This window comes from Spirochaetota bacterium (genome assembly GCA_034190085.1).
Taxonomy (GTDB): Bacteria; Spirochaetota; UBA4802; order UBA4802; family JAFGDQ01; genus JAXHTS01.
The window spans coordinates 57,672-148,563 of the sequence record JAXHTS010000030.1; the positions used below are offsets into that span (position 1 = coordinate 57,672).

General features: G+C 36.8%; 67 protein-coding genes and 3 tRNA genes (1 of these 70 running past the window's edge). 30 read left to right on the plus strand and 40 right to left on the minus strand.

Going from position 1 to position 90,892, the window contains the following annotated elements; all coding sequences use genetic code 11:
- The 7 genes from SVZ03_05670 to SVZ03_05700 all read right to left on the minus strand — a co-directional run.
- A protein-coding gene (locus tag SVZ03_05670) for an FAD-dependent oxidoreductase (GenBank protein MDY6933699.1) crosses the window boundary here: on the minus strand, positions 1-3,129 show its 5' portion. It extends 1,362 nt beyond the left edge of the window; the window shows 3,129 of its 4,491 coding nt (coding positions 1-3,129); its start codon is at positions 3,127-3,129; its stop codon lies off the left edge, out of view.
- A gap of 96 nt (positions 3,130-3,225) precedes the next feature.
- Positions 3,226-4,092: a CoB--CoM heterodisulfide reductase iron-sulfur subunit B family protein gene (locus SVZ03_05675; GenBank protein ID MDY6933700.1), complete on the minus strand. Its 867-nt coding sequence runs from the start codon at positions 4,090-4,092 to the stop codon at positions 3,226-3,228.
- Between the two features lie 27 nt (positions 4,093-4,119).
- On the minus strand, positions 4,120-5,901 hold the full coding sequence (locus tag SVZ03_05680; GenBank protein ID MDY6933701.1) for a 4Fe-4S dicluster domain-containing protein: 1,782 nt from the start codon (positions 5,899-5,901) through the stop codon (positions 4,120-4,122).
- 232 nt (positions 5,902-6,133) lie between these two features.
- Complete coding sequence (locus SVZ03_05685) at positions 6,134-6,997, minus strand: methylenetetrahydrofolate reductase (GenBank protein MDY6933702.1); 864 nt, start codon at positions 6,995-6,997, stop codon at positions 6,134-6,136.
- A gap of 24 nt (positions 6,998-7,021) precedes the next feature.
- Complete coding sequence (locus SVZ03_05690) at positions 7,022-8,920, minus strand: PAS domain S-box protein (GenBank protein ID MDY6933703.1); 1,899 nt, start codon at positions 8,918-8,920, stop codon at positions 7,022-7,024.
- Positions 8,921-9,394: 474 nt separating this feature from the next.
- Positions 9,395-9,973, minus strand: a complete 579-nt coding sequence (locus SVZ03_05695; GenBank protein MDY6933704.1) for a molybdenum cofactor guanylyltransferase — start codon at positions 9,971-9,973, stop codon at positions 9,395-9,397.
- Between the two features lie 233 nt (positions 9,974-10,206).
- Complete coding sequence (locus tag SVZ03_05700; GenBank protein MDY6933705.1) at positions 10,207-10,569, minus strand: NifB/NifX family molybdenum-iron cluster-binding protein; 363 nt, start codon at positions 10,567-10,569, stop codon at positions 10,207-10,209.
- A 722-nt stretch (positions 10,570-11,291) separates the two neighbouring features.
- On the opposite strand from SVZ03_05700, the gene SVZ03_05705 reads away from it, so the two are divergent.
- Complete coding sequence (locus SVZ03_05705; protein MDY6933706.1) at positions 11,292-12,299, plus strand: radical SAM protein; 1,008 nt, start codon at positions 11,292-11,294, stop codon at positions 12,297-12,299.
- 1 nt (position 12,300) lies between these two features.
- On the opposite strand, the gene fsa is transcribed toward SVZ03_05705, so the two are convergent.
- The 5 genes from fsa to SVZ03_05730 all read right to left on the minus strand — a co-directional run bounded on the left by fsa (position 12,301) and on the right by SVZ03_05730 (position 16,335).
- Positions 12,301-12,963, minus strand: coding sequence for a fructose-6-phosphate aldolase (gene fsa, locus SVZ03_05710; protein MDY6933707.1), 663 nt, complete (start codon positions 12,961-12,963; stop codon positions 12,301-12,303).
- Between the two features lie 8 nt (positions 12,964-12,971).
- A complete protein-coding gene (rpiB, locus tag SVZ03_05715; GenBank protein ID MDY6933708.1) occupies positions 12,972-13,421 on the minus strand; it encodes a ribose 5-phosphate isomerase B in 450 nt (149 codons plus the stop codon).
- Positions 13,422-13,423: 2 nt separating this feature from the next.
- The gene (gene mtnA, locus SVZ03_05720) at positions 13,424-14,497 is read right to left on the minus strand and encodes an S-methyl-5-thioribose-1-phosphate isomerase (GenBank protein ID MDY6933709.1); all 1,074 of its coding nucleotides are present in this window, start codon (positions 14,495-14,497) and stop codon (positions 13,424-13,426) included.
- A 22-nt stretch (positions 14,498-14,519) separates the two neighbouring features.
- Positions 14,520-15,461, minus strand: coding sequence for a ribose-phosphate pyrophosphokinase (locus tag SVZ03_05725; protein MDY6933710.1), 942 nt, complete (start codon positions 15,459-15,461; stop codon positions 14,520-14,522).
- Between the two features lie 97 nt (positions 15,462-15,558).
- Complete coding sequence (locus SVZ03_05730) at positions 15,559-16,335, minus strand: SAM-dependent chlorinase/fluorinase (protein ID MDY6933711.1); 777 nt, start codon at positions 16,333-16,335, stop codon at positions 15,559-15,561.
- 292 nt (positions 16,336-16,627) lie between these two features.
- Between SVZ03_05730 and SVZ03_05735 the strand changes: the two genes are divergently transcribed.
- Positions 16,628-17,659, plus strand: a complete 1,032-nt coding sequence (locus SVZ03_05735) for an alcohol dehydrogenase catalytic domain-containing protein (protein ID MDY6933712.1) — start codon at positions 16,628-16,630, stop codon at positions 17,657-17,659.
- Positions 17,660-17,713: 54 nt separating this feature from the next.
- On the opposite strand, the gene SVZ03_05740 is transcribed toward SVZ03_05735, so the two are convergent.
- Positions 17,714-18,172 carry a MaoC family dehydratase gene (locus SVZ03_05740; GenBank protein MDY6933713.1) on the minus strand — a complete coding sequence of 153 codons (459 nt, stop codon included), beginning with the start codon at positions 18,170-18,172 and terminating at the stop codon, positions 17,714-17,716.
- 531 nt (positions 18,173-18,703) lie between these two features.
- Here SVZ03_05740 and SVZ03_05745 point away from each other — a divergent pair.
- From SVZ03_05745 to SVZ03_05755, 3 genes are all read left to right on the plus strand, one after another.
- Positions 18,704-19,063 (plus strand): hypothetical protein, encoded by a 360-nt coding sequence (locus tag SVZ03_05745; protein ID MDY6933714.1) that lies wholly within the window; start codon positions 18,704-18,706, stop codon positions 19,061-19,063.
- A 66-nt stretch (positions 19,064-19,129) separates the two neighbouring features.
- Positions 19,130-19,432 (plus strand): DUF6166 domain-containing protein, encoded by a 303-nt coding sequence (locus tag SVZ03_05750; protein MDY6933715.1) that lies wholly within the window; start codon positions 19,130-19,132, stop codon positions 19,430-19,432.
- A gap of 64 nt (positions 19,433-19,496) precedes the next feature.
- Positions 19,497-20,972, plus strand: a complete 1,476-nt coding sequence (locus SVZ03_05755) for an acetyl-CoA hydrolase/transferase C-terminal domain-containing protein (GenBank protein MDY6933716.1) — start codon at positions 19,497-19,499, stop codon at positions 20,970-20,972.
- A 194-nt stretch (positions 20,973-21,166) separates the two neighbouring features.
- Here the strand turns inward: SVZ03_05755 and SVZ03_05760 are convergent, their stop codons facing one another.
- From SVZ03_05760 to SVZ03_05790, 7 genes are all read right to left on the minus strand, one after another.
- Complete coding sequence (locus tag SVZ03_05760) at positions 21,167-22,015, minus strand: MoxR family ATPase (GenBank protein ID MDY6933717.1); 849 nt, start codon at positions 22,013-22,015, stop codon at positions 21,167-21,169.
- Positions 22,016-22,089: 74 nt separating this feature from the next.
- A complete protein-coding gene (locus SVZ03_05765; GenBank protein ID MDY6933718.1) occupies positions 22,090-22,260 on the minus strand; it encodes a hypothetical protein in 171 nt (56 codons plus the stop codon).
- A 447-nt stretch (positions 22,261-22,707) separates the two neighbouring features.
- Positions 22,708-22,878, minus strand: a complete 171-nt coding sequence (locus SVZ03_05770) for a hypothetical protein (GenBank protein MDY6933719.1) — start codon at positions 22,876-22,878, stop codon at positions 22,708-22,710.
- A 634-nt stretch (positions 22,879-23,512) separates the two neighbouring features.
- Complete coding sequence (locus tag SVZ03_05775) at positions 23,513-24,754, minus strand: aldo/keto reductase (GenBank protein ID MDY6933720.1); 1,242 nt, start codon at positions 24,752-24,754, stop codon at positions 23,513-23,515.
- Positions 24,723-26,510: a 4Fe-4S binding protein gene (locus SVZ03_05780; protein ID MDY6933721.1), complete on the minus strand. Its 1,788-nt coding sequence runs from the start codon at positions 26,508-26,510 to the stop codon at positions 24,723-24,725. The genes SVZ03_05775 and SVZ03_05780 overlap by 32 nt, the downstream gene beginning before the upstream one ends.
- A 7-nt stretch (positions 26,511-26,517) precedes the next feature.
- Complete coding sequence (locus tag SVZ03_05785) at positions 26,518-27,513, minus strand: DUF362 domain-containing protein (protein ID MDY6933722.1); 996 nt, start codon at positions 27,511-27,513, stop codon at positions 26,518-26,520.
- The gene (locus SVZ03_05790) at positions 27,491-28,519 is read right to left on the minus strand and encodes a DUF6599 family protein (GenBank protein MDY6933723.1); all 1,029 of its coding nucleotides are present in this window, start codon (positions 28,517-28,519) and stop codon (positions 27,491-27,493) included. The genes SVZ03_05785 and SVZ03_05790 overlap by 23 nt, the downstream gene beginning before the upstream one ends.
- Positions 28,520-28,713: 194 nt before the next feature.
- Here SVZ03_05790 and SVZ03_05795 point away from each other — a divergent pair, with 194 nt between their 5' ends.
- A complete protein-coding gene (locus SVZ03_05795) occupies positions 28,714-29,178 on the plus strand; it encodes a hypothetical protein (GenBank protein ID MDY6933724.1) in 465 nt (154 codons plus the stop codon).
- A gap of 440 nt (positions 29,179-29,618) precedes the next feature.
- Entirely contained in the window at positions 29,619-30,704 is a 1,086-nt protein-coding gene (carA, locus tag SVZ03_05800; GenBank protein ID MDY6933725.1) for a glutamine-hydrolyzing carbamoyl-phosphate synthase small subunit, read from the plus strand.
- An 84-nt stretch (positions 30,705-30,788) separates the two neighbouring features.
- Here carA and SVZ03_05805 read toward each other — a convergent pair whose 3' ends face one another.
- Entirely contained in the window at positions 30,789-31,115 is a 327-nt protein-coding gene (locus tag SVZ03_05805) for a hypothetical protein (GenBank protein MDY6933726.1), read from the minus strand.
- 486 nt (positions 31,116-31,601) lie between these two features.
- Between SVZ03_05805 and SVZ03_05810 the strand changes: the two genes are divergently transcribed.
- Both SVZ03_05810 and SVZ03_05815 read left to right on the plus strand, forming a co-directional pair.
- Positions 31,602-32,195 carry a Maf family protein gene (locus SVZ03_05810; GenBank protein ID MDY6933727.1) on the plus strand — a complete coding sequence of 198 codons (594 nt, stop codon included), beginning with the start codon at positions 31,602-31,604 and terminating at the stop codon, positions 32,193-32,195.
- A gap of 177 nt (positions 32,196-32,372) precedes the next feature.
- On the plus strand, positions 32,373-34,592 hold the full coding sequence (locus tag SVZ03_05815) for a hypothetical protein (protein MDY6933728.1): 2,220 nt from the start codon (positions 32,373-32,375) through the stop codon (positions 34,590-34,592).
- A 28-nt stretch (positions 34,593-34,620) separates the two neighbouring features.
- Here SVZ03_05815 and SVZ03_05820 read toward each other — a convergent pair whose 3' ends face one another.
- Both SVZ03_05820 and SVZ03_05825 read right to left on the minus strand, forming a co-directional pair.
- Entirely contained in the window at positions 34,621-35,832 is a 1,212-nt protein-coding gene (locus SVZ03_05820; protein ID MDY6933729.1) for a CoA transferase, read from the minus strand.
- A 16-nt stretch (positions 35,833-35,848) separates the two neighbouring features.
- The gene (locus SVZ03_05825; GenBank protein ID MDY6933730.1) at positions 35,849-37,054 is read right to left on the minus strand and encodes a CoA transferase; all 1,206 of its coding nucleotides are present in this window, start codon (positions 37,052-37,054) and stop codon (positions 35,849-35,851) included.
- A 458-nt stretch (positions 37,055-37,512) separates the two neighbouring features.
- Here SVZ03_05825 and SVZ03_05830 point away from each other — a divergent pair.
- The 4 genes from SVZ03_05830 to SVZ03_05845 all read left to right on the plus strand — a co-directional run bounded on the left by SVZ03_05830 (position 37,513) and on the right by SVZ03_05845 (position 39,643).
- Positions 37,513-37,585: transfer RNA gene (locus SVZ03_05830), tRNA-Thr, on the plus strand.
- 4 nt (positions 37,586-37,589) lie between these two features.
- Positions 37,590-37,671: transfer RNA gene (locus SVZ03_05835), tRNA-Tyr, on the plus strand.
- 168 nt (positions 37,672-37,839) lie between these two features.
- The gene (locus SVZ03_05840; protein MDY6933731.1) at positions 37,840-38,568 is read left to right on the plus strand and encodes a HesA/MoeB/ThiF family protein; all 729 of its coding nucleotides are present in this window, start codon (positions 37,840-37,842) and stop codon (positions 38,566-38,568) included.
- A 34-nt stretch (positions 38,569-38,602) separates the two neighbouring features.
- Positions 38,603-39,643: an adenosine kinase gene (locus tag SVZ03_05845; protein MDY6933732.1), complete on the plus strand. Its 1,041-nt coding sequence runs from the start codon at positions 38,603-38,605 to the stop codon at positions 39,641-39,643.
- A gap of 92 nt (positions 39,644-39,735) precedes the next feature.
- Here SVZ03_05845 and SVZ03_05850 read toward each other — a convergent pair whose 3' ends face one another.
- The 6 genes from SVZ03_05850 to SVZ03_05875 form a co-directional block, all read right to left on the minus strand.
- Positions 39,736-40,881, minus strand: coding sequence for a transglycosylase SLT domain-containing protein (locus tag SVZ03_05850; protein ID MDY6933733.1), 1,146 nt, complete (start codon positions 40,879-40,881; stop codon positions 39,736-39,738).
- Positions 40,882-40,988: 107 nt separating this feature from the next.
- Complete coding sequence (locus tag SVZ03_05855; protein MDY6933734.1) at positions 40,989-41,711, minus strand: hypothetical protein; 723 nt, start codon at positions 41,709-41,711, stop codon at positions 40,989-40,991.
- Between the two features lie 105 nt (positions 41,712-41,816).
- Positions 41,817-44,159 carry a hypothetical protein gene (locus tag SVZ03_05860; protein MDY6933735.1) on the minus strand — a complete coding sequence of 781 codons (2,343 nt, stop codon included), beginning with the start codon at positions 44,157-44,159 and terminating at the stop codon, positions 41,817-41,819.
- Positions 44,156-45,226: a metallophosphoesterase gene (locus SVZ03_05865; GenBank protein ID MDY6933736.1), complete on the minus strand. Its 1,071-nt coding sequence runs from the start codon at positions 45,224-45,226 to the stop codon at positions 44,156-44,158. The genes SVZ03_05860 and SVZ03_05865 overlap by 4 nt, the downstream gene beginning before the upstream one ends.
- A 382-nt stretch (positions 45,227-45,608) precedes the next feature.
- Positions 45,609-46,865, minus strand: coding sequence for a tetratricopeptide repeat protein (locus SVZ03_05870; protein MDY6933737.1), 1,257 nt, complete (start codon positions 46,863-46,865; stop codon positions 45,609-45,611).
- A gap of 30 nt (positions 46,866-46,895) precedes the next feature.
- The gene (locus SVZ03_05875; protein MDY6933738.1) at positions 46,896-48,743 is read right to left on the minus strand and encodes a hypothetical protein; all 1,848 of its coding nucleotides are present in this window, start codon (positions 48,741-48,743) and stop codon (positions 46,896-46,898) included.
- A 411-nt stretch (positions 48,744-49,154) separates the two neighbouring features.
- Here SVZ03_05875 and SVZ03_05880 point away from each other — a divergent pair, with 411 nt between their 5' ends.
- The 9 genes from SVZ03_05880 (at position 49,155) to mnmH (ending at position 64,541) form a co-directional block, all read left to right on the plus strand.
- Positions 49,155-50,387 (plus strand): VWA domain-containing protein, encoded by a 1,233-nt coding sequence (locus tag SVZ03_05880; GenBank protein ID MDY6933739.1) that lies wholly within the window; start codon positions 49,155-49,157, stop codon positions 50,385-50,387.
- 239 nt (positions 50,388-50,626) lie between these two features.
- Positions 50,627-52,582, plus strand: a complete 1,956-nt coding sequence (cfpA, locus tag SVZ03_05885; GenBank protein MDY6933740.1) for a cytoplasmic filament protein CfpA — start codon at positions 50,627-50,629, stop codon at positions 52,580-52,582.
- A 217-nt stretch (positions 52,583-52,799) separates the two neighbouring features.
- On the plus strand, positions 52,800-53,699 hold the full coding sequence (locus tag SVZ03_05890; protein MDY6933741.1) for a hypothetical protein: 900 nt from the start codon (positions 52,800-52,802) through the stop codon (positions 53,697-53,699).
- Positions 53,700-53,729: 30 nt separating this feature from the next.
- A complete protein-coding gene (locus SVZ03_05895; protein MDY6933742.1) occupies positions 53,730-56,339 on the plus strand; it encodes a putative PEP-binding protein in 2,610 nt (869 codons plus the stop codon).
- Positions 56,340-56,642: 303 nt separating this feature from the next.
- A complete protein-coding gene (locus SVZ03_05900) occupies positions 56,643-57,896 on the plus strand; it encodes an MFS transporter (protein ID MDY6933743.1) in 1,254 nt (417 codons plus the stop codon).
- Between the two features lie 30 nt (positions 57,897-57,926).
- Positions 57,927-58,610, plus strand: coding sequence for an NUDIX domain-containing protein (locus tag SVZ03_05905; protein MDY6933744.1), 684 nt, complete (start codon positions 57,927-57,929; stop codon positions 58,608-58,610).
- Positions 58,611-58,769: 159 nt separating this feature from the next.
- Positions 58,770-60,938 (plus strand): sulfatase-like hydrolase/transferase, encoded by a 2,169-nt coding sequence (locus tag SVZ03_05910; GenBank protein ID MDY6933745.1) that lies wholly within the window; start codon positions 58,770-58,772, stop codon positions 60,936-60,938.
- A gap of 89 nt (positions 60,939-61,027) precedes the next feature.
- Positions 61,028-63,517: a sulfatase-like hydrolase/transferase gene (locus SVZ03_05915; protein MDY6933746.1), complete on the plus strand. Its 2,490-nt coding sequence runs from the start codon at positions 61,028-61,030 to the stop codon at positions 63,515-63,517.
- A 4-nt stretch (positions 63,518-63,521) separates the two neighbouring features.
- Entirely contained in the window at positions 63,522-64,541 is a 1,020-nt protein-coding gene (mnmH, locus tag SVZ03_05920) for a tRNA 2-selenouridine(34) synthase MnmH (GenBank protein MDY6933747.1), read from the plus strand.
- Between the two features lie 65 nt (positions 64,542-64,606).
- Here mnmH and SVZ03_05925 read toward each other — a convergent pair whose 3' ends face one another.
- Entirely contained in the window at positions 64,607-65,335 is a 729-nt protein-coding gene (locus SVZ03_05925; GenBank protein MDY6933748.1) for a pentapeptide repeat-containing protein, read from the minus strand.
- 192 nt (positions 65,336-65,527) lie between these two features.
- Here SVZ03_05925 and SVZ03_05930 point away from each other — a divergent pair, with 192 nt between their 5' ends.
- A complete protein-coding gene (locus tag SVZ03_05930; protein MDY6933749.1) occupies positions 65,528-66,805 on the plus strand; it encodes an ADP-ribosylglycohydrolase family protein in 1,278 nt (425 codons plus the stop codon).
- A gap of 377 nt (positions 66,806-67,182) precedes the next feature.
- A complete protein-coding gene (locus SVZ03_05935; protein MDY6933750.1) occupies positions 67,183-67,386 on the plus strand; it encodes a DUF1573 domain-containing protein in 204 nt (67 codons plus the stop codon).
- A 459-nt stretch (positions 67,387-67,845) separates the two neighbouring features.
- On the opposite strand, the gene SVZ03_05940 is transcribed toward SVZ03_05935, so the two are convergent.
- Complete coding sequence (locus tag SVZ03_05940) at positions 67,846-68,505, minus strand: hypothetical protein (protein MDY6933751.1); 660 nt, start codon at positions 68,503-68,505, stop codon at positions 67,846-67,848.
- Between the two features lie 272 nt (positions 68,506-68,777).
- Complete coding sequence (locus SVZ03_05945) at positions 68,778-70,085, minus strand: hypothetical protein (GenBank protein MDY6933752.1); 1,308 nt, start codon at positions 70,083-70,085, stop codon at positions 68,778-68,780.
- Between the two features lie 492 nt (positions 70,086-70,577).
- Between SVZ03_05945 and SVZ03_05950 the strand changes: the two genes are divergently transcribed.
- On the plus strand, positions 70,578-70,913 hold the full coding sequence (locus SVZ03_05950) for a PilZ domain-containing protein (protein ID MDY6933753.1): 336 nt from the start codon (positions 70,578-70,580) through the stop codon (positions 70,911-70,913).
- A 76-nt stretch (positions 70,914-70,989) separates the two neighbouring features.
- Here SVZ03_05950 and recD read toward each other — a convergent pair whose 3' ends face one another.
- The 5 genes from recD to SVZ03_05975 form a co-directional block, all read right to left on the minus strand.
- Positions 70,990-72,840 carry an exodeoxyribonuclease V subunit alpha gene (gene recD / locus SVZ03_05955; protein MDY6933754.1) on the minus strand — a complete coding sequence of 617 codons (1,851 nt, stop codon included), beginning with the start codon at positions 72,838-72,840 and terminating at the stop codon, positions 70,990-70,992.
- A gap of 17 nt (positions 72,841-72,857) precedes the next feature.
- Positions 72,858-76,463, minus strand: a complete 3,606-nt coding sequence (gene recB / locus SVZ03_05960; protein ID MDY6933755.1) for an exodeoxyribonuclease V subunit beta — start codon at positions 76,461-76,463, stop codon at positions 72,858-72,860.
- A complete protein-coding gene (recC, locus tag SVZ03_05965) occupies positions 76,460-79,723 on the minus strand; it encodes an exodeoxyribonuclease V subunit gamma (protein ID MDY6933756.1) in 3,264 nt (1,087 codons plus the stop codon). Before recC ends, recB begins: the two co-directional genes overlap by 4 nt.
- A 71-nt stretch (positions 79,724-79,794) precedes the next feature.
- Positions 79,795-80,856: a peptidylprolyl isomerase gene (locus SVZ03_05970; protein MDY6933757.1), complete on the minus strand. Its 1,062-nt coding sequence runs from the start codon at positions 80,854-80,856 to the stop codon at positions 79,795-79,797.
- A gap of 232 nt (positions 80,857-81,088) precedes the next feature.
- Positions 81,089-81,460, minus strand: a complete 372-nt coding sequence (locus tag SVZ03_05975) for a GIY-YIG nuclease family protein (protein MDY6933758.1) — start codon at positions 81,458-81,460, stop codon at positions 81,089-81,091.
- Positions 81,461-81,898: 438 nt separating this feature from the next.
- Here SVZ03_05975 and nifJ point away from each other — a divergent pair, with 438 nt between their 5' ends.
- On the plus strand, positions 81,899-85,411 hold the full coding sequence (gene nifJ, locus SVZ03_05980; GenBank protein ID MDY6933759.1) for a pyruvate:ferredoxin (flavodoxin) oxidoreductase: 3,513 nt from the start codon (positions 81,899-81,901) through the stop codon (positions 85,409-85,411).
- A gap of 111 nt (positions 85,412-85,522) precedes the next feature.
- Here the strand turns inward: nifJ and SVZ03_05985 are convergent.
- Together SVZ03_05985 and SVZ03_05990 are read right to left on the minus strand one after the other, a co-directional pair.
- Positions 85,523-85,595, minus strand: a tRNA-Val gene (locus tag SVZ03_05985).
- 165 nt (positions 85,596-85,760) lie between these two features.
- The gene (locus tag SVZ03_05990; protein ID MDY6933760.1) at positions 85,761-86,462 is read right to left on the minus strand and encodes a hypothetical protein; all 702 of its coding nucleotides are present in this window, start codon (positions 86,460-86,462) and stop codon (positions 85,761-85,763) included.
- 553 nt (positions 86,463-87,015) lie between these two features.
- Between SVZ03_05990 and SVZ03_05995 the strand changes: the two genes are divergently transcribed.
- Entirely contained in the window at positions 87,016-87,618 is a 603-nt protein-coding gene (locus tag SVZ03_05995) for a DUF6657 family protein (protein MDY6933761.1), read from the plus strand.
- Positions 87,619-87,690: 72 nt separating this feature from the next.
- Here SVZ03_05995 and SVZ03_06000 read toward each other — a convergent pair whose 3' ends face one another.
- The gene (locus SVZ03_06000) at positions 87,691-89,265 is read right to left on the minus strand and encodes an acyl-CoA carboxylase subunit beta (protein ID MDY6933762.1); all 1,575 of its coding nucleotides are present in this window, start codon (positions 89,263-89,265) and stop codon (positions 87,691-87,693) included.
- 336 nt (positions 89,266-89,601) lie between these two features.
- Between SVZ03_06000 and SVZ03_06005 the strand changes: the two genes are divergently transcribed.
- From SVZ03_06005 to SVZ03_06015, 3 genes are all read left to right on the plus strand, one after another.
- A complete protein-coding gene (locus tag SVZ03_06005) occupies positions 89,602-89,901 on the plus strand; it encodes a hypothetical protein (GenBank protein MDY6933763.1) in 300 nt (99 codons plus the stop codon).
- A gap of 294 nt (positions 89,902-90,195) precedes the next feature.
- Positions 90,196-90,498, plus strand: a complete 303-nt coding sequence (locus tag SVZ03_06010) for a transposase (protein ID MDY6933764.1) — start codon at positions 90,196-90,198, stop codon at positions 90,496-90,498.
- Positions 90,495-90,892, plus strand: a 398-nt coding sequence (locus tag SVZ03_06015) for an IS3 family transposase (protein MDY6933765.1), incomplete at its 3' end; no start/stop codon positions are given. The genes SVZ03_06010 and SVZ03_06015, both read left to right, overlap by 4 nt.

Genomic DNA, 90,892 nt, shown 5'->3' on the forward strand with positions numbered 1-90,892 from the left:
TGCCTTCTCAGTCGCCCTTTCCTTCTCTTGCTGATGAACCCAAGAACACTGATCCCTGATATTGGCCATCTCAAAGAGATATCTATTCAGTCCAGCCTCCCTTATGGTGGACTGAAAGAGGGGCTCGTGTGTTCTAGGGGAGCAGGAGGCCACAATAACCCTGTTTAAATTATTATCGATTATTGCATCCCTTATCTTCTGCTGAGTATCCTGTGAGCATGTGTATAAATTTTCATCCGCAAAGACCACATCTGGTAGCGTTAGGGCGTATTCTTTTATTGATGGTACGTTTACAACACCACCGATATTTATCCCGCAATGGCATACAAACACGCCAATCCGCGGATCTTCGCCAGTTATATCTCGTTCAGGGGGATATTCCACCTCCTCAATCATCTCTCCCCTTGCAGAGAAGAGAAGAGACTCTGCATAGGCCGCAGCGCCGCTGGATTGAGCCACGGTCTCAGGAATATCCTTTGGCGACTGGAAAACACCTGAGACATAGATCCCATCCCTTGATGTGTTCAATGGTTCAAAGGTTGATGTTTCACAAAATCCATACCTATCAATATCAATTTCAAGCTTTTTACTCAGGTTGATAGCGCCCTGTGATGGCACCATCCCGATAGATAAAACAACGAGATCAAACTCCTCCCTTATGCTGCTGCCGGTTTCATTGATGTATTTGATAATAATATTATCATTATCAGGATCCTCCTCCAGATCAGACACCATGCTTCTGATAAACCTAACACCATGTTCATCCCTTGCCCTCTCATAGTAGGAGTCAAATTCCTTGCCAAAGGCTCGTATATCCATATAGAATATTGTTGGTTCAATTCTATTATCATGCTCCCTGGCTATGATGGCCTCCTTGGTGGCATACATACAGCAGACAGAGGAGCAATAATCATTATCGCATGTCGTGTCACGCGATCCGACACATTGAATCCAAGCGACCTTTCGTGGATGACTATTGTCAGATGGACGCATCACCTCGCCCTCAAATGGACCGGATGCTGATAATATCCTTTCAAATTGCAGGCTGGTCACAACATTCTCAAATCGTCCATATCCATACCTCCCTTTAATGCTAGCATCAAAGGGATCAAATCCGGGAATCAATATTATTGAACCTACGTCGATATTCCGTATCCGAGGAATATCATCGTGCTTAATGGCATCAGCTTGGCATGCGGCTAAACATTGCAGACATTCACAACAAATGCCACAGTCCAGACAACGCTTAGCCTCTGCTACTGCCATCTCCTGTGTGAATGTATATTCAATCTCATTATAATTTCCGGATCGGTTATTTATATCAGCCTTTTGAGCATAATGACGAGGAATGACTAAGTATGGTCTCTCATCAGGCAATTCAGCAGGTTTTTTCTCAACTATCTCACGTCCTTGGGCAATATCTTCTCCTTGAATATAACGCTTTATACTCTCTGCTGCCCTATGTCCATGATCAATAGCCTCAACAACCGATTTTGGTCCATATACAACATCGCCCCCAGCAAATACACCCTCTATATTCGTAGCAAGTGTAAGAGCATCTGCTTTAATACCCCCGCCCTGTCTCTCAATAGGTGAGTTATCGCCTATCCAATCAAGATCAGCTGCCTGACCTATTGCTATGATTATGGTATCAGTTTCGATTTCTGATTTTCGATTATAGTCAAATTCGGGATTGAATTTGCCATCATTATCAAATACCCTTGTACAGGCATTAAGACGAATTCCTGTAACATTGCCATCCTCACCGAGTATTTCATCAGGCCCCCAAGAGGGATTCAACTCAATTCCTTCCTCAACAGCATCCAGTATCTCCCATTCATGAGCCGGCATCTCTTCTCTGCTCTCAAGGGAGACCACAGCGACCCTCTCTCCTCCCTGTCGCTTTGCTGTCATTGCAACGTCAATAGCCACATTCCCCCCACCAATAACCACTACATCCTTCCCAATCCTCGGATTCTTGCCAAGGTTTACCTCTTTTAGAAAATCGATCCCCCAGATAACGCCATTCTGATCAGATCCCTTAAAAGGAATCCTTCTAGCACAGGGCAATCCTACACCAATATATACTGCCTTATAACCCTTATCCTTTAATGACTCTATTGTAAAATCCTTCCCCAGTCTTTCACCTGTTTTAACATCAATTCCAAGATCGATTATATTCTGTATATCCCAATCAAGGTATTCCTTAGGCAGTCTGTAATCAGGAATCCCATAGCGCATTGCGCCTCCCAGTTTATCCTCAGCTTCAAAGATTGTCACAGGATATCCATCCTGTATCAAATCACGGGCGCATGTTAGACCGGAAGGGCCTCCGCCAATAACAGCAGTTTTAGACCTATTCAAATCAATTTCAGCCCTTTCAACCTTTATATCCGATGCCTTGCGGTCCTCGCGAACCCTATTAGCGACAAAACGTTTAATATTATTGATAGCAACCGGTTCGTCTATCTGACCACGATTACACTCACCCTCACATGGATGATGGCAGACCCTTCCACAAATTGAGGGAAGCGGATTGCGATCAATAATGACATTATAGGCCTCCTCAAATTTTTCTTTTGCGACCAAAGCGATATAACCCTGAACATTTGTATTTGCTGGACAGGTCATAACACAAGGCGCTCTATCATTCTTATTGATAGCAAATGCATTGGGAATAGCCTGTGGATACCTCTTGTACACTGCATTCCTATAATCTAAAAAGACATTAAACTCATTAGGCATCTCAACAGGGCAGTTTTTAGCGCACTCTCCGCAGCCTGTGCACTTCTCCAGGTCAATATATCTTGGTCTTTCGAGTATTTTAACCCTAAAATTACCGGCTTCCCCCTCAACCTCCTCTACACTCGAATATGTTATAACTTCAATATTTCTATCTTTGCCTACCTCCACGAGCTTGGGCGATATTATGCACATTGAGCAGTCATTAGTAGGAAAAGTTTTGTCGAGTTGAGACATCCTACCACCGATAGAGGTTGTTTCCTCAACCAGATAAACCTTAAAACCTGAGTTTGAAAGGTCTAGCGATGCCTGTATCCCTCCAATACCCCCTCCAACAACCATGACAGCGCCAACACAGCCATTTGTTTTGTCTATTGTTTCATTCATGATTGTTCTCCAATATAGTTATGTATATAAACTGCTTATCTAAAAGTAACTATAAACCTTAAAAACAAGTAATCACTTTCTTGTAAATATTACAGGTTATAAATAATTCCTAATACCGCTAATATCAAATTCGTTGGATTCAATTTGTAATGAATCAGATTCTATTCCCATAGAGAGACCGAGAAGTTGTGTATATAGCAGAGATGAAAGACTTTCGGATAAATCTCTATCTGAGATCATCATCCTTTGACCATGATCAAATTGGAGATGACAGTAAGGACAGGCTACACATAGATAATCAGCGCCGCTATCCTTTCCGTTCCTCAACTTCTCCTCCATAATATCCATTGATAGCTCATCATTTACACCTAGAAGAGGAGCGCCGCAGCAATCTAATCTCTTGGACCAATTGATGCTATTTGCTCCGGTTATTTCAACAAGTTGGTCAAAGAGTGATGGATTAACAGGATCATCAAAATTAACTATATCACTGGGTCTCAGGGCATGACAGCCATAATGAGTGGCTATGTTAATATTCTTATAAGGTTTTATTATCTTCTCCCTTAGAGATTCAATCCCAACATCATGGTACAGAACAGAAAGCATATGTCTAATCTCAATACCGTCCTTGAATTCAAACCCTTCAGATTTTAAATAGACATTGATCTTTTCTCGTTTATCTGGATCCTCTTTCATTGTATGCTCTGCATTCTTGAGGCTTCCGTAACAGCATTTGCATAGAGTTAGAAGGTCCAAATCCTGTGATTGAGCAATAGCAATATTTCTGGCTGAAGATAGAAGATATGAATCATTATCGAAATTTCTTATCGGATAACCACAGCAGTTAAAATCAGGGATATCTATAAGCTCAATATTTAGATTTTCTAAGACAGCCCTGGCTGAGGTCTCATATTGTTTTAACCTTGCTGGTATCGTGCATCCGAGAAATAGCGCATATTTCATAATATTATCCTCATTTATATTGTAATCCTAAGCTAATTTCGCTTTATCTACACCTACATTAGGGCTATTGGCGCCCCTTTTCGACATATTTTTTAGTTTATAAAACACCTCTGTAACGCGGACTCCTTGTGGACAGTTCTCTTGACACTTATAACAGGTAAGGCAATCCCACAGCATCTTTGATCCCATTGCAATCTCTTTGAGACCCAGGGCGGCAGAATGAATAATTTGATGAGGCAGTAAACCCAAAACATCTGATGGTTCTTCATAATTACTGACTACTGGGCATGAGGAAGTGCATGTACTACAGCTAAAGCATTTTGTGTATGTGCCCGCAACGATTGATAGATCAAGCTCTGTTAGAAAGTCTCTGTCCAGCTTGGAAAGGGAGATGACCGGTTTTTCATTTTTAATCTCTTCAAGTTTTGTTGTTAGATCTGCTTTTGAAGCAACTATTGGCTTTGAATAATACTCTAAATCTATTCTATCTCTCATTAGTCCTCTACTGAATGAAAAGGGGGAGAGAACGAGCGATGTGGGATGTCCATTATGTATTAGTTGTTCCTTTACTTGAAACCAGAGATTTTTGAGATCAATCCCTGAAGGACAAACAACAGTGCATCGATCACAATTAGTACATATGTAAACACCCTCTTGAAGGCTCACCATCTCATCCTCTGTCATTTTTCTACCATTTATTAACGCCTTGATATGGGTTATTTTCTCTGATGGTAGTATATTTGAATTACCCGTCATTAGATATGCGGCTAATGCTGAACAACGAAGGCTGCATGTGCTGCAATGAGTACATGCATCTAGTTCCATGACCTGCTTTGTTGCAATGTTGGCAGGATTGCTTTCTCCATCCTCTTTAATTACAGAATTCACTAACAAGCTGATTGGAGTTGTGATAATATGAAACATCTTGCTAAATGGAAGATATGCAAGAGCCATAAAGACGGCAATAAAGTGGATATATAGTAAAAAGGTTCTAATATTGGACTTATCCAGTTCATGAGCAACGGGTTTAATAATACCAGCCGTTATGTAGCCAGTAAAGGCCCATTTGGGATTTGAGTGACATTCAGAACAATTCTCGTCATGCATTTTTTGACCAAAACGGAGAGTAGCTTCATCAAATTCCTTGGGTTCTATAGGTGGCACAATTAAAAATTCTCTTATCCAGTACAACTCCAGGCTTTGCAAATCATCTTTAGCGTCTGTTGAACTGTATTCCTCAACCATCTCCTGGTATCTGGAGTATGATGTTATCTTTACTCCTTCGAGAAGAACGCCTGACAATATGATAATAATTATTATTATGATAGCGTACACATCCATCCCGTTTGTCGAAAGGCGGGGCACTTTGAGAATAAACCTCCGATAGACTGCGATCAAAATCCCCAAAATCACCAAAAGACCAAAGAGATCTCTTAAAAACATAAACGGGTTGAGGGTTGAATAGTAGTCATCAAAGAGATTTGAGGTTATTATTTTTTCCATGGCATGCATAAACAGGAGAAGCAGGAAACCAAAATAAATAAATATATGCATTAACCATTTCAGGAAGTCTTGTTTTAGGAGTTTTCTCTGCAGTATTACGTCAAGCAAAAATACCTTTAGGAGTGTGAAGAATTTACTGCTAAAAAGAGTAGTGAAAATGCCTGCAAAGGCAGTGGCAATTCTTTTAGAAGCAGTAATATCCTCGGCATCTTTGCCTATTTTTCGAGTGAACCATATTGATAATTTATAGAGCAAGCCAAGCCCAAAAATTACCAATGATACATACAAACTGATTGTATAAAACATAAGCGGATCTCCTATATAATATGCAATTCGATTGCTGTCCAAATTTTTATAGAAAGGTCGCTTACACTATAAGTTAATACAATTCGATCGGTTCTTGTGTAGGCCACTATTCTTTGTCAATCAATCATCTACCCTGAAAGTCAGAAAAGTATATGAAACATTAAGCATTGGCAAAGCTTTGTGGGTTAATATATGTTTGATATCCTCCTTAAATATAAATATGAAATATTATCTATACCTTCGCAGCATCCAGAAAGTAAGGGATCTTAGCCTCCCAACCCATGGCCATAATATTTACCCCATTACAAAGACTCTTAAGACCATTTATAAGCTCTGCTGTTATGGCCATACTCTCCTTTTGTTTATCTCCAGCAGAGGTCAGCCTTTCAATTATGCTGTCTGGAACATCCACACCATTCACATGCTTGTTAAGAAATCTTGCAGTCGCGGCAGATTTCAATAATATCATGTTAGCAATAATGGGAATATTGAGATGCTTCACTTTATTGCTAAAATCTCCAAATGCCTCAAGATCAAAAACAGCATCAGTGATAAAAAATGTAACATCCTGTTTACGCAGATGCTCAATTTTATCGATTAGAATTTTTTCTGAGGTATTAAAGTTTAAATATGCTCCAGTATTTAATTTGGGCGTTCCATCAAGAGTATTATCATTATGATCTACACCATTTTTCATCCCTGCTACAATAGAAATCAATTCAACAGCGGTAACCTCGTTAACTGCTTTCGCATGTGGATGATCACCAAATGTTATATCATCCCCATCTGTAATATATATATTTTCAATTCCTATAAAGGATGCGCTGAGTATATCTGATTGTAGTGCAATTACATTTTTGTCTCTACATGTAATATTTGCAATAATATCAAAACCCTGATTTTTCAAAAAAGAGCCGGTGGCAATAGAACCCATCTTCATTACTGCACTCGGCATATCAGTTACAAGAAGGGCATCAACTCTCCCTTTTAGGTGATTGACTGTTTCAAGAAGCGATGACGTATCCGTGCCCTTTGGCGGATCAATCTCTGCAATGATCACAAAATTACCGCTTTGAAGGCTATCGATAAGACCCATTTTGTCCCCCCTAACTAAAATTGATTATTCATTTATAGGCAGTTTAATTGTAAATGTAGTCCCCATGCCAACCCTGCTGCGAATTTCTATTATTCCTCCATGGTCTTTGATTATCCCATATGATACACTGAGACCTAAACCCGTTCCTTCACCAACCTCCTTTGTTGTGAAAAATGGGTCGAAAATTTTTGGTATTATTTCTTCCGGTATTCCATGACCAGTATCAGTAAACTCTATATCAACCCTCCCCCTCTCCTTCTGGTATTTTGTTCTCAGAGTAAATGTTCCCTTTTTACCCATAGCATCTACAGCATTCAGTATAATATTGATAAAAACCTGATTTATCCTTGCGCTATCACATCTCACAGGAGGCAGGTTCATGTCATAATCCTTAACCACCTTAATATTATGAAAAATAACCTGATTTTCCAAAAGGGACATGCCTTGCTGAAGTAACCGATTGATGTCGACCAAGGTCATTTTATAATCAGTCTGTCTTGAAAATTCCAATAATCCCTTTACAATATTCTTACATCTTGCAGCTTCAGATACGATTCGCTTAATATCCTCCTTCCTATCATCAACATCATCCGATTCCTCGAGCATCATGTTAGCAAACATCATTATCCCGCCTAAGGGATTATTGATTTCATGAGCAATACCCGCGGCAAGTTTACCTAGAGCTGACATCTTTTCTGATTGCACCAATTTTAGATGAGTCTCCTCTAATTCTTTCTGCATCCGTTTACTCTCCCTCAAATCAGAGAAGATACCAACACTGGCCACCTCATTAGCGTCCTTGTCATATATTAGTGCAGCTGATAAATTGCATGGAATTTCTTCTCCATCTTTGCTGACTGCCTTCCACTCGATTGTCTCCATCTTGCCAACCCCGCCATATTCCTCGCTTCTAAGCATCTTCATAACCTCTTTTGCAACACCGGGACGATATATCTTTGTAATATGGACGCTATTTATTGCCTCTTCCTTTTTATAACCAAGAAGTTTTTCAGCGCTATCATTAAATATAATAATATTCCCCTTCATATTTGCAGCGATAATGCCATCAACAGAGCTTTCAATTAGATTCCAAAGGAACTCATTCGTCTGCTTGAGGTCATTTTGCAGCTTTTTTTCCTCAGTTATGTTACGAAGGTACACATACATCGTTTTATGATCTTCAGCCTCTTCTGTTTTCGTTACACACATCTCAACAAGATGCAGATTTTTCTTGCCGAAAAGTACGCTTTTTTCGGAATAATAACAGAGGCTATCGCTTCTACCATCGCCATTATAAACCTTATAAAGAAAATTAATTACATCCTCATGATGGAAAAATTCCCTGAAATCTACACCTATTATCTCTGCATACAATTCGTCAATCATTGTAACAGCAGCAGAATTGGCAAACTCGATAATAAAATCTTGATTAATTACAAGAATTGCATCAGCCGCTAATTCTACTGTATTCCTAAAACGCGATTCTAATTTTATGGCTTGTGAGTTAGCGGTTGCTATTTTAGAAAAATCCTCAACCACAATTGATAGGATATTCCCCTCACCATCCGTTAATGGAAAGGCATGAATATGACAATTCACTATTCCAAGATGATTTGATACCTTCATGTCAATGGGATTTGCCTTTAGTAACACCTCAGATATGGGGCATTCACCAGCAACTCCAGTGGATTTACACTCTAATTGATAACACGTTTTACCAATATATTCATTTCGGTCTAGGGAATAAAAATTTTCTGCGGATTTGTTGATATACTCAATGCGGTAATCTGTAGAAAACACCACAATTGGGGCTGACATATATTCATAGTAATCGTGATATACTATATTTTTATTTGAATATTCAAATTTTATTGTATTATTTGGAGATATTTTGATTCTTTTATTTCTTATTGGTGTTCCCAAATATTCCTCCATCAACCCATATTCGTCAATCTAATGACTTTTATTTATATAATATGATAACCCAGTCATGGATTATTATGTTGATTAGATTCCTCTTTTAACCTTTGATATTCAGTTGACGGAGATATATCAATACAAATAATAATCCCTAAATGAGTATCTCTCATTTAGCTGAGATAGAATTTTGGCGCAATTTTTAGTAAATTTCAATAAGTAAACCCTTCCATGGGTCTTCTAGCAGCTTAGTTCGGATAATTTCTAAAAAAAACTTCCTTGTATTTTTTTAGAAATTCTATGGCTGTAAATTACATTTTTGTAATCTATTGAAATTCTGATGCGCTTAAATAATTTACATTAACCACATGGTGTTAAATGTTTAAGGATTAATGAATTCTGTGAAAAAAACCTTGGATATATTTTGTTTACTTTTCTAATATTAACACCTATATGTCAATTATTTTTTAATCATCCTTCCTATACCTTTTTCAGGGAGCCAAATTTTCTAAGATCAGTAGGCCTATTGATATTCATGGATTCATTCCAATTATCCGGATATGAGAGGGCGAGGCAATCTACATAGTTGAAAATCCGCCATAGGGCATATTTCCCCTTGGAGATAACATCATTAACCGCATTGAAGACTGATATATGGTATAGAGTAAAGAGGGTCTCCCAAAATTCCCCACGGAAGGCGACTATTTGATACTCACCCCTAGGCGCAGATATAAGCATATTCAGCCATTCATCTCTAATACCGAGAAGATCGCATGATGTTAGAAAGAGCCATCCCTCTTCTTCCATATCTGAGATAGCTCTGTGCAATCCGCTTATCGGGCCTAAATCCTTTATCTCATCTTCGATTGTCCTTAATCCAAGATAATCGTATTTGTCAGCCTTATCTGCCACAACTGTTATTTTTTTTGCAATAGTTTCAACTGAATGTGCGATATGTACTATCAATGGATTATTATTATATATGACTTTTGCTTTATCTTCTCCAAAACGGGAACTTTTGCCCCCAGAAAGGATGTAAACCGGTACTTTTTCTAGCATACTTCCACGCGGATTTGATATATTATATAATTTGACATATCTAATATAATCGTAATATGTTGAATTCTATAATATTGACACTGATTTTAGTCGATTACAAGCGATTATTGCAAAACAATAAGGATAAAATCGAAATAAACCCAATAATTTTACCTGTGTATTATGAGGGTCTTGTTTACTCCCATCTGCATTTTTTTCACCTTTTTCTTATGTATAATGTTTTCTTATGAAAACTACCAACCACCATCTACAAGATCAGAACTTGCTTTTTCTAATTGTCCATTTAGATAGCTTTCAACTGCCTTTTCCACAGTACCCTTTGCTCCAATATAAACTTCTATACCAGCAGAATTCAGCGTTCTATATGCCTTTGGGCCAATGTTTCCTGTTATAAGGACGCTTGCATTATTATTAGCAATTGTCTGTGCTGCCTGAATACCGGCACCCTCCTTAGCATTGAGATTCTGCGTATTATCAATATTTCTGATTTCACGGTTTTCAATATCAATAATTGCAAAACACTTTGCCCTCCCGAATCTTTGGTCAACATATGCATTAAAACCATTGTCCTGTGCTGTTACTGCTATCCTCATCATTTACCTCCTTTGTTACTTTAGACATTAAATATATACTTGTTATTGAATAATAACATCTTAAGCATAAATAATTCGACCTTTCTACTTGCATAGCATAATGTTTTTCTTTTAGCCTATTGCTCTTAGTTGACAAATCCTAACATTAATTTGATTCTCATTAACTCTATCACTAAGGCAAAATGCTGTCATTATTCGCATAGATTGAAAATTTTTCAATACTCAGACTTATTAATCGGCAAAAAACATGCCAAAATGGAATAATGATTACAAAATATGAGATTACATGAAAGAATACTGATTATTTTTAATAATACAAGCATAATCAAGGGGGAAAAAAATTTGGATAGCATTGAGTAATTTCATATCATAATAGATCAAAAGATTTTAATAGAGAATTGACCTGAAATAATAAATCATGTTGCATTTTGCAATAATATTTATTGAAATTCAAAAACGAACAGGAGGTATCCTAATAGTATGCTATATATTTCAGTAATCCATAAATTCGTTATAATTCTTGACATTTGATTATTATGGTCTATTAAATCTACCTAAGATAAGGTCTTTCCTAAATCTGTTTCATAGAATCCTGCTTTTCAGTAATGGCTCCTATCGTTAGTTGTTGTCTGATTAGTATCGATACCTGAGGAAAGGTTTTAGATATAGTTCAATGATTATAAGACATATATATAGAGAGAAGAATATTCAAAAGTGAATGAAACATGATCAACTATGAGATTCCTCCCTTTAGACCTCCTAGTGAATGCAACAGTCTCCTTCTAAGGGCAACACGGAACTGCCCTTGGAGAAGATGTGAATTCTGCAATATGTACATGGGTACTAAGTTGGAGATTAGAACAGTTGAGGAGATAAAAAAGGATATAGAATCAGCAAAATTATTAACCGATGAGATCATTGATTTCGCAAGAAAGAGTGGACGAGATGATCATATTAGATACATAGCCAGGTATAATGGTATTTCATGGCTTGATGAGGGGGTTGTAAAGAATATCTTTATTGGCGATTCGGACAGCCTAATAATGAAAACAAAGGATCTTGCAGAAGTCACATCATTCCTTTATGAGATCTATCCCTATTTGGAAAGAGTAACCATTTATGCCAGGGCAAAGACTCTATTCAAAAAACATTTAGAAGAGCTTAAAATTCTTAGAAGGGCAGGTTTAACACGCCTTCATGTTGGACTTGAGACCGGAGATGATGAACTGCTCAGATATATAAACAAGGGAGCAACATCTGAAGAGATGATCATTGCCGGCAAGAAGGCCTTGAAGGCTGGATTTGAGCTTTCAGAGTATGTGATGATTGGACTGGGAGGATCAGAAAGATGGGAACAGCATGTTCTTGGAAGCGCAAGGGTATTAAATGAGATAAATCCCCATTTTATTCGGCTAAGAACCCTTAACCTAATGATGGCTCAAAACTCACCACTCTATAAAAAAAGCCAAGATGGCGAGTTTACAGTTCAGTCAATAGTCTCCCTTATCAAGGAGGTGCAAGAACTCATAGAGAGACTCGACGTAACTTCGCAACTCATTGGGAATGATTTTGCAATGAATTATTATATGGGAGACATTGATGGAATTCTTCCAAATGATAAGTCAAAGATGATGCAGTCGCTCGATACTGCTATGAAGTGGTTTTTATCCAAGGAAAAGAAAAGCTCAATGTTGAAATCATTAAATACTTCAAATCCATCAACGTGGGAATAAATCATACTACTTGTGTGAACTCTTTCGGAATCCCTTCCCAATCCCTTAGGAATCGTTCAATGCCAATATCAGTGAGATTATGCTTAAACATAGCTATGATAACCTTGTATGGTATTGTTGCTATGTGAGCGCCCATTAACGCTGCTAATTTTACATGATGAGGATTCCTGACACTGGCGACTATTAGTTCAGTTTGAAAGGAATAGTTATTATATATGTCAACTATCTCTTCAACAATGCCCATCCCATATTCTCCAATGTCATCAAGCCGACCAACGAATGGGCTAACGAAGCTTGCCCCTGCCTTAGCTGCGAGAATAGCCTGACAAGGTGTAAAGATGAGCGTAACATTTGTCCTAATACCTTCATTGGACAATGCATTTACAGCTTTAAGCCCTTCCTGTGTCATGGGGATCTTTATTACAACATTCTTATGGATTTTGGAAAGCTCTCGCGCCTCATTTATCATGCCATCACTTTCCAGGCTGACGGCTTCAGCACTTATAGGGCCATCAACTATTTCACTTATCTCTCGAATATTATCTTTAAAATCTCTCCCCTCTTTGGCTACTAGAGTAGGATTAGTGGTAACTCCATCTAATATTCCTAATTTATTTACTTCTCGTATCTCTTTCACATTTGCAGTATCAATAAAGAACTTCATCTTGCCCCCTAGTATTTGTTATTCTTTTCAATCATATCCAATCTCCTCTGATGACGACCACCCTCAAACTCCGTGTTGATCCATGTGTCTACAATATTAATGGCAACACTTTCACCCGTAACCCTCCCTCCAAGTACTAGGATATTAGAATCATTATGTCTTCTGGACATCTCAGCAGTGTATGCATCATGACAAAGAGCCGCCCGAATCCCAGGTATCCTGTTTGCTACAATGCTCATACCCAAACCAGTTCCACATATTAGAATTCCCCTTATATTTTCCTCACCCACCCTCCTCGCAACCTCACTCCCAATTTTAGGATAATCACAGGATTCAGAGGAATAACAACCCAAATCATCAACGCTGCATCCTATTCCCTTAAGATGTTCGATAATAACCTCTTTAAGTTTAAATCCACCATGATCACTACCAATAATTATTCTATCTCTTTTGCTCATCATTAGTCGATTTCCTTTAATATCTTTGCTAATCCCCTCTCACTTGCTGGGAATATGCCCCGTTCAGTGATTATACCTGAAATATACTCAGCAGGAGTTATATCAAATGCAATATTGAGAGCGCTGCACCCATCAGGTGATATTTTTATCCTGGAAATATTCCCTCCCTCGTCATTCCCAAACATATACAAAGTCTCACTCTCATCCCTCTCTTCAATTGGGATAGATTTCCCGGAAGGACAATTTGGATCTATTGTTGATACTGGGGCTGCGACATAAAAGGGGATGCCATTCTCCTTCGCAACCACAGCGGAAGAATATGTGCCAATCTTATTGGCAATATCTCCATTTTTAGCTATCCTATCTGCCCCTACAATAACTATATCGATTTCCCCTTGCCACATCAAGGCGCCTGCAACATTATCAACGATAATAGTATGTGGGATATCCTCATGTTTAAGTTCCCATGCGGTTAACCTCGATCCCTGGCACCTTGGTCTGGTCTCATCCACATATACGAAAACCCTTTTTCCCTCTTCCTTTGCTGCATAATATATTGGAGATAGAGCAGTCCCCCAGTCAACAAAGGCAAGCCATCCGGCATTGCAATGAGTGGATATTCTTACGCCGTCCTTTAATAGGGTTGCTCCATATTCCCCTATTCTTTTGCAAGCCAAAGCATCCATTTCAGCATACCTCTTTGCCGCCTCAACGGATTTCATTCGCGCCTTCCGGGGATACTCTTCCCCTCTCACCTCATCTAACATCATATCTATAGCTGTAAAAAGGTTTTGAGCAGTAGGTCTAGTATTTCTTAACTCATTAGCAGCCATCTCAATGCATTCAAATAGATCCTCATCGCTTGACTTAAGCGCACTCTGAGCTATACCATAAGCGCCTGCAGCGCCAATTGCGCCCGCGCCGCGGATTGTCATGTTGTTTATAGCGTCTTTTAAAGCCTCCAGGTTATTTACCTCAATAATCTCAAATCGGTGCGGTAGGAGCGGTTGATTTATCATATGGATGGTTGAATCCTCCATCCATATGGTTCTATAATGAACACCATTTACTCTCATTGCTCTTTCCGATGACAAGAAATTATTGAACAAATAGAGAACTCACTGATTCTCCATTGTGAATTCTACGTATTGCCTCCCCAAATAACTTGGAAACTGAAAGTATATGCATATTGGATAATTGTTTTATTTTATCAACTGGTATTGTATCTGTTAGAACAATCTCCTCAAAGGGGGCTTCCCTTAGTTTTTCATATGCTTTTCCAGAGAGGATGCCATGTGTTGCGTAGCAGTAGACTCGATTTGCACCATTATCCTTTAAAGCCCGTGCTGCACCAGATATGGATCCGCCTGTATCAATCATGTCGTCAACCAGTATACAACTCTTTCCATCAACATCACCTATTACATGCATAACTTCAGAGACATTTGCCTGTTCCCTCCGCTTATCAATAATCGCTAAACCAGCCTTCAAACGCTTTGCAAAAAAGCGAGCCCTGTCAACACCACCAGCATCGGGAGATACTACCACCTTTTCATCATCATTCATTTCTTTAAAATAATCAATGGCAATCGCTGAACCAAAAAGGTTGTCAACAGGGATATCAAAAAAACCCTGAATCTGATCAGCATGCAAATCCATAGTGAGCACCCGGTTAGCTCCGGTTGTTTGTATTATGTTCGATATAACCTTAGAAGAGATTGGAACCCTGGGTTCAACTTTTCTATCCTGACGAGCGTAAGCAAAGTATGGTATTACTGCAGTAATACGTCGAGCAGAAGCCCTATAAGCAGCATCAATCATAAGAAGTAGTTCAATTATATGATCATTGCCAGGATAACATGTTGATTGAATAATAAAAACATCCACTTCACGAACATTTTCCATTATTTTTACAGATATCTCACCATCGCTAAATCGTCTCAATTCAATATTCGATAGTTTTATTCCAAGATATTCAGCAATCCTTTGCGAAAGTTCTTGGTTCGAGCTACCAGAGAAGATTTTCATCCTATCTGTCATTATTACTGCTCCTATTAAAATTACTTTATATAAATATCGTAATTAAAAATCAATTTCAAATACGGAAAGAATTTAATCATAGAAGTGACTTGATCGTTTACTTTAAATCAAAGTATATTCTATCACCACTCTTAACCTTCATTTTTTTTGCTGTATTATCCTGATTCATTGATATCTCAACAAAATTCAAACTTCCTGGAATAGTTAATAATTCACCAGGGGATCCGTCTTCATAAGCAATGCTTACTCTATTAATAATCCCTTTATTAACATAAATGGCTTTAATATTGTCCAATAAATCATTTTTTATATTTGTTATTAGATTTCCAAATTTATCAATATAAATTACAGTTGCTATCCCTCTCTTTTTGTCGATCTCAACCCTTGGCATGCTGATGGTATTAAATTTATCTGTTTTTTCCCCTATACTCTCTGGCTTGATGCCTTTTGATAAAAATGCTCCCACTGGTGCGAATATATCCCTTCCATGAAAGGTATTGCTAACTTCAGGCAAAAAATATTTTCTATTATAAATTTCAAAGATTTCCACATCCTCCTTGTCAATTATAAAGGAAGCAATTCCATTATCTGGCACAACAAATGTATAATTATTGGTTTTAATTATCAGTTTATTTCTATTCCCACCAACACCCGGGTCTACTACAGCAATATGAATTGTGCCTGAAGGGAAGAATTTATATGATTGAAATAATACAAAAGCCCCTTCAAATATTTGATGAGACTCTATCTCATGTGTTATGTCAATGATATTAACGGATGGATTTATATTAGCAATAACACCCTTCATCATTCCTACAAAGGGATCACTTAATCCAAAATCCGTTGTCAATGTCACAATTCTACTCTTTTTCACACCCCTGTATTCACCCCTATATCTGGAATTATATAATATCAACTAAAATTCAATATATTTTTATCATTAATTTAAAATATATTAATAATATCTTAATAAAATTAATAGCAATCCTTCACATCCTGAATGCTATAGCGATTTACAGCCATGAGAATGCAAATGTCAATAAAATTGAGTGAAAATTTGGTTGACTTTCAGTTTTGCTTTTTCAAGTATATTAATCATTATATAGTGATGTATAATTATATTATGCTTTAGTAAGTAACATTACAAATGTAGGTAAAAGATATTCATGCAAGTAGCGATGTACTATAGCAACATAGATGTGCGCTTGGAAGAGATGCCAATTCCTCAAATAAGGGATGATGAGTTATTAATTCAGGTGGTAGCTAGCGGCATTTGTGGCAGCGATGTTATGGAGTGGTACCGTCGTGACAAGGTTCCTCTAGTCCTTGGACATGAGGTAGCTGGCGAAGTGATCTCTATTGGCAATGGCGTTGAAAAATTTAAAATAGGAGATCGGGTAGCCTCCACCCATCATGTACCCTGTAACACATGTCATTATTGTCTTAATGATCACCATACAGCATGTATGACGTTACAAAAGGGAACTCACTTCGATCCGGGCGGTTTCGCAGAATATGTAAGAGTCCCTGCTATGAATGTTGATAGAGGAACATTCCATATCCCTGAAAATGTATCCTATGAGGATGCCTCTTTTATGGAACCTCTAGCATGTGTAATAAGGGGGCAAAGGAATGCTAGGTTTAAACCAGGCCTGAGCGTATTGATTATTGGAAGCGGTATCTCAGGATTGCTGCACATCAGCTTAGCACGGGCAATGGGTGCTGGATTAGTTATAGCTGCTGATACAATCCCACAACGCCTGGAAAAGGCAAAGGAGATGGGAGCTGATCTTGTTTTATATGCAGATGAAAATATGATTGAATCGCTTCGCAAAACCAATTCTGGACGCCTGGCTGATATTGTGATTATCTGTCATGGTGAATTTATACCCTATGCTACCAAAGCCGTTGAAAAGGGTGGCACAATACTCTTCTTTGCGTCAGCTCCTGAAGGTGCTACAATACCAAATACGGTAAATGAATTATTCTGGAGAACTGAGGTAACCCTAACCAGTAGCTATGCAGGGAGTCCAGCTGACTGCAGTCTTGCCCTAGCATTAATAAAATCTGGAAACATTTCAGTTGGCAAACTCATTACCCATCGAATCAGACTTGCTGATACCTGTAAAGGATTTCAGGCCGTAGCTGATCCTATTAAGCATAAATCAATTAAGGTTATCGTTGAACCTCAAGCTTAACTTTAGGATTTGATTAACATACTGACATGCTTGATAGATGATCCTGTATAGCATCTAGGTAATGAGAAGAGAAAGGGTTTCTGCTATTAATGCCGGTTTCTCAATTCCTTCTATTTCCATAGTATTTTCAATAGTCATGAGAAATCTGCCATCTCCCTTGTCCGTCACATCCTTGAGTACCCTCTTATTGCGAATTTTTGAACCAACCTTTACCGGCTCTAAAAACCTCACCCTATTAAGCCCATAATTGATTCCCATCTTTATGCCTTCAGGAACTATCATTATAGCGCCGCTTAAACCGGATATCAATGAAAGGGTAAGATAACCATGGGCAATAGTAGCTCCAAATGGACCATCTTTGGCCTTTTGCTCATCAACATGAATCCACTGATGATCATTAGAACAATTAGCAAAGGAGTTGATACGATCTTGATCGATTTCAAACCAATCGGAAATACCTAACTCTGTACCGATATAATTACTTAACTCATCAGGTTTTACAACTTTAGGCATGTTAGGCATAGTTACCTCCTGATAAATATAATCATCATCACTTCAAAAGATTAAAAATTCAAAGACTAAAATGCCTAGGGTAATTATCCTGTCAAAAAACGGATATCTCAACACTTACAATGAGTGTTTATATATACTTTTTATGATCATGAGGGACAGATCTGTCAAGTATGCTTTAAAATTTTTCATTATAAATATAGACCTTTGAATTCTCAATATGCTGATTAAATTTAATAATCAGATTCCTAATGATATTGTTGGTAATATAAGATTATGCAACATTTTTTTTGCATAATTCAGTTTAAAATTCTTGAAATTCTATTCAGGAATATAAAAAATTATTATTCTTTCTAATGAGAAATATACATATAGAAATTGTATTCTCAATCGATGATATTGGGGAGGGTTTTATTTCAATCATCGCTCTGAACAATTAGTGTAATTTACTAGAACAGAAAAGCATATATATCCTTGGTCTCACTAAAATAAATTAATCTGAATAAGCCATTATTATATGAAAATGGAGGATTTATGTCCAACACTAACGACAAGTCAAGACCAATGCCGGGTGATATTGTAAAGATTACTCATAGTAATGTTCCACTTGTCCCAACAGGGACTACTGGAATAATAGAGGGTATGGTGGATAAATATGAAGAAGAATATTTAATTGTCTTCAATTCAGAAGTGCCTTATATGGATGATAAATATGTTAAATGCACAGGCAAGCCTGCATATTTTATCAAATCATGCCGACTAGTATCAACAAGTCAGGTTGATAAGCAACTATTTTGGCGATGGGAAAATAAAATCACAAAATACGGCGAAACATTTTATAAAAAGGATGTTAATATATTTAACCTGGAAATGACAAATAGTGTAATACTATAATCTTACTATAACAAAAATAATTGAAACATTACAAACAGCCCATAGGCTATAAATAAGGGTGAGGATATGAAAATTCATCTTGAAAGTGATTATGTAACAAAAGAAATTAAATTGAATGGGAAAATATTAGATCCTAAAAAGAGCATGGATGTATGGAATTATTGCCCAACTGGATTTATGTGGGGGCATGGAGGATCAGGCTCTTCTCAATTAGCCCTTGCAATTTTACTTGAATTTTTACCTCAGAATGAGGCAGTTGATAGGCATGAGGATTTCAAATGGAAAGTGATTGCTCGCTTACCTCAAGCCAAATTCGATCTTGAGATAGATATTAGCAAGTGGTTGGCTAGTGAGAATTCAACAGGATAGGCTATAGTTCGTATATTTTTAAGGCTAAACAAGAATAAACAGATAGAAACACTGGAGGTAGAGAATGGATTGGAAAGAAGAGTACAGGAGCAAACTGATCTCAGCAGAAGAGGCAGCCAAGCTTATCAAATCTGGAGACAGGGTGATGGTTGCTGGTGGCTCCACAGATCAACCAAAAATTATGAAGGATGCCATATTTGCTCGCAGGGATGAGCTGATGGATGTATCGATTCTTCATTTTTGCCCAATAAAGGAGCCGCCCTGGCTTGAGCCTGGACATGAAGACCACTTTAGGGTCGAAATTACTGGATTCACCTCACCCATCGGTCGTCCTTCTGTTGCTGAAAAGCGAACCGGATTCATTCCCTTGGCATGGGATTGCACCTTAAAGGATTTTGAAAGGGCGAATGAGCATAAGATAATAGATTGGGATCTGGTCACACTCTCACCACCTAATAAACATGGTTTCTGTTCTCTTGGACCAAATCTATGGATAAAGAAGGATTATATCAGAAAGGCGAAGAGGGTAATTGCGGAGGTGGATAATAACATACAATGGTTTTATGGAGATACTACTATTCATATCTCTGAGATAGATTATTTTGTTGAGCATACCCCTGAGATTATCACTGATGAGGACTTAATCAATGCAATTGCAGATATTGAACCTGAGGAAAAGAGGAGAAAGATTGAAGAGTATGGTAAGCAGATATTGCCTCAGATGCGTCCTATGGTTTTAGAATTATTCAGCCTGTTTGATGTTGCCACAATAGATTCATTTGCCGATACAATAGGATTAGTTCCACCAAAGGAGGCGGAGGCGATTGCGGGCTATGTTAATACGCTAATCAATAGTGGCGATACCTTTCAGATAGGTCAGGGATCCCCAAGTGCATATATGCACCGCTTCGGGGCCTTTGATGGCAAGGAGGATCTGGGATATCATGGAGAGATGACTGCAAGAGGGATTGGAACAATGATCAAAGAAGGACAGATCACGGGAAAATATAAAAACTTTAACCAATATAAATCCATCTTCTCATCCCTAGATGGAATGAGTCCTGAAGAGTTGGAATATGCATCTGAAAATCCCTTGATTGAGATTTACGCTACCAATTGGGTTACATCAATCCCGATTGTTGCTGCCAATGACAATATGGTAGCCATTCAGAATGGCATCTCAGTTGATCTTACTGGACAGATCACTGCTGAAACCATTTTCGGTAGTGAACCACTCAATGGTCCTGGAGGGCAACCGCCCTCTCACATAGGCGCACTCTATTCTAAGGGTGGAAGGGGGATTACTGTTCTGCGATCTTCAGCAATTAATGGTACAGTATCCTGTATTGTCCCCCAATTCGATCCAGGAACTGTAGTAACCATAGCGAGATGCTATGCTGATTATATTGTGACAGAGAATGGTATAGCTCGGCTTATGGGGAAAACATTACGTGAAAGGGCTGAAGAGCTTATCTCAATAGCACATCCTGATTTCAGATCCGATTTAATGAAGGAGGCCAAAAGACTATTCTGGCCTTAGGTTGTAATAACTGATATGCTATGATTTTAGAAGTTTGATAGTATTTATGCTATTGGGAATTGGAATTGCTATCCCTTCCTCAACAAGAGGTTATTTCTGTAACCTCCTTGAATATTATCACATCCAGGATTAGTAATGCCTTCTCCTTATTCAACTAAACGATTTATGATTGAACAGTCTGTTCTTAGATGCAATCAATAGGATAAGTATGCCCCATTGCCCTCTTTCCCTTTGGCTTTCAATTCCAAATGCAAAGAAAGCAATATGGATTCCATCACATCCTTGTTTACCTGTAGGCTATCAATAAAAGCCTCTTGGACAGAAGCTCCTATTGCCACAAGCTCGGCAATCATGAGTGTATGTCGAATAGAAACAATGATTGGCTCCTGTGTATTCCCTCTCAATTGATTAGCAATGTTTACAATAGTAAGCGCCTCAGCTTCATCAACACCTGTTTTCAAACTTAATACCTTTAACTCAATATCTGATGGCAGATAATCCATATACATACTATAAAATCTATCCCTCAACGCGGCATCCAGCATCTCAGTGCCTACAAATTCATCTCCCTCATTGAGGGTTGCAAAAAATACCACCTCATCCGCAACCTTGATCAATCCTAATTCATCTATCCATACCTGTCTATCATCTGAAAGTATTGAAAATAACATATTCAATGCCTTTGGATGCTCAGGACGGTTAATCTCCTCAAGATGAATCACACAACCTGGAGTCTGAATTGCCTGAGGAAAGAGAAATTGCTGGTAATATGTCTCTCCATCCTTTAATCTATGGTCTCCAAATAATTGACCTGGCTCAGATAGAATACCAATTTGAAATGTAGCTAAACATCTATTATTTTTTGCTGCAAACTGTCTAACCATAGTAGATTTGCCACATCCCTGTCTTCCGGTGACTAAGACATTAACTGGATGTTTTTTGGAAAGCACATCAATTCGGTCCAATGACTTTATCTCTTTTTCATTCAAGAAAAAGTTTTCCTCTGACTTCGGAATACTTGCTGATAAGTCTAATCCTTGCATATTTATACTCCCCTAATTATTATAATTATCGAATGAATACTATGTGCTGATGTTCAATTTCGATATAACGATATTTAACTGTAAAATAACTCACGTTGACGTTCAGTCAAGAAATCCTCTAACTTAGGGTTATTATGTCTCATGTTTGCTCTTCTAAGTTCAGATATAATCTTCTTGGCTTCAGCTAGCGTATCACTGTCAGCCTCTTTTGTAATAGCTGATAGTTTACGTGAGAGTTCAATCATATCCTCTATTTCTTCTCCAATCGCTTCGGGTTTATTTAGTATATTCCTTGCACCACACTGGGGGCACTCGCGCAGTTCACTGGCGCATGTAGCAGGTCACCCGGCAGGAGCAATAAACTTGAATTCACTATAATCGGCCTCATGCTCACATTTATCACACCTCAATTTCATATTACACACCTCCCTCATTTTGAATAATATAAATAACAGGATGCTCCTTTGACTTTTTTTACATCACCTCATAGCAGCTATATCCTGTCAAATCAAAAACATTTATAACCTCAATACTCAATTTGATTGACTATTTTGAATAATCTCATGTCTGCAAAATAACCTAGATTATAAAATACTTATCACACCCTTGAAAAACAATAGGGGTTATTTCTTATCTATATATGTATTCTTACAAAATAATTAACATTAAACCCCTGATAAAAGATAAAATCCCTAACTGTAGAATAATTCACGTTGACGCTCTGTTAAGAATAGATCTAACCTCGGATTGTTATATCTCAGGTTTAATTCTCTCAGTTTAGAAATTATCCTCTTAGCCTCTGCCAGCATCTCACTATCATCAGATTTAGATATTGATGCTAATATCTGGGAGAGTTCTATCATCTCATTCTCTTCTTCTTCTAATCCATCAGCCTTTAGCAGAGTACATAGATTCCCGCATTTGGGACACTCTCGGGTTACACCCGATCCAGTAGATGGTCATCCTGCTGTACAAAAATATTTAAATTCACCAATATCACTCTCATAATCACAATTATCACATTTCATATTCATTTGATTAACCCTTTATTGATCAGTATGGGGAATTGAAGGCTCAATACTTACAATTCCTATAAATTATCAAATAATCCCAACATTATGAAAAACCATATAAATTTTTAGCAATATAGAAGAAAATTATATCGTATCAATTAAGAAAAGGTGTATTTTGTATTATAAAAAATGTAAATATTAAAAAATGTAAGTCAATTAAAAAAAGCATTAAACAACAAAATAATAGCTCGATTCCAAATATTTCTATAACTATCAATTACAGAATATATGTTTTCCATATAGAGAATACTCTAAGTATATCATTTTTCCTATTTCACCCTTGAATATCCAGCAAATCACATCCATTTTACCTTATTAAATGGTGTTTTCTATGATTAGTTATATGTGCAGTATATAATACTCCTTCTATATATTACCTGTGATGATACATGAATGTGACATTAAGGGCTGAGTTATTCTGATATTATGATGCCAGCTTTTCCACTGCTTCAGAAATCATCGACTTAATGGGAATCTTTTGTGGACATTTCGCTTCAGCTTCAGAATAATTGTTATTCATCAGTCCTCTTCGAATTTGAGCTGGAATTTTCGAAAAAAGGATTTTGGCCTTTTCCTGTTCATTATAGCTGTTATAATACATCAGATATCGCATTATATCGCTTATGTAAGGCGCAGCCTCAGACCAGTCGTCACTACAGATATCCGCACATCCAGCACAATAGTGATCGCAGGAAGATTTTGCATAATCCTTTAAAATGTCACGGTCTTTTCGACTAAGTCTCTTTTTATCAATAACCGCAGAGGCATTCGTGGTTATCATCGCAACGCTAGGCATAGTAACACAGGCTGAAGCAATACGACTATCATCCAGCACAACCTTTAACTTCGCCTGACCGTCAGTGTATCCCTTGACCCTGAATTTATTAATGAGCTTTCTATCATCATCAGAACTAATCTTTAGTCCCATAATCTTCATTGCAATAAGCCCAATATCAGCCTTGTGACATGCCTCTATGGCTTCCTGCATTTCAGGGTTTTGCATTAACCGAAAATTATAGCTTGTCATAACAGCATCGATCCAATCCAACTTTGCTACAGCCATTAGGCATTTCGCCATGTTCTTATGAGTGCTTATTCCGAAGTGTCTAATCAGCTTTCTATTCTTTGCGCTAATAACCCACTTCTTCAGATCATCAGTCAGGTCCGCCGGATCACTAAGAGCATGAATCCCATAATATAGATCGATATATTTTGTATTCATTCTTTTTAGAGACGTCTGGAGTCTGTTTTCAACTTCAGATATTGAACTTGCCCCTGAAGCCTTGCTAACTATAAAGATATCATCCCTCCTATCGGGATACTTAGTAAAAAATTTCCCCACCCCAAGCTCGCTGTTACCCCCGGCGTAACCATGGGCAGTATCAATAAAGTTGATCCCCCACTTAAGGGCATTATGAATTACTATCTGGTTCTCAATAAGGTTATACATTATGCCATGTGAAAGACAGGGAACCTTCACATCTGTTTTGCCCAATCTTCGCTTCGGCACCTGGGGGTAACTGCCTTTTGATTCATCTGGATATGCCTGTAGAACGATTTCAGGTTCCTTCTTGCATCCAGCAAGTGCAAAAGTAGAACCTAAACCAAAAGCTCCGATATTTATAATAAAATCCCTACGGTTTACGCCATTCCTTGGATTTTTCATTAGCATCTCCTTCATTTTTTTGTTTAAGCATTAATGACCTCTTTCTGCTTCTCGATTCACCAACACCTGAAACCCTTATTGCCCTCTTGCCGCTGACCGGGCATTCATGCTCGCAAATACCACATCCATTGCAATGTTGGATATCTATATAGGGCCTTTGAAGTCGAACCTGAATTTCAACAAAATTTACATTGACCAGATTGTGCTCTATGCTTTGAGATAAGACAATTCTATTTTTTGTTTTATCAATTATTTTTTTCCGTTTTGTCCCTCTTATTAAACAATAGTAATCCCCTGAAGCGATATTAGATGGTAAATTTGCATCATTTAATACCTCAATACTCCGATTCCCTATTTTTTCTGCAGTGATAACCCCTCCACGAATTGTTGCATATATCTCGTCAGTATATATTGCCTTTGGGCTTACAGGGCAGTTTTCCTGACATACAATACAGGGTATATCCATTGCCCATGGAAGACATCTTCCGCGGTCAATAAAGGCAGTACCTATTCTGATGAAACCTGTTTTTACAAATTTTCCCTTACCATGCTTTTCATCCAAAGTAATCGGTCTAATCGCAGAAGTGGGGCATACCTGTCCACATGAGACACAATTGTATTGGCATCCACTTGATCCAATACGATTATTAAGTACAGGAGTCCAGAGATTTTCGAATCCTCCTTCAATTCCACCGGGTTGAAGGACATTGGTTGGACATACACGTATACACTGACCGCATTTAATGCATCTCCTTACAAATTCTTGCTCCGATAGAGAACCTGGCGGACGAATAATCTTATGATGCCAGTTTTGCTCCAGGCTTCTGCTCAATCTTAAAGCAGGCATTACCAAAAGGCCGGTTCCAAGCGATAAAAGAAATCCCTTGCGTGAAATGCCAAAGGACGAGGTTTCTCCAGCGATTGAAGGCTTTATCTGATATTTGATTACGCCTTCTCCACAATCCTCACGACAATTAAGGCATAAAATACATTCAGTTGTTCTTATTCTACTGTCAGGATTACACCCTCCCTCACAGGAAAGTTCACACTGCTTGCAGTTAATGCAGTTTTTTGTACTCTGTCCAATCCTCCAGATGGAAAACCTGCTAAAGACTCCCAAAAGCGCGCCTAGAGGACATATAAATCTGCAATAAAAACGTGGAATTTTAAGATTCAGGAATAGGGCTGCTAGGAAAATTGAAAATATCATCCATATCTCTTCATAATATCTGCCTGCAATTGAGGTAATATTTATTCTGTTATCCAGAATCGGCAGCAAGACCAGATTGAACGAACGTGTTAAGAGCGGTATTGGATCGAGAAGCCCTGTATGCAAGGTTGAGGTGTGAATAGGGATCAGGGCTGTGATTATAAAGAGTAGAAGAATATAGTACTTAATATTTTGGGTTCTTCTATATCGATTCAGCGAAATCCTTTCTGAGGTAGGAGCATTTCTGTTGCACAGATATCCAATAGATTGATGTATAGAACCAAAGGGACATATCCATCCGCAGAAGAAGCGACCAAAAATAATTGTAAGCACAATAATCCCCAATGACCAGAGTAGAGGCCAGTATAATTTATGGGTTGAAAGAATTGTGCCCAGCGCGACCAGGGGATCTAATTGAAGGAGCCATTCTATAGGCCATCCGCGTATCTGCCAAAATTTCTCTCCCACTGTGCTGACGATACAGAACCAGAGAAAAAGCAGAAAAAAGAATGATTGACTTATCCTTCTTACTGTTATTAGTTTCATAGATGTTTTAGCTTGAATTAACGAATATTGGCTTCAGAGAATGATAATCGGATGTTCCGACTCCAGCCATTTCAGCCTTAATAATATGTGGCAATTCGACTTTACTTAAACCCAAAAGACCAGAGCCAAATGAATCTGCAGCTACCTGATCACAACTTACAATAAGGGTTTCCATTGATTTCAAATCCGAAATTGAACCACCCGTTGGACCGTTATTCATCATAACGTAGGTGCCATCCAACACGACCAAGGTTGGCCGCACTAGCTGTGACAGCTCCGAAATAATTGTGTGAATATCCTGATGAAAGATGTTGCGTCTTCCTCCCAAGAGACCATACCAATTTTTCATAATCATCGAAGCGCCGCTTCTGTGATGTGATTTTATTGGAGCAACACCAATCAGCTTATCGGCCTTGATTAATGGATCAAAAAACACAGGCCATTCGTGGATTAATCTGCCATTTTCAAGACTGGTGTATTTAAAGAAAGCCTCTTTAGGAAGGATGATTTGAGCGCCTGATTCTTGAGCGGCCTTCTCAATGCCACTAAGATAAAAGCAGCTTGCAGGGGCATTAATGGGATTGTCTAAAATGATGACCGCTCTTGCTCTGGCTTTAAAACATAGACGAACAAGCGCTGAGATTAGATGTGGGTGACTCGTTGCGCCCAGCTCAGGTGAGGATGCAAAGGCGACATTAGGTTTTATCGCTACGGTCTCACCCTGTTTCACAAAACGCTCAATACCCCCAAGGAGCTTAATCGCCCTTTCCAACCCATCTCCCCGATTAAAGCCCCTGACAACGCACATCGTCTTTCCACTAATAGGATTTACAGAAAAATTTGGGAGAGTGACAAGATCCTGGTATATTTCATCCCCACTCGGGCCATAGGGATCATATAAAAGGTAAGATGCTGCTCCAGCGAAAGCAATTGATACGCAGGCCTTTAGCGAGCGATTTATAAATTCCCTTCGCAGGATATTATCCCCTTCTCTTTTTACCATCTACCTGATCCGCATCCTTGATTTCTCCCAAAATAATCCTGAGCAATCTTTCAGCCAGCCTTTGGTTGTCTGCTCCATGTACACCAATCACAAAATTTCTATAGATACTAATAGTTTCAAATGATCCATATATATCAATTATTTTAGAACCTTTAATATCATTCGCCCTTAGAGGAACACCCCCGTTGTCAATTAGAAATTTGTAGTATCCATCCGCTAAATCAGCGGCCTCCTTATGGCTATCCCTAATACTGAAAAAAACCGTTGTTGTAGAGTCATCAAGCCTGTAACTTGCGGAAAAGACATTGGTAAATTTATTATAACCAAAGGCATCCTTCAGAAATAATCTCTCACTCCCTGGGATGAGATAATCCTTGTCAAACAGGGTTAGTTCATATATTTCTTCACTACCGGTAGATTTTAGCCTTGACCTAATATTTCTACCCGTTTCAATTATCCCCTGCTTAAGATGATTAGAAATTGATGCACCAATAATCTCAATATAATATCTTCCCTGAATAAAAAAAAGGGCGCTCGATGCCCAGTATGCTTTGCTAAAATTTGCAACCCTCTCTGTATCGATTCTTTTTTGGCGGCTATAGACCGAATATGCATTTTTAATTGTACCCATATCATAGATAAATGCCTCCATCCAAATGTCCTTGGAACTAGCATACATGAATCGTTGAGAGATCATTAGCCTGAATCCAGAGTCTAAATAGAGGGGAGCCTTGCCATTTATCTTCTCATGCAGTGTATTCTGATTATACGCTTCAGGTTCTAATAGAACCTTAAATCCCCTAGCTGTAAGGGTATCCATTTTTAGATTGCCCAGCGATATTAGTGATTCTTTATTATTATTTCCACCTGGTGATATCATGCCAAATTTACTAATATCATAACTGGATTGCCTTGCTATCACTACAACCGCTATAATACCTAAAATGGATAATAGAAAGAAGCTGATGATGGATTCTTGGTTTTGTTTAATATATTTTATCTGCATATTGATATATATATAAATATGAATTAAACACTCTATGTCAATAAAATTGTTTTTTAATTGATATTAATCAAATAATAATTATGCATAATCAAAATTACTAATCATTGTATATTTTTGACAAAAATTGATTTCTACTATAAAAAACAATAACCATATGGGTTTTGAGATAAGATTATATTAGGAGTAATGCTATTATGATAATTAAAATACTTATTCCACTTCTATCCTTTATCCTAGTCCTTTCAATCCATATAGTATTCTCCGTGTGGGATATATCCCAGACAATATTGGAAGTTGATCCATCAATAAGAATCGACTATTTTTCTATCTATGTTTCTACTGTGAGTCAATTTAATGGATTATCCTTAGCCCTTGTATCTGCATTTGCTGCATACTCAATGATTAAGTATATTGAGGCAAGAAAGAAGACCAGGATTAGAGCCATCATAATAGGTATTTCCATTGCTTTCACAATTTATATGACTCTAAGCTTCTTTTTCGGTGTTCTCGGTTCATTCTTTAAAGATATCTTTATTGATGAAATCGGATGGATTTATATACCTATTAAGGAAAGATTATCTTTGCTGATCACCATCATCTCAGTGTTAACTGGGTTCATTTATATTAATAGAAAGACGAGGAACAGTATTGATCCTTAATTCATCTTCCACCATGATATTCTTTTAATAATTTTTCTTCAAAGCTTGGTACTTTATTGCATCAGTTCAGGAAAAAAAGATAGGGAGCATTAGTCTGCGACATGAATTTCATAATTTGTCATTTTACAGTGACTATGATTTTGTCCATCCTGAATTAATTTATATGTTGCAATATAAACCTAATATTACTAAAAGTGACAAAGTGTTTTTTATATGAATTTTGCTATTTCTTGAATTACTTTTTTATATTATATTGATTTATCACTGATAGCAGTTTTACTTCAATCCCTATACAATTGAACAGACTTCTGTCTATAAATCATTAATTTTATAACGAAGAATTATAGTCAGATTATATATATTTGAATGTCAGTGATTGACTATTATACGACTCTTCTGTAATATAGACTCATGCAATTAGATCAGAGTGGATGTTAAATATGAGAAAAAAGGCTTATCTTGTTCTTGAAGATGGCGTTGAGTTTGAAGGCACCAGTTTTGGTTTTGAATCAGATAGTATAGGAGAGATCGTCTTCAATACCTCTATGAGCGGATATCAAGAGGTGCTTACAGATCCATCATATAATGGCCAGATCATCGCAATGACCTACCCAATGATAGGGAATTATGGAGTGAATGAAGAGGATGTGGAATCAGACAAAATTCAGGTGGCTGGTTTTGTTGTAAAGGAGTACAGTAAAAGCTATTCAAATTATAGGGCTACAATGTCTCTCGCTGATTATCTTCAGGAATCAGGGATATCAGCGATAGAGGGCGTTGATACACGAAAACTAACCCGTCATATAAGGGATAAGGGTGCACTTAGGGGGGGAATTTTTTTTGATAAATCCTCTGCAATTGACAGACTCCTTTCTCATCCAAAAATGGAGGGCCTTGACCTAGCCAGCGATGTCTCCTGTAAAGAGCCCTATCGATTTGGCAAAATGGATGAGACTAGACCCTTGATTGCTGTTTTTGATTTTGGAGTAAAGAGCAGTATTCTAAAATACCTATACGAATCAGGATTTTCGGTTATGGTATTTCCTGGCAATCATCCTTTAAGTGATGCCCTTAGGGAAAATGTAAAGGGGGTATTCCTATCCAATGGACCAGGGGATCCTGATGCTATTCCCTATGCCAAAAATCTTGTGCGTGATATCTTAAGAGAAGAGATCCCATGCTTTGGAATATGTCTTGGTCATCAGCTTCTATGCCTGGGCTTGAAGGGAAGGACATATAAACTGAAGTTTGGTCACAGGGGGGCAAATCAGCCAGTCAAGAATCTGTTAACTGGAAGGGTTGAAATTACTTCTCAGAATCATGGTTTTGCAGTGGATTATGAATCCTTAAAGAGGAATGGGGATGTTGAAATTACTCATTTAAATCTCAACGATAATACTGTAGAGGGCATTAGACATAAGAGATTAAAGCTCTTTTCGGTACAATATCACCCTGAAGCAAATCCCGGCCCGCATGATTCGATCTATCTCTTTAATCAATTTTACAGGATGATAATTGAAGGATAAACTGATTGTGACCATAGTTTAGAGAAAGGACATTTTTCTACCATTGCTAATGACATACACCCTTTAGTCAGAATCAGATGACTTTTAATACCTTTTCCTCTCCCTGTCATGAGTCAATCTATTCATTATGTATACTGCCAAATAGCCACCAATGAATCCGGCAATTACGTTAACACCGGTCTCATAGACCAGAAATTGCATTATCCTGATTGATACATCAAGCAACAACTTGTCTAGGATAAACCCCCCGATAAGGGCTCCAATTACACCAATAACCATCCCACCGATGTACCCCCCAAAGAGGTCTCTTCTCTTGGCATAATAGAATATCCAAGCTACGATTGCTCCTAATCCCAAATATATTGCTATAGAAAGAAGCTTCGTTATAAAGCCAGAAAATTCATCCGACATCTCAACCTCTAAAAACCAATTAAACCTATACTCTGCTTGATTGGCACATTGTAAAAAAGGCTTTTGCAGGAGTGCTGTCTGCAAAAGCCTTTAACCTGGTTAATTTAACATTGGGAGTGTAATTATCAATCAGTATAATAATCGGTTTTCTAAGGTGTAGCTTTAACATTTTTTTGTTATTTTATACATCTTAAAGCCTATTCGGCTGAGGACAAATCACAAGGGTATAGGATCGATTATGAATACAAGGGCTTGGTCATTGATAGTCTAATTAAAATATGAATAATGCTTTACAAATAATGTCAAACATACATATCTTCATGGAGAGTATTAAAATTTTTGCATTCAGCATTAAGTAGGATTAATTTCATCCTCATCCTCAATGAAAGCAAAAAGGCTTGAGCCAGATGCACTATTGGGATGTCTGAACAAAAAGCAGAAGATAATTATTTGAGATTGAAATGCATTTAAATATACAATGATATCATGGTAATAATATTAGGCTCCTCATCTCCTCGAAGAAAAAGTATTTTGCATACTATCATTGAAGACTTCGAGATTCGCATACCTCATGCATATGAAGAGATAAGGGAAGAATATGATCCAATCCAATACTCGAAAAGGATATCAAAAGAGAAGGCCGACTCAATCATACACACACTTCCGGATAAGGAAGATCACCTGTTAATCTGCTGTGACACTATTGTAACTGTAAACAATTTAATATTAGGCAAACCCACTGGGCTTACTGATGCAAAGGAAAAATTGCATATGCTAAAGGGGAAAACACACAAGGTGATAAGCAGCATTATCCTAATCCATAAACATAATGATATTATAGAGAATACCGATTTCGAAATTACTCATGTTACCTTTAAGAATCTAAACAATACTGAGATATTAAAATACCTGGATAGCATTAACTATATGGACAAGGCCGGTGGATATGCCATTCAGGATAATGGTGAAATGATTATTGATAGTATAGACGGTTCAATTTCAAATGTGATTGGACTCCCTCTAGGTCTATTTTTTCGGATGCTATCTGAGATGCATCTTACAGAGAAGATATTCCTATAACCAAAGAATGCTTTCAGAAAATACTAGTCTTATACGAAGCATTACTCACATCAGGGTTTCTGACTATTTATTGAACACCTAGAAGAACAGAATATAGTCTCTGAGATTTGAAAATCAATAGTATTAACACCCTATCAATGATCCACGGATGTGGGAATGAGGAAATAAAATACTATAATGTTAAATAAAGGATTATCCAGAATAGACCTATATGTTATTACCCTTTTTTTCGGTTTCTCATCTGCAATTGCACAAGTTTTACTTATCCGAGAACTCCTTACCATATTCAGAGGTAATGAGTTAATCATTGGAATAATATTTGCCGCATGGTTCATTGGAATATATTTAGGAGCTAGATTTAATCCAGAAGGTGAGAGGGTTACACTTGAGAGAAGGGTTGTTCTGTGTCTGATCCTATTTCCTATTCTGCTTCTTTTTTTTATATATCTTCCTCACTTCATCCCATTTGTTATTCCCAGAACTGTAGGCACATTCTACTCCATTACCACAGAATTAATATTATCCCTACTATTTACAATTCCCATAAGTTTTTTGATAGGTTTCTTCTTCCCTCCAGTTGTTTCATTAACATCAGCCGTTGATGGAAAGCTATCCGGTGGAAACATATACTATTTAGAGACCTTAGGAGCATTTGCTGGAGGGATACTCTTCACTGCTATTTTGATTGATTTCTTGAATCCTTTGGGAATAATCTCAATTATAATATCTATATCACATCTTATTTATTTAAAAAAATATAAAAATAGGTTAAACCTCTTTCTATTATTTATTCCCCTCATGCTCCTTCTTATGTCCGAGAGAATTGAAAACTGTATATTTGAATTTGTGTGGGAACGGACACATGAGGGCAACTTAATCCATCATAAAAGGACGAGGTATCAGATACTCTCTTTTGAATCCTATGAAGAAGAGATAAGAATATATGGGGATGGGATATATTATAATTACATACCTGACAGCTACGATGCAAGAGCCATATTTCATCTGATACAGAGCATCAGACATAAAAAAGATGAAAGGCTTCTTGCACTTGGGATTGGATTCGGTTCTCTTCTCAATAATCTTCTTAAGACAGATATTTCATACTTATACTATTTTGAAACAGACCCATGGCTTTGGAGAATCGGAAATCAATATAGACAAAAATACTATAATACAGAGGAGAATGCTAATAAACTTAGGGTGTATCTTCAAGATATCAGATATTTCCTCTCACATACTGATGAAAAATTTGATTTGATCATATGCCTTCCACCCCAGCCCGAGAATGCAATGCTGAACAGATTCTATACAAAGGAATTTTATTCGCTCTGTAATGATCATCTTAAACCAGATGGGATATTTCTAACCTCCATCCATGGATTCACAAACTATATGGGATCAGATCTTACTAGATATATTGCATCAATATATAAAGGCTTCAGGGAAGAATTTCCCTATCATCTTATTTCCTCTGGCGAAAGGATATATCTAATAGGCGCCACTGGAGAGGGGATCATTCCTAATCACTATGATGAGCTGATAACAAATTATAAGAAAAAAAGTTCATTGTATACAAACAATAAATTTGAAATTGAGGTTGTTGAGAATTTTGATCCTGAAGAGCTTAGGATGCTATTCGAAGAGAGTCAGATTGAATATTTTACAAAGCATATGATAGAGAATGTATCCGGGATAGATAAGAATCTCGATTTGAAACCTAAGGCATACTGGAACAAAACAGTATTATCTGCCTTCCAGGAGAAGTCCTTTATTTACAGCATATTGAAGAGACCGTATATTCCCCTATTATTATCAGTATTGCTTATTGCTATTGTTCTTCTAGATATACGAAAGAAGTATACGGGTCAACAGTTTATTAGCGGAATAACAATATTTACAACAGGATTTGTGAGCATCTCGACAATTATTCTTCTAATTATACTATATCAAAACATCTACGGTGTTGTGTATTATAGAATATCTCTAATTAATGCGCTATTCATGCTTGGGCTTACGCTTGGAAGCTACTATGCAAATAAAAAACAAATCAAATCTCTGAATAGAGTATTTATGTTCTTAATTATAACACTCCTTTTAATACTGCTTTATTTTCATACAAAGATTGAATCTATCTTTTGGATTATAATTATCAGCTTCGCTTTCTTCTGTGGCAACGTATTCCCAATGCTCTTTAAACAAATTGGATGCATCAATTATCACACCTCAGCCTCTATTCTCGATTCAATGGATCACTTTGGATCAATCATCGGGTCCCTACTAACCGCAGTTTTTCTCATCCCTATATTCGGAATATCTGGGACAGTCATCTTCAATATAGCGATGTTGTTGGTGATAATGGTACTTTCAAAGTATTGGATAAGTAATTCGACCTAATAAAGATCACTCAACATTCTGGCAAGGATTAACCTATTACTCCATCTTCCCTCAGTTTTAATATCTCATTTTCAGACATACCCAAAAGCTCGCCAAATATATAATTATTATGCTGCCCAAATAATGGGGCATGCTCAAACTTTACTGAAAGGGTTGAATATTTAAAGGGTGGAGCTAAGCAAATCATATCCCCAATTGCTGGATGTGTAACCTTCATGGCAAAATCACGCTCCTTGAGATGAGGATCGCTAAAGAGATCCTGACTATTATATTTTTGTACAGCTGCAACCCCAGCGCTTTGTAATCTCCTCATTGCCTCATAGGGATCATAGATCATTGTCCACTCACTAATGAGTTTATCCAATTCCTCTCGATTGACCAACCTACTCTTAACATCAGAGAATCTATCATCCCTAGTCCACTCCGGATTCCCAATGGCATTACAAAATGACAACCACTCATCCTCGGTTTCTATTGCAATACTGATCCACTTGTTTTCACCTTTGCAGGGATAACAATTATGAGGTGCCATGTGATCGTCCATATTACCCTGCCTGGTCTGCACATTCCCATTCATGAAGTAATCCATGAATAATTCGCCAATGAGCACGCTGCCTGCTTCTGATGAGGATTGATCGATATACTGACCCTCCCCTGTGCTCTTTCTATAATTGAGGGCAGCAAGAATGGCATATACTGATGTCAGACCGCTGAGCAGGTCTATTTCACCCCCAATTGTACTAGGGGGATCATTAGGATGACCCGTCACATTAGATAAGCCGCTCAGAGCGCCAAAGCTGGGTGCATAGCCTGTATAATTCCGCTCTGGCCCCTTTGCGCCACGTGATGAGGAAGCCAGATATATAATGCTTGGATTTAACTCACAAGCAACCTCATATCCAAGCCCAAGTCTATCCATAACCCCTGGGCGCATGTTCTCCATCACAACATCGCACTTCTCTATCAGTCTCTTCGCAATCTCAATTGCCTTTGTATTTTTAAGGTCTAAATTTATGCCTAACTTACTCAAGTTTATATCATTAAAGATTGGCGACATGTTGATGTCTTCCAACATCTGAAGATTTACTAGATCGAATATTCTGATAGTATCCAATCTCCTCTGACTCTCAACCTTGATTACCTCTGCTCCCATGAACCCTAAGAGCATGGTAGCATAGGGCCCTGCCCACATAAATGTAAAATCAAGTACCCTTATCCCATCCAATGGAAATTTATTCATAATAATTACCTCCCCTCTATATAACTCCGGCTTCAGCCATTTCTTTTATCCTGTTTTGTGAATAACCCAGACGTTTACAGAAAATCTCTTCATTGTACTCACCCAAAAGCGGAGCTGGCAGTCTCGCCTTCCATGGTGTCTTGGAAAATCTGCATGGTGATTGAGGATATTTGAACCTCCCAGTCTCTTTTCGATCTATATCTACAAAGAATTCCCTTGCCTTCATCTGCTCAGAATTTGCGACTTCATCTACTGCGCTAACCATGGCAACGGGACAACCATATGCCTGGCCTTGGTGATATATCTCCTCCTTATTGTGATTGAGCATCCACTCCTTAATATATGGCGCAATCTTTTCATAGTTCAGGGCTCGAGAGAACATATTATCCAGGTCCGGATCATTTGCCCACTCAGGATCGCCTAATAACTTGACAAATGAACTCCAATGGTGTTCTTCTGCGTTTGTAAATATCACATAACCATCCTTGCATTGATGCAGCCCGCCCATTCCACCTGAAATCGATGACATTGAAAATTCAGGTCTACCTACATTCGGATAAACGACTGATGTCACCCTTAACAATGCGAGGAGAGCCTCCTGTTTTGAGATATCAATATGCTGTCCCTCTCCTGTCCCTCCTAAGGCAAACTGCGCGCTTAGAGTGGCTGTAGCTGCGCTCAATCCGCATAAGTAGTCGCCAAAAAAACCTCCCCCCTTTGCCGGCTTATAATCGTCAGGCACATCGAGAGGTTTATATAGCAATCCACTTCCAAAGTACATGTTAAGGTCATGGGCTTTATAATCGCTATGTGGTCCATTCTGCCCGAAGGGTGTAATGGATGTCATAATCAAAGAAGGATTTATCTCTTTTAGATTATCATAATCTAATCCAAGTTCCTTCATCATCTTTGGAGGATTGTCCTCAATCAAGATGTCAGTCTCCTTCACCAGTTCCTTGAATACCCCTGCTCCCTCTTCTGTATTTATATTTAGCGTAATACCCAATTTATTGGTATTGAGATATAAGAACAATCCGCTCTTCTCTCTATGAGAGGTATTCTGTAAAAATGGCCCTCTCTTCCTAGCTTTATCCCCCATACCCGGCTCTTCAATCTTGATAACCTCTGCTCCCATATCTCCAAGCAATTTACTGCAATAGGGTCCAGAGATAAGACTACATAACTCAAGTACCTTTAAGCTCCCTAAAGCTTGTCCTGTCATAATATCCCCCCTTTATATTTTAATATCCTCCTAAGATCCTTGTTGTTAATTCAGCATTACAAATGTAAAATGCAATTAAGTTAATTCTGGCTATTTCATATTATAAATTCTGTTTAAAAAGATTATTTAAAAAAGGTTTAAGATAATTTCTTATAGCTCAGTAATAATATCAAGAATAAATTGAGGAATCGATTATATAATACAGTTATTAGGATTTGGATAATAATTTATAGTTAATATGTTTAATAAAATCGGTTTTTGAAAGTCTCGTAAGACTATCCCTTTTAAAATTGTTTGAAGTATTAGCTAATCTATGATATCACTATACTTACAATGTTTTTCATTGTTTATTGAAATAGAGAGTAGTAGATTTATGATTACTGGATAAAACCTAAAAAATTATGTAAAAGATATTGACAAATGAAGATGATATTTATTATCTGAATCCACGTCAAATTGCTGGCGTAGCTCAATCGGTAGAGCAGCTGATTTGTAATCAGCAGGTTGCGGGTTCGAGTCCCATCGCCAGCTAACAGGTGAGGTTCCCGAGCGGCCAAAGGGAGCAGACTGTAAATCTGCCGGCGAAGCCTTCGGAGGTTCGAATCCTCCCCTCACCACTAATAATAATTCTACAAAAGTTATCTATTCGGACCTTGGTTTAGCAATATAAATAAATCCCACCATTTTAGAATTGAATCAGGATTCCAATATCATAATGATTTTAGCTGTATCTTGCCAAAATTGGGATTGTACAGCCTAATTAAACAATATCAAATTATTTAAATATGTTAACTGAAGATGAATATAGGAGATACAAAAGACAATTAAATATATCGAATTGGGGTGAAGAAGCGCAAAACAGGCTGAAAGACTCAACTGTTTTAGTTGCTGGCGCCGGTGGGCTAGGCAGCCCCCTACTCTTCTATTTATCTGTTGCTGGAGTTGGAACCCTGAAGATTTGTGATTATGATAAGATTGAACCTTCAAATCTTAACAGGCAGATCCTCCACTCTGACAAAGATGTTGGGAAATATAAGGTGGACTCTGCTTATGAAACTCTTACAAATGCAAATCCCAATACTAAGGTAATCAAAATATATGATAAAATCTCAAAAGAAAATATCCATGAATTCATTGATAAGGTTGACCTCATTGTAGACTGTCTAGACAACTTTCAAACAAGATTCATCATTAACGAATTATCAGTAAAAAAAACTATACCCCTGATACATGCAGGGGTCTCAGGATTTGTAGGTCAGATCACATTTCTGCAACCTCCTGAAACACCATGCCTTGCATGTTTCTCACCACAGAATTATAAAAAAGAAGAAATCCCGGTCTTAGGAGCCACACCAGGTGTTATTGGTTCGCTTCAGGCGATCGAAGCAATAAAGTATTTGACAGGCATCGGCACTAACCTGAAGAATCGACTCCTATTCTGGGATGGGATAGACATGAGTTTCAGAATCATGAAACTAACAAAGAATAATAAATGCCTTGTATGTCAGCATTGAGTATACTTAATTTTTAGAAGAGAGGTTTATTTCCATGGAATCGATATCGGGAAACGATGCAAAGAATCATCCTAATGTACAAGAGTCAGAGTCTAACTCAGGAAAAGCAGACTATGATGTGGTTGGTATTGGCTCCCCTTTATTGGATTTTACGATTGAAGTGGATAAAGCTGTTTTGGATGAGATTGGCCTAAAGAGGGGACAGATGCATCTTGTTGATGAGAATAGAAGCATGCAGATTCTGCAAAGATTGAATGGTTATCCTATGAAAACAACTCCAGGTGGTAGTTCAGCTAATACCCTGGCGGGAATCGCTAATTTTGGGGGAAGGTGTATTCTATTCGGTAAGGTCGGGAATGATACCCATGGAGAGTTGTATATACGAGAGAATGAGAAGGCTGGTGTGCGCACAAGGCTGAACAAGCATGAAGCAATGACTGGACATGCAATCACATTGATAACCCCTGATTCTGAAAGAACCTTTGCAACACATTTAGGGGCAGCCATTCACTTTGTTAAAGAGGATGTCTTCGAAGATGACATAAAGGGAAGCAAGATATTGCATATAGAGGGGTACCTGTTGGAACTCCCTGAAGTGCGAGAGGCCGTCGTACATGCAATGAGGATTGCGAAAGAGAATAATGTTATAATTTCAATTGACCTTGGCGACGCTAGCCTCGTTGATAGGATTAAGGATGTCTTTAATAGTATAGTTGATGAATTTGCTGATATTGTTTTTGTTAATGAAGATGAAGCAAAGGCATTTACCGGGGTTGAGGAGAAGGAAGCTCTCGATATGATATATTCCATGTGTGATATTGCAGTTGTTAAGTTGGGAGCTGATGGAAGTATGATAAAGCGGGACAATAAAATCTACAATATCTCCGCGAATAGGGTTGGGGTAGTCAACACAAATGGGGCAGGGGATATGTATGCAGCTGGGATACTCTATGGTGTGGCAAATGATCTTCCAATAGATAGGGCGGGCAGGATAGCAAGTTATGCATCATCCCTGGTAGTTTCACAGGTTAGCGCAAGATTAAATAATAAAGTCAATATCGATCAGATAGAATAAAAGTCTGTTATTTAGGGTAAGTTCCTTTTCAATAGAAGGGGACTTCTATTTTCCTTAATAGCTGAACGCTCCCTTAAATTGAAATAATTTCGCTAGATTGGTATATAGAGTGTTAGGCCAGGTTGAATCAGGCGCGGACTCTTAATATCATTGAGGATAATGATCTTCTTTGTCTTAGCCCTGTAGCGTCTTGCAATACGACTGATGCATTCGCCTTTCCGAACTATGTGTTTCCTGATACCCTTGAACCTAACTTTATAAATATTATTCCCATCACTCTCGAGTTTATTCTTTGCGCCAACTGGTAATCTGAGTTCATATTTCCTATAATACGGGGGTGTATGATTCCTCTTTAACTCCGGGTTTAGCCTTCTTATTGTTTCACTAGGAACATTAGCGAGTTTGGATATATGATGGATGCTGACAGGAAAGTCAAGGACAATGGTTTCTGTTTTCATGGTAGGTTTTTTTTCATCACAGTTATCAATATTAAAAAGCCATTGATTTTCATATATGATAGTAATTGCTGTAAAACGCGGGATAAACTCTGCTGTTTCTCGATTCATTGCCCCATGCGCCTTCAATTCCCAGAAATCCTTTGCGCCGCTTCTTAACATAGCCTTTTTAATATAAGAAGCCCCACCATTGTATGCAGCCAGGCTCAGTTCCCATGAATGAAAAATTCTGTAAAGATTTCGAAGATGTCTGATTGCAGCAATTGTGGATTTTTCTATACTTCTCCTTTCATCAACCCACCTATCGGTACGTAAGCCAAGGGAATGCGAGGTTCCCCTGATAAATTGCCATAAGCCAACAGCTTGGCTTCTCGATACGGCATATGGATTAAATCCGCTCTCCAGAATCGGCAGCAATGCTAAATATTTTGGTATATCCTGATTTTTATCGAATATGCTCGTAATTATGCCAAGGTATTCCTTTGATCTCTCAAAGGACCTATCAATGTATCCCCTTTGTTCAGTTAAATATTGTAATAAGAACCTTCGAACTTCCCTTCTTCTGCAAATAGAGAGATCAGCAATAGCCTGAAAAAATGTTTTATTATGCAATGGGGGCAGGAGGATGATATCCCTTGTAGTATCCAAATGGAATGTCTTGCTTAAATTATTCTCTTTAAAATCTTCCGCTTTGAAGAGATCTATTAGGCTCCAGCATGAGACCTCTTTCACTATTCCAATTGTTATAATCGAAGTTATCACAAGTATCAAAATAATTTTCAATAAATTCTTCTTAATCCTTAACATCCTTGATATCTATCTTTTGATAGTATAGAGTAGAAGTGCATTTGTTTAATACCTGAGAAATCAATCATTTCATCAGTTATTGATCAATACTCTTCATATTTTTCGCTCTGTTTTACATAATCTCTTAAATCAAAATCCTCTCCTCTATCCACCTCAAGATATTCATTCATTAAAATAATATACCACATAAGGGTATCATCCTTTGTCTCCAGGGCTATGTAGCTTCTCTTCTCACGCCAATTTTTGATAATAATACCCTTATGAAGTATGGCAATTATATCGCATTCATATTCATGACCAATACCCTTGGACATATAATATTCTAAAATAGCATTTTTCAACTCAGGAAGGGTATAACTAGAATCATAGGCAAAGATAAATGCAGGGATCAAGGGCGATTCCTTCTCTCTGTCTATATATCGGCTCACCTTTTTAGTCTGGACTACCCTATCAAGTACCTCTGGTAAGCCCTTCTTATTGACATTTGGAGATACATGATAAGTGGCATAGGTCAGTTCCGCTGGAACGAAACCACCCATCATATTAACAATATCCCTGAAATATTCCTTATAAACAATAAAATCAACGCCCTTCGGTGAGTAACCGCTAGCATCGATTAGCCTATTTGTATCGATCTTAAGGTGGGAGGGTATCATTTTATTCAATCTTTCAATCAGGTCATTGAAACTGGTTGATTCTTGCTTTTTTGATTTTGTACCCTTGTCGCTTTGACCCTTGGTTGTTTTTCTAGATTTAGCCTTCTTTAATATTTCTTTTTCATGTTTAATGAAATATTCTGCGAACATATATCTCCTCCTTATATTGAAATTATATTTTCAAGCTGATAAAAGTAGTGGAAAACTTTTTCTGCTTCTTGTCAGCAATATCACTCATCATTTTAATTGTATAGACTAATTAAGCCAATTTATGTTAATGAGATTGATCCTTTTTTCGTTTATATCATCACCTAAAATTTCGATAATTTCATTCTTGGAACTGAAGTAGAGAATCTGCCACCCTTCACTTGATATCTTTTTTAGGGTCTCCATCTGTCTTAAAATTCTATCAAAGTCAGACTTTATAAATGGATCATCTAGAATAAATAGACCCTTTTCAGCTTTTAATATCTTTTCTCCCAGCGCCAGTCTTATCGATAAATAGAGTTGGTCATAAGCCCCACCTGAGAGCACATCAGCATTAATTAGTTCATTGGTACTATACCGTACCTTCACCCTTTCATCTTCCTTATCATAGATCACTTCATCGTACAGGCCATTAGTTATTGTTTCAAAGATATTTGACACGGATATGTAAGAATCCTTGGAAAAGAGTTCGAGAACCTTCTCCTTCTCATCCCTCTCTATTTCATCCAATATCTCAACTGCATTTATTATCGACCTTCTTCTCCTATCATTTAAGTTAATGAAATCCCGGAGTCGGTTCTCTATTCCATCAAGATCGCTGAGGGTTTTACAATAATATATCTCACCCCCTGCTACAAGCACATCATTCGCTGTCCTCTCTATCTCTAACATCAGATCTCCCAACCTATCAATCCTTTCTGTTAAACCACTTATCTCCTTCTCCACTCCTCTCAATTTATTCTTAAGCTTAGAATATTTATTTTCATCATATACCCTTCCCTGCCCTCTATCTCTGAATGTCTCCAACTCCTGAATCTTAGATCCCCAAAAACTGATGTTCTCTCTCAAATTTCTCCCCGCTTTACCCAGCAGGCTTTCAAGTTTGGAAAAGAGGTTCTCTTTATCCGATTCAGCAATTCTTTTTAGGGTTAATATTTTTCTATACTCATCAATCGTTCCAATCCGTATTTCTCTTTTGATTGTGTCCAACTTTTCAACTTCCACATCGATTATCCTTTTAAGCTCCTTTAATCTTTCATCCACTTCACTGATATGCCGCTTCTTTATCATTAGAAGGGTTTTGCATTCCTCAAACTCATACTTTTTATTATCTAACACTGCATTAAATCCCTGAATACCTGATATCATCTCTTCAATTGTTGAAGAATTGATGCCTAACTGTACTATATTTAATTTAACATCTTCAAAAGATCTCTTTATTCTCCTTCCCCTTATCTCAATAATCAATTCATATCCCAAAAGCGTAATCGTAATCAATAGAGCTATTATGCCAGGTATATAAAAATAGGCAGAGGGTTTAACAAATATGATGGCCAAGAATAGAATAAAGAATATGGATATGGATAGGATAAGGGTTCTTTTTAGATGAATTTGTAAAGATATATTCGAATGAATCTGCGTGAAGCCGTCTTTAATATCATTTATCCTTGGCTTCTCTTCATCAAGTAGGCTTTTCCTCTTTTCCATGGAAAGGAGTTCATTCGAAATTTCTCTTAGATTTATTTCATTAGTATCAATTTCATAATTTAAGGCATCCTTCTTATTATTGAGTTCAAGTATTTCCCTTTCGCTCCTCATTACCTCCTTTTCGCCATCCTGCCATCTCTGTGCTACATCTTCCTGATAGACATCCATGCCCTTCAGTTCACCTACCCTTTTCTCAAAATTTTTTAATAAATTGCTGCATATTTCGAATCTCTCCCTATTGCGCGCATTTTCATACTCATCAACCTCGTAGTTGAGTTGAATAAATTCTTCCTTTAATCTGTAGAGCCTTATCTCAAGTTTATCATATCCCTCTTCCCTAAGTCTTTTTTTATGCGATTGTATTTTTATGAGCAAGTCCCTCGCTCTATTGAGCCTTGTCCTTAGTTTATGTGTCTTTTCATCATTCTTGTAATCCAGACCATCAGTTAGTCGACCAATCTCTTTAAGGCTCTTTCTTATCCTGCTTATATCTGAGGTTCTTAATCCCACAAGTTTTTCGGTAATAGCTGTATAATAGTCTGCCTCATCAGCGATGGATAGATCGCTATTCCTGATGATAAAGATATTTCTAAAATCGGATGCAGTTAAGGGTATTTGAGCTGATTTTGTTAGAATAGTCAGATCCCCATCTTGGGGAAGTGTGCGAAACCCTTCCTCATTTGTAAAACCGAGAATTATGTAGCCCATTGGATCGCTACTTACTCTATTTAGCTGTTTAAACTGCTTTACATTCTTTCCCAAAAGTAGTCTTATTAGGGCATCAATGGTAAGCGTTTTCCCGCGTTCATTTTTACCGTAAAGGAGATTGAAATCACCTAATAGTATTTTACCAGTTTCGCCAAGGGGGCCATATCTGGTTATACAAAATTCCTTTATCCTCAAACACCAGCCTCCATCATTGATCTTATAAATAATTCTCTTATTACAACCTTTTCCGATTCATCCAAACTCATATTGTTTAACTTTCCATTAAAGCTCTGGTAGATATTGTCCTCCAGTAATCTGCTAATGTCTACATACTCATATGCTGCTTCTACAATATTTCCCATTTCACACCTTAATGATTCGATTCGCTGAGTGAGGTCTTTTTCATCTATTCCATGATCTCTACAATTTATATATCCCTTTATGGTTAACAATATTTTTGAGTTTGATTCAATTTTGCATAACCTCTCTCTTATTATTGACAATGGATCTAGTTCGTCATATGGATTAAGCTCAATTTTTATAATATCATAATAAGGGGTGTCAATATATCTTTCTATTGGGGCTTCACCAGTACTGAATATATTGACTCCTCTCTTACCAGTTTCCCTTCTTGTTATCGAGATGGGCGAACCCGGGTAGACAAAGTATTTCTTTGAGTTATATTTTATGGAATTAAAGGTTGTGTGAAAATGCCCCGCAAGAATATAATCAAAGTTCATATCTCTAAAGTAATCGAGCTTAACAGGCATATATCTCTTATCATCCTCATTGCCGAAGTCTTTTCGTGAATAGAAGCTATCTAACAACTCCCCGTGATATAAGAGAATATTGGTTTTATTTGAATCCAATTTGCTGGAGATGTAATTTAGCTTTGAATAGATTTCCCCTTCACTAATCTCCATAAATGGCAATCCAACTATCCGCACATTACCAAATTCATAGACATCTTCTATTGAGCATATCACCTCTGCATTTTCGCCTAGGTAACTTCCACCCTCAAAGGATTTTGAGTCATGATTTCCTGGGAGAATATATATTCGGTATCTATTACCGGAAAAGAGCTTTCTGATTTTTATTCTCAATTTATTTGCATCGATATCCCGATCAAAGAGATCACCGCTTATGAGTAAAATATCCACTTCTTCTCTATTCCCAAGTTCGATTATCTCAAAGAGTGCTTCCCATCTCTCTTCACTTGTCTCTTGTAGATGTATATCAGCGGTATGTAGAATTTTCATCATATTATCCTGCTAAGCTACCCTTATTATTTGTAGGTGAGAAGGGATTGATGTTATAGGTCTATCATCAATAATCTATATCTGAAATCATCATTAACAATTAGATTACTCTCCTTAATACATTTAATGGCGTTACTGCAAAAAGTCGATTTCTATAATATCGATACTGATTACAGTCAATTACAGGCGATTATAACCAAATATGGAACACAAAATTTTGTCAAAAGTAATTTTTGCAGTAACGCCATTAAATTGTATTTGGGAAATATAATGATAATTAACTCAGAGGTATAACTTTTCAAGTAAAAAAAGTATGGTAGGAGAAAAGGTATCTATTGCTAACTGAGTTATTTATTATGAGTTGTATGAATATTGTTTTATGAATTTATAACTCAGCAACATTTTCAAGCTTAATTTTTCCGCCCCTCTCTAAAAGCAGGTATCTATTGTCTCCAGATACCTCCTCATCCTTTTCATGTGAGATACTCTCCTCTTCAGGCGCGGCGTTGTTTTCTGGTATCTCTTCAGTTTCAGGGGTCTCTTGAACTTTAGGAAGTTTTTTCCTATCAATACGAAGGATAAGCTCTTCAGTGCTCTGCTTTTTCCAATCTCTAGCCCGTGGGGCATACTTGCCATTAGGATAATTGTTCAGATATATCTGGAATTCCTTTGCAGCAAGGTCAAACCTTTTGCTCATAAAGTATGCAAATCCCTTCTTCAACTGTGCATCATGATCCTTATGATAAAAGTTATTGGTCAGCGCCCTATTGAAATAAGTTATAGCCTTATCAAATTTCTTTAACGCAAAATAGCATTCCCCTATCCAGTAAAAGGCGTTCTCGCTTTTCTTATCATAAGAAAAGTTTTTTAATACACGATTAAAAAATGAGATTGCATCATAATATCTTGCTGTTCTAAATGCATTCAGGCCACTCTTATAGGCCTGTTCCTTATATGATCTCTTTACATCCTTAGTGTACTGACTTATTGGCCCATAATACTTTAAGAAATGTTCATATAGGTCATATGCTTTATTATCATGACCCATCCTCTTTATTGCTCTTGCTTTGCCAAGTATTGCGTCTTCATTGCTTCCATTTTCATTGAGGGAGATATCGAACATCTTCTTAGCCTCTGTATATTTTCCTAAATTGAGATATGTATGTCCCAACTCTGAATATACTTTGCTTCTGAAATCCTTATTGAATGACTCATTAAGAAGATCATGCAATTGGTTTATGCCCTCTTCTGAGTATTGTTTAATAATATTGAGATGAGCAAGTCTCACTAATATCTCTTTTTTAAACTGCTTTGTTAGGGTGCCAGCTCTGTTCTTTAAAAGATAGTTATATTTTAAATAAGCAAGACGGTTGAGACCAAGCTTTTCATAACATCTACCAATATAATAGTAGGCATCAGGAATCGCTTTTGATTTTGGATACTTAGCAATTACCTTATTTAATGTATTGATTGCATGATTAACAGAATCCTTATCACCTCTTTCAAATATCAACTTAGCCTCTGTAAGCAATTCTTTAGATTCCCTTTCAGGTTTTACATAATTTTCGTAATAAGCGAATAAGCCTACACCTATTACTACCAATATTATTCCAATTATAAATATCATTGATCTAGATATCATTGACTGAATCTCCTGGTAAACAGAATTGTATTAATACACTCTTGAAATGGCATGTTCACTCCAGAATTTTGATTCCTGTGGAAAGTGCTTCTTTACATCTGGTAAGAGTAACATTTTCAGGGCTTTTCGATATCTCTTCAATTCGAGCCATGATCTACCTATAAAGAGTTTTGCCTTTGCTGCCTCATATTCGTTATCGGTGTAATTTATTATATTCTGCAATTCTTTAATTGCAACATTATATTTCCCTTTGAAAAAAAAATCTTGCACAATTGAGTCCACTTGCTGTCCAGAAGGCTTGACCTTTTGTTTTAAACCTTTTCTAATAGGTTTCCTTATCTGGTATCTCTCTTTGATGCCATTTTTTTTATCATCTATTGCGATTTCTTCTTTGGGTCTTTCCATCTTTTTCTGAATTACAACCGGATACTCAGTGACATTTACACCCTTGAGTAATCTATAGTCACTATAGCGTTTTAAATCTTCTGGTACTAATGCATAGTAATGGCTTCCTGATGGTGGAGATTCATCAATATAATTTTGATCAAATACATTTATTATATCAAGAGTAAATGAGTCATCAACATCAGCTAATGTCATTATTTCATTATTGTTTCTGACAATCCTATAATTCCTATTACCAGCGCTGCCATTAAATTTCCAATTGATAATCACGCTCTTATCTCTCGTCTCCGATGTGATGAATTGTATTTGAATCGGTTTTCCAATTGATATTGGATCTGTTGTGTAATTTTTACCCTTAATCAATTTAGTGTCTATTGTACCATCTCCCAGTTTGTTGAGAACCGCATAGTAATGATTACCAAATCCGGGATAGTGATCCACATAGCTTGTTGCCCCCACATCGACCCTCTCTAAAAAAGTCGCTAAAGAAAGCCTCTGTGCATCAGATATGGGTTTATAATACTTATATATTAAAAACTGAGAGATGCCTGATGTCTCTCCACTCCAGTTTATCTTTATTGATCCCTTGTCAGTCAATCTCGCTTGTATATTTGATACAGTCTTATGTATGCCAATAGATATATATACTCCAGTGGTTGTGTAGCTCTGATCTGAGATTAATTGAAGGTCTTCATTACCCTCAAAATCCCTTGTCGTAACTGCATAGTAATATGTGCCGCTTTTTTTTAAATTTTTATCAATAAAACCTTCCCTATCATCTGTAATGCTGATGATCTTTTCAGCCCTTCTTAGCTTTTCAGTTGTATCCAATACTGAGTTTCCTCTATATACTGTATATATTATACCACGGGCTTCAATCCCCCTCCATGTTATTAAGACCCATCTCTGGCTTATTCTCCTCGTATGAATTAGAGTAACCTGCATTGGTGGATTTTTTGAAAGTATACGCGGTGTTTCTTTTTCAATTACTACAGGTGTAGTGGTATAATTCATATTAGGGTATAGTGTAATTGTTTTATTGATGATACTCTTTTTAGCAAGAATACAATAATAATATATACCAGGTGGCAGATTCGAATCAATCACACTAGGGGGGGAACCGGATGGAACAACCTTTACTGACATCGAACCAAGGGCCTTGTTCGCAGTATCCGCTTGTTCTGTCGTTCTTCCTACAATAAAGTCATCCTCCGAGTCTTCAGGCATCTTCCATGTTATTCTGATAGCCCCCTTTATATCAGGAATCGACTCAGCATAGATCCCTGTAACTATGCCTTTCGGTAATGATTTTTCTGGTGTATCCTGCTTTTCAGGTTTTATCTCTTCTGTTTTGTCAACCTCTTCTTCATCAAGCAAGAATTCCGGATATATAGTAATATTTATAAATACTATTAAAATTATTAGAGCACAAAAAAAATATGATCGCCCTGTAATATTTTTTAAAAAAATCATAAAAATATCATTCAATCAGTGATATGATTATATAATCAATATAGATATGTTGTTATATAAGGGTTTCAATATGATTTTCGGAAAAAGGAACATAACGCTTTATCTTTTATTTGATTGAATTCATATTACATAATTCAAAGTTTTTGGTCTATTCTATTTTTTATAAAAATTCTATTACTATTTAATATTCAACAATCAAAAGGAATATTCCGAATCTTTTATCGAGTAGATATTAGGTTATTATAGTTAAGATTAAATTATCTGCTGTGGGAATCATTAAAGTTTTTTATAGTAATTTTTGAATTATATTCCTTGACAGAGGTCAAGTTTCAGGTTTATTATACTTTAATTTTAATATTGCCAATAGATTATTCAACTTCAGGAAAACTAATATTATATAAGGAGTTTGTTTTGAAGAAGATAAGAGAATCAAAAGGCGCTAAAATATTAATGGTATTATTAGTATTAGTCTTATTGCATATGAACTTGGGAGTTCTTCATGCTGGTGAAGAGAAGGATCTAATATTGGTTCTGGATACATCCCTGAGTATGATTGGATATGGTGGCAAAAATATATTAGCAATGGTTAAAAAAAGCCTATCTCAATTTATTCATCAACTTGATGATGGAGATAGTATTACTTTTATTACATTTGATACAAGAGTAAGGGTATATCCAACGGTTTTTATTGATAACTCCAATGATAAGGATATCATCAATAAGTATATATCAATAGTAGAGGCGAATGGAAAATGGACATATACAATGGAGATGATAAAAACTGTTTTGCAAAAGGCTCAGGAATTGGAAGAGAAGGAGAAGGATAGGCAGAGATTGATCGTTATTTTAACCGATGCACTTGATGACCCCCCCCCTGAAATGCGCAAAAATAGATTGAACATCAATGATGTTACTGGCGCATATCAAGGAAAGGATTGGTTTATATACTTTGTCAATTTAGGTGATCTAAAAAAGAACAAGAGGATGATTCAAACTCAAGAGGTTTTAAAGAAGAGGGTATCAAAATATACTAAGATAATAGATGCTGAGGAGAATTTACAGAAGAGTATTGAAGAGGATCTGAAAACAGATGTTGAGAGAATGACTATTGAGAAGAGAATGGATGATGAAAAAGATGAGGATGGCGGATTCTCCTTTTTATATCTATTACTATTACTATTATTGATTGCAATAGTAGCTTTATTAATATATTATTTTAGACAGATATATGGTTGGATTAGTGAATTCCTTTCGGATCTTTTTTCTACAATCTTTACTGGACGGTTTATGGGTTTAATAGGAGCATTGTCTGGTTCATTATCTGGAGTGAAGTTAACTGGGAAACTGGAATATTGGGATCATACTATCATACAACCATATATTAACACATTTAATATTACGAAACAGCAGATTAAAGAGCTTACAATAGGTAGAGATTCCAGTTGCACTCTCCGTATTAGCGACATCGAGATTCGTAAACCCTTTACGATAGTTGCTCAAAAAGATAGTGGTACAGTAAAATTAAATGTTCAGGAGAGTGAAGGCAGCCATGTAGATTACATAAATAAGGATCCGGGTGGTTTCTTGGAAAATGGAGATATGTTCAAGGTGGCTAATTACACCTTCAGATATCTCCTTGATTAATAATGATAAAGCGCTATGTTAACAAACAAAGTGCCCAAATATTTTTTAACTTGTGTAATAAAAAATATTAAATTTGAATAAAAAAACTTGACAATTGATTTTATGCTAATTACATTATTATGATTTATTCAATCAGTTTTTTAACCATAAAATTAAGCAATGAGAATTATCAATTACTGATTTCAAGGTAAAGCAGAATATTTGAAAAATAGATTGCTATTTAAAAAGGAGGTTTTTCAATGTCAGTTTTCCAATTTCCCAAAAGCCCTAATAAGATTCATCCTACTGAACCTAGTGCCGTAGGTTCAAGAAATTCGATAGTTCAGGAGGGCCGCGATAAGGTAGCTGAAGCCAAGCTCATGGTAAGCGAGACCGCTGATAAGGTTTTACATGAGATTGAGAATAAGCTACCAGAAGAAGTATTGGCCAAACTTGATGTTATGGGTGGATTGAAAGAGAAGCTATATAATTATGTTAATCAAAGTTATGTGAACATGTTTAACAGATATACTGTTACCATGGAAGATGAAATAATCAAAAAGGTCAGAGATTTTGTCGACAAGGAAGAATCAAAAGGGTTGGCAAGATATACGCCAAGGGAATTGGTTGAACTTATTGATAAAATAGGCGGGGCAGAAAAGTTCAACACAGGCGAGGTTGAAAAATCCTTAGTAAACATGTATGGTCATTTGCATGGGCATATTCAACGGGGATTGAATGAACTCGAAAATGATACTAATTCAATTTTAAGGCAAAAAACCGATGTCGGATCATTCATTAGGGGTCAAAATGCTTATGCCATATTAAAGTGTGTATTTAAGGATAATGTCTATAGGCCTAAGTATGTGTATGATGTAAAGCTATCTGTAAACGTTCTAGATAGTGAGTTAATAAGCCCTCTGCATCATTATCAGGTTACACTTGAATCATTGTTAAAGAATTCTATACAGAAACACATTCATGAATTGATTGAAAAACAGATAGATCAACTTAAGGAAGAGCTTGTAGATCAGGGCAAAAGTGAGTTAAGCGGATCAGAGATAATGTTTGAGAAGATTAAGAAAGTTGAGAATTTTACTGATGACGACAAGGAAGATGAGCAATCAAAGAGGTATACCATTCTTGCTAAGAAATTTTTGGATAAAATAGAGGGTTTGAGAGCTGAGATTGAGTTGGAGGAATATGATTCATTAAACATAAGAGAGAATATCAAATATATAATTGATGAGGAGAATATAAGAAATAGAGGATACAATACATCAGTTAATGCTCTAACCTCTATACTCGATACAAGTAAATTAGGATATCAGGTATGTGATAATCTTAAAAATGCAAGGGTTTGTCACATTAGAGAATATGAGGAGATTGAAGCTTCCATTCTTCCTGATGAGAGATACAGCATAAGATTGGCATATTATGACCAAAATCAGTTGAGGGAAGAGAAGAAGGAGTATGATAAGCAGATGGATGCTTTTGCAAATGAAGTACTGAAAGCATGGGATGTGGTTCATGCCCTTTATGAGTCAAAGAAGAGGTTTAGGGCTCTCAGGGATTTTGATGATCTTACTAATAGATTGATGAGTAAGGAATGGAGAAGAAGGAAAAAGGAAGAGGAATCTGATCCTGAAGGCGTACTCTGGAATGAAATCGGCGAGATGTATCCAGAGAACACCTTCGTTGAAAAAAATAATAGAACCTATGAATATCGGATATTACATTTAAGAAGGAAAATGAAATATTTGACTGATATGGTAAAGGAGATGTATGGATTCCAAAATCCAATTGAACGTGTGATATTGGATGAGAGAATAAAATTTCTTGAAGATAGGTTTCACGAGTTTACCTATAAGGTTAATCCGCATCATATTCAACCAGGTGTAATCATTGATATAGATGTAACGACAACTAAGAGAAAACAGTATCTATTAAAGGGGATGGCTAATGTTTTAAATGAGTTTCTTTTTGAGATATCGAAGGGATTTGCTGATGCTGCCTTTGCTGCTTTTAAGAGAAGAAGATCCACAATGAGATCAGATTTTGATCAATCATTTGGTGAAGAAGAGATAAAAGAGGACCTTTTTGAAGCAGCCTATAAGGAGGCTGATCAAGGCACATCGGATGTCAAGGGATCTATTGCATTATCCCCTCCCAAAAGAAGATCAAGGAGCAAGACCTCAGGACTAAAAGAATTATAATAGCAAAAATATTATTAGTTGTTAAAAAGGATGCTGTAAAGAGCATCCTTTTTTATTATGCTAATTAAGTTATATATTAATAATTAAATTATAATTGAAAATACCGATAATTTATGTAAAGATAGAGACCTCACATCGTTCATTTATGAAATCCAAAACTGCTAATTCATTTTAATAAGACATGATTGAATGAAAAACCAGAATGGAGAATTATATCATGGATACAACGTTTTATTCACTCGCAACCAAGAGACATTTTAACAAGAGTTTGAATCATTTTTTTAAAGTAAATGAAATTGTTGAAGAACTGGAATTAAAGGGAAATCTTGCTGATATTGTAGATGAACAATTGAATAATAACGAGTTATTAGACGATCAAATATTACCAATTATTGGAGCGGTTGTTAAGGATAAATTTGGTTACTCTTTTCATTCCTTTATCATACCAACTACCATAACCGATTTCAATAAGATCCAGGAAGAAACCTCCAAATGGACAACAATTGATATTATAATGGTATATTACGATCCCAATGGAAAGATAGCATTATTAAATCCAAAGAATCTTGAACATTGGGAGAGGGTAAGAGAATTGACCAGGGATCAGTTGATCATTATTTATACAAAATATTTAAAGTCAGATGATGAACAGAAGATTGAGTTCGAGGCAATTTCAGCTATTGAAGAGATGATAGCTGGACGAGATGTTTTTATTAATCAGAAGTTTATAGATCATACAGTTATAACCAAAAAGAAATTGAAAAAAGATCCCACAATTGCCGGACAGAAACGTTCAACACCGAAGTATTCAGTTTTGGTTACAAATGAATTATTTCATAATGGGAATGTTGAGGCCTGGAAAAAAATAATTGAAAGCTTTACTGTTTCGCATCCTGATCTAGAGGTTGCAATTTTTTATGAGGGCGAAGTAATAAATAATATAAATACACTTTTTAAGTGGGGAAAGGTAAAGAATGGGTGCTTGATCTTTTTCCAGGTGATTGGTGAAGAGATAAGGGATGTCTCTAAACTGCAGAAGTACCTATTTGAGGGAGCAAGCCCAAGATTTGAGCAATTCTTAAAGCTTGGTGTAGGAAAGATTCTCAAGCTTTTTTAGGAACTAAACAATTGGAGGTTGAATAATTAAATGGAAAATATTATTTTTTTTAATAAAGACTTAAAGAGGATTGATGAAAAAATAAAGAAAAAATGTGGGATCAGGGGCAGAAGGGCTATCGATTTAGCTATGATGGGTCTGCAGATAGCTCCAGGTTTTATTATTGATTCAGAATTGACTAAAAAGTTACCCCGTGTAAATGTGAAGCAGATCATTAAGTCATTTATTACGCATTTAGAGAAGGATACTAGCAAGAGATATGGAGATTCCAACAAACCCTTGCTATTAAAGGTTGTTTTGAGTTCAGATCTTAATGTTCCAAATTTTCCATCTGTACATAATATTGGCTTAAATGATGAGACCGTCATTGGATTTGGTAAATTTACGAGTGAAGATTTTGCTTATGGAGAATATAGATTTTTATTGAATAATATGGGCAGGAAGATATATGAACTGGATGAAGAGGTTTTTAACCAGATAGATAATAAGCTTTCAACACACCCCAAGGCAGCTGAGTTAAAGCAGGCTGTGGATAGCTATAAAAAGTATTTAGGTGATGTGTTTAATCAGGATGTTTATGATCAGCTTGGACTTATATTAAAGGGCGCTGCTTCGAAGTATTGTGATTCTGAGCTAGATGTTGACAACTCCCTATCCATAATGATCCAGGCAATGGTATATGGGAATTTTGGAGAAAGCTCTTATGCAGGGAATTATTATACTCGAAATATAGTCACTGGTGATTCAAAAATTCAGGGGCATTTTATTAATAATGAATTCGATATTGATAGAGGGAAGCCAAAACCTGTTGATAAAATTGAAAAGAAATACTTTAATATGTTTTCTGAAATATCAAAAAAGGTTGAGGAGAATTTTAAAGAGATTCGGGAGATAAAATTTACTATTGAGGAGGGTAATTTTTGGATTGTTGAACAGTATGAAGTTGATGAAAAATCAACACAATCTCATATTAAAACCCTCTTAGACCTTTGTAAAAGGAAAGTGATAGATGAGGACTATCTTATTAACCATATAAAACCTGAACAGCTTAATGAATTGTTGCATCCTGTGATCGATCCCAGTACTGTCAAGACTATAAAAACTATAAAAGGTGGGATTGCCGGCTCTACTGGCGCTGCTATTGGGAGGGTCTACTTCTCAACACAGAGGCTCTTGAAAGAATATAAAAGGGAAATTATGCGTGGTGGTGATACAAATACGATTCTTGTAATGCCGGCGACCTATGCAGAGGAGGTTAAGGCCATTGAGGTTGCCCAAGGTGTAATAACCACAGAGGGCGGCTTCTCTTCTCATGCCCCAGTTGTTGCGCGCAGTCTTGGGAAGGTGGCAATGGTTCAGCCGGATATGAAGATCAATAAGGATTCCTTAACTCTTGGAGAAAAGACTATTCGCGAGGGTGAGTATGTTTCAATCAATGTTCCTTATTACGAAGACCCAACTATCTATCTTGGTAGAGTTGGATTAATAGAACCTAATTTTAAGAATAACGGTCTACTCGATTTTCTGGAAATAGTAGAAAAATATATCAACAGATTTGATGTCAGAGCTAATGTCGATCAGGGAAGGGAGGCTCTAGTTGCAAAGGATTTCAAGGCAAAGGGTGTTGGACTTTGTAGGACTGAGCATATGTTCTTTAATGAAAAAAGAATTATGACCTTTAGAGAGATGATTTTGGCAAAGGATGAAGCTGAGAGGAGGAAGGTTTTAGATTCATTAAAGCCCATGCAGAGGTCGGATTTTTATGATTTGTTCAAAATTATGGAGGGTAGTCCTGTGACAATAAGGTTGTTGGATGCCCCCCTTCACGAGTTTTTGCCAAGAACTGAAGATAGCATGAATAATTTTATCAAATACCTACAATCAAAGAAAAAGGGAACCAAGCCTAATGAGATAAGGAGTAGATGCGAAGAACTCGATGAGATGAATCCCATGTTGGGTCATCGGGGATGCAGGGTAGCAATAACCTATCCAGAGATATATGAAATGCAGTGTAGAGCAATTTTTGAGGCTGCATGTATGCTAACAAAAGAGGGTATAGTAGTCAAACCTGAAATTATGATACCAATTGTTATGAGTGAACAGGAGATCAAGTTTTTGAAAAATGGCAAACGGATTGAGGGAAAGATTGTTAAGGGTATCAGGGATATCAAAGAAGAAGTTATTAAGGATTATGGAATTGATGATCTTGAATATAGTGTTGGTACCATGATTGAACTACCGGCAGCTGCTTTACGAGCAGGTAATATTGCTCAGTATGCTGATTTTTTTAGTTTTGGTACAAATGATTTAACTCAGACATCCTATGGTTTATCAAGGGACGATAGCACTTCATTCTTCCCAAGTTATTCACTGTATGACCTAATGAAGGATAATCCCTTTAAGATACTTGGTGAGGAGGTTAAGGAACTGATTGAGATTGCATCCCTTAGGGGAAGGCTAACAAGACCAGACATTAAAATTGGTTTATGTGGAGAACATGGCGCTGATCCCAATAATATTGAGTTTTGTATAACTACTGGACTAGATTATGTATCCTGTTCACCCTATTCTATACCACTAGCTAAATTATCAATTGCACAAAATAATCTAAAGATGAAACAACTTGATATGGAGCAATAAAAAACATACATAATATAGATTAAATTGCACTAGCATATATATTAATCCTACACCTCAATTGACTTTTACTGTATGTAAGTTATTATTTAGCAACTTAGATAGAACACTATTATTCAACCCTTGAAATGTTAACATGGACTTTTCCCATAACATTGCTTTCAGGAATGTGTCCTCTATACTACCAATTCGCTGAATATATCAGAACATCCTAGAAGATCGAACATATTACAATTTGACTTGACACTGGTTAGGGTAAAAACTATAGAATAGTTGAACATTCCGACCAGAGGATTTTCAAAAATTATGCTCTTCCGCTTTAGTCTTTACGGTTTTCTTAAAAATCAAAAATATTTCGAGCCTGTATTCTATCTGATATTGCTTCAAGAAAAGGGCTTGACCTTCACTATGCTTGGAATATTGATTGGTTTTGGCGGAATATGTGTCAATCTCTTTGAGATTCCAAGCGGAGCGTTAGCCGATATCTGGGGTCGACGAAAATGTATGATCTTTAGTTTTATTAGCTATATCTCGAGTTTTATTCTATACTATATATCACAACAGATATGGTTGCTCTTTTTTGCTATGATACTCTTTAGTATAGGAGAGGCCTTTAGAACAGGGACACATAAGGCTATGATCTTTGACTGGCTCAGGATGCATGAGCGGCTTGATGAAAAGACCATGATTTATGGCTATACTCGATCTTGGTCTAAAATTGGATCTTCCCTCAGCGCGTTAATAGGCGTAGCCTTTATGTTGAGTTGGAGATCACTTAACCCCAAGGCAGAGTATAGTCATGTGTTTCTGCTATGTATTGTGCCATATTCAATTGCGATAATTAATCTATTGGGTTACCCAAAGGAGTTGGATGGAGAGAGGAAGAGGGCCTCTCTAAAGATTGTATTGCATCATCTATTCAACACGATAAAGGATGCCATTAAAATATCTCAACTTCGCCGTCTTTTTATCGAATCCATGAGCTTTGAAGGCACATTCAAGGCAGTAAAGGACTATGTTCAACCAATTACATATCTTATGGTGATGAGTCTGCCAGTCATTATAATCTTTACAGAAATGGAACAGCTAACAACACTTGTGATCTATGGTATTTATTTTATAATGGATTCAATTGCTAGCATAGCCTCCAGGTATTCTTATCGGTTTAGCTTTATAGTTGGTGGAGAAGAGCGAGGATGTCGATTTATCTGGTGGATGACCTTGATGCTCTTCATTATTATGGCACCTTTATTATACTATAAGATATATTTAGGGGTCATTTCAGCCTTTATCGTATTCCACTTTCTCCAGAATGTATGGCGCCCAATGTTAATTAGCAGATTTGACACATATTCACGTCCTGAGAGCGGGGCGACAATACTATCAATCGAATCACAGGCTAAGTCATTTTATATATTAATTGCTGCTCCCCTTCTCGGTTTTGTTATTGATTATACAAACAGCGGTGGTTTTGAGAAAAATTTCTGGCCTATTGCAGCAATGGGCATTGTTATTTCCCTTCTTATGATAACAACCAGTTTGAAAATGCAGCGCACTTAATTTTAATCTTAATAAGGATAGAATATCGAATTGACAGAGCCTTTACAAAAAATTGATGAGATGATAGAAGAGTGGGATTGGATAAAAGCCATCCCTATAGGTAAGGCCATTTATAGAGATAAGGCGCACAAAGAGGGCATTCCTCATGAAGGTGTGCATCTTTGGGTAATAAGATCTGAAATGGATAAAATAGAACTCCTATTTCAACATAGATCAAGACTCAAGAAGACCTACCCAAATTGTCTTGATATAACTGTTGGCGGACATGTCCCCTTTGGAGTAAATGAAAATAAGATACAGAAGGAAAGCTATGAAGAGATCGGTATCTTTCCAGCGGCTGAGGATTTTATTGATCTAGGCTACTACCGCTATGAGGAGAAGGATGAGGTGATGTTTCATCGAGAATTCCAGCGTGTACATCTACTTGTGGAAAACAGACCATTGGATCAGTTCAGTTTTAATGATGGTGAGGTAGATGAAATCTATACGATTCCACTTAATAAACTTGAGGAACTTCTTATCAAGGACATAACCTTCTATGCTAATGGATATGATGGCAGTAAGATAATAACAAAAAAAATCTCCAGGAGGGATTTTCATCCACTTTTGTTCTCACCTACGATGAAAGAGTATATGAGTGTGGTGATTGAGGGAGCAAAGGAGCTAGTCCAGAAAGGAGTTGTGACAGTTAAAATGCCCTCTCTAGTGTTATAATATCAATCGTAATTCAAATGAGAAATGATAAAGCCTTCATTAAAACGATTTAAAGCAATCCTAACTCATCGAAATTTCGACAGATTACATGGGAGTAATATTTAATTGAAATTAATTAACAGATCCATATTATCCCATGGAGGAAATATTTTATCCTTTATGAAGAGGAATAGGGACTATTATATATCTGGTATAATTGTATTTTTGGGGCTCTTTTTGGCAAGCCTCATGATGAACCATGAGTTTTCCTACATGGGGAACCAGAGCGATAGCATAAGCAAAATAATAATAAACAACTTCTGGCATATAGTTTTATTCCAATTAGTTAAGCTATTATTAATATATCTTATAATAGGAATTACTCTAAACGTAATATTTTATGGCGCCTTGATCCAATTTCAAATGATGTTCAATATTATTCGAAAACCCTTAACAAATAATATAATGAATATGTCAATGCTGCTCTTCTTCGCTCTGCTGTTATTCTCTAAAAAGCTTATAGAAAATCCTCAGTTGTATGTTGAGAACTGGTCTCAACGCTCAGAGTTATTCAGGAAATATCAAATATTCTTAACTGACTCAATTTCACCAAATATATTCTATTTACTTATACTTTTTATCTTTGCTATTGCTCTATTTTTTTTTCTACTATCCCTAGATTGGAATGATTATTTCAAGAATTTGTTTAATTGGGTTAAACATAATAGGGGTATTCAAACAGTAATTATTACTCTAGGGATTGGAATATCATTCATTATTATTTATTCAGGAAATGTAAAATTATACAATAATAATACTGAGAGACCAAATATTCTGATAATCTCAGCTGATGCCCTGCGTCCTGATCATCTTAGCTGTAATGGTTATCATAGAAAGACAACGCCACATATTGACAGATTGTCAAGGCAGTCCCTTCAGATTAGAGGTGTAATAACAACTGTTCCAAGAACCTTTCCATCCTGGGTGAGTATCCTTACTTCTACATATCCTCTAACTCACGAAATAAAGCATATGCTTCCAAGGTCCAGAGAGAGAAATGCTGAATTCAACACTGTTTGTAATGATCTTAACAAATTAGGATACAAAACTGCTGTAATTTCTGATTTTGCAGGTGATATCTTTCCGAGAATAGACCTGGGTTTTGACAAGGTGATAGCGCCTGATTTGAATTTTTCAACATTGATAAAGCAGATCCTATTAGAAAGACAGACCTTTCTCTTGCCCTTTGTAACCAATAGAATTGGAATGCTTTTATTTCCTGAGATGCGTGGTATTGCTCGATTCTCAGTACCCTATATTTTAACAGAAGAGACCAAGAGAGAGATTAAGGCTTCACAAGGAAATCCATTCTTCATTGTAACGTTTTACTCAATAACTCACTTTCCCTTTGCGGCGCCCTACCCTTTTTATAAAAAATATTCTAATCCAGATTATAATGGCCCCTATAAATACTATAAGGAAAGAATTATTAAACTCAGCGAGGATAATAAAGCCTCTCATCAGAATGTCATAGGGGAAGACAGCGAACAGGTCACAGCGTTATACGATGGATGCTTCAACCTTTTTGACAGGGAAGTGGGTAAAATTGTTGATTTCCTCTCTGATAAAAAAATGTTAGATAACACAATAATTGTGATTACTTCTGATCATGGGGAGAATCTGTATGAAAAGGATTTAGGGATGGGGCATGGAGAACATCTACGAAGCAATCTATCATTGGAGGTCCCATTAATTATTTTTTCCAATAATAATAAAATTCAAAAGGGAGAGAGGCTTAACAGGCTATCCAGCACAATTGATATCATACCAACAATATTTGATATTGCTTGTTTAAACGAACCGGACTATTTTGAGGGTGTATCTATCCTGAAGAAAAGGAATATTATTGGTTATAATGAAATCACAAACATTGATGCCTACTCTGAGACAGGGGTATGGTTTGATAATAATAAAAATTCAGATCTCTTCTTTCATCACCTTAGAATAGACTATCCTGATATCTCAGTAATATCAGAGATAGATCTTTTGCATAGGAATGAAATTGTTCTTCAGCAGGGATATCAAAATATTGTCAATGCATCGAAGCATAGAACTATATATTCAGGTAGATATAAACTGATCTATGTTCCTCTATCTGAGGGTCCCAGATTTGAACTATATGATTATATTGAGGACCCCTACAATAGAATCGATCTTTCGAAAACGAAGAAGGATCAGCTTGAGATCATGAAAAAAAAATTTTATCAATTCGTGGATGAAAAGAGTTCAGGTAATTATCTCGTAAAGGAGGAATTCCTTTTGCCCATCTTCACGGATCCAATATTTTAATACTTATATTAAATAGAATTTATTCCCAAATAGTATTGAAGATCCCTTTACTTAGCTTTTTTGATAAACATTCGGTTGATTACTAAACTATGGCTTTAAAACTGGATATACGATTAGGTAGGATTCTATTATTTATCATTCTTATATTGATAATCCTACTCGCCCTCTTTTATGTATGGTGGGCATACATATTCTTTCCCAATGATTATGAACGTACGAGAGAGGAAGCCCTTCAACCTGGCCCGAAATCTGCTTCACAGGTGATTGACATTTCACTCATTGACAGAATTGATGAGGCAAAAATGGAAGGAGATTTCTCTGAAAAGAGAATCAATAAGATAGTTACAGATCTGCATGAAAATAATTTTTTTCTAAAGGATGATCCATATATTAATAAAAGAAGAAGAAAATATATCTTTCGATTTGGATCAGGTTTTCCTGGGATATGGATGGATGAGCGGTCATCCTTAATCATACCCAGTCATAGTAAAATTTCTTTTCAAGCACAGATGAAGGATTCTCCACATCTGAATTTTTCAGCCCTATCCCCTCTTTCCAACGGCAAGCTTAGGGTTGAATTATTTTATGATAATGGAGAATCAATTCGCCATGAGTTTGATATGGAAGTCTATGAGCAAAGGTACTCGATTAGGGATATTGGTATTAAATTCTGCAATAGAAAATTTGATAATGCCACTAATGACGTGGGTTGGGTAGATCTTTCAATAAACCTTTCAAAAACAGCATATAAGAATGTAAATATCAGTTTTTCCTATCAATCAAAGGATAAGGATGGTGTTCTCTTTCTAGCAAATCCAAGGATATTTAGTCCTTCAGTGCACAGACGCTATAATGTGATATACCTCGTTTTTGATGGCGTATCTACCAGGCACTGGAGCTTCTATAATAATAGATCAGACTTGACCCCCTTCATGAAAGAGGTGGCTGACAGAGAATTTATAGTATTTGATAACATGTTTGCATTAGGCAACAAGACCAGAATATCAACATCAGGACTCTTTTGCTCGGTTTTGCCCTTTATTACAAGACATGGCATCAATAGAAATTTTATCCCTGAGAGGGAGAAGGAGAGCTTTTATAAGTTAGTCCGAAGGGGTAAACTTGCAACACTTCCTGACATCTACAGGCAAAGAGGATACATTACTCATCAGTATGGGAACAGTGGTTTTACTGTTCACCTGATAACCACTGGAGTTGATTATGGGTTTGATCGATCCTATGAGTTTTCCTATAATCCATATGACTCATACGGGGTTTCACATGCCCTTTTCAAATTTTTAAGGGAAAATAGAGAAAAAGAATTTTTTCTCTACCTTCACTATAATTCACCGCATAAACCATTTTTTGCTCCGATAAAATACTATCTAAAAGGAATAGTAAATGCGCCTAAAGAGTGCCTTTGGAGGCCCCTTTTCATGGGCTGCATAAATTATACTGATGATGTCTTTAAAAATATTTACTCAGCGCTAAAATCCAATGACCTTCTGAACAATACAATATTAGTTGTTGCCACAGACCATGGAGCCGGATATGATGCTATAAAATATGACAAGGGTTTTCAATATAATGACTATACTCGAATGAGTTTTATGATACGTCTACCTGATAACTTGAGAAAGAAACTTGGCATCACCAAGAGAAGAATAGATACTTTTTTATCAGCCATTAATACAGGGCCCACACTATTGGACCTATGTGGGATGGGAAAAGCATCCGCGTTTATGGGAAGAAGTTATTCAGAGCTTTTACATGGAGAATATAACAAAAGATTTTTTGATAAAGAAATTTGGTGCTTTGGTAGAAAGACTGTCTCTTTGATTAGTGACAATATGTATAAATACATACTATCCGCTGCAGATGCAAAGAGGAATATTGATTGGGAATATACCTTTTTCGGATATGGAAGGGAGATGCCTTTTGAAGAAATATACAATCTGAAATATGATCCCCTTGAAAGTCATAACCTTATTCATTCAGAAAGATCTATCTTAAGGGATTTTAGAAATAGATACGTAAAGAAAGATCTCCATCATCCTGAAAGAAGAGTGCTCACATTTATGCCATCTGATGAAAAGAGCAGATCTATTGAGGTAGTGATTAAGAGTCCTTCAAGAGTGGTAAAAGCAGGGTTATATTCGACCAACCTCAAAAAAGAGGACATCCCAAAAGAGATTTATGGGCGAAATAGTTACAGTTTTTATTTTGCTGTAAAAGGAAAACCAGTACATTTTATATTTGAAAATGAAGACGATAGATCACCCCTCTCAATATTCATTAAAGCTAATGGTGAATATATCCAAGGGGATAGTATATTTGCTACATATTTGAATCTCAACATCTTTCAAAATCCGATTATTCTAAAGAAAAGCACTGATTTTCTCATACTGAATGATACAAGGCTTCCTGGGGATAGTGTAATTGAGGATGAGAGTAGAGATCTAATGGTAAAGATATCCATAATTGACCTCCATAGATGGATCGATATTGGAAGATATGAGAACTATGGGATATCTGCTGGAATGAAGGAAACACTTAGATCATGGGGATATATACAATAGAAAGATGAAGGAGATAACATACGAAGAAGCCTATACATTAAAAAAACCCTTCTTTATTGATGTTCGATCTCAATATGAATATTCTATTGATCATATACCTGGCGCTGTTAATGTTCCTCTTTTTAATAATGAAGAGAGAAGGGAGATTGGACGGATATATCATCTCTTAGGAAAAGGTGATGCAATAATTAGAGGAAGTGAGATTGCTGGCAGTAAAATCGGAGATATTGTAGCAAATTTACATAAAGTTAGGGACAGCGATTTTGTAATATATTGTTTTCGTGGAGGTCTTAGATCAACATCCCTTGTTTCGCTTTTCACATCACTCGATTTCAATATATATAAGCTTAAGGATGGTTATAAGGGATATAGAAAATATGTTTTATTGAGGCTAAATTCATTAAGCATCAAACCCAAAGTATTTGTAATTCAAGGACTAACAGGAACAGGAAAGACTGCTGTACTGAGGAGGTTGAAGAACTCAATCGATCTTGAGGGGATGGCAGGGCATAGAAGCTCTGTTTTTGGAGGGATTGGCCTACAGCAGAAGACACAGAAGATGTTTGAAAGTCTTCTGCTGAACAGAATAGATTCTCTTAATGAGGAAGAGTATATTGTATTTGAGGGAGAATCAAGAAAGATAGGGAATTTGCACATTCCCTTGAAAATACTCAATCACTTATATAATTCTCCCACAATACTTTTGAAGGCTAGCATAGAAAGAAGGGTAGAGATTTTATTAAAGGAATATACAGTAAATTTGAATTCTGATGAGGTGGTCTCAATAGTTAAATCATTATCCAACCGCATAGGAGTTAAGAATGTCAACCTCTTGGTAGAGCTTTTTATGAATGGGAAGTTATTTGAGTTTACGAGATTGCTTCTTGATAAATACTACGATCCTCTATACAAGCATACCCTGAAAAAGATGGATTTTATTGCTGAAATTGTGAATATAAACTGTAACAAAACGACAACCGAGATTGAGAGGATTATTGAGGAGCATATCCACAGTGCAGCGTAGCACATATATCAGTTTGTTTTACATTACCTTAGAAAGGAGTATAATGATATACAATAAGCTATTTGTCAATCAACCCATAGAATTGAGCTGAAATCCTTTATTTTCTGTGATTTTATAATTTTTTTCCATTTCTTCCTAATCAGTGATCCACGAAGACTTGCACCTTTAAAATTTACTGAGCTGAGGTCCGAAAAAGTGAAATCCACTTGAATAAGCAATGAGCTGCCAAAGTTTGCCTCATTGAGTTGTGCCCTCCTGAGATCTGCTTTTGTAAGATTTGCGTTAAACAAATTCGTTAATGTAAGGTCTGCATCCCTAAAATTTGCGCCCCTCAAATCAGCCCCTAGCATGTTTGCACCTGATAATTTTGCTTTATTGAGGTTAGCATTTAATAATTTTATTCCACTTAGATCAGCATTACGCAGATTTGCTCCGGTAAGATTTGCTTCAGTCAGATTCGCATTAGAGAGATTTGCATTGGTGAGGTTGGCGTTACTGAGATTTGCGCCAAAGAGATTCGCATTTGAAAGATTAGCATCAGTAAGGTCTGCATTCCTGAGATCCGCATTGCTTAGATTTGCTCCACTTAAATTTGCTCGTCTAAGGTCCCTACCCTTAAAATCCGAATTGCTGAGATCTCTTTTGCTTAGATCAATCCCAATAAGATTCTGATCCTCTTGCTGGAGTTGGACATTATCAGCATCCTTTGACAATGAACTACAATTTACACTAAGTCCGATAAAGAGTATAAAGCATAGATCCATAATTTTGGAAATAAATTTTATTCTTGTCATTTTATGCAAACCTGTTGAAATTAAAATATTGACTAATTCACTAATTGTCAAGATAAAATATAACCTCATTGACCTTTGGTTGATTATAAAGAATAAACCTAATACTCCTAGAAACAAGTGATTTATTATTTAATAATAACATGTAAAACTATTTGAGATTAGTTTAATAGTATATATTAACGATAAGTTTATATGAAGGATAAGATAAAAGGAATTCTAATTGGGAATATTCTTGGCGATTCCCTCGGAACGTCATTAAATGGATTAAGCAGAGGACATATTAAATCTATATATAAAGAAATCGTCGCATATCCGGATCCAATTCCCGCGTTAAAGGGTAAAATAAATAAATGGCGCAAACCAGGACTATACTCTTCTCTCACCCAGATGATGATAATATTTTCATCTATATTAAATATCAGCCCTAAGAGGAAAATATCAATATTTCTGAAGTATATTAAGAATTGTCCACAAATTGGGGGATGCGAATATGGCATATTTCGGCATCCAGGACATATGGAACGTAACCTAATTAAAAGAATCTATTCTACGGATAAGCGCGAAGAAATATCTGAATTCACTTCTCCATGCGCAAGGCTTATTCCAGTAATTATACCAGGGCTTTTAGACAATTCAATCCCACAGATACAATTTATATCTAACATAATAACCTTCTCTCAGGTATTTAACCGAAATATTGCAACAACTGCCGCCACTTTAGCCTTTGCAACAATCCTTAGGCGACTATTATATGATAAATATGTTTCCAAGCTGATTCCCATTGCGATAGAGGAAATCAATATCCTGCAAGGAGTAATAATGGACAATTCTCTCCTCATAGATGAACAAATAATTGATGTTCATTCCCTAAAAGACTCATTAGCTTCCTTTAATAAAATATTTAATGAGATTGAAGCAATAGAAGTCAAGGAATGTGCTGAAGAGATCATCTGTAAGCATGTTAATAGATCACTGAAGACACCGATAAAAAGGGCAACAGTAAATAATCCCCTTAGTATTGTTCCATATGCTATCTATCTTGCTGGAATACAGCTAGAAGACCCATCTACCGCCCTTTTTTCATCTCTTCATGAAGGTGGATCTACCTCTGTTTTATGCTCTCTCACTGGAATAATAATGGGAACGATCTTGGGCACATCATGGCTTCCAAATAATTTAGTTCAGGGACTGGTAAATAGAAAGCAAATTCTTTATATTGTTGAATCCATTGCATCCAGAAATGTCACAGATTCAATGATCCTTGACTTTGTTCAATCTGAGGTTTCACTAACTACAAAAGAGATTGAGGAATTGAATGCAAAAATGAAACATTGGAAACCAAATGTCAAAACTCATAAAACAAAAAAAGATCAGGAAAAAGAACTTACACAACATGTTGTTGAGAGTTGGACAAAACTCGACAAATCGAAATGGAAAAGAGAAAAAAGAAGAAATATAAGTAAAACTTAATATATCTCCTACATAGATGGAGTCATACTCCTTCAATTATATTTTCACTAATACATTTAAAGTTTGCTTATATATATTTGGCAGCTTAAAATCTTCATTGTATGAAGGTTCGTGAATTTCAACCCTATTTGTTGAAGCACCTCCTTTACAACTTTCTAATCTCTAAAATATAATTAACTAATCTAAAAAATACTTGCATATTCCATTCTGATATTGTTTATTATTAAGACATTCTGAGTAAATTAACATCAATGCAAATGTTGAAATATCAACACAATAAACGCACTATTTTATAGGAAAAATTAGACAATTTACAGTGGTTTTTTTAACTCGGGTTGTATTAAATAATTTATTTACGAGGATGTGTAAATTTAGTCATGAGTAAAAGATTTATTATATTTTCAGTTTATATTATTTTTAGCATGTTAAACCTCTCATGTTTTGGAGAACCTAAAATTGAATTCTATGAGACACATCACGACTTTGGTGAAGCAGGACAGAATATGACCTTAAAGCATACCTTCTTCTTCAAAAATGCTGGAGGAGGGACATTATTGATAAAAAAGATAAAAGCAGGTTGAGGTTGTACCGGAGTTCTTCTCTCAAAGAAGGATATCCCCGCTGGATGCGAGGGAGAAATTGAGGTAATCCTAAAAACAGGCAAGAGAAAGGGCAAAATTAAAAAATCTATTTATGTACATTCAAATGATCCGAAATCGAAGAGAATGAAATTAACTATATCTGCAACCATTTCTGAAAAGATGACATTGTCTTTTGAACAGTTTAATAATCCATTTTTTCAACTTGATGATGACAAATAATATCTTCTGGGAAGTGTTTTCTTACTTAATTGATAAAGGTGAGTTATACTAATCGTTGCGCTAATTAAAAGAGCTATTTATTCTTTCGACCTGTTTAGGTTAATGAGTTTCTTAAGAGGTTTGCAAGTAGATTTAAAGTGAAATTATCGGGGCTGCCTGAAAAGAGCGCTTTTCCAAGACAGCCCCCTTTTTTTCTAACTTATAATCTTATATTATTAACTAAAAATTATAACACACCGAGCCATAGATTGTAAATGGCAGCCAATCTCCCAGACTGAGATCAATAACATCAATTCTTCCGCCAATGTCAATTAGAATATCACCCTCTAATGGTATTACATAACCACCCTTCACTACAAAAGTTGTGAAACTTTCATCAGCTGAATAAGACACACTATAAGGTACGAAGGTATAGTCGTAATAAGGATATGTAGGAATAGTAGTCATAACAGGCATGTAAGATTCCATTTCCCAATCCCATTTCAATTTTGTTATTGCCAGACCTGCTCCAATATATATTGCATCAAAAGCGCTACCCTCCTTAAAATCTTTTGACAACCAATAACGGGCGCCTACACCAATCTGATATACCTGGAAATTACTCCATAAATCCGTTGCCTCGGATATTAGTAGATCATAGTAAAAATCTCCCTCTATTGTTATTGCCGGATTTACTTCATACTGAAAAGAGAGTAACAATGGAATTGAATAATCTATCCAATCGCCAGCATCCCCTAATGGATAAGAAAATCCAAGGCCACCGCTGGCCAACATCTTCTTGTCAGATGACTCATTTAGATCAAAATCCTCAGCAATAGAGATACCTGTTACTGCAAAAACTAAGAATAATACAACAATAGATAAACATAACTTTTTCATAAAAAGCCTCCAACTTATTCATATCAATACTAGTAATTTATATTACTTTTTGTTAAAGAAGATAATTCTGTCAATAAATTTTTACTTTTATGTATATGGTTTTAGAAAATTCGAGAAAGCTGGATGGAAAGGGTAAATTATGGTAGTTTTCGAAATTATGTAGAAAATTAATTAGACATTAAGGCTTTAACCAACCGCTATAACAATAAAGAAAGCAGATGTTCTCTACTCATGATCAATGAGCTGAATTATTATTTATTGTAAATAAGAACCTACTTTTTCATTTCGACTGTAATCCTTAAGGGATGATCGTGAATATTGACTATTTTTTTCTCATCCCCAGGATTATAGGTTTTTGTAAAAAAATGTACTAACCTAAATTCTATTGGAAATTCTTTAACCTTATCCCAACCACTTCTGAAATCAAAACCTATTCCAGGAAGCTCTCCAGTCACCTCTTCCATAGAATCCTTTACATTCTTGTCATCTTTAAAATATAAAAATGCTTTTACTGGAGAGTTGGATGGGTAAATACATCTTGACCAAAAGGCCAATTCCTCATTTGAAAGCACAAACCACTGAAAGGGGGATAAATCGAGTTTTTTATCTGAATCGTCCATCACTCCATCGATTATGTGTCCTTTTGGATTGGTAGAAGAGTAAAAGGTACAACCCATGCAATCAGCAAAATCATCATATATGTGGACATGAAATTTGCTTGGAAGAATAGGAAGATCAACAACAAAAGGAAAGCTGGCATAGGAATAATAATATAGTGTATTCTGTTTAGTCTTACTAGCAGATATTCCAAAAACAAGCGGTGTCTTATTCTCACTATGCACGATAACTCGGACAGGGCCATCAATATAGCCAATCTCCTTTACCTTTATATCTTCTTCTGATCTGTGGAGGGTGAAAAACTTTTTTAATACTATACGAACCTTAACCCGATCAATAAGATCTGATCCACCTCCGCCAATCTTCTCCCAAAATGCATATTTGCTAGCTGCAACAGGATTCTCTTTATTAAACCTAGTGATATAATTCCAAGCCACAATCTTCATTTTTGCAGGATCATAATTCACGTAATCAATATCAGAAGGCCTTGGAGGATTATCAAAATTCATTAGATATACCCAACCCTTCTTTTCATTAGTAGGATCTATAATGGTTATCTCAACGATTCCTGTGGCAGTCTTTGGCAAATCCATTTCACGCATAATCTTATCACCCGTATCTCGCGCCATGAATACAAGCTGATCATTGGCATCGAAATGGGAGTTGTCCTTGTCAACAGACTTCCCTTTTCCCTGGGTTAATATAAATTGATCTTTTTCGTCTAATTCATCGATTTGAAAAGGAATTGAAACAAAACTACCATTTTGTAGCGAATATAATCCATATCTGGAAATTGGTTTTCCAAGTATCTCCGAGCATTGATCTCCCGTTAATACAACGCAATCCATTTCACGCTCCAGCGTTTTATTGCTATTATTAGAAGCTATAATAAAATTGTTATGACAAAAAAAGACCAAAAATACACTAAGAATTAATGAACACATAACGATATCAATTCTCATGTTTATCCTCCATATATAACGGATATTAAGTTTTATGATTTATTCTAAATTAGATAAAGTCAAGAAAATTCTCCTCTGCTTACTTGAAATATCACCATATATTTGCGATAAAGAGAAGCCATCAATTAAGTCCTTTCTTCAGGATGGAAATAATTGAATTTCTATTGTTAAACAATAGAAATTATCATAAATAATATGTGTTATCTGATTTCCAATGCATTGAATATATAAATTTATATATATAAACTAAATAAATCAATTAAACATGCCGAAGATATAGTATAAATGATTGATATCACTCATTTGTTTATATTTTATCGCTCTTCAATTATCATAGAAAATTAGAGGTATATATACTAATGTAATATAGTTGATATTCATATTAATTAGCTAGGTAATGTTGATAATAGTTTGACAATTGGTGAAAAATATATTATATATTTAATATAATGCTTATTTAAGTGAATTCAATTAAGGAAAAAATGTTAAATTATGGAAGACAGAAGAATTGAGCCGAGAATTGATACTGCCTTTATTGTTAAGTGCAAGGTTTTACCGAAGAGGGATAAGACATTTTTTACTGTAATTAATAATTTAAGCACCGGTGGCATTAAAATTTTTTGTGATAAATCCCTGCCTTTGGGAAAAAATGTAGATGTCAATATAAATCTGCTTCAGGAAACAGCGGAAGCCAAAGCTCAGGTTGTATGGTGCAGCAAGAAGAAGAATTATTCAGGAAGATATTTAGTGGGATTGAAATTCTTAGAGGTCAATGAAACCAATATGCATAAATTGGGAAACTTTATAAATGTAATTCAATCCTATTAGGATTTAAAACATAAGAAAAATGATTTATTTTGCCATGTTTATTCACTCCTTTCCCAACATCAGCCTCAAAAACTTATCAACTCCAAAGTAACTTACGAAGACCTGATTTCCTCAAAGTTGGTCTGTTGATCATATATCGTAGAATCTGCTCGTTACCTATAATATCTACCCTTTTTTTAGCCCTCGTTATTGCTGTATAGATGAGTTCTCGGCTTAACGCCAGATTCGGTCTATCAGGCAGAAGCACAAGCGCATGTTCAAACTCTGATCCCTGACACTTATGCACTGTCATTGCATATACGGTTTCGTGCTCAGGCAGCTTAAGTGGAAGGATTGTCCTAAATCCACCCTCTGGTTTTGGACAAAAGAAACGCGGCTTATTATCACCCCCTGTTTCTGGAAGTATTATCCCTGAATCACCATTAAAAAGCTTAAGGCTATAATCATTCCTATTGATCATGACCGGACGGCCCCTATACCATCTGTTCTCTAGAGCGATTAGACCCTCATCCTTGAGCACTCCTTCAACTAACTCATTGATTTTATTCACGCCATAGGCTCCTTGTCGAATCATGCACAGAATAGCAAACCTTGAAAAAAGTTGGTACGCCTTTTCAGGTGTCTCGGTTGTAAGATATGGCTTATAACCGCTTATAATATATTCAGAAATAGCCATTCTAATAGAATTATCCGGCATTATATTTATTAGACTAACATCATTAAAACTTTCATCATGTAGAATGCCTATTGCATCATCAGCATCCCCATCTCTCACAGCTAAGCTTAGGGCCTCAATACCACTGTTTTGTCCAAAACGATAGCTCTGACGAAGAATTATGAGTGAATCTGCTATTGGAGGTTCATCAGCAAATCTATTTAATAGTGGATTCTCACTGCCAATAAGCTGACTAACCATATTTATGAAATCCCTTGAATAACCATGCTCATTCCCAGTATCACAGATATCGCCAAGAACAGCCCCTGCCTCTATGGATGCGAGTTGATCCTTATCCCCAAGAAGGATTATGCGTGATTTTAAGGGAATTGCTTCAAAGAGCTTTGTCAGGAGAGCAATATCTGACATTGAAGACTCATCAATAACGATGATATCATAGCGAAGTTGATTCTCTGCATTATACCTGAAGCTGGGAGAACCAGGTATCGACTCCAATAATCTGTGTATGGTAAATGTCTCATCAAGGATAGCCACTCGAATAGAATCACTACAATTGAGTAAAGCCCTTGAATTCTTAATCGAATCCTTAAGTTTAGCTGCGGCCTTTCCCGTTGGAGCGGCCAAGGCTATAGCAGGTATATACCCTCTTGCCTGCGCCTGTTCAAGAAGGAGCACAAGTATTTTAACAACCGTTGAGGTCTTCCCAGTACCTGGTCCGCCTGAAATAATGCACATGCACCTCATCACCGCTGAAAGAGATGCGATGAGTTGCCAATTATCACCTTCTCCATCCTTTGGAAATAACCGAGATATCCCATCTTTTAAAAGTTTTATATCGATATCATCAGGAACACAATCTAAACGCCTTCGTATGTTTGTTGAAAGAACCCTCTCATAAGCCCAATATCTATAGAGATATAAGAGACCATCATTATCTAAAATCAGCGGTTTATAGTCTTCTGGTTCACCGACTACAGAACAAGACTGTAGCTCTGCAATCCACTCCTCTTCATCTGGCAGTTTGAATTTTGGATTACTCTCCTCACTCCCATCAAGGACATCAAAGAGTTCTCTCCCGGCTATTGATGGGATATCAACGCATATGTTGCCCTTCCCTGTCTGATTGCTTGCTATTAATGCTGCAAGTATTAGCCCAATGCTATCGTTACAAGATAGCATTGTCATTAAGCGTGCAAATTGTCTGTCAATCTCAGTAAAATTATATAGATTTAGTAGCTCTACACTTTCCATACAGATGAAATCCAATTCTATGATTTACTAATTAGGCTTTTATTTAATTCATCGATCAATTCAGAAGAAGGGAAGTCATGAAAAATGCCGTATGAAGGACCACGTTGGGGATCAACACCCCGAACAAAGATGTAGAATACACCACCAAAATGTCTATCGTATCTATACTCGGTCATCCTTGTCATAAGATAACGATGCAGAGCTACTACATATAGATGATATTGAAAAAAGTAGTAATGATCTTCCATTGCAGAAAGAATTTCATCCTGATTATAATCCCTAATACTGTCACCAAGATAGTTCGATTTCCAATCAACGATATAGTATTTATCATTAAACATAAAAACCATATCAATAAATCCTCTTAAAAAACCCCTAACCGTTCTAAATCCCAACCTCTTCATGCGTGATGCGAATGACTCTGTACGAGTATTGAGGCCGCTCCAACTGGAAAATATATTTGATAACATCTCTGGCGATATCCGCTCAATGGGAAAATAGAACTCTAGTTCATTCAATCTGTGACTATTGTCAACCTTTTGAAGGATAAAGTCCATACATTCAGGCTTAAGAGGAGTTGTGAGCACATTTTTTATCATATTCGACATTACGCCCTGCCATCTATTGTGAAAACCATGCTTAGCGAGCTTTTGGGATATCAGCCTCTCTGTGCACGCAGAATTTGTGAGTGTATAATCTAGGTTTTCAAATATTTCATGAATGCAAGCGCCAGCAACAACTCCCCTCGGAAAGCTAAAAATAGTTTCACCTTCATTCACCCTATGCTGAAACCTCACCTCGCTATCTACCCTGTCATAATCCGGATTTTCCATGCCATATCGACTGTTTGATACAAGGGACGAATAGCTCGTGATCATCCAGTCCTTTGAGATGTAGCCCTTAAATTCCCTACAACTGAGTTTCTCATGTAACAGATCATAGGGCTGATATTGATAGCTATCTTGTGCCGGAATACCTGTAAGCATGATAGTACCGTCCCCCATCTCATCTATCCCTTTAACATCATCAAACATATCCTCATTGATCAAGGGTTTAACATAATCCCCTAATTCGCTAACAAGATTATGAGGGCTAAGATCGTTAGGTTTATGAAAAATGTATGCCAAAGCAGAGGATTCAGATTGATTTATCTTTCCCCATACAAGATAGCATCGATTCTTAGCTCTGGTGAGAGCGACATAGAGAAGACGGATATTTTCCGCCAATTCCTCCTTCTCAGCGATCCTCCTGTTCATCTCATCCATCGCATTGAGATCAAGTGTCAATCGATTGTCTCGAGCAGGATTGTGAAAGGTAAAGGATTTATTATCATCAATTTTTGCTCTATCCCAAATAAATGGACAAAAGACAATCGGAAATTCTAATCCCTTGCTCTTATGTATAGTTATAATCTTAACAGCATCTTCGTCCGTTTCAAGGCGAATCTGATTCTCTTCGGATTCATCACCCTGAAAAAGCTTTAATCTAAACCATTTGAGAAGACCATCTATACTCAGTTTATTTTCAACCTCCCCTCGATGCAAAACCTCGGAACAATGCAGCAGATTTGTTATTCTGCGTTCACCATCTGGGTAGGAGAGTAATTTAATACGTACATTCTCCCCCTTAAGCAAGACACGAAACATCCTGACGAAACCATACCGAGTCCATAGGTCATTGTATTGACTGAACCGATTCATCAAGGCTTCCCACCCTGTCTCATCTTCAGTGAAGGCAAGGATCTCATTTCCAGAGAATCCAAAGATATCAGTGGTAAGGGCAACCTTAATTCTCCTCTCATTTCCATATTCCACTATTGCAGACAACACCCTCTCCATCTCCATAGCCTCGTGGGAAACGAATATGCTCTCAGCGCCATACAACACACTGGGGATATTAAGGGATCTCAGTTCATCTTGCACAATTTTAGCTTGATTGTTCTTGCGAACAAGAACAGCGATATCGCTAGGCATAATTGCCTTATTAGCAATAACTGCCTGCCCCTTTCTGCCAAGATGAAGCAATCTGGATATTTCAGCAGCCAGAGAACGTGAGACTAGCCTTATGGCTTTTCCTTTGGATATAAAGCCATACTTCTTGTCAGCGTACTTCCTGTCAATAAACCAGATATGTAGCTGGGATTCATGTTTTCCATTGATATAAAGGAATTCGCTACTTTCCTTTTCCGAGGATTTAACCTCTTGAAAAGCTATATCCTCAAAGATAAATGGAACAAAATCCTTTGATCTTGAAAAAATAGTATTAACAGCCCTTATAAGATTCGGTTCACTTCTCCAGTTTGTATTAAGGGTATATCTGTACCGAATACTTGAAGAAGCCTTTATGTATGCAAATATATCAGCCCCCCTGAATCTATATATCGCCTGCTTCGGATCACCTATAAGATAGAGGATTCGATCATCTGTCCCAAAAATTGTTGTAAATATATCGTACTGAATCGGATCGGTGTCCTGAAACTCATCAACGAGCGCTGCCTTGAATCTACTCCTTACCGCTCGTGCCAATTCTGAATTATACCCTTCCCTTATAGACTTATGCATATCCACAAGAAGATCGTCAAAGGTGCGTATGTTACGAAGAGACTTTCTTTTATTCAACTCATCCTTAACATACTCAAATAACTCTCTGCTCTTGCATAGGATATAACGATCAAAAGTACTTTCCAGGGATCTATAACTTGTTTCAAAGTGTTCACAAAGATCAAAAAATGGATGAATAGGGTTTTGGAAATCCTTTTTAGTCGCCCTCATGATGCTTGAGGTAGTAAACCTATTGAAAGCATCGAACCTCAACATCGGATCGCCAAGACTGATAAAATCATCCATTGCTTCAATCCATGCTGGAATTGAACTCCGCCTGTATGTTTTCCTATTTAATGCAATAGCATGCAATAGTATCCCCTCAACCTCAAGCTTCATTGATGACCAATTGACACATAGCCTTTCATAGTCCTTCAATAATTCCTCGCCAATTCCATTGATATCTGGTGCAGTTACATCGGGAATTATCTCAAAGGATGGATCGATAGAACGGTTTTTTAAAACCTGAAGAAAATAATCAGGGCTGTATTTCTTCAATATTAAATATTGCGCTAACAATGACGGTGTATTATAGAAATTGATCCTCCAATAATCGTCAACGATCTCGAGCAATAATTCTGATTGTCTTGATAAAAGCTCCGTATCGAACAGGGAACCGCTCTCAAAGGCATTCTCCATAAGCATCCGCTGACAAAAGCCATGAATAGTATAGATTGAGGCCTCATCAAAATTCATAAGGGCATAACGCAGCCGTCTTATCGCACTTTCATCATTCCTATATTTAGTAATGAGAATATTCAAAAACTCATCACTGAGAGCGATGTTATGATTGCTCGTTAGGGCAAGCAAGGCCTCCCTTAAACGTCCTCGTATCCGATAGCGCAACTCCTCAGTGGCGGCCTCCGTAAAAGTTACTGATAGAATATCCTCTATCATAAACTGTTTTTCAAGAATTAAGCGAAGGAAAAGACTGGCGATGATGTATGTCTTCCCCGTTCCAGCGCTCGCCTCAATAAGATTAGTCCCATTAAGCGGACAGTCTATTATATTAAAACTCTTCATTTCTCCAGCCTTATCTGATGAGTCAATAATGGCATGAATACTTCTTTTGATAGTTCTGCAAAATCACTTTCAAAGGGATCAACCCTCCCAAAGGAGAGATTATAATACGGATCTTCTCGATCTCCACGACTGAAATCGCTACCCTCCCACTTCTGTATTGCCCTATTCAATGCCTCCTTATGGGAATATTCTTTTAATATCCATAAGGCATATTCACATGAGGTTGTAGGAAAGAAATGCAGTATTTCATCCTTCCCTTTATCATAGATATGAAGGAGTTTCTCAAGCAGGTCAAATGCATTGTTAAGGGGTTCCATCTCCCAAGTGGAATCCTTACAGATTAGAATAGTCTTTTTTGAGCTTGATCCCAGATTTAAGGCATTAAGGATTAGATGAAGTACCCAGGCTTTCAATTTATCCATTGCATTTGCCTTTGTATAATGCAAGCAGAGTAAAGCGGTAGGCCAGATATTCTGGATTCTTCCTATAAGTTTATATCCATAAATATCAAGATTGACATCAAGAGGATCAAGCATCTCCCCATTCATATGGGATTTTACATTTTTCCCAAATCTCTGGATCTCAGGTATTAGATTTTTGAAGGTCGCATGACCTATCATTCCGTGAGGGAGCAGACCCTCTGAACGAATTATTCCGTATAACGAATCGATATCAGAAACTTTGAGAAAACGTGAACAGATCTTCTGTTCAATATAATATTTATCCAAACTATCGATATGAAATGGCTCACGATCAATAATTCTATTCGATCTCTCATCAAGATATATGCCTAGTCTTGATGTTAAAAGGTGCTTCGCTGGATTGGAAAAAAATTTTATGAGATTATTGAGATCAATCACTTTATCCTCTCCATCATATCCGGAAAGCCTTCCAATAATAAAATGTGTTGATTGTTTTCTTTCATTTAACATGACCTTGCAGGCTCTAAGATTCTCTTCAGAATAACTGAAAAGATTCCCACTATTGTCGAAATAGCGTGAGCTGAAAGCCAGCAGGCGATGTTTGAAGAGGATATGATCTGTGATTATTCCATCTGGAATCTTAAAACCCTGTTCAATATAATCTATTAGCTCGCTCACGAGTACTGATGGAGGTATATCGCTATTATCCTGTATTCCCTGCCCAATATAGCTTATAAATAGAGTCTCTCTTGCAGAGATAATAGATTCTAAAAATAGATACCGATCATCTATCCTTTTGGAGCGGTCTCCTCGCTTAGGATTATTCGCAATTAAATCAAAGCTCACTGCTTTGGTGGTTCTGGGGAATGCGTCATTATTCATGCCAATAAGACAAACAACCTTAAAAGGAATACTCCTCATGGGAAGCATAGCACAGAATGTAACCCTGCCACTAAGAAATCCGGTCAAAGCACGATCCTGGTTTAATGCATGCTCCAACCATGTCCTCACAACTACAAGTTCCAACTTCTCGTGAATATTCGATTCCTCCTCAATTGCTATAAGCCTGCTAATAGCCTCCCGCAAAATCTGTATATCACCCGCGTCCTCCCCATCCAGGAAGAGATTATCAAGAATCGATAATAGGACCTCATCCCACTGAGAAAGAGTATAGAGATTGACAAGGGAACTAACATGATCTGAAAGCATTCTCGATAATTCTATAAACCTTCCAAGAATAAGTGATTCACTTCCCTCAATATTCTCATAGGGTAGAATGTCCATAAACATCGACTCGCCATTGCCAGACATGGCATAACCCAATAGAAGACGATCAATGCCAGCATTCCAGGTATTCTCCCGAAATTCTGGAAGTCCCTTTTCTCCCCGATCCCTCGCTTCAACTCCCCAGCATATATGCGTTTCACTCACCCACCGTCGTATCAATTCAATATCACTTGACTGCAGATTAAATCTTTGCAGCACTTCCTCACACTCAATAATATCAAGAACCCTGCTAGCCTCAAATCTGCCTCCTGCAAGATCAAGCACTGCAAAAAATGTATCAATTACTCTGCTCTCTCTTCTTATGCTCATATCCGCTATGGAGAAGGGTATACTCTGGGAATCATCAGTTGAAGCTTGAAAAACCGACTGAATAAATGGCGAATAGGCCTCGATATCCGGTGTCATCACTATAATATCGCGAGGTTCTAATTCAGGACTGCTATTGAAGAGATCGAGTAAAAAATCCTTCAGCACTTCTATCTCGCGCATGGGGCTATGACATGAGTGAATGGTTACTGATTTATCATCCCTGATCCACTCTTCGGTTATATCCGTAATTATTGTGTCCCCTTCTAAGGGTGAAGCGCCTCTGTCAATCATATTAAGGATATCGGATTGAATAAGATGAAGAAGAGAGTCATCGCCTGGTTCCTCAAAACATGAATGATCAAGCGGATCATAATATTCCATAATTATCCACAGGAAATCTCTTCCAAGCTTACCCATTGATGCAAGCAGGCTGTTCCCCTTCTCGAGGTGTAGATTTTCCGCAGTGGGTGATTCCCCTGACCCTGCGCTAAGCGATTTTGCAATATCCCGCTCGGAACTAATATCAGCCCAATACTTCTGGGATGGATTCATAATGAAAAGGTTAACATCTACTGATGCTGACAATGCTGTAAGCACATCCATATGGAAACTGGGCAACGACGATATGCCGAATACCGAAATCCTCTCCGGCAACTCAACCCTCTTCAATATTGAAGGATCTAAAATCCTTTCAAGGAACCTCCCTCTTAATGCCGGTGGATGGCTATGAGACAACTCCTCAACAATAAGCCGCCAAAGCTCTGCCTGCCAACAATTATCCTCTCCCCTATCCCATTCGAGTATCATCTCAGGCCTGTATGTCAGATATTGGTCAAAGACATTAGCAATCTGAACCGATAGCTGATATCTCTTGAGAGAATAATCCCCGCCCCTAAGATAATTATCAAGGTCTTCACTCTCCCTCATTGAAACGCTTTGATGAAGGAGTCTCATTATCCTCCATGCTATTACGTCCATGTCAAAGAATCTATCGACCGGTGTATCAGGAAAGATGGCCTGAAAGATTTCATTGACCATCTCATTTGGGAAGGGGAACCTATAGTTGGACCATATGCCAAAACGCTGGGCCAGTTGCAGGGATATCCAGCGCTTCATGCCTCTACTCTGAACTATGATGATCTCAGGGATCAGGGGGGACTGAAGGGGTTCCTCAAGCGAACATGCAAGCCTATCAGCGAGAATCTCCAGCCGGTTGCTCATGTAGAGTTTTAATTCAGGCATTGGATAATCGTTGATCTTATTATGATTACATCTTTACTTGAATAAATAGATAGTCGAAAAAATTATGATTCCTAATTGCCCTTTTTAATTGAGAGAAGCTCCACTTCAAAGACTAGCGTTGCTCCAGGGGGTATGAAAGGCGGCATCCCCCTCCGACCATAAGCTAGATGATGCGGGATGATCAGTACCCTCTTTTCACCCTTACGCATATCTAAAAATGCTTCATCCCATCCTTGGATCACTCGCCTCACTCCTATGGGGGTCTCAAAGGGCTGATTCCTATCATAGGAGCTATCAAATTTTTTACCATAGATAAGATATCCGGAATAATGAGCCTTGATTATATCTCCAACAGATGGTTTTCTTCCCTTACCTCGCCTTTTTACATAATACCTAAGGCCTGATTCATTGCTAACAATCCTATCCTCTTTTACACCTAACTTTGATAACAATGACTTAAGCCACTTATCCTGTTTCTCCTTATAGTTTTTCAGCAATTCCTTATTTTGCGCAAAGGCCTTCTCCGCATCAAAAGCCTTAGCATCCTTTCCAATTTTTACAATCCTTATAGATTTAATGAAAACATCCTCAATAGGCTTATTCTGATTATCGGTCTTCACATTACCTATCTCTGTCAGCACATCCTCACCATAAACCATCTTCCCAAAAACTGAGTGCCTATTATTTAGGTTTGATGCTGGCTTAAGTGTAATGAAAAACTGGCTTCCATTGGTATTTGGTCCTGAATTCGCCATGGAGAGAATGCCACGAGAATTGTGGTTCAGCCCGGGATCGAACTCATCAACAAAGCTGTATCCCGGATTCCCCATACCGTTTTCTAAAGGACATCCAGCCTGAATAACAAATCCCTTGACTACACGGTGAAAGATGAGTTCGTTATAAAAGGGTCTCTTTTCCTTCTTCCCTGACTTCATGTTTGTGAACTCAATGGTTCCCTCAGCGAGCCCAACAAAGTTGCCCACTGTAACAGGAACCCTTTCATAATATAGCCTGAATCCCATTTTGCCCATGCTGGTATGAATGACAGCATAAAGTCCATCTTCTTTAAATTCTCCACAAAATGCAATTAATGAACATGTTAACAATATCACTGAAATAATAATCCTTCGCATCTTAATTACTCCTTTCTCAATTATAATATTACACTAACAGTAAAGTTTAGAGGATTTGGATAGCCCTAGCAATGTTACTCCAATTTAGCGTCACATTACATTTATAACTTTACGCTCAGCTTATATTGAACTAGTAATGATACTAAAACCTTCCCCTAAAGGCAAGAATAACCTTCTTGTATAAGTCAACAATTTACCCCCCTACTCTTGCCGGAAATAGAATTACTATAGATTAATCACATGTATATAAATTAAGTAATTCACTCTCAACCAACTCTGGATTATATGGAAAAATCTCTATGTCAAGGGTTAATTTATCCAAAACATAATATTTAAGCCTTTCAGGATCATCTACAATTATATCCTTTACCTTTCTATCCAAGCTTTTAATAAAATGCTCAATCCTCAGTGCGATTCCTTTTGTATCATATAATTTCCAGCATTGTGCAATCCTTGTTGGTTTAAAACTCCTTGTGTACTTTGCCTTTGCTGAGCCATTTATGTGTTGTAAATATCGCCTAAACAGATTTTCTGTATAACCCGTATAATAACAACCATTCTCACATTCAAGTATATAAATCCAATAATAATTTGATCTCTTCATAATAATAATCCTATATCGATCTTTTACTAATCCTTACATTTTTACAATTAAGATTTAACTTAGAAATAGCGAAATTGTACTCCTGTAAATGATAGGTTTCATTTTCATAATATGCAATATGAGGATATATTTATAATGCCCAATATACAAAATAAACTATATGAGATGATATAATAGATGAGTCCTTTAATAATATCGGATTGGACACTGACAATCTTCAGAAATCGTTTTATCCACATGAATTCATGAACAGAATGTAATATCATCATGCTTGCCTAAATATATAAAAAATTGCTTACAATTTTACATTAATAATATATAATGATAAATGTATCCCGAAGGATTTATGATTTATTAAAAATAATTGACATTTTATCTTTTTACTTTTTTATAAGTTTCTAATCAATTCTACTACTATCAATATATGGAGAAAAGGTTATGACCAAAACAATGAAAACAATCGAGGGAAATGAAGCTGCAGCTCATATTGCCTATGCGATGAGTGAGGTTGCTGCGATATATCCCATTACCCCTTCAAGTTCTATGGGAGAATATTGTGATGAATGGGCTGCCAATTATAGGAAAAATATCTTTGGCCAGGTATTAAAGATATATGAAATGCAATCAGAGGCTGGTGCTGCGGCTGCTGTTCATGGAGCCCTTTGTGCTGGGGCGTTATCCACTACATTTACAGCTTCCCAGGGGCTACTCTTGATGATTCCAGATATGTATAAGATAGCAGGGGAGATTATGCCAGCAGTATTCCATGTCTCAGCTCGCGCAATTGCCACTCACGCCCTTTCCATCTTCGGTGACCACTCGGATATAAATATTGTAAAACAGACTGGATTTTCATCAATAGCATCAAGCTCTGTGCAGGAGGTTATGGACCTTGGACTTGTAGCTCATCTTGCCAGCATCAGGGCAAGCCTTCCCTTTATCCATTTTTTTGACGGATTCAGGACATCCATGGAGATTCAAAAGGTAGAGATTATAGACTATGATGACATGGCCAGTCTTGTGGACTGGAATGCCATTGATCATTTTAAAAGCCGTGCTATGAATCCTGAACATCCTCAACTTCGGGGTACAAATCAGAATCCTGATATCTTTTTTCAAAACAGGGAGGCAATAAATCCCTATTATGATAAAATTATTACTATAGTTGATGAAGAGATGAAAAAGGTAAGCAATCTAGTTGGCAGGTCCTACAATCTATTTGACTATGTTGGTGATCCTGAAGCTGATAGGGTAATTATATCAATGGCTTCGAGTTGTGATGTTATTGATGAAACAGTAAAATATTTAAACGAACTCGGTGAGAGGGTTGGAGTTGTTAAAGTACGACTCTATCTTCCATTTTCTAGAGAACACTTTTTACGAGCCCTCCCTTCAACTGCCAATAGAATAGCTGTGTTGGATAGGGTTAAGACTCCGGGTTGTTTGGGAGAGCCATTATATCAAGATATATGTACTGTCTTTCATGAAAGGGGTGAAAAGCCTGTTATTGTGGGCGGCAGATATGGATTAGGAAGTAAGGATTTTACACCCAATATGGTAAAGGCGGTATTTGATAATCTCAAATCCAAGGAACCCAAAAACCATTTTACAGTCGGAATCGATGATGATGTAACTCATACATCTCTTGAAGTTGGACCAAATATTGATACCTCTTCAAAAGGGACTGTTAGATGCAAATTTTGGGGATTAGGAGCTGATGGAACAGTAGGAGCCAATAAAAATGCCATAAAGATCATTGGTGAGAATACTGATATGTATGCCCAGGCATACTTTGCATATGATGCTAAGAAATCCGGTGGAGTTACAATGTCTCATCTAAGGTTCTCACCACATAGAATCCTATCTCCATATCTTTTGACCAATGCTGATTTTATTGCCTGCCATAATCCTGCTTATGTCAATGAGTATGATCTACTCGATGGAATTAGAGATGGTGGAAGCTTTCTACTCAATTCTCCTTGGAGCATTGAAGAGATGGAGACCAATCTTCCTAATCGTTTAAAAAGAACCATTGCTCAGAAGAAATTAAAATTTTATAATATTGATGCTGTAAAAATTGCTGATGAGTTGGGTTTAGGAGCGAGAATAAATATGATAATGCAGGCTGTATTTTTTAAAATTGCAGAAGTCATTCCTCAAGAAGATGCAATTAGATATTTGAAAGATGCTATAAATAAGACTTATGGCAAAAAAGGCGAAGATATTGTAAATATGAATTATAACGCTGTTGATAAAGCAATTGATTCTGTAATAGAGGTAAAGATACCGGAGAGTTGGGCAACTGCAGGTCAGGATGCATATATAGAAAAAAATGAGCCAAAATTTATAACCAATGTACTTAGACCAATAAATGCTCAACAAGGGGACTCTTTACCAGTAAGCGCCTTCCCACCAGATGGTATATATCCAACAGGAACCACAAAATACGAAAAAAGAGGTGTGGCGGTCAACGTGCCTGAATGGATTCCGGATAACTGTATTCAGTGCAATCAATGTTCTTTTGTCTGTCCTCATGCCGCAATACGACCGATATTGGGTACAGATGCTGAAATAAAAGACGCTCCCAATGATTTCATAATGCTTGAGGCTAAGGGAAAGGAATTAGAAGGATTCAAATATCGAATACAGGTCTCACCCTTGGATTGTGTAGGTTGCGGCAACTGTGCTGATATCTGTCCTTCAAAGGAGAAGGCGCTTGTCATGAGGCCATTAACCACTCAAGAAGGACAAGTAACGAATCATAAGTTTTCTACAACACTACCAATAAGAGATAATTTAATGTCAAAGACAACAGTTAAGGGAAGTCAGTTTTGTAAACCTCTTTTTGAATTTTCAGGAGCATGTCCAGGATGCGGTGAAACTCCGTATATTAAGGTTATCACTCAGCTCTTTGGAGACAGGATGATTATCGCAAACGCTACTGGCTGTTCTTCTATTTATGGCGGTTCCCCATCAAGTTGTCCCTATACAGTAAATGAAGAGGGTCATGGACCAGCCTGGACGAATCCACTTTTTGAGGATCCGGCAGAATGCGCTTTTGGATTACATTTAGGTGTTGATCAGAGACGGGAGCAACTAGGTGATCTTGTCCAGGAGATTCTACGTCATGATATTGTCGCTGAATTGAAGGGTCTATTACAAAATTGGTTGGATAATATAAATGATGCTGATAAAACAAAGGAACTTAGGCCAAGAATAATGGAGTTACTAAACAATGAGCTTCCAAAATTCAAGGGGGATGTTGCTAGGCTAATCTCTGATATCATTAATCGCAATGATTACTTTGTTAAAAAATCGATCTGGGCTTTTGGTGGCGATGGCTGGGCATATGATATTGGTTATGGGGGTGTGGATCATGTTCTAGCCTCAGGTCATGATGTCAATTTGCTTGTCCTGGATACTGAGGTCTATTCCAATACAGGTGGACAGGCTTCAAAATCAACCCCTATTGGTGCTGTAGCCAAGTTTGCAGCTAAGGGTAAACCTATTCGCAAGAAGGATTTGGGAAGAATGGCTATGACCTATGGTTACGTGTATGTTGCATCGGTTGCAATGGGCGCAAATAAAAATCAATTTTTGAAGGCGATTACAGAGGCAGAAAGCTATCCTGGCCCTTCGCTCATTATTGCCTACTCCCCATGCATAAATCATGGGATCGATATGGGTAAAAGCCAAGAGGAAGAGAAAAAGGCAGTTGAAGTTGGTTACTGGTATCTCTATCGCTATAATCCTCTTCTTAAAGAAGAAGGGAAAAATCCATTCATCCTTGATTCTAAGGATCCGTCAGGTGATTATAGGGAGTTTCTATTAGGTGAAGTGAGATATTCAAGTCTAATGAGATCATTCCCTGATGAGGCAGAAAAGCTATTAAAAAAGGCTGAAGCTGAAATGAGGGAAAGATATGAGACTTATAAAAAAATGGCAGAATAGATTATAATCCCTTTCATAAGCACTTCTCGGGGAATTTTATTCTTATGTCTAACTCTTGACAGGAGTGAAGGATTTTTCACTCCTGTCAAACATGTGTATCACCACAGGATTTGGGCGATCTGGATTCGATACAGCGACTTCCTGCATGTAAGGCAGGCGCTCTAACCGACTGAGCCAATCGCCCAATTATTATATTATGATGATGAAAATTAACGAAAGAATATACTTATCATAGATAATAAATAATTAATCATTCTCAGGATGTTGAGCGCCCCTCCCCCTTGCTTTCTTACCATTATTTTATCCTACATTGAGTATGTTATATAATGCCGATCATCCTTTGGGAATATTATTGATTAGCTAAATATGGTATATTTTTGTATTCATAAGGAATTGTGAATATGGAATCTAATACATTATAAGATATCTTCTTCAACCTAACCTTCAAATATCTAGTCGACTCTTTAGGCCGAACCATAGCAGTGATACTCTCTACTGGAAAGGCATCATATTGCTTCATTATTGAGATCATCTTTTTCATTCCATTTCCAAGTTCAGCCTTTTGCGAAAAGGAATAGTACAGATTCATGAGAGCTGGCAAATCTTTGGTGAGCCATAAAGAGATCATCGTAGCGATCTTAGGTAGATAAATAACAATCTCAAAGCAATCGTAATTATAAATTCTCTTCTTTTCACCGCTTTCTCTACATAATATCTCATTTACAACTAACAAATTAAATATCGAAGAGATACCCTGATCAAAGCTTTCCTTATAGTTATTGAATGATGTAGATGAATAACGTCTCTTTATATCATCAATAAGATATACTCTCTGTGTATTAAGATCATATAGTATACGTTGAGGATGAGTCGATTGAGTAAATAATAAATTATTATCAGTAAGGTAAGTTTTTTGTAGAATTGAAACATCCTTTCCACTCAAGGTGCTGCTAATCGATTCTTCGATATACATCCCCTTTGCAACAGCATACATATTAAAAACATGATAAATAATTATTATAGTACTGATAATCTTAAATTTGCATAACATATTAAATCCAAATATATTTTTTGATAAGTATTCTTGATGCATGTATCAATCATTTTGCTTTCATTATCAATTATCGGTTTGTTATAAGTAATACCTTGAATTGAATGAAAAACAATTCGGTCGAATATTTTTTTATTCGAAGGAAAATTTTGCATGATCGATATAGAGCAAGCTTCATTTTCACTAGATGATAATCGAAATATCTGAATTTCTTATAGTATTGTCATTTTTTTCTTGCCTTCCTCTTCGTACATTATAATCTTATAGTAATTAACTTTATTTTATAATATAGACCAACTTGCCCACTATATATATGAAGACTATAATATCAATATTGATTGCATGTACATAAATGGAGATATGGTTAATCAGTCAATGATCAAAATTAAATGCAATTACTACTCTTTGCTACTGCTTACATGAAGCAGTACTGAATTATTCAATGCCATTGTTGATTATGCTTTGCTTAATATCATAATATACTGCGAAGTAAAGCAGCAAGTAACATCAAATAATAATAACTAAATATTCACAATTTAACTGGAGATAAGTGATGAGTAATAGTGACAGAATAAAAACATCATTAGAAATCGCTCTTGAGAGAAGCGCTAATATTGAGGTTGATAAGGTTGCGTTAAAAAGGAGAGAACTTGAACATGAAGGAAGAAGGATTGCTGGAATGATGATAAGTAATAATGCTGTAACTTTAGAGAGTCAATTGAAAGGAAGGGAGAAAAATGATATAGAAATAATTGTCAACTCAATTGAGGAAGTGCTACTGAGTAATATTCAGCTTCCTAAGAATGAGGTATCGTTGGAATTAATAAAGAATGAATATGAGATACTTATAAGAATAAAGGAAAATAAAAAATTAATAAAGAAAAAAATATCAGATATTGAACATTTATTTCAACAATATGTTGAACAGTTAACACTTTTGGAAAAACAAATTGCAGAGGAGCTAACACCTTCATTAAAAAAATTGGAGGAGCAAATTGGAGCACAATTGGGTTCGAAAGTAAAGATTAGTCCTGAAAGCAATCCTGAATATTTGAAGAAGAGAAAAGCGATAATCGAAAATTTTAACGCTCAATACAATGAACAGCTTTTATATCTAAAGAATCAGATTAAGAACCTAGAAAATGTGAGTAATTAATATTTATTATTTGAGCCCCACCTCAGCCTTTGCTGGGATGAGGCTCATTAAAAATAAATCAATGAGATTCGATTACAACGGTATATTACCATGCTTCTTCGGTTTGCCGATATTCTTCTTTTTCTCTCTTAATAACGATAGACTATTTATTAGAACACGTCTCGTCTCTCTCGGTTCGATTATATCTTCTGTAAAAATATTATCTGATGCCATATTAAATGGATTCCCAGCTAGTTCCTGATATTCTTTAAGCTTTTCTTCCCTCACCTTATCAGGATCGTCCGCTGCCATTATTTCTGCTGCATAAAAAAGGTTAACAGCCTGTCTAGGTCCCATTACACCCGCTTCCACTATTGGCCATTGAAAGATCATATCGGTATTAAGACCAGGAAGACAACCCATACCGAGGTTTCCTCCACCATAGGCCTTCCTTATTGTAACAGCTACTCGAGGTACAGTGGATTCACAGAGGGCATACAATACCTTTGCTCCATGGCGAATAATACCAGCATGTTCCTGTACACTCCCAGGAAGATAGGCTGATGTATCAATTAAAAAGACTAAAGGTATATTGAAGCAATCACAGAATCTAATGAACCTCGCCTGTTTATCTGAACTATCAACAGTAAGACTACCTGCCATAGTCATTGAGTTGTTAGCGACAAATCCCACACTATATCCATCCAAACGACCAAAACCTACAGTCATTTCCTTTGCAAATTCAGGTTTAATTTCAAAGTATTTGCCATTGTCCGCAATTTTACGAATTACCTTTCGCATATCAAAGGCTCTTGTGCTATCTGAAGGAACAATATCCGCTAATTCATCATCAAATCTTGTTGGATCATCCCCTGTTTCAACACGTGGTGGTTTCTCTTCACAATTTGAAGGGAGATAGCTGAGTAATTCCTTTATGCCATTAAAACAATCCTCTTCAGTAGGGAATCTCAGATCAGCTACACCGCTCTTTTGGGTATGAATCTTAGAACCGCCTAAATCATCTCCAGTAACATCCTCATGCATAACAGACTTGACCATTCGTGGACCAGTAATGTACATGTTACTCTTATCTGTCATAAATATAAAATCATTTAGTGCTGGTGAATACACAGATATACCTGCACAATTACCTAAGATGGCAGATATCTGAGGTACATATCCTGATGCATGTGTATTGGGGAAAAATATGGATCCGCCATTTTTGTCGGATATAGCGCCCATCTCGCCTTCTCCCCCTCCAAAGGCGCTCTGCGCTCCACTGTCCAGTTTTGGCATTCTTGCGCCAGGTGAATCATGTAAACCGATAAAGGGCACCTTCATATCCATAGCTCTTTCAACTGTAGTATACATCTTAAATCCATGCTTCATGCCTATAGATCCACCCTGAACCGTGGGGTCCTGACAGTAGAAACATACTCTTCTACCGTTTATGGTGCCATGACCTGCAATTAATCCATCTGCAGGAGAATTATAACGATAACCAACTAAAGTACCAAATTCTACTACACTTCCAGGATCCATCAACATATCTACTCTCTCCCTGGCAGATAGTTTTCCCTTTGCATGTACTTTATCAATCTTGTCCTGACCTCCGCCTAATTTAAGTTTCTCCCTTATCTCCCTTAATTGATTAATTCTTTTTTCCATCATTTCATCCATATCTTTCTCCCCCCTTTCATAATTTTAATAAATGTAATCTAATAAACTATTTTCATTTTATAATACTAATAGTTGGCAACTATAAAATCTATATATATTATGTCAATATTTTAATTGGGCTGTAATTAGTTATTATTTATTTTTTGAATTCAAGAAGACCCTACCAAAAATTGGACTGGCAATAATTTACACAGTATTCTGAATATATGCTCTCTAGCACCGGATCAATTGAAAAAGGTAAATCCAGCATGGGATAAAAAAAATAGCGTGACTGCGTAAGGAATTATAATTGATTTATTATCAAATAAAGATAAATTTATAATTATGAACAGGGCTGAGTACATACAGGAATTAGAAGACAGCATGCTTGAGGCGATTGAGAAGCAAGACCCAAAGGCTGTTAAGCGTTTTGTGCGTTCTCTTACTGCGCATTCGCTTCGTGATAGAGATGACATTCTTCACAGCATTGAGCTTCTTGCGCAGCAGATGTCTTCCATGCAAAAAAACATGGATACTCGGTTTGAGTCAGTGGATAGAAGAATTGGCATGCTTATGTGGTTTATTGGCATTGGCTTTACAGTTATTACAGTCTTTATGGGACTGATTCAGTTTATAAATAAATGATCATAATTGCCATTTGCAATGACTTTAGAGATTGATTGACTGCTTATTGAGTTTATTTCAGTAGGCTGACATCTAACACCTATCTGCAAATTAATATAAAATGAGGGATAATAGGGATTAGGTAAATGAATATGAACAATAGAAACTAATTATACTAAAACGAAATAAGTTTACGAAATAATTCTTAATGAGCTAATACGATTTATACGATTTAGAAAGTATATTGGCCTTGCCCCCAAAAAGATGACACGAAGTTAAGCGAAAGAAACGATAATAAGCTTAACGGAGGAGTCAATGAAATCAAGAAGCAAATTTGACAAACAATTTAAGATTGATTCAATAGAGTTACTGGAGAGAAGCGGTAAAACAACTAGTGAGATATCTGAAGATTTAGGGATAAGGCCTGATCTTTTATCAAGATGGAGAAGAGAATTAAGGGATAATAATGGGAAAGCATTTTCTGGGAAAGGTATTCCTCGGGATGAGGAATTATATAAGCTGAAGAAGGAATTAGCAGATGTAAAACTGGAGTGTGATATATTAAAAAAAGCAGTGGCCATTTTCTCAAAAACCGAGAAGCGAGGTACAAATTCATGAGAGAACATAGCGGCAAGTTTCCGGTGAAGAAAATGGCCGAAGTTTTGGGAGTATCACTTAGCCGCTATTATTCTTATCTTAAGAATCCGATGAATAGATATAGGATGGATGATGAAGATCTTAAGGTTATTATTCAGGAGATATATGAGGTAAATCGCAGGCTATACGGTAGCCCCAGGATATTCAGGGAGTTAAGAAAGCATAATACCAGATGTTCGAGAAAGCGGGTAGCGCGTATAATGCGAGAGAATGGTTTTAAAGGTCGTCAAAAACGTAGATTTAAAGTTACCACGAATTCGAATCATAATTATCCGGTTTCTCCGAATTTATTAAATCGCGAGTTCAAGGTCACTACGATAAATAGCTGCTGGGTAAGTGATATAAGCTATATTCG

Excerpts from the sequence above, each read along its gene's own strand:
- SVZ03_05675 (MDY6933700.1), bottom strand. The coding sequence starts at position 4,092 with ATGAAATATGCGCTATTTCTCGGATGCACGATACCAGCAAGGTTAAAA.
- SVZ03_05680 (MDY6933701.1), bottom strand. The coding sequence starts at position 5,901 with ATGTTTTATACAATCAGTTTGTATGTATCATTGGTAATTTTTGGGCTT.
- SVZ03_05685 (MDY6933702.1), bottom strand. The coding sequence starts at position 6,997 with ATGGGTCTTATCGATAGCCTTCAAAGCGGTAATTTTGTGATCATTGCA.
- SVZ03_05695 (MDY6933704.1), bottom strand. The coding sequence starts at position 9,973 with ATGCTAGAAAAAGTACCGGTTTACATCCTTTCTGGGGGCAAAAGTTCC.
- SVZ03_05700 (MDY6933705.1), bottom strand. The coding sequence starts at position 10,569 with ATGATGAGGATAGCAGTAACAGCACAGGACAATGGTTTTAATGCATAT.
- SVZ03_05705 (MDY6933706.1), top strand. The coding sequence starts at position 11,292 with ATGATCAACTATGAGATTCCTCCCTTTAGACCTCCTAGTGAATGCAAC.
- fsa (MDY6933707.1), bottom strand. The coding sequence starts at position 12,963 with ATGAAGTTCTTTATTGATACTGCAAATGTGAAAGAGATACGAGAAGTA.
- rpiB (MDY6933708.1), bottom strand. The coding sequence starts at position 13,421 with ATGAGCAAAAGAGATAGAATAATTATTGGTAGTGATCATGGTGGATTT.
- mtnA (MDY6933709.1), bottom strand. The coding sequence starts at position 14,497 with ATGAGAGTAAATGGTGTTCATTATAGAACCATATGGATGGAGGATTCA.
- SVZ03_05725 (MDY6933710.1), bottom strand. The coding sequence starts at position 15,461 with ATGACAGATAGGATGAAAATCTTCTCTGGTAGCTCGAACCAAGAACTT.
- SVZ03_05735 (MDY6933712.1), top strand. The coding sequence starts at position 16,628 with ATGCAAGTAGCGATGTACTATAGCAACATAGATGTGCGCTTGGAAGAG.
- SVZ03_05740 (MDY6933713.1), bottom strand. The coding sequence starts at position 18,172 with ATGCCTAAAGTTGTAAAACCTGATGAGTTAAGTAATTATATCGGTACA.
- SVZ03_05745 (MDY6933714.1), top strand. The coding sequence starts at position 18,704 with ATGTCCAACACTAACGACAAGTCAAGACCAATGCCGGGTGATATTGTA.
- SVZ03_05750 (MDY6933715.1), top strand. The coding sequence starts at position 19,130 with ATGAAAATTCATCTTGAAAGTGATTATGTAACAAAAGAAATTAAATTG.
- SVZ03_05755 (MDY6933716.1), top strand. The coding sequence starts at position 19,497 with ATGGATTGGAAAGAAGAGTACAGGAGCAAACTGATCTCAGCAGAAGAG.
- SVZ03_05760 (MDY6933717.1), bottom strand. The coding sequence starts at position 22,015 with ATGCAAGGATTAGACTTATCAGCAAGTATTCCGAAGTCAGAGGAAAAC.
- SVZ03_05765 (MDY6933718.1), bottom strand. The coding sequence starts at position 22,260 with ATGATTGAACTCTCACGTAAACTATCAGCTATTACAAAAGAGGCTGAC.
- SVZ03_05770 (MDY6933719.1), bottom strand. The coding sequence starts at position 22,878 with ATGATAGAACTCTCCCAGATATTAGCATCAATATCTAAATCTGATGAT.
- SVZ03_05775 (MDY6933720.1), bottom strand. The coding sequence starts at position 24,754 with ATGAAAAATCCAAGGAATGGCGTAAACCGTAGGGATTTTATTATAAAT.
- SVZ03_05780 (MDY6933721.1), bottom strand. The coding sequence starts at position 26,510 with ATGAAACTAATAACAGTAAGAAGGATAAGTCAATCATTCTTTTTTCTG.
- SVZ03_05785 (MDY6933722.1), bottom strand. The coding sequence starts at position 27,513 with ATGGTAAAAAGAGAAGGGGATAATATCCTGCGAAGGGAATTTATAAAT.
- SVZ03_05790 (MDY6933723.1), bottom strand. The coding sequence starts at position 28,519 with ATGCAGATAAAATATATTAAACAAAACCAAGAATCCATCATCAGCTTC.
- SVZ03_05795 (MDY6933724.1), top strand. The coding sequence starts at position 28,714 with ATGATAATTAAAATACTTATTCCACTTCTATCCTTTATCCTAGTCCTT.
- carA (MDY6933725.1), top strand. The coding sequence starts at position 29,619 with ATGAGAAAAAAGGCTTATCTTGTTCTTGAAGATGGCGTTGAGTTTGAA.
- SVZ03_05805 (MDY6933726.1), bottom strand. The coding sequence starts at position 31,115 with ATGTCGGATGAATTTTCTGGCTTTATAACGAAGCTTCTTTCTATAGCA.
- SVZ03_05810 (MDY6933727.1), top strand. The coding sequence starts at position 31,602 with ATGGTAATAATATTAGGCTCCTCATCTCCTCGAAGAAAAAGTATTTTG.
- SVZ03_05815 (MDY6933728.1), top strand. The coding sequence starts at position 32,373 with ATGTTAAATAAAGGATTATCCAGAATAGACCTATATGTTATTACCCTT.
- SVZ03_05820 (MDY6933729.1), bottom strand. The coding sequence starts at position 35,832 with ATGAATAAATTTCCATTGGATGGGATAAGGGTACTTGATTTTACATTT.
- SVZ03_05825 (MDY6933730.1), bottom strand. The coding sequence starts at position 37,054 with ATGACAGGACAAGCTTTAGGGAGCTTAAAGGTACTTGAGTTATGTAGT.
- SVZ03_05840 (MDY6933731.1), top strand. The coding sequence starts at position 37,840 with ATGTTAACTGAAGATGAATATAGGAGATACAAAAGACAATTAAATATA.
- SVZ03_05845 (MDY6933732.1), top strand. The coding sequence starts at position 38,603 with ATGGAATCGATATCGGGAAACGATGCAAAGAATCATCCTAATGTACAA.
- SVZ03_05855 (MDY6933734.1), bottom strand. The coding sequence starts at position 41,711 with ATGTTCGCAGAATATTTCATTAAACATGAAAAAGAAATATTAAAGAAG.
- SVZ03_05865 (MDY6933736.1), bottom strand. The coding sequence starts at position 45,226 with ATGATGAAAATTCTACATACCGCTGATATACATCTACAAGAGACAAGT.
- SVZ03_05870 (MDY6933737.1), bottom strand. The coding sequence starts at position 46,865 with ATGATATCTAGATCAATGATATTTATAATTGGAATAATATTGGTAGTA.
- SVZ03_05875 (MDY6933738.1), bottom strand. The coding sequence starts at position 48,743 with ATGATTTTTTTAAAAAATATTACAGGGCGATCATATTTTTTTTGTGCT.
- cfpA (MDY6933740.1), top strand. The coding sequence starts at position 50,627 with ATGTCAGTTTTCCAATTTCCCAAAAGCCCTAATAAGATTCATCCTACT.
- SVZ03_05890 (MDY6933741.1), top strand. The coding sequence starts at position 52,800 with ATGGATACAACGTTTTATTCACTCGCAACCAAGAGACATTTTAACAAG.
- SVZ03_05895 (MDY6933742.1), top strand. The coding sequence starts at position 53,730 with ATGGAAAATATTATTTTTTTTAATAAAGACTTAAAGAGGATTGATGAA.
- SVZ03_05900 (MDY6933743.1), top strand. The coding sequence starts at position 56,643 with ATGCTCTTCCGCTTTAGTCTTTACGGTTTTCTTAAAAATCAAAAATAT.
- SVZ03_05910 (MDY6933745.1), top strand. The coding sequence starts at position 58,770 with ATGAAGAGGAATAGGGACTATTATATATCTGGTATAATTGTATTTTTG.
- SVZ03_05915 (MDY6933746.1), top strand. The coding sequence starts at position 61,028 with ATGGCTTTAAAACTGGATATACGATTAGGTAGGATTCTATTATTTATC.
- mnmH (MDY6933747.1), top strand. The coding sequence starts at position 63,522 with ATGAAGGAGATAACATACGAAGAAGCCTATACATTAAAAAAACCCTTC.
- SVZ03_05925 (MDY6933748.1), bottom strand. The coding sequence starts at position 65,335 with ATGACAAGAATAAAATTTATTTCCAAAATTATGGATCTATGCTTTATA.
- SVZ03_05930 (MDY6933749.1), top strand. The coding sequence starts at position 65,528 with ATGAAGGATAAGATAAAAGGAATTCTAATTGGGAATATTCTTGGCGAT.
- SVZ03_05935 (MDY6933750.1), top strand. The coding sequence starts at position 67,183 with ATGAGTAAAAGATTTATTATATTTTCAGTTTATATTATTTTTAGCATG.
- SVZ03_05940 (MDY6933751.1), bottom strand. The coding sequence starts at position 68,505 with ATGAAAAAGTTATGTTTATCTATTGTTGTATTATTCTTAGTTTTTGCA.
- SVZ03_05945 (MDY6933752.1), bottom strand. The coding sequence starts at position 70,085 with ATGAGAATTGATATCGTTATGTGTTCATTAATTCTTAGTGTATTTTTG.
- SVZ03_05950 (MDY6933753.1), top strand. The coding sequence starts at position 70,578 with ATGGAAGACAGAAGAATTGAGCCGAGAATTGATACTGCCTTTATTGTT.
- recD (MDY6933754.1), bottom strand. The coding sequence starts at position 72,840 with ATGGAAAGTGTAGAGCTACTAAATCTATATAATTTTACTGAGATTGAC.
- recB (MDY6933755.1), bottom strand. The coding sequence starts at position 76,463 with ATGAAGAGTTTTAATATAATAGACTGTCCGCTTAATGGGACTAATCTT.
- recC (MDY6933756.1), bottom strand. The coding sequence starts at position 79,723 with ATGCCTGAATTAAAACTCTACATGAGCAACCGGCTGGAGATTCTCGCT.
- SVZ03_05970 (MDY6933757.1), bottom strand. The coding sequence starts at position 80,856 with ATGCGAAGGATTATTATTTCAGTGATATTGTTAACATGTTCATTAATT.
- SVZ03_05975 (MDY6933758.1), bottom strand. The coding sequence starts at position 81,460 with ATGAAGAGATCAAATTATTATTGGATTTATATACTTGAATGTGAGAAT.
- nifJ (MDY6933759.1), top strand. The coding sequence starts at position 81,899 with ATGACCAAAACAATGAAAACAATCGAGGGAAATGAAGCTGCAGCTCAT.
- SVZ03_05990 (MDY6933760.1), bottom strand. The coding sequence starts at position 86,462 with ATGTTATGCAAATTTAAGATTATCAGTACTATAATAATTATTTATCAT.
- SVZ03_05995 (MDY6933761.1), top strand. The coding sequence starts at position 87,016 with ATGAGTAATAGTGACAGAATAAAAACATCATTAGAAATCGCTCTTGAG.
- SVZ03_06000 (MDY6933762.1), bottom strand. The coding sequence starts at position 89,265 with ATGGAAAAAAGAATTAATCAATTAAGGGAGATAAGGGAGAAACTTAAA.
- SVZ03_06005 (MDY6933763.1), top strand. The coding sequence starts at position 89,602 with ATGAACAGGGCTGAGTACATACAGGAATTAGAAGACAGCATGCTTGAG.
- SVZ03_06010 (MDY6933764.1), top strand. The coding sequence starts at position 90,196 with ATGAAATCAAGAAGCAAATTTGACAAACAATTTAAGATTGATTCAATA.